This window comes from uncultured Flavobacterium sp., assembly GCF_963975515.1.
Taxonomy (GTDB): Bacteria; Bacteroidota; Bacteroidia; order Flavobacteriales; family Flavobacteriaceae; genus Flavobacterium.
Map to the genome: position 1 here is coordinate 1 of NZ_CAXBGY010000012.1, position 107057 is coordinate 107057.

At 29.4% G+C, this 107057-nt stretch carries 79 protein-coding genes and 1 tRNA gene; 45 read left to right on the top strand and 35 right to left on the bottom strand.

Features of this window, described 5'->3' with window-relative positions; genetic code table 11:
- From AAC008_RS12275 to AAC008_RS12295, 5 genes are all read right to left on the bottom strand, one after another.
- Nucleotides 1-3406: hypothetical protein (locus tag AAC008_RS12275; RefSeq protein ID WP_339889578.1), on the bottom strand; the 3406-nt coding region annotated here is incomplete at its 3' end.
- A gap of 297 nt (nt 3407-3703) precedes the next feature.
- A complete protein-coding gene (sufD, locus tag AAC008_RS12280) occupies nt 3704-5020 on the bottom strand; it encodes a Fe-S cluster assembly protein SufD (RefSeq protein WP_339889579.1) in 1317 nt (438 codons plus the stop codon).
- Nucleotides 5021-5094: 74 nt separating this feature from the next.
- Nucleotides 5095-5844 (bottom strand): Fe-S cluster assembly ATPase SufC, encoded by a 750-nt coding sequence (gene sufC / locus AAC008_RS12285; protein WP_339889580.1) that lies wholly within the window; start codon nt 5842-5844, stop codon nt 5095-5097.
- A gap of 46 nt (nt 5845-5890) precedes the next feature.
- A complete protein-coding gene (gene sufB / locus AAC008_RS12290) occupies nt 5891-7339 on the bottom strand; it encodes a Fe-S cluster assembly protein SufB (RefSeq protein ID WP_339889581.1) in 1449 nt (482 codons plus the stop codon).
- A gap of 16 nt (nt 7340-7355) precedes the next feature.
- The gene (locus tag AAC008_RS12295; protein ID WP_339889582.1) at nt 7356-7685 is read right to left on the bottom strand and encodes an iron-sulfur cluster assembly accessory protein; all 330 of its coding nucleotides are present in this window, start codon (nt 7683-7685) and stop codon (nt 7356-7358) included.
- 164 nt (nt 7686-7849) lie between these two features.
- On the opposite strand from AAC008_RS12295, the gene AAC008_RS12300 reads away from it, so the two are divergent.
- The 7 genes from AAC008_RS12300 (at nt 7850) to AAC008_RS12330 (ending at nt 15765) form a co-directional block, all read left to right on the top strand.
- On the top strand, nt 7850-8713 hold the full coding sequence (locus tag AAC008_RS12300; protein ID WP_339889583.1) for an MBL fold metallo-hydrolase: 864 nt from the start codon (nt 7850-7852) through the stop codon (nt 8711-8713).
- Between the two features lie 54 nt (nt 8714-8767).
- Entirely contained in the window at nt 8768-10354 is a 1587-nt protein-coding gene (locus tag AAC008_RS12305) for a S8 family peptidase (protein ID WP_339889584.1), read from the top strand.
- 79 nt (nt 10355-10433) lie between these two features.
- Nucleotides 10434-12314 (top strand): M1 family metallopeptidase, encoded by a 1881-nt coding sequence (locus AAC008_RS12310; RefSeq protein WP_339889585.1) that lies wholly within the window; start codon nt 10434-10436, stop codon nt 12312-12314.
- Nucleotides 12315-12374: 60 nt separating this feature from the next.
- The gene (gene rnpA / locus AAC008_RS12315; protein ID WP_339889586.1) at nt 12375-12746 is read left to right on the top strand and encodes a ribonuclease P protein component; all 372 of its coding nucleotides are present in this window, start codon (nt 12375-12377) and stop codon (nt 12744-12746) included.
- Between the two features lie 72 nt (nt 12747-12818).
- Nucleotides 12819-14450: a S41 family peptidase gene (locus tag AAC008_RS12320; RefSeq protein WP_339889587.1), complete on the top strand. Its 1632-nt coding sequence runs from the start codon at nt 12819-12821 to the stop codon at nt 14448-14450.
- Nucleotides 14451-14485: 35 nt separating this feature from the next.
- Entirely contained in the window at nt 14486-15274 is a 789-nt protein-coding gene (locus AAC008_RS12325) for an OmpA family protein (RefSeq protein WP_339889588.1), read from the top strand.
- Nucleotides 15275-15300: 26 nt separating this feature from the next.
- Entirely contained in the window at nt 15301-15765 is a 465-nt protein-coding gene (locus AAC008_RS12330) for a hypothetical protein (protein WP_339889589.1), read from the top strand.
- 20 nt (nt 15766-15785) lie between these two features.
- On the opposite strand, the gene AAC008_RS12335 is transcribed toward AAC008_RS12330, so the two are convergent.
- The 5 genes from AAC008_RS12335 to AAC008_RS12355 all read right to left on the bottom strand — a co-directional run bounded on the left by AAC008_RS12335 (nt 15786) and on the right by AAC008_RS12355 (nt 22131).
- The gene (locus AAC008_RS12335; RefSeq protein ID WP_339889590.1) at nt 15786-16229 is read right to left on the bottom strand and encodes a GNAT family N-acetyltransferase; all 444 of its coding nucleotides are present in this window, start codon (nt 16227-16229) and stop codon (nt 15786-15788) included.
- Nucleotides 16230-16312: 83 nt separating this feature from the next.
- Nucleotides 16313-17290 carry a DUF4837 family protein gene (locus AAC008_RS12340; RefSeq protein ID WP_339889591.1) on the bottom strand — a complete coding sequence of 326 codons (978 nt, stop codon included), beginning with the start codon at nt 17288-17290 and terminating at the stop codon, nt 16313-16315.
- 22 nt (nt 17291-17312) lie between these two features.
- Nucleotides 17313-18830 (bottom strand): transglycosylase SLT domain-containing protein, encoded by a 1518-nt coding sequence (locus tag AAC008_RS12345; protein ID WP_339889592.1) that lies wholly within the window; start codon nt 18828-18830, stop codon nt 17313-17315.
- Nucleotides 18831-18898: 68 nt separating this feature from the next.
- On the bottom strand, nt 18899-20086 hold the full coding sequence (locus tag AAC008_RS12350; protein ID WP_339889593.1) for a phosphoglycerate kinase: 1188 nt from the start codon (nt 20084-20086) through the stop codon (nt 18899-18901).
- Between the two features lie 98 nt (nt 20087-20184).
- The gene (locus AAC008_RS12355) at nt 20185-22131 is read right to left on the bottom strand and encodes a hypothetical protein (RefSeq protein WP_339889594.1); all 1947 of its coding nucleotides are present in this window, start codon (nt 22129-22131) and stop codon (nt 20185-20187) included.
- 224 nt (nt 22132-22355) lie between these two features.
- Between AAC008_RS12355 and AAC008_RS12360 the strand changes: the two genes are divergently transcribed.
- Nucleotides 22356-23495, top strand: a complete 1140-nt coding sequence (locus tag AAC008_RS12360; protein ID WP_339889595.1) for a DNA polymerase III subunit delta' — start codon at nt 22356-22358, stop codon at nt 23493-23495.
- A 35-nt stretch (nt 23496-23530) separates the two neighbouring features.
- Here the strand turns inward: AAC008_RS12360 and AAC008_RS12365 are convergent, their stop codons facing one another.
- The 6 genes from AAC008_RS12365 to AAC008_RS12390 all read right to left on the bottom strand — a co-directional run bounded on the left by AAC008_RS12365 (nt 23531) and on the right by AAC008_RS12390 (nt 33324).
- Nucleotides 23531-25804 (bottom strand): helix-turn-helix domain-containing protein, encoded by a 2274-nt coding sequence (locus AAC008_RS12365; protein ID WP_339889596.1) that lies wholly within the window; start codon nt 25802-25804, stop codon nt 23531-23533.
- Between the two features lie 93 nt (nt 25805-25897).
- Nucleotides 25898-26467: an OmpH family outer membrane protein gene (locus AAC008_RS12370; RefSeq protein WP_339889597.1), complete on the bottom strand. Its 570-nt coding sequence runs from the start codon at nt 26465-26467 to the stop codon at nt 25898-25900.
- A 220-nt stretch (nt 26468-26687) separates the two neighbouring features.
- On the bottom strand, nt 26688-27536 hold the full coding sequence (locus AAC008_RS12375; protein ID WP_339889598.1) for a class I SAM-dependent methyltransferase: 849 nt from the start codon (nt 27534-27536) through the stop codon (nt 26688-26690).
- Nucleotides 27537-27668: 132 nt separating this feature from the next.
- Nucleotides 27669-29540, bottom strand: coding sequence for a tRNA uridine-5-carboxymethylaminomethyl(34) synthesis enzyme MnmG (mnmG, locus tag AAC008_RS12380; RefSeq protein ID WP_339889663.1), 1872 nt, complete (start codon nt 29538-29540; stop codon nt 27669-27671).
- 44 nt (nt 29541-29584) lie between these two features.
- On the bottom strand, nt 29585-30007 hold the full coding sequence (gene ybeY / locus AAC008_RS12385) for an rRNA maturation RNase YbeY (protein ID WP_339889599.1): 423 nt from the start codon (nt 30005-30007) through the stop codon (nt 29585-29587).
- A complete protein-coding gene (locus AAC008_RS12390) occupies nt 30007-33324 on the bottom strand; it encodes a hypothetical protein (protein ID WP_339889600.1) in 3318 nt (1105 codons plus the stop codon). Before AAC008_RS12390 ends, ybeY begins: the two co-directional genes overlap by 1 nt.
- A 176-nt stretch (nt 33325-33500) precedes the next feature.
- On the opposite strand from AAC008_RS12390, the gene gltX reads away from it, so the two are divergent.
- Nucleotides 33501-35003, top strand: coding sequence for a glutamate--tRNA ligase (gene gltX / locus AAC008_RS12395; RefSeq protein WP_339889601.1), 1503 nt, complete (start codon nt 33501-33503; stop codon nt 35001-35003).
- Between the two features lie 93 nt (nt 35004-35096).
- Nucleotides 35097-36044, top strand: a complete 948-nt coding sequence (locus AAC008_RS12400; protein ID WP_339889602.1) for an SPFH domain-containing protein — start codon at nt 35097-35099, stop codon at nt 36042-36044.
- Nucleotides 36045-36505: 461 nt separating this feature from the next.
- Here the strand turns inward: AAC008_RS12400 and AAC008_RS12405 are convergent, their stop codons facing one another.
- Nucleotides 36506-38185, bottom strand: coding sequence for a glutamine--tRNA ligase/YqeY domain fusion protein (locus tag AAC008_RS12405; protein ID WP_339889603.1), 1680 nt, complete (start codon nt 38183-38185; stop codon nt 36506-36508).
- Between the two features lie 241 nt (nt 38186-38426).
- On the opposite strand from AAC008_RS12405, the gene AAC008_RS12410 reads away from it, so the two are divergent.
- From AAC008_RS12410 to folB, 5 genes are read left to right on the top strand one after another with little or no spacing between them, the layout of a single operon-like run.
- Nucleotides 38427-40616 (top strand): gliding motility-associated C-terminal domain-containing protein, encoded by a 2190-nt coding sequence (locus tag AAC008_RS12410; RefSeq protein ID WP_339889604.1) that lies wholly within the window; start codon nt 38427-38429, stop codon nt 40614-40616.
- Nucleotides 40617-40618: 2 nt separating this feature from the next.
- Complete coding sequence (locus AAC008_RS12415) at nt 40619-42007, top strand: PorP/SprF family type IX secretion system membrane protein (protein ID WP_339889605.1); 1389 nt, start codon at nt 40619-40621, stop codon at nt 42005-42007.
- 3 nt (nt 42008-42010) lie between these two features.
- Complete coding sequence (locus AAC008_RS12420; protein ID WP_339889606.1) at nt 42011-56035, top strand: T9SS type B sorting domain-containing protein; 14025 nt, start codon at nt 42011-42013, stop codon at nt 56033-56035.
- Nucleotides 56036-56041: 6 nt separating this feature from the next.
- Nucleotides 56042-56995, top strand: a complete 954-nt coding sequence (locus AAC008_RS12425) for a type IX secretion system membrane protein PorP/SprF (RefSeq protein WP_339889607.1) — start codon at nt 56042-56044, stop codon at nt 56993-56995.
- Nucleotide 56996: 1 nt separating this feature from the next.
- Nucleotides 56997-57356: a dihydroneopterin aldolase gene (gene folB / locus AAC008_RS12430; protein WP_339889608.1), complete on the top strand. Its 360-nt coding sequence runs from the start codon at nt 56997-56999 to the stop codon at nt 57354-57356.
- Here folB and AAC008_RS12435 read toward each other — a convergent pair.
- Nucleotides 57353-59275 (bottom strand): LTA synthase family protein, encoded by a 1923-nt coding sequence (locus AAC008_RS12435; RefSeq protein WP_339889609.1) that lies wholly within the window; start codon nt 59273-59275, stop codon nt 57353-57355. The genes folB and AAC008_RS12435 overlap by 4 nt on opposite strands.
- Nucleotides 59276-59405: 130 nt before the next feature.
- Between AAC008_RS12435 and AAC008_RS12440 the strand changes: the two genes are divergently transcribed.
- Nucleotides 59406-59476 (top strand) — tRNA-Cys (locus AAC008_RS12440).
- A 53-nt stretch (nt 59477-59529) separates the two neighbouring features.
- Here the strand turns inward: AAC008_RS12440 and AAC008_RS12445 are convergent.
- The 4 genes from AAC008_RS12445 to rnr all read right to left on the bottom strand — a co-directional run bounded on the left by AAC008_RS12445 (nt 59530) and on the right by rnr (nt 64210).
- On the bottom strand, nt 59530-60216 hold the full coding sequence (locus AAC008_RS12445) for a LysE family transporter (protein ID WP_339889610.1): 687 nt from the start codon (nt 60214-60216) through the stop codon (nt 59530-59532).
- Between the two features lie 100 nt (nt 60217-60316).
- On the bottom strand, nt 60317-60898 hold the full coding sequence (locus tag AAC008_RS12450; protein WP_339889611.1) for a hypothetical protein: 582 nt from the start codon (nt 60896-60898) through the stop codon (nt 60317-60319).
- A 30-nt stretch (nt 60899-60928) separates the two neighbouring features.
- Nucleotides 60929-61594: a head GIN domain-containing protein gene (locus AAC008_RS12455; RefSeq protein WP_339889612.1), complete on the bottom strand. Its 666-nt coding sequence runs from the start codon at nt 61592-61594 to the stop codon at nt 60929-60931.
- Between the two features lie 438 nt (nt 61595-62032).
- Nucleotides 62033-64210: a ribonuclease R gene (rnr, locus tag AAC008_RS12460; protein ID WP_339889613.1), complete on the bottom strand. Its 2178-nt coding sequence runs from the start codon at nt 64208-64210 to the stop codon at nt 62033-62035.
- A gap of 727 nt (nt 64211-64937) precedes the next feature.
- On the opposite strand from rnr, the gene rpiB reads away from it, so the two are divergent.
- The 6 genes from rpiB to AAC008_RS12490 all read left to right on the top strand — a co-directional run bounded on the left by rpiB (nt 64938) and on the right by AAC008_RS12490 (nt 71265).
- Nucleotides 64938-65369: a ribose 5-phosphate isomerase B gene (gene rpiB / locus AAC008_RS12465; RefSeq protein WP_339889614.1), complete on the top strand. Its 432-nt coding sequence runs from the start codon at nt 64938-64940 to the stop codon at nt 65367-65369.
- A 120-nt stretch (nt 65370-65489) separates the two neighbouring features.
- Entirely contained in the window at nt 65490-66392 is a 903-nt protein-coding gene (locus AAC008_RS12470) for a cation diffusion facilitator family transporter (RefSeq protein WP_339889615.1), read from the top strand.
- Between the two features lie 50 nt (nt 66393-66442).
- A complete protein-coding gene (locus AAC008_RS12475) occupies nt 66443-67495 on the top strand; it encodes a hypothetical protein (protein WP_339889616.1) in 1053 nt (350 codons plus the stop codon).
- 133 nt (nt 67496-67628) lie between these two features.
- On the top strand, nt 67629-68213 hold the full coding sequence (locus AAC008_RS12480) for a M15 family metallopeptidase (RefSeq protein ID WP_339889665.1): 585 nt from the start codon (nt 67629-67631) through the stop codon (nt 68211-68213).
- Nucleotides 68214-68231: 18 nt separating this feature from the next.
- Entirely contained in the window at nt 68232-69050 is an 819-nt protein-coding gene (locus AAC008_RS12485) for an NAD(P)H-hydrate dehydratase (protein WP_339889617.1), read from the top strand.
- 91 nt (nt 69051-69141) lie between these two features.
- A complete protein-coding gene (locus AAC008_RS12490; RefSeq protein WP_339889618.1) occupies nt 69142-71265 on the top strand; it encodes a Tex family protein in 2124 nt (707 codons plus the stop codon).
- A 74-nt stretch (nt 71266-71339) separates the two neighbouring features.
- Here the strand turns inward: AAC008_RS12490 and AAC008_RS12495 are convergent, their stop codons facing one another.
- Nucleotides 71340-71543, bottom strand: a complete 204-nt coding sequence (locus AAC008_RS12495) for a twin-arginine translocase TatA/TatE family subunit (protein ID WP_339889619.1) — start codon at nt 71541-71543, stop codon at nt 71340-71342.
- Between the two features lie 129 nt (nt 71544-71672).
- On the opposite strand from AAC008_RS12495, the gene AAC008_RS12500 reads away from it, so the two are divergent.
- From AAC008_RS12500 to rfbD, 9 genes are all read left to right on the top strand, one after another.
- The gene (locus AAC008_RS12500) at nt 71673-72542 is read left to right on the top strand and encodes a M23 family metallopeptidase (protein ID WP_339889620.1); all 870 of its coding nucleotides are present in this window, start codon (nt 71673-71675) and stop codon (nt 72540-72542) included.
- Between the two features lie 163 nt (nt 72543-72705).
- On the top strand, nt 72706-74193 hold the full coding sequence (locus AAC008_RS12505) for a GH3 auxin-responsive promoter family protein (protein WP_339889621.1): 1488 nt from the start codon (nt 72706-72708) through the stop codon (nt 74191-74193).
- 7 nt (nt 74194-74200) lie between these two features.
- Nucleotides 74201-75073 (top strand): carboxypeptidase-like regulatory domain-containing protein, encoded by an 873-nt coding sequence (locus AAC008_RS12510; RefSeq protein ID WP_339889622.1) that lies wholly within the window; start codon nt 74201-74203, stop codon nt 75071-75073.
- Between the two features lie 33 nt (nt 75074-75106).
- A complete protein-coding gene (locus tag AAC008_RS12515) occupies nt 75107-75982 on the top strand; it encodes a carboxypeptidase-like regulatory domain-containing protein (RefSeq protein WP_339889623.1) in 876 nt (291 codons plus the stop codon).
- Nucleotides 75983-76015: 33 nt separating this feature from the next.
- Complete coding sequence (locus tag AAC008_RS12520) at nt 76016-77704, top strand: hypothetical protein (protein WP_339889624.1); 1689 nt, start codon at nt 76016-76018, stop codon at nt 77702-77704.
- A gap of 10 nt (nt 77705-77714) precedes the next feature.
- Nucleotides 77715-78674 carry a hypothetical protein gene (locus AAC008_RS12525; RefSeq protein WP_339889625.1) on the top strand — a complete coding sequence of 320 codons (960 nt, stop codon included), beginning with the start codon at nt 77715-77717 and terminating at the stop codon, nt 78672-78674.
- 18 nt (nt 78675-78692) lie between these two features.
- Nucleotides 78693-79556 (top strand): glucose-1-phosphate thymidylyltransferase RfbA, encoded by an 864-nt coding sequence (gene rfbA, locus AAC008_RS12530; protein ID WP_339889626.1) that lies wholly within the window; start codon nt 78693-78695, stop codon nt 79554-79556.
- Nucleotides 79557-79613: 57 nt separating this feature from the next.
- Nucleotides 79614-80165 (top strand): dTDP-4-dehydrorhamnose 3,5-epimerase, encoded by a 552-nt coding sequence (rfbC, locus tag AAC008_RS12535; RefSeq protein WP_339889628.1) that lies wholly within the window; start codon nt 79614-79616, stop codon nt 80163-80165.
- Nucleotides 80159-81007 (top strand): dTDP-4-dehydrorhamnose reductase, encoded by an 849-nt coding sequence (gene rfbD / locus AAC008_RS12540; RefSeq protein ID WP_339889630.1) that lies wholly within the window; start codon nt 80159-80161, stop codon nt 81005-81007. The genes rfbC and rfbD overlap by 7 nt, the downstream gene beginning before the upstream one ends.
- Here the strand turns inward: rfbD and AAC008_RS12545 are convergent.
- From AAC008_RS12545 to AAC008_RS12555, 3 genes are all read right to left on the bottom strand, one after another.
- Nucleotides 81004-81741, bottom strand: a complete 738-nt coding sequence (locus tag AAC008_RS12545) for a class I SAM-dependent methyltransferase (protein ID WP_339889632.1) — start codon at nt 81739-81741, stop codon at nt 81004-81006. The two genes, rfbD and AAC008_RS12545, sit on opposite strands and share 4 nt — an antisense overlap.
- A 5-nt stretch (nt 81742-81746) precedes the next feature.
- Complete coding sequence (locus AAC008_RS12550) at nt 81747-82694, bottom strand: glycosyltransferase family 2 protein (RefSeq protein ID WP_339889633.1); 948 nt, start codon at nt 82692-82694, stop codon at nt 81747-81749.
- An 87-nt stretch (nt 82695-82781) separates the two neighbouring features.
- Entirely contained in the window at nt 82782-83882 is a 1101-nt protein-coding gene (locus AAC008_RS12555) for an O-antigen ligase family protein (protein ID WP_339889634.1), read from the bottom strand.
- A 300-nt stretch (nt 83883-84182) separates the two neighbouring features.
- On the opposite strand from AAC008_RS12555, the gene AAC008_RS12560 reads away from it, so the two are divergent.
- The 3 genes from AAC008_RS12560 to AAC008_RS12570 are packed head-to-tail and all read left to right on the top strand — an operon-like array spanning nt 84183 to nt 86623.
- Nucleotides 84183-84695, top strand: coding sequence for a hypothetical protein (locus AAC008_RS12560; protein WP_339889636.1), 513 nt, complete (start codon nt 84183-84185; stop codon nt 84693-84695).
- A 58-nt stretch (nt 84696-84753) separates the two neighbouring features.
- Nucleotides 84754-85539: a class I SAM-dependent methyltransferase gene (locus tag AAC008_RS12565; RefSeq protein ID WP_339889637.1), complete on the top strand. Its 786-nt coding sequence runs from the start codon at nt 84754-84756 to the stop codon at nt 85537-85539.
- Nucleotides 85540-85549: 10 nt separating this feature from the next.
- Nucleotides 85550-86623 (top strand): glycosyltransferase family 1 protein, encoded by a 1074-nt coding sequence (locus AAC008_RS12570; RefSeq protein WP_339889638.1) that lies wholly within the window; start codon nt 85550-85552, stop codon nt 86621-86623.
- Here the strand turns inward: AAC008_RS12570 and AAC008_RS12575 are convergent.
- The 6 genes from AAC008_RS12575 to AAC008_RS12600 form a co-directional block, all read right to left on the bottom strand.
- Complete coding sequence (locus AAC008_RS12575) at nt 86617-87795, bottom strand: O-antigen ligase family protein (protein WP_339889640.1); 1179 nt, start codon at nt 87793-87795, stop codon at nt 86617-86619. The two genes, AAC008_RS12570 and AAC008_RS12575, sit on opposite strands and share 7 nt — an antisense overlap.
- Nucleotides 87792-89702 (bottom strand): glycosyltransferase family 39 protein, encoded by a 1911-nt coding sequence (locus AAC008_RS12580; protein ID WP_339889641.1) that lies wholly within the window; start codon nt 89700-89702, stop codon nt 87792-87794. Before AAC008_RS12580 ends, AAC008_RS12575 begins: the two co-directional genes overlap by 4 nt.
- Before the next feature lie 182 nt (nt 89703-89884).
- Complete coding sequence (locus tag AAC008_RS12585) at nt 89885-90598, bottom strand: class I SAM-dependent methyltransferase (protein ID WP_339889643.1); 714 nt, start codon at nt 90596-90598, stop codon at nt 89885-89887.
- The gene (locus AAC008_RS12590) at nt 90599-91330 is read right to left on the bottom strand and encodes a glycosyltransferase family 2 protein (RefSeq protein WP_339889644.1); all 732 of its coding nucleotides are present in this window, start codon (nt 91328-91330) and stop codon (nt 90599-90601) included. It abuts the gene before it with no gap.
- Nucleotides 91331-91339: 9 nt separating this feature from the next.
- A complete protein-coding gene (locus AAC008_RS12595; RefSeq protein WP_339889645.1) occupies nt 91340-92077 on the bottom strand; it encodes an FkbM family methyltransferase in 738 nt (245 codons plus the stop codon).
- On the bottom strand, nt 92070-93383 hold the full coding sequence (locus AAC008_RS12600) for an oligosaccharide flippase family protein (protein ID WP_339889646.1): 1314 nt from the start codon (nt 93381-93383) through the stop codon (nt 92070-92072). The genes AAC008_RS12595 and AAC008_RS12600 overlap by 8 nt, the downstream gene beginning before the upstream one ends.
- A 101-nt stretch (nt 93384-93484) precedes the next feature.
- Here AAC008_RS12600 and AAC008_RS12605 point away from each other — a divergent pair, with 101 nt between their 5' ends.
- The 6 genes from AAC008_RS12605 to AAC008_RS12630 all read left to right on the top strand — a co-directional run bounded on the left by AAC008_RS12605 (nt 93485) and on the right by AAC008_RS12630 (nt 99777).
- Complete coding sequence (locus tag AAC008_RS12605) at nt 93485-94225, top strand: WecB/TagA/CpsF family glycosyltransferase (RefSeq protein ID WP_339889647.1); 741 nt, start codon at nt 93485-93487, stop codon at nt 94223-94225.
- 79 nt (nt 94226-94304) lie between these two features.
- On the top strand, nt 94305-95267 hold the full coding sequence (locus AAC008_RS12610; RefSeq protein WP_339889648.1) for an NAD-dependent epimerase/dehydratase family protein: 963 nt from the start codon (nt 94305-94307) through the stop codon (nt 95265-95267).
- An 89-nt stretch (nt 95268-95356) separates the two neighbouring features.
- Nucleotides 95357-96667 carry an O-antigen ligase family protein gene (locus tag AAC008_RS12615; protein ID WP_339889650.1) on the top strand — a complete coding sequence of 437 codons (1311 nt, stop codon included), beginning with the start codon at nt 95357-95359 and terminating at the stop codon, nt 96665-96667.
- Nucleotides 96668-96678: 11 nt separating this feature from the next.
- Nucleotides 96679-97662: a UDP-glucuronic acid decarboxylase family protein gene (locus AAC008_RS12620; RefSeq protein WP_339889651.1), complete on the top strand. Its 984-nt coding sequence runs from the start codon at nt 96679-96681 to the stop codon at nt 97660-97662.
- A 4-nt stretch (nt 97663-97666) separates the two neighbouring features.
- Nucleotides 97667-99025, top strand: a complete 1359-nt coding sequence (locus tag AAC008_RS12625) for an undecaprenyl-phosphate glucose phosphotransferase (RefSeq protein ID WP_339889652.1) — start codon at nt 97667-97669, stop codon at nt 99023-99025.
- Complete coding sequence (locus AAC008_RS12630; RefSeq protein ID WP_339889653.1) at nt 99025-99777, top strand: glycosyltransferase family 2 protein; 753 nt, start codon at nt 99025-99027, stop codon at nt 99775-99777. The genes AAC008_RS12625 and AAC008_RS12630 overlap by 1 nt, the downstream gene beginning before the upstream one ends.
- Here AAC008_RS12630 and AAC008_RS12635 read toward each other — a convergent pair.
- On the bottom strand, nt 99774-101084 hold the full coding sequence (locus tag AAC008_RS12635) for a phenylacetate--CoA ligase family protein (RefSeq protein WP_339889654.1): 1311 nt from the start codon (nt 101082-101084) through the stop codon (nt 99774-99776). The genes AAC008_RS12630 and AAC008_RS12635 overlap by 4 nt on opposite strands.
- Before the next feature lie 108 nt (nt 101085-101192).
- Here AAC008_RS12635 and purD point away from each other — a divergent pair, with 108 nt between their 5' ends.
- Nucleotides 101193-102467 (top strand): phosphoribosylamine--glycine ligase, encoded by a 1275-nt coding sequence (purD, locus tag AAC008_RS12640; RefSeq protein WP_339889655.1) that lies wholly within the window; start codon nt 101193-101195, stop codon nt 102465-102467.
- On the opposite strand, the gene AAC008_RS12645 is transcribed toward purD, so the two are convergent.
- Nucleotides 102459-102689, bottom strand: coding sequence for a uracil phosphoribosyltransferase (locus tag AAC008_RS12645; RefSeq protein WP_339889656.1), 231 nt, complete (start codon nt 102687-102689; stop codon nt 102459-102461). The two genes, purD and AAC008_RS12645, sit on opposite strands and share 9 nt — an antisense overlap.
- Nucleotides 102690-102736: 47 nt before the next feature.
- Between AAC008_RS12645 and AAC008_RS12650 the strand changes: the two genes are divergently transcribed.
- Nucleotides 102737-103666 (top strand): DUF6427 family protein, encoded by a 930-nt coding sequence (locus tag AAC008_RS12650; protein ID WP_339889657.1) that lies wholly within the window; start codon nt 102737-102739, stop codon nt 103664-103666.
- Here the strand turns inward: AAC008_RS12650 and upp are convergent.
- On the bottom strand, nt 103661-104314 hold the full coding sequence (gene upp, locus AAC008_RS12655; RefSeq protein WP_339889658.1) for a uracil phosphoribosyltransferase: 654 nt from the start codon (nt 104312-104314) through the stop codon (nt 103661-103663). The two genes, AAC008_RS12650 and upp, sit on opposite strands and share 6 nt — an antisense overlap.
- A gap of 74 nt (nt 104315-104388) precedes the next feature.
- On the opposite strand from upp, the gene AAC008_RS12660 reads away from it, so the two are divergent.
- The 3 genes from AAC008_RS12660 to AAC008_RS12670 all read left to right on the top strand — a co-directional run bounded on the left by AAC008_RS12660 (nt 104389) and on the right by AAC008_RS12670 (nt 106989).
- On the top strand, nt 104389-104994 hold the full coding sequence (locus AAC008_RS12660; RefSeq protein WP_339889659.1) for a DUF4254 domain-containing protein: 606 nt from the start codon (nt 104389-104391) through the stop codon (nt 104992-104994).
- 143 nt (nt 104995-105137) lie between these two features.
- On the top strand, nt 105138-106130 hold the full coding sequence (locus AAC008_RS12665) for a glycosyltransferase family 9 protein (RefSeq protein WP_339889666.1): 993 nt from the start codon (nt 105138-105140) through the stop codon (nt 106128-106130).
- A gap of 229 nt (nt 106131-106359) precedes the next feature.
- The gene (locus AAC008_RS12670; RefSeq protein ID WP_339889661.1) at nt 106360-106989 is read left to right on the top strand and encodes a hypothetical protein; all 630 of its coding nucleotides are present in this window, start codon (nt 106360-106362) and stop codon (nt 106987-106989) included.
- Nucleotides 106990-107057: the final 68 nt, after the last annotated feature.

Here is a 107057-nt window from a genome sequence, read left to right on the forward strand (position 1 = left end):
CATCTAATACAATCGTACTAGAAACTCCATTAACCGTATAAGTAATGGTAGCATTTGCCGTTCCTACAAAATCTATAGTAGCCGATGTACCAGCACATATAGAAGGTGTAGTAGTCGAAATTGAAACCGTCGGTAAGGGATTAACTGTTACGGTGGCACAAGCAGTTAATGTTTGTGTACATGCTGGTGTAGTGTTAGAAGTTACGCTAACTAAACAATAAACAGAATTTGCTGTTAATGTAGGTGTAGTTATTGTTCCCGTTCCTGAAGCATTTAAAACAATTGTCTGGTTAACTCCAGAATCAACTGAATAAGTTACCGTAGCATTTGCAGTTCCTGTTATAGTTACAGTTCCTGTTGTACCAGAACAAACCGTATTGGCTACTATAGTCGCTGTTGGCAATGGTAACACTGTAATAGTGGCACAAACATTAGTGAAAGTTGTAGTACAAGCTGGTGTAGTGTTTGAAGTTATATCAACTAAGCAGTACTCAGAATTTGCTGTCAAGACAGGTGAAGTTATTGACCCATTTCCTGAACCATCTAAAACAATCGTCTGATTAATACCTGCATCAACTGAATAAGTTACCGTAGCATTAGCTGTTCCCGTAATAGTTACAGTTCCTGTTGAACCTACACATGTTGTATTAGCTGAAATTGTAGCTGTTGGTAATGGTAATACATTTATAGTTGCACAAACATTAGTCAGCGTTGCTGAACAAGCTGGTGTAGTAGCAGAAATAACTTCATCAACACAATAAACTGAATCTGAAGTTAAAACTGGTGACGTTATCACTGCAGTTCCAGATCCGTTTAAAATTATAGTTTGAATTGCTCCACTATCTACCGTATAATTAACCGTAGCATTTGGAGTTCCTGTAATAGTTACAGTACCTGTTGTACCTTCACAAATAGTATTGGCCGAAATTGTAGCTGTCGGTAATGGCAATACAGTTACAGTAGCCGAACCATTTACAACTCGAGTACAGTTTTCAACTGAAGTTACGTCAACTAAAGAGTAAGTAGCATTAGATGTTAAAATAGGTGTAGTAATTGTTGCTGAACCCGAACTATCTAAAACAACAGTTTGAGTAGCTCCTAAATTATCTAAATAACTAACAGTAGCTCCGGGTGTTCCACTAATTGTAACAGTAGCCGTTTGACCCGAACAAATTGTATTTGCACCAATACCTGCTATTGGTAATTCATTTACTATTAAAAGAAATGAAGCTGTACTATATTGAGTAGGGTTTGCATTACTCTCCATACGAACATAGATCACTTGATTTGGACCTCCAACATAGGCTGTTGGTGGTGTAGCTAAATCATTATTTGCATCAGCTCCAGCTTGACTTAAGTGATATGTTATAGTGAAATTTGATGCTGTTAAACCTCCTAAAACTGCTGCGTTTTGACTTGTTAAATCAAAAGCCTCAACACCATCTGGTGAATTATTTACATCACAAACAATCATGTCTGGTGGTGTACTAGCTTGACATGGAGAAACAATGGCGTCAAATTGAGTAGTTTGAGCACATGTAAAACCAAGACCTTCAACTCTTACATAAAAAGTTGTTACTATTGTGGTTGTTGTTTGTAGTGCTGGTATTTGATTTATATTGTCTATTGCATCTTGCATAGTTGCATAGAAAAAAACTTCATAAGTAAAAGGATCTAAACCATTTAAAATGGTAGCAGAATTTTCGCTTAAATCAAAATTATAGTTACAACTAAATAAATCATTTGGATTATTATTAATTACAAAACCAGGTTGATATTCAACAACCACACAATCCGTTTGAGTACATGCACTTCCAACAAATCCATTAGAAGTAGTAACACAATATGTTCCGGGACTAGTTACGGTATAAGAAGGTCCTGTTTCACCTGTCATAATAACGGGTCCAGAACCAGTATCAACTGTCCATTCAAAAATAAAATCAGCAGGATCTAAACCTGTATCTAAAACTCTTATATCTCCAGGACAAGGTGCTAAGCCATTAGCAATAGTCATATCAGATTCTTCAAGACCAACAGCACCGTCTCCTGGCTGATAAGTAATATTTACAGATCCGAATCCTGAATAAAAACTTGCATACCCAATTGTACCTGATTCTCCAAAAACTCCAACCGCTGTTGATCCTGTGGATTCTACTTTTACATTTCCTGTGTAACCTGCAATTCTATATGTAACCCAGTTTGGATTACCTAACACAGGCTGTGGAAATGCTGTAGTTACAGTTCCATTTATAGAAACAACAGATCCTGCAACAGCTAATAAAATAATATTAGAAGTAAATGAATTAGAGGTACCTATAGAGTTGATACTAGGAATTAAATCAACAACTTTTGGATAAGAACAACTTAATGGAGGAATAAAGTTTAAACCTACTGTATAAGTTTGTACATCACCAGCTAAAACTTGATAAAGATAAACTGGTTTATCCGTTTCAATATACATATTTTGATTAAATACTCCTTGATAATATGAAAAAGGAACAATATAATAGTCTCCTGTATTTATAGTCGCTACTGGAGCAACAATACCATTTACAAATATTTGTGTGTTATTTTGAGTTGCTATTACTATAGGTAATTCAGTTTCAGAAGTTCCATTACCTTTAACTACCACATATTCCATTCCAATTTGTTCAATAGGAACGATTTGATCCAAACATATGTCATTACCCCCTGGAGCAGGATTTGTAGTCATATTACCCGTAGTAACAGCAACTGGTTTTGTTGAAGTTAAACGAGCCCCAATAAATCCATTTAAATTTGCGGGTACATTTGTATATCCAGACAAAACGACAGATTGGCCCGCTTGTAAAGCAAATGTTTGTGATCCATTATTGTTAGTTCCAGTTGAAGTAGTAAAAGTAACACCAGAATCATAATCAGAAACCGTTACCGTTGTATTGTTTTCTGTAGCCATAAAACTAGAAACAAAATTTCTACTAGAATCATCCGAATTTTGAGGCACACTACCTAATCTAAAATCTTTACCTAGACCTGCTCTTCCTTTAGAAACAAATACTTCACCATGAGCAATAGACCTGATTTTAAAAGTTACATAAAACTCTGCTGATCCTGTCAATATAAGTCCATCATCGCCAGAAACTGTATGTAAACCCGCTTGAGTTACAAACATATCAGACGGCTGTCCATTTCCAACTGTAAATTGTGTAGGGTTACCTGCAGAAACTGTATAGGTTCCAACAGCAAGTCCATTTCCATTTGTAACTGTTACTTGAAAAGGTGTTGCTACTGGTGTAGAAAGATACACAACATGCTCACCAACATTAGAAGCGCTTCTTGAATGCAATGGTGGAAGCCAGTGCTTATCACTAAGTTGACCAAACATAAAAGATGTAAACAATAATGTAAATAGTAAATATAAACGCATTTTAATATATTTTTAAGAAAGTAAAAATAAAAAAAAAAATGATGTATGTTGTCAATTATACCTTTTTTTATAAAAAATCTTTAATATAAACCTTATTTTAGTGCATTTTTAACATTAAAATTTTAAAATATAACAAAATAACATTTTTTTGATAAAAATATAACAATAAAAAAGCTCCTACGCCTTATTAAAAATTAAAAAACAAGCTTATTCTTTATATATTAAAAAATAAGTGCTTAATCTAAAAACAAAAAACCATCTAAAGAGATGGTTTTTGTTTTTAACTGAAAAGAATATTTACAAATCAAATCCTAATTTAACTTCTAATTTTGAAGCGATAATTTTGGTGATTCGTTGTTTTAATTCAGGAATTTTAACACTTTCCAAAACTTCGTTGCAAAAAGCAAACATTAATAAAGCTCTTGCTTCTTTTTTTGGAATTCCACGTTGTTGCATATAAAACATTGCACTTTCATCTAATTGTCCAATGGTACAACCGTGAGAACATTTAACATCATCAGCAAAAATTTCTAATTGTGGTTTTGCGTTTATTGTCGCTTTTTCGCTAAGTAAAATGTTGTTATTTTGTTGAAACGCATTTGTTTTTTGCGCTTCTTTTTCAACATAAATTTTACCATTAAAAACACCCGTTGCACTATCACCAATTATAGTTTTATAATTTTGATGACTTTCGCAATTTGGTGTTGCGTGTTGCACTAAAGTGTAATGATCTACGTGTTGTTTATCACCAATAATCGTAATTCCTTTTAAAGTACTGTCGATATGTTCACCAAAGTGATAGAAGTTTAAGTTATTTCTAGTTATGTTTCCACCAAAAGAAAATGTATGAACTGAAGCTCTACTTTCTTGTTTTTGAGAAATATAAGTATTGTCAATTAAATTTGCTGTTAGGTTATCATTCTGGATTTTATAATAATCAACAATGGCTCTTTTTTGAGCATAAATTTCAGTAACCGAATTTGTTAAAACAGGATTACTATTTAAGCTTTGATGTCTTTCTATGATTTGAACATGTGCATTTTCTCCAACGATTACTAAATTTCTTGGTTGAACCATTAAGGCATCTTCAACTCCAGTAGAAAAATAAATAATTTCGATGGGTTTATCTGCAATTTTGCTTTTCGGAATATTGATGTAAGCACCTTCCAGAGAAAAAGCAGTATTTAATGATGTTAACGTTTCATCTTTACTAGCAATTTTATTGAAATATTCATCAATAATCATTTTATATTTTGGCTTTGTTAAGGCAGACGCCATTAAACAAACATCAATACCTTCATGAGTTGTTGCCGATAAAAACGAGCTGAATTTTCCATCGATAAAAATCACTTTATATGTATCAACTTCGTGTAAAAAATATTTTTTTACCTCAGCAAATTCAACTGAATTTTCTTTTTTAGGAAAAACAGAAAAATCGTTTTTTAAGATTGTGTTTAACGATGTATATTTCCAAGCTTCTTCCTTTTTAGTTGGAAACCCTTTATTTTCGAAATTTTTTATAGCATTTGTTCGCACATCATGTAATGCAGAAGAAGTATCTATTTTTTCTTCAAAAGCCATGAAAGACGAAACTAATTTTTCTTTTAAATCCATTTTTATTGTTTCAGGTTTCAGGTTTATTTTGTTTCAGTAGTTAACCTGAAACTAAAAAAACTTGAAACAAATTTTTAAACTAATTCAGCTTTAATCCAATCGTATCCTTTTTCTTCTAATTCTAAAGCTAGTTCTTTTCCACCAGACTTTACAATTTTTCCATCCATCAATACGTGAACAAAATCAGGAACAATATATTCTAATAATCTTTGGTAATGTGTAATTACAACAACAGCATTGTCCTTGCTTTTTAATTTATTTACCCCGTTTGCAACGATTCTTAAAGCATCAATATCTAAACCTGAATCCGTTTCGTCCAAAATTGCTAATTTCGGTTCTAACATTGCCATTTGGAATATTTCGTTACGTTTCTTTTCACCACCAGAAAACCCTTGGTTTAAAGAACGTGATAAAAACTTACGATCAATTTCTAATAATTCAGATTTCTCACGAATTAATTTTAGCATTTCGTTAGCTGGCATATCTGCCAAACCTTTTGCCTTACGTGTTTCGTTTATAGCTGTCCTCATGAAGTTTGTTACTGAAACTCCTGGGATTTCAACTGGATATTGAAAGGATAAGAAAACTCCTTTATGAGCTCTTTCTTCTGGAGCTAATTCTGAAATATCTTCTCCATCTAACTCAATAGAGCCTTTAGAAACTTCATAATTTTCATTTCCAGCAACGATTGATGCCAACGTACTTTTTCCAGCACCATTTGGACCCATTATAGCATGAACTTCTCCGGCTTTTACTACAAGATTAATTCCTTTTAATATTTCTTTATCTTCAATTGAAGCGTGTAAATTTTTTATTGATAACATTTTATTCTTTATTTTAAACCATTAAGGCATTAAGATTCATTAAGATTTATCCAACACTTCCCTCAAGGGAAATTTCTAATAATTTTTGAGCTTCTACAGCAAATTCCATCGGTAACTTATTCAACACTTCTTTACTAAAACCATTTACGATTAATGCAATAGCTTTTTCAGTTGGAATTCCACGTTGGTTACAATAGAAAACTTGATCTTCACCAATTTTTGAGGTTGTAGCTTCGTGTTCTATTATTGATGATGTATTTTTACTTTCAATGTATGGAAAAGTGTGTGCACCACATTCATTTCCCATTAATAAACTGTCACATTGAGAAAAGTTACGGGCATTTTCTGCTCTCGCTGAAATTTGAACCAAACCTCTATAACTGTTTTGTGATTTTCCAGCAGAAATACCTTTTGAAATAATTGTTGACTTAGTATTTTTTCCTAAGTGAATCATTTTTGTACCTGTATCTGCTTGTTGGTAATTATTCGTTACAGCAATTGAATAAAATTCTCCAATAGAATTATCTCCTTTTAAGATACAAGAAGGATATTTCCATGTTACGGCTGAACCAGTTTCTACTTGTGTCCAAGATATTTTTGCGTTTTTCTCACACAAACCTCTTTTGGTAACGAAATTATAAACTCCACCTTTTCCTTCTTTGTTTCCAGGAAACCAGTTTTGAACGGTAGAATATTTAATTTCTGCATCATCTAAGGCAATTAATTCAACAACAGCAGCGTGTAATTGATTTTCATCACGACTAGGAGCAGTACATCCTTCTAAATAAGAAACATAACTTCCTTCGTCTGCAATTAAAAGTGTTCTTTCAAATTGACCTGTTCCTGCTTGATTAATTCTGAAATAAGTGGATAGTTCCATTGGGCAACGAACACCTTTAGGAATATAACAGAAACTTCCATCAGAAAAAACAGCTGAATTTAAAGCAGCATAAAAATTATCTTTTTGAGGAACTACTGTTCCTAAATATTTTCTAACTAATTCTGGATGTTCTTTAATAGCTTCAGAAATACTCATAAAAATGATTCCTTTCTCTCCTAACGTTTTCTTGAAAGTTGTAGCAACTGAAACAGAATCTACAACTATATCCATGGCTACATTATTCATTTTCTTTTGTTCATCGACAGAAATACCTAGCTTTTTGTACATGGCTAATAATTCTGGATCAACATCGTCTAATGTTTTGTTTGGATCCACTTTTTTAGGAGCTGAATAATACGAAATGGCTTGAAAATCTGGTTTTGCATAATGAACATTTGCCCATTCTGGTTCAATCATTTCTTGCCAAGCTCTAAAAGCTTCTAATCTCCATTCTGTCATCCATTCTGGCTCTTCTTTCTTTAAAGAAATTGCTCGAACGATGTCTTCATTAAGACCAATAGGGAAAGTTTCCGAGTCTAATTCGGTGTAAAATCCGTATTCGTATTCTTTATTTTCTAATTCGACTTTTAAATCGTCTTCTGTGTATTTTGACATTTTGTTTTTTTATTGATTAAAGTGAAAAACTTTCCCCACAACCACAAGTTCTTTGTGCGTTTGGATTGTTAAACACAAAACCTTTACCATTTAATCCTCCCGAAAACTCTAATATTGTTCCAGCTAAATAAAGAAAACTCTTTTTTTCCACTGCAATTTTTATACTATTATCTTCAAAGACTTTATCGTTTTCTCTTAATTCTTTGTCAAACTTTAATTCGTATGACAAACCAGAGCACCCACCACTTTTTACGCCTACTCTAACAAAATCTTGAGTAGCGTCAAAACCATCTTCTTGCATCATAGCAAAGATTTTTTTGCTTGCTGTATCAGAAACTTTTATCATTTGTTATTTTGATTTTGTCTAAATTAACGGCAAATATAAGGTATTTAGCTCTTTTTACAATGGATACTAACATTTTTATAACTTATGAGACTATAAAATAGATTTATACCTAAAACCTTTAATTGAATATAGCTTTTTTTGTAACTTGCAATCAAATTTTTAAAATGAAATTATATCCTATTGAAGCCGGAAATTTTAAATTAGACGGTGGAGCTATGTTTGGTGTTGTTCCTAAAACTTTATGGAATAGAACAAATCCAGCTGATGAAAACAATTTAATTGACATTGCCGCAAGGTGTTTGTTAATAGAAGATGGAAATCGTTTAATTTTGATTGATACTGGAATGGGTAACAAGCAATCTGATAAGTTTTTTGGTTATTATTCACTTTGGGGAAATCATTCTATTGATAAATCCTTAGAAAAATATGGTTTTCATCGTGATGATGTTACAGATGTATTTATGACACATTTGCATTTTGACCATTGTGGAGGAAGTGTAATTTGGAATAAAGATAGAACTGGTTATGAAGTAGCTTTCAAAAACGCAAAATACTGGACTAATGAAAACCATTGGGAATGGGCAACCAAACCAAACAATCGTGAAAAAGCTTCTTTTTTACATGAAAACATAATTCCAATACAAGAAAGTGGTCATTTAAATTTTATTAAAAGACCAGATAATGCCTTACTAGAAAAATCTGAATTAGGTTTTGGAATATTCTTTGCAGATGGACATACAGAAAAGCAAATGATTCCAATGATTAATTATAATGGTGAAACTTTTTGTTTTATGGCAGATTTATTACCAACTGCTGGTCATATTCCTTTACCTTATGTAATGGGTTATGATACGAGACCATTATTAACTCTTGGAGAAAAAGAAATTTTCCTTGAAATGGCTGCTGAAAAAAACTTTAAATTAATTTTAGAGCACGATGCTCATAACGAAATTATAACCGTTCAAAAAACAGAAAAAGGTATTCGTTTGAATGAGATATTAACCTGTAATGAGGTTTTTAATCTTTAATATGTAACTTTTTAAAAAAATAATTGTCTAATAAATATAAATAAATTCAAAATAATGAGAACATTTAAACCCTTTTATGTATCTGCTGCATTAGCTCTTTTATTAGCTAGTTGTGGTGGAGTTTCACAAATGGTATCAACTCCTGTTGAAAACATTGATGCTATTCAAACAAAAACAACTAAATTAACTGAAAACGAATTACAACGTTGGAGCCACTTAGATTTAGTTAAAGACTCAGTTCCTGGAATGAGTGTTGATAAAGCATTTTCTGAATTACTTAAAGGTAAGAAAAGCACTAAAGTAATTGTTGGAATTGTTGATTCTGGTGTTGATATTAATCATGAAGATTTAAAATCAGTAATTTGGGTAAACCCAAAAGAAATTGCTGGAAACGGAATTGATGATGACAAAAACGGTTATATTGATGACATTAATGGATGGAATTTCTTAGGAAACTCAGTTGACGAACAATTAGAAATGACAAGAATTGTTAAAGCTGGACCAACCGCTCCTGACTATGCTAAAGCAAAAGCTGAATTAGATGGTGAAAGAGAAGGTGCTCTTAAAAGTAAAGAAATGTATGAAGGTTATTTAAAATCTGTTAAAGACATGCAAGATTTTCTTAAAAAAGAAGATTTTAATCTAGCTGATGTAAAAGCAATAACTTCTGATAATGAAACAGTAAATAATAACAAAACATTCTTTACTAGAGTTTTATCAAGATCTACTGTAGCAGATTTTACTGAGCAAGTAAAAGGTGGAGTTAAACATTTTAACGATCAATTAAATTATAACTTAAACCCTGATTTTGATGGTCGTAAAGTTGTTGGAGATAACCCAAATGACATAAACGATACAAAATATGGAAACAATAATGTAGTTGGACCAAACCCAGAAGATGCTTTACACGGAACTCACGTTGCAGGAATCGTTGCTCAAGTTAGAGGAAACGGAAAAGGTGGAGATGGTGTAGCTGATAATGTTGCAATTATGGCTGTTAGAGCTGTTCCAAACGGAGATGAATACGATAAAGATATTGCTTTAGGAATTCGTTATGCTGTTGATAATGGTGCAAAAGTAATAAATGGTTCTTTTGGAAAATATTATTCTCCTCATAAAGAATGGGTTATGGACGCTTTGAAATATGCTGCTAAAAAAGACGTATTAGTAATTTTTGCTGCTGGTAATGATTCTAAAGACTTAGATGTACACAATAAATACCCAAGTGATTCATATGATGGTGCTCCTGAAATTTCAGATAATGTTTTAATCATTGGTGCTTTAAATGCAACATACAGTTCTAATATGGTAGCTCCATTCTCTAATTATGGTAAAAACAATGTAGATGTATTTGCTCCAGGAATGCAAATTTATGCTACTACTCCAAATAATAATTACAGATACTTACAAGGAACTTCAATGGCTTCACCAAACGTTGCTGGAGTTGCTGCTTTAATTCGTTCTTATTACCCAAAATTATCTGCTTCTCAAGTAAAACAAATTATTATACTTAGTGGAACACCATTGAAAAATGCTATTTTAGTTGATGAAGATCAACACGATGCTAATTTTGCTGAAATTTCAAAATCTGGTAGAATAGTAAATGCTTACAATGCATTACTTATGGCTTCAAAAATGTAATATAACTTTTTAAGTTTCAAATATAAAACCACAAAGTCATACCAATACTATGCTTTGTGGTTTTTTTAAATAAATCACTATGAAAAAAACACTTTTAATTACTCTAATTTCTTTTATTGGATTTGCACAAAACAATCCTAATCCTGGTTATTGGCAACAACATGTTGACTATAAGATGGATGTGAAAATGGATGTGAAAAACTATCAATATACAGGAACACAAGAATTAGTTTACACCAATAATTCTGCTGATACTTTACGAAAAGTTTATTATCATTTATATCCAAATGCTTTTCAACCGGGAAGCGCAATGGACATTCGTTTGCAAACTATTTCTGATCCAGATAAACGAATGGTAAGAAAATTTAAAGTTGCCGAAAAAGAAGTTACTGAAAGTAGAATTAAAGCACTAAAGTCTGATGAAATTGGATATTTAAAAATTTCAAATTTCAAACAAAACGGTAAATCAGCAACTACAAGAGTAGTTGGAACAGTTTTAGAAGTTACTTTGGCTGAAGCTATTTTGCCAAAATCAAAATCAAATTTCTCATTAACTTTTGATGGACAAGTTCCTTTACAAGTTCGACGTTCAGGAAGAAACTCTGAAGAAGATGTGGCTTTATCCATGACGCAATGGTATCCGAAAATGGCTGAATATGACTTTGAAGGTTGGCATGCTGATCCTTATATTGGTCGTGAATTTCACGGAGTTTGGGGAGATTTTGATGTAAAGCTAACAATCGATAAAGACTACACAGTTGGTGGAACTGGTTATTTACAAAACAAAAACGAAATTGGACACGGTTATCAAGATAAAGGAATTGAAGTTAAGTATCCTAGAAAAACCAAAGAGTTAACTTGGCATTTTGTAGCTCCAAATGTGCACGATTTTACTTGGGCAGCAGACAATGATTATATTCATGATATTTTGATTGGTGAAAACAATGTAGAACTTCATTTTCTTTACAAAAACAAAACAGAAAACTTAGAAAACTGGAAGAAAATGCAGCCTAAAACAGCTGAATTATTAGCTTTTTTTAATAAAAATGTTGGACCATATCCATACAAACAATACTCAGTTATTCAAGGTGGTGATGGTGGAATGGAATATGGAATGTGTACTTTAATCACTGGAAACAGAAGTTATGGAAGTTTAGTTGGTGTCACAGCGCACGAGTTTGCTCATTCTTGGTTTCAATTTGTATTGGCTTCAAATGAATCTAAGCATGAATGGATGGATGAAGGTTTTACTTCATTTATTTCAGATTTAGCAATGGATGTAGTAATGCCTCCAAAAGAAAAAGAAGATAATGTTTTTGAAAGCGCTTACAGAAATTATACTTATTTGGCTAATTCAGGAAAAGAACAACCATTATCAACTCACGCTGATCGTTATGATTATAATATGGGTTATAGTATTGGAGCTTATAGTAAAGGGGAAGTTTTCTTAGCTCAATTAGGCTATTTAATAGGAAGTGATAATTTAATGAAAACCTTAAAACGTTATTATTACGATTATAAATTAACGCATCCAACGCCAAATGACATTAAAAGAAGTGCTGAAAGAGTTTCAGGTGCAAATTTAGATTGGTATTTAGTGGACTGGACACAAACTACAAACACAATTGATTATGCCATTCAAGGTTTAGAAGAAAATAACGGAAAAACAACTTTAACGCTAGAAAGAAAAGGCAGAATGCCAATGCCAATTGATTTATTAGTTGTTTATGAAGATGGTTCAAAAGAAACGTTTTACATTCCAAATACGCTAATGCGTTTTGAAAAAGAAAACCCTTATTTAGACATAAAAAGAACTGTTTTAAACGGATGGGATTGGGCTTACCCAACTTATTCTGTTTATATTCCAAAAACGAAATCGTCTATAAAAGCAATTGTTATTGATCCTAGCGGATTGATGGCCGATGTTAAAAGAGATGATAATGTTTACGAGAAAAAATAACCTCAACAAAATTGAAAAAAGCTGTCTATTTTACGACAGCTTTTTTTATACCTTTGCCATATGGCATTTACTTATCCCAAAACAGAAAAGCTTAAAAGCAAAAATACTATAGATTTACTTTTTAGTGAAGGAAAATCTGTATCCAAATACCCATTGCGTTTGGTTTTTGTAGAAAATCCTTTAGAAGAAAAGGAAATAATTAAAATGGGCGTTTCTGTTTCAAAAAAACATTTTAAAAATGCCGTTGATCGAAATTATTTTAAACGTTTATTGCGCGAAACTTATCGATTAAACAAACATATTTTGACAGAAAATCTTGAAAAACCTTATGCTTTCATGTTTTTTTATCAATCGAAAGATCGTTTGACTTATCAAGAGATTAACGAGAAAACTATCCAACTTTTTCAGAAATTTGTTGAAAATGTTAAGTAAAACCTAACTTTGGTTTACTTTTTGCTCAATTATAATTATATTCGTAGTTCATTTTTACTTAATTCTCTTATTATGAAGTCCTTTTTTAGAAAAAGAATCATTATTCCCATTATAGCTGTTTCGTTTTTATTTGTTGGAGTTAGTTTCAAAGGTGATTTCTTTGAATTAGCTAAACAAATTGAAATTTTTACCAACTTATTCAAAATCGTTAATCAAAATTATGTGGATGAAACTAATCCTGGTGATTTGATGGATAAAGGAATCAAAAGTATGTTGAAAGAATTGGATCCTTACACGGTTTTCTTTAATGAACAAGATGTAATTAAATTCAAAATTAACAACACAGGTGAATATACTGGAATTGGAGCTATGATTACTCGTAAAGAAGATAAAGTCATCCTTAAAGAAGTTTACAAAAATTTTCCAGCAGATAAAGCAGGATTAAAAGCTGGTGATGAAATCATTCAAATTGATGATGTATTGCTAAAAGACTTTAAAGAAGATGCTTCGCAATTGCTAAAAGGAACAAAAAACACCAAAGTGAATATTGTTTATTTCCGACAAGGTAAAAAAACGAACGGAACTATTATTTTAGATGAAGTTGAATTAAAAGCGGTTCCTTATTACAAATTATTAGAAGACAATATTGGTTATATAGTTTTATCAAAATTTACTGAAAAAGCGTCTTCTGATACTAAAGCTGCTTTATTAGATTTAAAAAAACAAGGAGCCACAAAAATCATTCTAGATTTAAGAGGAAATCCAGGTGGGTTATTGGGTGAAGCTGTAAATATTTGCAATTTATTTGTGCCTAAAAACGAAACAATTGTTACTACAAAATCAAAAGTAGAGAAACACAACAGTACTTATAAAACAAAAAACGAACCGGTTGATTTAGAAATTCCGTTAGCTATTATTGTGAATGGCCGAAGTGCTTCCGCTTCAGAAATTGTTGCTGGTGCTTTACAAGATTTAGACCGAGCTGTTGTTGTTGGAAATAGAAGTTTTGGAAAAGGATTAGTACAAAGACCTTTAAATTTATCTTACGGAACACAGGTAAAAGTTACAATTTCTAAATATTACACTCCTTCAGGAAGATGCATTCAGGCTTTGGATTATTCACATAAAGATGAAAACGGAAAAGCAATTCGCACAGACGAAAAAAACTATAATGCTTTTAAAACTAAAAAAGGAAGAACCGTTTATGATGGTGGAGGAATTATGCCAGATATGGAGATTTTAGAAACAAAACCTTCAACAATTTCAAAAGCTTTAACAGCTAATGATGCCATTTTTAATTACGTGACTGAGTTTTATTATAAAAATCAAAACAATCCAAACGCACTATTTTCTAATTCAGATTTTGATGGCTTTAAACAGTTTGTTAAGAAAAATGATTACAAAATGAACACAGAAACAGAAAAAGCGCTGGAAAACACATTAGAAGTAGCAAAAAGAGAAAATATTGATGGAAACATTCAAACGGAATACAATTTACTGAAAACCGCTATTGAAAAAAGTAACGAAAAAGAACTAGACAAAAACAAAGCAGAAATTATTATGCTTTTGAATGATGAAATTATTACTCGTTTTCAATATAAAGAAGGTTTGTATGATTATGATACTAAAAATAATATTGAAATCAACAAAGCCAAAGCCGTTTTAAAAAATTCATCAGATTATAACAAAATATTAAAAAAATAATGCACTTTCTTAAATACATTTTTCTGCTTTTTATTATGACTTCATATGCTCAAGACGATGAGGTAATACAATCTATTTATTTTGATTTTGATAAGTTCGACATACGAAAAGACCAACAAAAAGAACTTCAAAAATTCATTAAAACTATTGATACTGCTAAGGTAGAATCTATTCAGATTTTTGGTTATTGTGATGATAGAGGAAAAGATGCTTATAATTATGATTTATCAACAAAAAGAGCCAATACTATCAAAGATACTTTGTTGCTTAAAGGCATAAAAAACAAAATCATTGTTTCTATTGAAGGAAAAGGAAGTATTGTAATTGATGAAGATTTAGAAAGCAATGTACCCGAAATTCGTTCTAAAAACAGAAGAGTCGATGTTTTAATAAATTTTAAACCCTTACTTAAAGAAAAAAGAACAAAACCAGAAAATTATACAGTTTTAAGAAAAGATGTCATTGTTGGTGACAAAATCACATTAGACAAAGTTTTTTTTGATAGAGGAAGTAGTAGACTAACAACTTCTGCAAAAAAAGAATTAGATAAAATTGCTATAAAAATGCACCGTTTTCCAAAAATACAACTTGAAGTTCAAGGACATATTTGTTGTACACCTTCTTATCAAAAAGAAGCTATTGACAAAGACACCAGAAAACGCGAATTATCTGTCAACAGAGCAAAATCGGTATATAAATATCTTATTTCTAGAAGAGTTAATGAAAAAAGATTAATTTATAACGGTTACGGAAACACACAACCACTAGGAAATAGTACGGAACAAGACAGAAGAGTTGAGTTGGTGATTACTAAGATAGAGTAATTCAACATTAACCTTAAAAAGAATAAATGAAAAAAATATACTTATTAACACTACTAGTTTCTACTTCTATATTTTCTCAAGTAAAAGAGATTAAAAGTTTTGATTTTAAAGGAAAAAAAATTGAATATACTATAATTGATTACTCTAAATATAGTGTTGCCCAATTATTTATTACCATCTATAATGACACAGCTGAAAATGCGTCCGTTGAAGAAAACGCAATTAATTGTTTAAGTGATAAAAAGAATTTATATCATACATTTTATTATTTTTTAAAAATTCCTACTGGCATTACAGATGAAACTGAAAAAACAGAACTTTATGCAGGGTTCTTAAATCATTTGTCTATGGAACAAGATATGCAAAAGCACAATTTATTTCTAAATTTTGACGCTGATTATACCATTACCCATCCAATGACTGATAATATTAAAAGAATAATAACAGCTATAAATTCAAATACTATTTGTGATTATTTAAGCATTAGATAAGCATTTATTTGATTTAATAATCAACTTCTCTTCATTTGAATATGCGGAATATCATCTTCTAAATACATTTCGCTGCTTTGCACAAATTGATGAGCTTCGTAGAATTTTTTTAGATGTTCTTGAGCAGAAATTGTGATTTCACTAATGTCGTATTCTTTTTCAATAGCTTCAATGGAAACTTTCATCAAATCGTGACCCCATTTTTTGTCGCGTACTTTTGGACTCGTAACTACTCTACCAATTGAAGCTTCGTCAAAATAATATCCTTTGTCGAATAATCTAGTGTAAGCCACAATTTCGTTTTCATAAAAACCTAAAACATGTAAAGCTTTCTCATCTTTACCATCAATGTCTTGATAGACGCAATTTTGCTCCACCACAAAGACTTCGCTTCGCAATTGTAGCAATTTATATAGTTCGTAAATAGAAAGTTCGTTAAATCGCTTTATTTGGAATATTAGCATCTGAGAAATGAATTAAAAAAAGAGCAAAAAAACTATTTTAAAAATAAGTTGATTTGCTCTTCGATAGTATCTTATTAAAATTTTTATTTTATAAATTTTGTTGAATTGATTATTGCTTCCATTTCGAACATGTGATCTCTTTTGGCTTTTGTAGGCAAGTAAGTAAATCCTTCAACAATTAGATAACGATTGTTTTTAGTGTCTTTGATAGCATAATTTACAAAAGGTCCACCCATAAAATCGTTTTTTAAAACCCAAGTACCTTTAGCTAAATATGTAAACTTGTTGTCTAATTTTGTTTCAAACAAATAAGGTGCATAAGCTTCTTCGGTAATCATCCATGTGTTTGGCAACATTCCATGAATATTTGCTTTTCCAATAGAATCTCTAATGTTTATTATATTTTGAACGATATCCTGATTTTTTTCTACACTTTCAATAGGCACTTCGTAAATTAAAATACTATTGTAACCTGATTGAAATTCTTTTCGTAACCAAATAAATTTATCTTTAACCGTGTCATATTCATAACCATAACCAATGTTCATAGACACACCAAATTTGTCTTCTATCTTTTTATCATTAACCAATGATTTTTTCATTCGTTTTTGATTCTCAATAATTTCACCGTTTTTAACCGTGCTAATTATTTCTTTAGATTTAGATTCAATAATTTTTAATAAATCTTCATTTGTTTTTCCTGATATAAAAAAAACATTTTGAGGTGCTGCGTATAAATCTTTAGAAGCTCCAAAACCCGTTTTGTCTGCTTTTTGAACAACAATTATGTTTCTTCCTTTTTTTACAAAACCATCAAATATTTTTGTTGGATATTGATTGATATTAAACAAAGGCTCTTCTTGAGGCAAACCGTCTACTGGTGCAGCAAATTTTTTACGCAAAGAATCTCCAATTTCTCCATTCCAAAGTGGTTCATCAATAAAAATAGAAACGTTATTAATATTTCCTGAAGATTCAGAAAGTCCTTTGTTGTTAGAAGCTTCTTCTTTACAAGAAAATAATAAGAAGGAAAGAAACAGAAGTAAAAAAGATCTTTTCATTTGAGGTTGATTTAATAAGATTTTACCCGTTTATTTTTAATTTCATTCCGGGTTGAATATTATCACCACTAATATCGTTCCATTTTTTTAAATCGTCTGTAGAAACTCCAGGATATTTTTTTGCAATAGTGTATAATGAATCCCCATTTCTAACTATATAACTAGTTGTACTGGTTGATCTAGAAGTCTTTGAATTATCTTCTTTTGTGCTATAAATTTTTAATTTATTTCCAGTTTGTATTGTGGAAGACCTAAGATTATTCCATTTTTTTATTTCTGAAACAGAAACATCATATTTTTGTGCAATTAAACCAAGACTTTCTCCACGTCTTACTGAATGGTACGCTAATTTACTTTTTGTTTTGGTTTCTTTATATTCAACGATATTTGTTTCTTCAGAATTTTCAACAATAGCATCTTGTGCTTTTTCTCCACCATTTTTTACATAATCAATGTAAGCATAAACTGCTTCTTCATTAGAAACAAATAAACCGATTTTATCTTTTGGTAATCTTAAAAAGTGAGGTTTATCTTCGTTAAAAGGAATTATGTTTAATTTATAAATTGGGTTTAAAAATTCTACTTGATCTTGAGGAATATCAAATAAATCCGAAACCTGTTTGAAACTCATTTCTCTTCTAACCTTAATGGTGTCAGTTTCAAAATAAGTTAAAGGTGCTTTTTTTGGTTTAATTCCCAATTCCTTTTTATATTCATAAATATACATTGTAGCTAAAAAAGCGGGTACATAATTAGCTGTTTCTCTAGGAAGATTTTTTCTAATAATCCAATAATTTTGACTTCCTCCAGAACGTCTTATGGCTTTAGAAACATTTCCTGGGCCAGCATTATATGAAGCTAAAACTAAACTCCAATCTCCAAAAATTTTATATAAACTAGATAAATATTGGCAAGCTGCTTCAGTTGCTTTTAAGGGATCGTATCTTTCATCAACATAAGAATTGACTTCTAAGTTAAATTGTTTTCCAGTTGGATACATAAATTGCCAAAGTCCAGAAGCACCAACTCTACTTTTTGCTCTTGGATTTAAAGCTGATTCTACAATTGCTAAATATTTAATTTCTAAAGGCACATCATATTTAGCTAAATGCTCTTCAAACATTGGAAAATAATATTCAGAAATAGCCATTAATCGTTCAAAACTATGTTTTCTGTTTTTTAAGAATGATTTAATTACATTTTCAAGTGATGTGTTATACTCAATATTAAATGGTGATTTATCATCCATTTTTTTAAGTCTTTTCTTAAGAACTTCTGTTGACATTTCGTAAGCAACAGCTTCCTCTATGTCCAAGTCAGAAACATCTTCGTACATATTATCAAAAAGCTCTTGGTTAGATAATTCTTCCATCCATCTGCTATCTATACAAATGCTTGTACTGTGGTTAACAAATGATGCTTTTAAAGAATCTAAATAAGAAACTTTTGTAACTGTTTCTTCAATTAAATTTGCCTCTACACTTTCTTGTGCAAAGGAAATTAAAGGTAATAGTAAGAATAAAATGTTTTTGATTTTCATCTTGCAGGAATTTGTAATTTAATAGTTTATTAATCTATGATAACTCAAAAAAGTCAAAAATAGTATTATTATTGGATAATAGCTTGAATTCCAGGTAAAGTTTTTCCTTCTAGCATTTCTAACATTGCTCCACCACCTGTGGAAACATAGCTTACTTGATCTTCAAAACCAAATTGTTTTACTGCTGAAACTGAGTCACCACCACCAACTAGAGAAAAAGCTCCGTTTTTAGTTGCTGCAGCAATATATTCTCCAACTTTAATTGTTCCATTAGCAAAACTTGGCATTTCGAAAACACCAACTGGTCCATTCCAAAGAATCGTTTTCGATTTTAAAATTACTTCTTCAAAAAGTTCAAGCGATTTTGGTCCAGCATCTAAACCTTGCCAACCATCAGGAATTTTAGTTACATCAATTATTTGAGTATTAGCATCGTTAGAAAAAGCATCAGCAGCAATTACATCAACTGGTAAATGTATTTGCACTCCTTTTTCTTTTGCTTTTTTTAAAATTTCTAAAGCTAAATCCATCTTATCATCCTCACATATAGAGTTTCCAACACTTCCGCCTAAAGCTTTGATAAAAGTAAAAGTCATTCCTCCACCAATTATCATATGGTCGATTTTATCTAAAATATTTTCGATAATTGTAATTTTCGAAGATACTTTTGAACCCCCTAAAATTGCTGTAACTGGTTTTTGAGAATCCTTAAGTACTTTATTGATGCTTTCAATTTCTTTGGCTAACAATAATCCGAAATATTTATCATTTGGAAAATAATTTGCAATTATAGTTGTTGAAGCATGCGCTCTATGTGCTGTTCCAAAAGCATCATTTACATATACATCTCCTAACGTTGATAATTTTTTTGCGAAGTCAGAATCTCCTGCTTCTTCTTCCTTATAAAACCTAAGGTTTTCTAGTAGAAGTATTTGATTTGGTTGTAGATTGCTTGCTTTTGAGTGTGCATCGCTACCTATACAATCATCTGCAAAAAGAATTTCTCTTCCTAAAATTTCTGAAACTTTACCAATAATATGCTTTAATGAATATTTTTCTTCCTTTCCTTTTGGTCTTCCTAAATGCGACATTAAGATTACACTTCCACCCTCATTTAAGATTTTATCAATAGTTGGTTTTGCAGCTTCAATTCGTGTTGCATCAGTTACATTAAAATTTTCGTCTAAAGGAACATTAAAATCAACTCTGATAATTGCTTTTTTTCCATTAAAGTCTAAATTATTGATTGTTTTCATAAGAAGTTATTGTTTTCAGTTTATTGAAATTGATCTATTTTTTATACAAAAATAAAAAAGACTCACAAATGAGTCTTTTTTTAATACTAATTTAACGTTTACACGAGTTCGTCATCTTTAGATCTCGTGGCAACCATTTTTTGTTGGGGACAAAAAGGGTCATTATAATCTACATTCTGTTCATTACTTACTAATTGGTCAGGACTAGTGTTTACTAACATTATCCAAGTATCACCATAATATTTTCCGTTAACATTTGAATAATATAAATTTAAAGCATTTGTCCAAGAATCATTTTTACTTACAAAAACATATCTGTAATTATTTTTTGGGTTGATAAAGAAATTAGCATCAATACCTAAACTTCTTAGTTTTGCAACAAAACGAGTTGCATTTCTATGAACAGCAAACACATTTGCAATTACATAAAATCCACGTTGTTGATTATAAATTTCAACCATTGGTCCTGGAATTGCGGTGATTTTTTGTTTTTGTCCATATTGATTTTGTGCAACTTGACTCAATTTTTCGCTAATCATAACTGGATCAATCATTGTTGTGTTTGAGGCAACAACATCATTGTTCTCGGTCTTAACTTTTGGGTGACTAACTACAACTTCTTTTTTTGGAGCTAAAACAACACTGTTTGTGTTTTCTTTTGGACTGTTATCGACTTTAACTGCAATTATTGTTTCTTTTTTGGTCGGCTCAATTGCTTTAACTTCTATTTTAGTTGTTTCAGCAACTATATTCTCTTTAGTTGGTATTTTAGTTTCTGACTTTATTTCGTTTTTAACAATAGTTGTTGTTGTAGGTTTTGTATTGTCGGCAATAACTGTTTCTGTAACTATAGGAGTTGTAACAGATTCTTTAGTTTCTTCAGCTTCATTTGAAACAAACATAACTGGTTCTTTTTTAGCATCTTGAACCTCTACATTGAAAGCGTTAAAGAACATAAAGTATCTATCTCCTACTGTTTTAAGCTTTAAGGTTACATTATCCGTATTATTTTGAATAACAGAATTATCAGGATTTGCAATAGTTATTAAACTTGTGTCATAACCTAGGGTATTTTTACTGTTTGGGTTTCTGTCCGTAAAGTATTGGTCATTTATAATAATATTACTATTGAAAAAATTATTTTCTAATTTTAATGGTCCGCTTAATAATGTGAAAATTTCACTTAGTTGAGATTTTATTTGTAATTGGTCTCCAGCTAAATTATTATCCCCTTCTAAACCAGCACAAGCTAATTTAGCAAAAACATTTCCTTCAGGTAAAGTTTTAAATCCTGTAAATAATATTTCTGTGTCTTTATCTGTTACACCTGCAAAACCATCATATGAAGTTATGAATTTTGCTGTTTCGTTATCATCTTCATAAACAAAAAACATTGTCCATCCACCTGAAACTCCACCTTCAACAACTCCTTGTGTTGCTTTTATGTTTGCAACTGTATATTCTCCAACAGGACTTCCAAGCTCTTTTACTAAATCGGTAATGTCAGCATAAACTGCATATGGAGCACTTTCGTCAAATCCTTTTTTATCTAAACCATCAAAAATTATATTTCCTTTTATATCTACATATTTAGATTCTCCAGGAAGTTTCAATTTAATTTGATCAAACTCTTCTCTATTTTTATCAAATGCTTTAAATTTGTTGCGTTTCTTTTTGATTCCACTATTGTATTTATAAGTGGCAGACCAGTATAAACCAGCGTAAACTATTTTTTTATTTTCTTCATTTTCAAGATATAATGTTGCAGCACTAGAACTAAAAGTAGACATGTCACTATCAATATCAATATAAAACATTTCAAACTCGTCATTAAGTTTGGCTGTTTTAGTTGCGTTCATGTATGGCATGTTTGGATTATTTCCATAATCTTTTCTGTTCACAATATTGTTTGCTATAACAGTCATATCGCCTTTAACATAAGACTGATATCTTACTTTAAAAGGAACGGGTAATTGACCATAAGAAAAAGATGTTGCAAAAAGGATTGCAACCATTAACCCTAATTTTGAAATTTTGCTTAACATAATACTTAGTTTTACAATTATTATACTAACGAATCATTAACAATTATTTTTATGTACATTTACTTTTTTTGTTAGTAAGTGCAATCAATTTGATGATAAAAGAACTGTTTTTAAATCTTTTACTAAACTATTAAGAATAGTGATTGGTTTATCAACAATGGTAAACGACTTATTAACAATTTTTATTGTGTTATCAACAAGATATAAAATTTAGAACTTATACAATGTTTAAAAATGTAATTGGAAATAAAAAAACGGTAGATTACTTAACTTCAAGTGTTGATAGTAGTAGACTTGCACACGCTCAGCTATTTGTTGGTCCTGAAGGAATTGGTTTGTTACAAATTGCAATATCCTATGCAAAATACATACTGTGTAATGGCAAGAATGTTGAAAACTCTGATTATGAAAACTGTCAAAACAAGGTCATTCAACAGTCACATCCTGACATTCACTATGCGTTTCCTGTTACTTCAACCGAAAGTGTAAAAAGTCATCCTGTTAGTGATAATTTCCTAAAAGAATGGAAAGAATTCGTTAATCAACAACCTTTTGGAAGTCTTCAAGATTGGTATACACATTTGGGTGTGGAAAAAAAACAAGGGCAAATCGGGGTAGATGAGGCTTTAGAGATTGTGAAAAAGCTATCTTTAAAGTCATATGAAGGTGGTTATAAGATTATGATAATTTGGATGGCTGATAAAATGAATACAGCAACTTCTAACAAAATTCTTAAAATTTTAGAAGAGCCTCCACAAAAAACAATCTTTTTATTAATTACCGAAAATATTGAAGAAATCATCTCAACTATAACTTCTCGTTGCCAAATTATTGAGTTTAAAAAGCCTGAACAACAAGAAATTGAAGATTTATTAAAAACAAAAGGGGTTTCTGATGCTATTGCAAAGAAATATGCACATTTAGCACAAGGAGACATTAATAAAGCCCTAAAATTAGCCAATAATGAAAAAGATGATAGGTTATTTGAAGAGTGGTTTGTTAAATGGGTAAGATTTGCCTTTAAAGCAAAAGGAAATGCTTCTTCTATTTTGGATTTAATTAGTTGGAGTGAAGAAGTGGCAAGCTACGGAAGAGAGGTTCAGAAGCAATTTTTACATTATTGCATTGAATTCTTTAGACAAGCTATGTTGGAGAATTACACAGCTGAAGATTTGGTCTATTTAGATGAAGGTTTAGACGGTTTTGAGTTGAAAAAATTTGCTCCATTTGTAGATGGTGGTAACATAAATGAAATTTTTAAAGAAATTTCAGAGGCAATTTACCATATTGAACGAAATGGAAATGGTAAAATCATATTAACTGATTTATCTATTAAATTAACTCGCTTAATTCATAAAAAATAGATTATATTGATTTACAAGTATTTAAAATAAACTAATTAAAGTATTTCTTTCAAACTTGCTTTATATAACTTAAGTTCTTCCCAGGAGAACTTGTCGCCAATGGTTTCTTTTAGTTCTGATAAACTTTCTCCTTTAAAATATTTAAACAAAACTTGTAATTGTTTGATTTTTTCGGCTGAAAGCACATCTTCAATGGCAATATATTCTTGCTGAATTAACTTTGCAAAATGGCTGCTAATAGTGGTTTCTGTTAACTTTCGAATAGTTGCAATCTCTTTGATAGTATGGTTTTCTTTCCAAAATTCTAAAGTGATTTCAATAGTTGGTTTTTTACTTTCTTTTGATTTTTTTACCTTTGGTTCGTAGTAAGAAACGTCTGGATCAACATCAAAAACACCTGGTTTTACAGTGTTCAAATCTTTGATCTTCTTAAGTTTATTCGCTTTATAAGAAAGAATTTCTTCAGAAATAAGATTTTCTTTCGAAATTTCTTTTCCAGATGCAACCATTTCAATTAACAATTTGGCTTTCATTAAGCGTTGAATTGTTTTAGTTTGAGTATCTTCTAAATCATTCAACTCGTCGTAAAATGTTTTAACTTTCTTTATGCGTTTTATTTCATCTACCTTAAGTAACAATTCATAAACAAAATTATCTAAGTCTTTATAAAAATAGTTGTACGCAGCTTGAAATCGTTCATTAATGTATTGAACTTCAAAGGGTTCTTTAGAGAAAATATTGTTTAATTGTTTAATAAAATTTTGAGCAGGAACAACCAAATTATCAATTTTATTCGATTGATTTTCAGCCCATTTAGCATATTTAGATTTTGGTGATTTTGGTGCTTCTTCTTTATAGCTGAATCTGTGATTTCTCCATTCTTGTGCTAAGTCTTGCCAATCAAAAGTTGCTTTTAGATAGTTAAATAAATAGTTTTTTGTTTCTTGTTCTAATGATTTTTGAATGTATTCATCAGAGGCTTTTTGTTCAGCGTAAAGCATAACATCACTATCATTAGAAAGTCCATTCATTTGAATTGGAGCTAATAAAACCAAGCCTTTTAACGATCGTAAACGAGATAGTGCCACATAAGCTTGTCCTGGTTGAAAAACACGTGAAACATCTAATGCTGCTTTGTCAAACGTTAATCCTTGGCTTTTATGAACCGTTATTGCCCAAGCTAATTTTATAGGATAATGCGTAAAGGTTCCAAGTACTTCTTCCTGAATTTCTTTAGTTGTTTCATTGACTTTATATCTTATGTTTTGCCATTCATATCGTTCAACTTCAATGGTTTTTTTCTCTTCTGTAAACTCTACAGTTATCTCATCTTTAGACAGATACTTAATTATTCCCATTTTTCCATTAAAATAGTTTTTCTCAAACGAAAGGTCATTTTTGATGAACATGATTTGAGCACCAACCTTTAATTCTAAATTATCTTCTACTGGATAGATTTTATCTGGAAAATCATCTACAATTTGAGCTTTATAAGAAAAAGACTTTCCTTCTAATTCATTTAAAGCTTCAGAATTAATCGAATCTGCCTTTCTATTATGAGTCGTAAGTGTAATAAATCCTTCATTCTTTTTTAAATCAAAATCAGGATTAACAAACTGATTTAGAATACTTAAGTCAGATTTAGTTATAGTATTATTTCTTAAATTGTTTAGTACTTCAATAAATTCGCTATCTGTTTGACGATAAATTTTATCTAACTCAATGTATAAAGGTGGATTTTGCTGAACAACATGAGAATGAAAGAAAAACTTACCTTGATAGTATTTACGTAAAATATCCCATTCTTCAGGTTTTACGATTGGAGGTAATTGTAGTAAATCTCCTATAAATAAAACTTGCGCACCTCCAAAAGGAAGTTTGTTTCTTCTAACAGATTGCATCATAAAATCAATTGCATCTAGAAGATCTGCACGCAACATACTGACTTCATCAATAACTAGTAACTCAATGTTTCTGATAACATTTCGTTTAACAGCGCTCATTTTAAAATGTCTAGAAAGAGTACTTTTGGACTCAAATTTAACAGTATCTTTAAAATGTGGAGCAATTGTATCTGGAATGAATCCACCAAACGGAAGTTGAAAAAGGGAATGAATAGTAACACCACCAGCATTTAGTGCGGCAATTCCAGTAGGAGCAACAACAGCAGTGTTTTTGTGTGTTGTTTTAATAATTTCTTTTAGTAGAGTAGTTTTACCTGTTCCTGCTTTTCCAGTAAGAAAAACAGATTTATTAGTCTGATTAATAAACTTCAAGGTATAACTTGCAACGGCTGATAATGAATTCATTGGCTTATATTTAACACCATAAAAGTATAAAAAAAACACAAATAAAAAACCCCATTAAAAAAATAATGAGGTTTTAAATAAATTTAAAAGAAATTATTTCTTAACTTCTTCTTTTTCAATAGCTTTAGTAGATTCACTTGGCTTGTATTTATCATTAAGCGTCTTAAGTATCTCATCTGTAACATCATAAGAATCTTTAGCATATAAAATACTAGGAGAAGTTAAACCTGTACCATATACATAGTCGTAGTTATTCTTTTTTCCATAATCTTTAATGTAAAGTTTAATTTCTTTTACAAGAGAATCTAATTCAGCATTACTTGCTGTTTGAATTTCTTGATACATTGATTGTTGTTTTACATTCAATTTTTGCTCTCTTTGTTGTAATTCAGCTGCTTTTTGTTGAGCCCATTGTGGTCCTTTCGCTTGAGCTTGTCTTAATGCATTTTCATAGTCTGATTGAAATTGTTTTGCTTCTGTTTCAAGCTCACGACCCATTTCTTCGGACTTAACTTTATATTTATTTTCAATATCAATAGCTTGTTGATGTTCTTTCATTAACTTTTCAGTATCAACATATGCGGTTTTTAGACCTGAAGTTCCTTCTTGTTTATTACAAGACAATATTGCAAATCCTAGTGCAATAAATAATAATTTTTTCATATTCGTTATTTCTAAATTTTGGTAAAAGTAAACAATTGAAAATAGTAATGCAAGGGTTAATTTTAAAGGTATAATAAATATCTATTCTGATTTGTTTTGGAATAAGTAATATTTATAAAAAAACATCTGTTTATTTTTACTTTAAAACAACTTCTTTTTTGAGTCAACAAAACACATCGAACGACTTAAAAAAACCCTTAAATCATCTTAAAATGGTGTTTTAGATGTTTTTTATGACGTAAATGTGAGATGAAAACTCTTTTTTTAATAATCCGGAGCAATTTGATAAAAAACCAAAGAAAAAGCCTTTAACAAAATTCATTTTTCCAGATTTGTATTTTTCAGACAAAAGACAAACATAAAAACTATCAAACCACATTGGTTTAACTTTTTTCAATTGTAAATCTTCTTTGTTGAATAGTTTTTGAATACTTATTTTTGAAAAATGCCATAAATGTCTTGGAACATCATAAGCAGCCCAAAATGATTTATAATGTTTTGCATCAAATGATTTATAATTTGGAACAGCTATGATAATTGTACCATTTGGTTTTAATAATCTTTTTAAAGTTTTTATTTGATTTTCTAAATCTGGAACATGTTCTAAAACATGCCACATTGTAATTACATCAAATGAATTGTTTTCTAGTTCATCTAAAGTATTTGTAAAACTGACACCTTTTGAAATAGAAATATTTTTTGCTTTTTCGTTTGGCTCAATTCCAACACAGATCCAACCATCATTTTTAGCCTGAGTTAAAAAATCTCCAGTACCTGCACCAATATCTAATAATTTTCCTTTTTGAGAATTTTCTTTTGAAATTAATGCAACTTTGTTTTTTAAAGCATTTGTTTTTACTAAATGATATAATTTTTCAAATAAAGTTCGTTTAGAATCTGTATGAGAAATATAATCTTCACTCTCATAATAGGAGGGAAGTATATCTAAAGAAGGTTGAGGGGAAGTTTTTAACAACTGTAACTCTTCGTCTAAAAGTAAATCAAATGATTCTTTTGAAACAGTATGATCTTTAACTTTTATAAAAACATTGTTGGGAGAGAAATTCATATTTTAAAATAAAACTTAAACAAAGGTAGTAAATGTGGGGGTTAACAAAGTATGTTTCACGTGAAACAATTAAAGATAATAGAAAAAAGAACAAAGAGAAAAGATTTCTTCTTTCATCTTGCTTCTTGCTTCTTATCTACCCATATAAATTAATAATACAGAAATATCACTTGGAGAAACTCCGCTAATTCTTGAAGCTTGTGCAATTGTCTTTGGACGAATTTTATTAAACTTCATTTTGGCTTCTGTTGAAATTGATTTAATTTTATTAAAATCAAAATTATCTGGAATTATTGCATCTTCTAAACGATTTAGTTTATCTGCATGTAATCTTTCTTTTTCTATATAACCTGAATATTTTACATCAATTTCTGCTTGCTCGATAATTTCTGAATCTAGTTCATTCGTATTTATATATTCAGCAACTTTTTCAAACTTAACGATGTCTTCTAAATCAATTTGAGGTCTAGAAAAAACTTTAAACATTTTATCTGGTTGCGTCATTGGACTTGAACCTTTAGATTCTAAAATCGGATTTGCTTCTTCAGGTTTAGTACTAGTTTCTCTAAAAAACTGAACCATTGCATCTGACTTAGAAAATTTTTGCTCCATACGAATTAAACGTTCTTCAGAAGCTAATCCTAAATCAAAACCTTTAGGAGTTAATCTTGAATCTGCATTATCTTGACGAAGCAACGTTCTATACTCTGCACGAGAAGTAAACATACGATAAGGCTCTTCTGTTCCTTTGGTAATTAAATCATCAATTAAAACTCCAATATAAGCTTCGTTGCGTTTAAGTATAAACTCATCTCTTTCTTGAACTTTTAATGCTGCATTTATACCAGCCATTAATCCTTGAGAAGCTGCTTCTTCATATCCAGTAGTTCCATTAATTTGTCCAGCAAAATATAAACCTTCAACTAATTTAGTTTCTAACGTGTGTTTTAGTTGCGTAGGAGGGAAGTAATCATATTCAATTGCATAACCAGGTCTAAAGAATTTAACTTTTTCAAAACCTGCTACAGAACGCAATGCTTTAAATTGAATGTCTTCTGGCAAAGAAGTAGAAAATCCATTTACATAAACTTCTACCGTATTCCATCCTTCTGGTTCAACAAATAATTGATGCCTGTCTTTGTCTGCAAAACGATTTATTTTATCTTCAATAGACGGACAATATCTTGGGCCTATACTTTTTATTCTTCCGTTAAACATTGGACTTCTATCAAAACCTTCACGAAGATGATCGTGAACTTCAAGTGAAGTATAAGTCATGTAACATGACCTTTGATGGGTAAGTGGTTTTATACTTTGTAAATAAGAAAATTTATGTGGTTTTTCATCACCTGGTTGTTCGACCATTTTTGAATAATCTAAAGAACGACCATCAACTCTTGGAGGAGTTCCGGTTTTCATTCTTCCCGATTCAAAACCAACTTTTACTAAATCTTCTGTAATTCCAAAAGAGGCACTTTCACCTGCACGACCACCTCCAAATTGTTTGTCACCAATATGGATTAAACCATTTAAAAAAGTACCATTTGTCAATACAACAGTTTTGGCTTTAATCTCCAAACCAAGTGAAGTTTTGATTCCGACAATTTTGTTGTTTTCGATTAACAAACCAGAAACCATCTCTTGGTAAAAATCTAAATTTGGAGTTTGCTCCAACATTAATCTCCATTCTTCAGCAAAACGCATTCTATCACTTTGCACTCTTGGAGACCACATTGCAGGCCCTTTTGACTTATTCAACATCTTAAATTGAATGGCTGTTTTATCAGACACAATTCCAGAATAACCACCAAGCGCATCAATCTCTCTTACAATTTGCCCTTTTGCAATTCCACCCATTGCAGGGTTACAAGACATCTGTGCGATGTTTTGAAGATTCATTGTGACAAGCAAAGTGGAGCAACCCATATTGGCAGCAGAAGCCGCGGCTTCAGAACCAGCGTGACCAGCACCAACTACAATCACATCGTATTTTTCTTGAAATATACTCATTGTTCCACGTGAAACATTTAATTAATATTAATAGATGATTATTGTTGTTCCACGTGGAACAAAGCAATTTTCTCATCTTCTTTTTGTCGCATTATTAGTGCTTCGTTATCTGTTTTATCTTTATAGCCACAGTAGTGTAACACACCGTGAGATAATACTCTTTTGATTTCGTTTTCAAAAGGAACATTGAACTCAATTGCATTTTCAGCAACTCTTTCAGTAGATATAAAAATATCACCTTGAATTAAGTCGCCAACAGAATAATCAAAACTTATAATATCTGTATAAGTATCATGATTAAGATACTCATTGTTGATGTTTATTAAATATTCATCATCACAAAAAATGTAATTTATTTCACCTTCTGATTTGTTTTCTGATTGGACAATTCTTGATATCCAATCTTGATATATTGATTCATCCTCTAAAAGGAAATCATTTTCATAGTTAAATGTAATCATTACTTCTTAAAATATTCTTTGACTTTTTGGTCGTAATTTTTTTGCAAAGGTAAACTTTGTCTGTTTAAAATCTCTATGCTTTTTATATATTCTTGTAATTCCTTTGGTAGGGTAGAAGCGTTGTTAGAAAACTTATCATCTGTTGTATTGGATTTACGCTTTTCATCTTGCCCTTGCTGCTGAATTGCATTCTCTAATTTTAATAATTCATGCTTGAGATTTAGCATCTTCTGTAAGGTTTCATTTTTAAAACCTTTATTGATTAATTGCTTTTCAATGTCTTTCATTTGGTTTAAAACATTGTTACCGTTAATACCTTGTTGTTCTAAAGATTTCTGTAAAGCATCACGAAGTTGTTGTTGTTCTTTTAGGATTTCTAATACCTTTCCAGCATTTCCTTCTGAACCTTCTCCCTCACCATTTTCTCCCTGACCTTTTCCATCTTTCTTTCCTTCACCAAGTTTTTCGCCCGGTTTGTCTCCGGGTTTATCACCTGGCTTTTCTCCAGGTTTCAATCCTTCTTTCATCTTCTCAGAAAGACCTTCTTGTTTTTTTATTATATCTGATAATTGTTTTCCAGGATTACCTTGTCCAGGACTTGGCATTCCTTTGCCTTTTCCTTTACCTTTTCCAGACATTTGCATATTCATATCACTTTGAACATTGCTTAAAAAATCAGCCAATTTATTAGCACTTGACAAAACATACTGTTGAAGAGAAGCTCCTCTTGAAACATTATTATCTGCTAAAGTTTCTAGTGATTGATCTAGGTTGTAATGTATTTCACCTATTTCGTTTAATACAAATTCAGAAATCATTGGGTTACGAAGAGATACCGCAAAGATACTATCATCTACATGTTTAAACTGTAATTTAAGTTCTTGTTGTTTTTTAAGGATTTTATTCAAAGCCAAAGAACGTGATTGAGATGATTTTGTTGGTTGAATTAATGCTTCTTCATCGTAAGAAAATGCTAAAAGATTGTCTAGAATTTGACGTAACGTTTTTGCATCTTCTTCCATTTGTTGAGATTCTCCACCTTCCATTGATGAGCTCATTTTCTGACTCATTTCTTTCATTTTCTTAGAGGCAGCTTTTTGAGATTTAGAAGCACTTGGTTTGTCGTTCTTTTTTAAATCTTCTTCAGATTTTTCTAAATCATCTTGAACATCTTCTTGTTCATTTATATCATTTGGAATGTCCATAGGTTTTTTTAAATCCTTGTTTTCTTTATCCAATTGTTGTAACTCTTCTTTTATTTTTTCAAATTCATCAGCTACTTTTTTCTGTTCTTCTAAATTGTTTTTATTTTCGTTAGCTAACTTATCTTCTTTTTCTGCTAACTTATTTAATTTGTCAGCAATTTGTTCAGCCTTTTTTTCAACGTAAAAACGTTTCGTTAATTCTACTAGTTGCTCTAAATTCTTAGCTTGATTTTTTGAATCTTTTTTTAATTTATCTGCTTTTTCAAATAGTTCATCATCTTGTAATTTCTTTTGTAATTCTTCTAATTCTTTTAAAAGTTTTTCGTTTTTTTCTGATTGTTTTTGACTTTCATCTAAACGACGTAATAATTCTTTTTTAAGTTTATCTTCTTCTTTTGGATTAAAATTCTCAAGGTTTTCAGAAAGTTTTTTAGAAAATTCTTTCATCATTTCATCCTGATTTTTTTGTTTTTTAATGAAATCTTCAATCTTTTTTTGATCTTTAAAGTCAAGATTAGCTTTCTCCTTTTTCATTTTTTGGAGTTTATCTAATTCCTTTAATTGTTTATCTTGATTATTTAATGACTTTTCTAAGCTGTTTATATTATCATTTTGATCTTTTAATAATTCATCTTGCTTTTGATCATCCGTTAATTCGTTGTGAGAAAAAACAGAAGACTTACTTGACTTGTAATTATTCACAGCATCATTATCAAAAACTTCAAAATAGTATTCATAAACAATTCCTTGTTCTACATTTAAACCTGTAGGAAAAGAATAAACAAATTGGTCAACCGTTTGGTGCTTTACAGCAAGTGTTCCACGTTTAACAATTTGTGGTTTTCCTTTTGGATAATAAACTACTTGTAATTTGCTCAACCCATAATCATCTGACAATTGGCCAATAATAAAGTTCTTTTTTAGGCTTAAAGAATCAGGTGCTTTGTTTGCAGAGATAAAAGGGTATTGATCTTTAACAATATTAACTTGATAATCGAGTTTTTCAAAGTTTTTTACGTTACTATTTGATGTTACTATTTGATATTCAGTATTTTGACTAATATTTTTAGTGAAATTAAACTCTCCATTTGTTGATGAGTAAACAGATTTACTATTATTTGAAATAAAAGCAATATTAGTTGTTGCAAAAGTTGATAATTTCCATCGAATTGAAGTTCCTTCTGGTACAATTGCATTTCCTGTTCCTTTAATAATTTCCGATTTACGTTTTAAATAAGTTGGATAGGATAAAATCATTTCAAAATTATTGATAGTTGGAACATTAACTACTTTGAGATTGTAGCCTTTTGAATTAATAGAATTAGCTTTCAGGCTAAAATTCACATCCGAAATAACATTATCAAACTTATATTGAAACTCTCCAGGATTCGTATTTTCCAATAAATATTCTTCATCACCAATTATAAGCGAAACATTTTCAGGTATAACATTACCAACAGTCTTTACTTGTAAAGTAAAATCTTTGTTTTGTTGAGTGACTAAATCTTTATTCAAAACTACAAATTGAAAAGGAGCTGGTGGAACATATTTTGTATTGTAATTAACAACTCTGTCCATTCCTTGTGAAATCACTTTTGAATTTCCAGACACAAAAAACAAAGCCAATAAAAAAATTGGAACTATCGCATAAGGCAAAAATTTCTTGTTCTTATTAAAATTTATCGCATTAGAGAAAGGAATTGGGCTTAAAGTTTCGGCTTTGTGATTGATAGAAGCTAAAAGTAATTCCGAATTCTCGTTCTGATTTGATAATTGTAGAAAATTGGTCAATTTATCGCTCACCTCACTAAAGTGATTACCTATAATTACAGAAGCTTGTTCATAATTAATTCCTTTTTGAAGTTTAAATAATTTAAACAATGGAAAAAATATAAATCGAACTAATAAGAAAATTTGAACAGCAACGAACAACCAAAATAAAATCGTTCTTCCTGAAGATGGTAACCAAAGGAAATATTCAACTAAAATGGTAAAAAGAAAATATAGTAAACCTAAACCAACAAAAAGAATAACTCCTTTTATTAGTTCATTGGTATAAAACCTTTTGATAAAGGCCTCTAATTTCTCAAAAATGATAGTTTTTGTTTCCAAATTGTTCGTAATCTGTTAATAACCGATAAAATTACAATATAAAAAGTAATTAGTCAAAAGTAAATAGTGATTAGCAAAACTTTAACTTGATATTATGTTGATAAGTAGCAGATTTTCTAAAATCTAAATTCTTACTTCTAAATTCAAATTGTATCTTTGCAACAAATTAGAAAAAAATGTCAAAACCAGTTAGAGTACGATTTGCTCCAAGTCCAACAGGAGGATTACATATTGGTGGTGTGAGAACCGCTTTATTTAATTATTTATTTGCTAAAAAAAATAACGGAACATTCTATTTAAGAGTAGAAGACACCGATCAAACTAGATTTGTTGAAGGAGCTGAAGCCTATATTTTAGAAGCTCTAGAGTGGTTAGGAATTTCTCCAGATGAAACAGTTGGAAAAAATGAAAAATTTGGACCATATCGTCAAAGTGAACGTAAAGGAATTTATAAAGAATATGCGGATCAATTGATTGAAAATGGATGGGCATATTATGCTTTTGACACGTCTGAATCATTAGATGCACACAGAAAACAACACGAAGCTGAAGGAAAAACATTCATTTACAATTGGCATAATCGTGAAAAATTAGATACTTCTTTAGTTCTTTCAAAAGAAGAAACTCTTCAAAGAATTGAAAATGGTGATGCTTTTGTAATTCGTTTTAAAACTCCAGTGAATGAGATTTTAGAATTGAAAGACATCATACGTGGTGATATAAAGTTTGATACCAATTTATTAGATGATAAAGTTTTATTCAAAAGTGATGGAATGCCAACGTATCATTTAGCGAATATTGTCGATGATCATTTGATGGAAACTTCTCATGTAATTCGTGGTGAAGAATGGTTACCAAGTATGCCATTGCACAGTTTATTATACAGAGCCTTTGGTTGGGAAGCCCCTGAATTTGCACATTTACCTTTAATTCTAAAACCAGTTGGAAACGGAAAATTAAGTAAGCGTGATGGTGATAAATTAGGATTTCCAGTATTTCCATTGGCTTGGAAAACGGCAGAAGGAACATCAATGGGTTATAGAGAGCAAGGATTTTTTCCTGAAGCAGTTCTTAACTTTTTAGCATTATTAGGTTGGAATGATGGAACAGATAAAGAATTATATTCCTTAGAAGAATTAGTTGAAGTTTTTGATTTAAGCCGAATTCACAAAGCAGGAGCGAAGTTTGATCCAGAGAAGAATAAATGGTTTAATCATCAATATTTAATAGGCAAAAGTGATAAGGCATTAGCTATAAGTTTTTCAAAAGATTTAGAAGAACGAGGAGTTATTACTTCTTTAGATTTGGAAAGAGTTGTTGGATTGGTAAAAGAAAGAGCTAATTTCGTGAATGAACTTTGGGATTTATCAGATTATTTCTTTGAAGCACCAACATCTTATGATGAAAAAGCATCCAAAAATTGGAAAGAAGAAACTCCGGCTTTAATGGAAAAAGTAATTGTTGAATTGAATAACATTTCAGATTTCACTTCTCAAAACATTGAAACTTTATTAAAAGAGTGGATGACCACTAATGAAATAGGAATGGGAAAAGTAATGCAACCTTTACGATTAAGTTTGGTTGGAGCTTTAAAAGGACCACATTTATTTGACATCATTGAAATGATTGGAAAAGAAGAAAGTATAAAACGTATTGAGAAAGCGATACAAACCTTATAAAAAAGTTAATCCCGAAAGTTTCGGGATTTTTTTTTGTAACTTTTCACAACTTTGAGCGTATAATTAACATAACCAATTTAAAAAATTCAAACTATGATCGGAATTTACATTATCATTTTTTTAGCAGTAGTGATTTTATTTTCATCCTTTTTTACTGTAAAACAGCAAACATCTGCTGTTATTGAGCGTTTTGGTAAATATGCAAGTACTCGTACTTCAGGTTTACAATTAAAATTACCCATTATAGATAGAGTTGCAGGAAGAGTAAATCTTCGTATTCAACAATTAGATGTAATGATTGAAACGAAAACTAAAGATAACGTATTCGTTAAACTAAAAGTTTCAGTACAATTTAAAGTATTACAAGAAAGTGTTTACGAAGCTTTTTATAAATTAGAATATCCACATGATCAAATTACTTCTTATGTATTTGACGTAGTTCGTGCCGAAGTACCAAAATTAAAATTAGATGATGTTTTTGAACGTAAAGATGATGTAGCGGTTGCCGTAAAAAGAGAATTAAACGGTGCAATGTCAGGTTATGGATATGATATTATCAACACTTTGATTACAGATATTGATCCAGATATTCAAGTTAAGAATGCTATGAACAGAATTAATGCTGCTGATAGAGAAAAAACAGCTGCAGAATATGAAGCTGAAGCAGGAAGAATTAGAATTGTAGCTAAAGCAAAAGCTGAAGCTGAAAGTAAAAGACTTCAAGGTCAAGGAATTGCTGACCAACGTAGAGAGATTGCACGTGGATTAGTTGAATCTGTAGATGTATTGAACAGAGTTGGAATTAATTCTCAAGAAGCTTCTGCTTTAATTGTAGTTACACAACATTATGACACTTTACAAGCAATTGGTGCTGATTCAAATAGTAATTTAATCTTATTACCAAATTCACCACAAGCTGGAAGTGAAATGTTAAATAACATGGTTGCAAGTTTTACAGCAAGTAATCAAGTTGGTGAATCTATGAAAAGAGCAAATTCTACAAAAAGAAAAAAAGCTGAAGATTCAGAAAATAAAGAATAGATTTTAGTTTTCCACTTTGGTGGAAACCAAATTACAAAAAAGACTGCTTTTTAAAAAAAGTGGTCTTTTTTTCATTTTACAAAGATTATTATCCTAAAACAGTTAAAATTAAAATATGGTTTGAAAAACTGAGGCCTTTTAAGCCAAAACGCATTTAAAAAACGCTGTTAAACGATTTTTACCACACGCATGAACTAACATTAAACAATTCTTAAAGTGCGTTAAAATTAACTTATGAAAGTCGTTTTTTAATGATTTACTTATGATTCTTTTATTTTTAATAGATTTTGTTTATAGTTAAAATAATTGCGGAAAATTATAATTTTCTTACAAAACAAAAATTCCAAACTCAAGATTCTGAATCTTGAGTTTGGAATTAATTAAATGAGATTCTGAATCAAGTTCAGAATAACAGAAAAATGTAGAATGAAATTGAAAAGATTTCCGTTTTAACGGAAATTTTATTGATTGCTAATTTTTGCCCAAGTATCTCTTAATCCAACCGTTTTGTTAAAAACTAATTTATCAGCTTTTGAGTCTCTGTCTACACAGAAATATCCTAAACGTTGGAATTGATAATGTTCTAATTCTTTGGCATTTACTAATGAAGGTTCTACATAACCAGTAATAATTTCTAATGAATTTGGGTTTATGTATTCTTTAAAATCAACTTCTTTGTCTCCATCAGGATTTTCGTGAGTAAATAACCTATCATATACTCTAACTTCTGCTTCAACAGCGTGTTTTGTAGAAACCCAATGAATCGTTCCTTTTACTTTTCTTTGACTAGCTTCCGAACCACTTCCTGATCTAGAATCTTCGTCATAAGTACAATGAATTTCTGTTATATTTCCGTCAGCATCTTTTACAACTGACTCACCTTTAATGATATATGCATTTTTAAGACGAACTTCTGTTCCTAATGTTAAACGGAAAAATTTCTTGTGAGCTTCTTCTTGAAAATCTTCTCTTTCGATATATAATTCTTTAGAAAAAGGTAAACTTCTATATGTCATTACCTCTTCTTCTTGGTTGTTTTCTGCTTCAACCCATTCTTCTTTTCCGTCAGGATAATTGGTAATTATCAACTTCACAGGATTCAAAACAGCCATTACTCTTGGAGCAATTTTATTTAAATCTTCACGAACGTAAAACTCTAGTAATGAAACATCTATAAGGTTATCACGTTTAGCAATTCCGATTGCATTTGCGAAATTTGTTATAGCAGCTGGTGTATATCCACGTCTTCTCATTCCAGAAATGGTTGACATTCTAGGATCATCCCAACCTGTTACATGATTTTCAGTAACTAATTGCGCTAATTTTCTTTTACTAACAACTGTATGAGAAAGATTTCTTCTTGCAAATTCTCGTTGTTTTGGTCTTACTTTAGTTTCATCATAAATTTGGTTTAAGAACCAATCATATAATTCTCTATGTGGTAAAAATTCTAATGTACAGAAAGAATGCGAAATTTGTTCGATATAATCACTTTCACCGTGAGCCCAATCATACATTGGATAAATGCACCATTTACTTCCAGTTCTGTGATGTTCTTTGTGTAAAATTCTATAAATTAAAGGATCACGCATTAACATGTTAGTTGCGTTCATGCTTATTTTTGCACGTAAAACATGAGTTCCTTCTGGAAATTCACCATTTTTCATACGTTCAAATAAGTCTAAATTTTCTTCAACTGAACGATTTCTGAAAGGAGAATCTGTACCAAATTGAGTTGGAGTTCCTTTTTGAATAGCCATATCTTCAGAAGATTGACTATCAACATAAGCTTTACCATTTTTGATTAACTCGATGGTCCAATCATATAATTGCTGAAAATAATCTGATGCATAACACTCTTTATCCCATTGGAAGCCAAGCCATTCTACATCTTTTTTGATTGCGTCTACAAATTCTTGTTCTTCTTTTGCAGGGTTTGTATCATCAAAACGAAGGTTAACAGGGGCTTTATAATCTAATCCTAATCCAAAATTTAGACAAATAGAACTTGCATGACCAATATGTAAATAGCCGTTTGGTTCTGGGGGAAAACGAAAACGTAATTTATCATTTGATAAACCGTTTTTTAAGTCTTCATTAATAATTTGTTCTATGAAGTTTAATGATTTTTGTTCTGACATTTCAGTATATTTTTAGCAAAAATAGCTAAAATTATTAAGGCTAAAAATTGAATTTATATATTAAATAGTTTTAGTACGGTTTAACAATTTAAAAAAGGTGGTTTTACCGTATAAAAGGGTGTTTTAATCGATTTTAACGGTTATCAACAATAAATGTTTATAAAAAAAACTTGGTTGTTAATAAAATTTTATATATTTGTAATAGTAATATTCGGACACTTATATTAAATTAAAAATCAATATGTTACAAAAGTTAATAGCCCCGTTAGCTTTGTTGAACAAAAAAGTTTTTTTAACAATAGCCTTGTTAATAAGTTGTATTATTGCCACTGCGCAAATTACAATAAACACACCTACATTGGGATTTACTCAAGTATGTGCTTCAACAACTTTTAACAATTACAATCTTAGTTTTTCTTTTTCTCCTGCTTCTAATTTAGGAACAGGAAATGTATTTTCTATAGAATTATCTAATGCAGCTGGTAGTTTTGCTTCACCCACGGTATTAACAACTTCTTCGGCAATAACTTCTCCCGTAAACGTGTCTTTTCCTTTTCCAACTAATGTTAATGGAACAAATTATAGAATTCGTATAAAAAGTTCTTCACCTGTAAGTACCAGTCCCTCAAGTCCGGCTTTTTCAGCAAATTATGCTGTTTATAATCAACCTTTCACTATTAACAATAACGTTTTTAATCAATCTATATGTAGTACCTCTACTTATAGTTTAACTATTGATAGTGGCCCAAATAGTCCTTTAAATTTTTCTCAATTAATATATGTTTGGGAAAAAGATGGAGTTGTTTTGTCGGGCCAAACAGGTCCAAGTTTACCTGTAACAACAGCAGGTAGTTATTTTGTTAGCGTAAATTATGGAACATGTAATTACAACTCTTATTCTAATGCTGTTGCAATTACTGTAATTCCATCGGAAACATTGACCATAAACTCTCAAGGCAATGCAACAAATATTTGTCCTACAACTGGTTTATTATTATCAAGTATGATTGCTAGTTCTGGGTATACATATCAATGGTATTTAAACAATGTGTCAATAAGCAGTGCAACTAGTGCGACTTATACCGCAACACAAGCGGGTAATTATTCATTAATAGCTTCAAATTCAGCATGTGTTATTAATTCAAATATTTTAGTACTAACAGAAAATAGTTTTGCTCTTTCATTAGATTCAGGGGCTGAAGTTAACTTGTTACCTGGTCAAAATAAAACATTAACTTGTACAACCAATGCTTCAAACCCAACATATATTTGGTATAGAAACAATGTTGAGTTAACAGGACAAGTAGGTAATTCTTTATCGGTAACTCAAACTGGAACTTATAAAGTGAAAGTGAAACAAAATACAGGCTGTATTCTTGAAAAAGAAGTTTCAACATTAGTTTCTCCATATACCTCTTATAACTTAACAATAATTCACGACGCAGACTATACGAGTTGTGAAAACCTTACAGAAACTTTAACTGTTCAAGATTTTGAAGCGAGTTCTAATTTAATAACAGTTGCTGTACCATCAAACATTGGTGTAACTTATATATGGTATAAAAATAATGTTGCGATAATCGGAGCTAATTCGCCTAGTTATACAATAGCTAATTATACAGATAATGGTAATTATCGTGTAGAAGCAAAATTTACTGATGGACAAATCGTTTCTTCTAATGCTTTAGATGTTAAGTTAAAAATTGACGAGACTATAAATTTAACAACTGATGGTATTTTGTGTACTACTAATTCTAGTGTTACAATTACTTCTTCTATTACAGATGCTGTTTTTACTTATCAATGGTTTATGGATGGAGATGCTACAGTTTTAGGAACAAATACAAGCTATAACGCAACAGTGGTTGGTGATTATTATTTAAAAATATCTCTTTTTGGATGTGAATTAAATTCAGATTTAATAGCTGTATCAACCATCGATGAAGGTCAATTAATAACAAATTATGATGAAGACATTTACATTAATGAAGGTGAAGAAATAACAATTATTGCTTCTGGAGTAGATTCTTATGAATGGTTTATTGATGGTGTTTTAGAAAATTCAACAAACGAAATTATTGTAAATCAAGAAATTACGATTCAGCTAATAGCACAACTTAATGGCTGTGAAATTATTAGAAATTTTACTGTCTTAATTCAGCCTAAAGTTTTTAGTGCTATAATTCCAAACACGATAACTCCAAATAATGATGGTAAAAACGATACTTGGATAATTACTGAAGAATTGGCTTATCAAAATAACGTTGAGATTGTAATATTTTCATCTAATCAACAGATTGTTTATAGTACAAAAGATTATCAAAATAATTGGCCATTAGATTCAATTTCAAAAAACAATAAAATTTTTTATTACAAAATAATACGAGATAATTCTACCATATATCAAGGTACGATATCAGTAATACAATAAGAATGAATAGACACAAATTTCTTTTTATTATAGGGCTTGTCTTAAGCTGTGTTATAACTAATGCTCAAACTGATAGCAGTGATGAGTTTATAATGCCGTCTCAGACATTTATGCGTTTTAATAGAAATTTAGTTAACCCAACGTTATCAATATTTAATAGTTATAAATCAGAATATGTAGCTTATCATAGAAACCAATGGTTTGATTATGATGAATCACCAAAAACATACATGGTAAATTACTCTGGAAACGATTATGAAAATACTGGTTATGGATTAGGAATATATCAACAAGAGGTTGGTGTTTGGAAAAGCATTGGGGCTATTGCAAATTATGCAAAAGGTGTGCGTTTAAACGATGAAACTATATTGTCTTTAGGGTTTAATGTAGTCTTTTTTAATTCGGGTTTAAACAGAGGTAAAATAATAACTGGTGAAGCAGATCCGTATTTGGAACAATATGATAATACAAGTATGTTGATGCTAAATCCTGGATTATCTATCCAAGTTGGAAAGTTTAATTTTGGTGTTTATGGAGATAATTTAGTGGATTATAATTTCAAATTAGGCGAAATGCAAACCAAATTTGGTGAAAAAACTATCTCAAGTCATTTGTCGTATATGTACTCTTTGGAGAATGCTTCAAATTTATTTGAAAACAGTAGTTTAACCTTTTTAGGAAGAGGAAAATATATTGCCATGGAAGACTTTGATTATTCTGGTGGAATATTATATAATGTTCCAAGAGCTGGTTGGGTTCAAGGTTCTTATAGTGATTATTATGGGGTTTCGGGTGGTTTAGGAATAAACATCTCACAAAAAATTGCTGTAGGTTATAATTACGAAAAAGGATTAGGTAAAGAAATTACAAATTTAGGAGCTACTCATGAAATATTTTTAGCCCTTACATTAGATAGCAATGAAGAATTCTCAGCATATGCTAAAAAACCAAAAATTAATAAACAAGAAGAAGCCGATAGACTTAAAAATCAAACCTTAGAACAAGAAGAAATTGACAGGTTTAAACAAAATATTTATAATCAAACTATTGTAGAAACGAACAATACAATTGTTAAAAAACTAGAAGAGTTTGTTTTGAATGCAGAGAACGACAACATTAATTATTTACTACTCCCAGAGAAAAACACTGGAGTTAAGAAAGGATATTATGTGATTGCTACTATTTATAAAGATAAAAATAAAGCGTCGAAATTTATAAGTGAGTTAAAGAAAAAAGGATTAAACAAAAGTGGATCATTTAAAACATCTGGCAATCAATGGAACTATGTTTACATAGAACGTTTTGAAAGTTATGAAGCAGCCAAAAAAGCATATCAAACAAAATTCAACAATAAGTACCCCGAAACTATGTGGATTTTACCAATACTATAACCTATGAGAAAAATTACCCTATCTCAAAAATTTGTTGCTATTCTAATTTTAACATTAGGAACAATTACGTCATCAGCACAAATTAAAAACCCTTTTGATGTTCGATTTCAAACAACTGTAAGAGGAGATTTAACCATGATCTCTAACAATATTGTTAATAGAAGTCCAAACCCAAATACGGCCTATAATACAACTGGAGGTTCATCTATCTATAATGATGAAACTAATATGCAGTTTATTGATATTGATGGTTCAACTCAAACATTTAATTCGAGTAGTGCTAATTTGACAGTTCCAGATGCAACATGTTCAAAGATCGTTCATGCTGGATTGTATTGGTCAGCAACTTATAGATATAATATAGGTAACGACCCTTCTAGTGGACGTGCAACAGATTGGAATCAAGTAAAATTTAGAGTACCTGGTGGTGCTTATGTAAATGTGATTGCTGATGAAGTTTTATATGATGGTTTTGCTGATCCTATTCAAACAAATGTTACGCATGGTCCTTATGGTTGTTTTGCAGATGTTACTGCCTTAGTGTCTGGATTAGCCAATCCAAATGGAACCTATTTCGTCGGAAATATTAGAGTTAGTACAAATGGTAATAGTAGCGGTTCATTTTCAATACAAGGTGGAGTAGCTGGTGGATGGACTTTAGTAATCGTATACGAAAACATTAATTTACCCGGTAAAAAAATTACAACTTTTGATGGATATGCTGTTGTGGCTTCAAATGCTGGAAATTTAGATATTCCTGTTTCTGGATTTTCGACATTGCCTGCTCCATTTCCAGTAAGAGCAAAACTTGGAATTTCTACTTTAGAAGGAGATAATAGAGTTATAGGTGATCAATTAAGAATTAAAGCAAATTCAATAGCTGGTTTTACAAACCTAACAAATACACCTTTACCTGCCGCAGCAGTAACAAATAATTATTTTAATTCTTCAATTACCTTAAATGGCGCCTTTTTTAATGCCAGAAATCCAAATAGTTTAAACACCCTAGGTTGGGATGCTCACTTAAATAGAGTTAATAATCCTGGAAATAGCGTAATCCCTAATAATGAGACTGGTGTAACCTTAAGGGCGGTTTCAAGTGGTGATAAATATGATGTGTTTTTTACTTCTTTTGATGTTGAAATTATTGAACCTCAAATTCCTTTATTAAAACAAGTTGAAGATATATCTGGTAATAATGTAAACGGTCAAACCTTAACCTTAGGACAAGAAATTTTTTATACCTTAACTTTTCAGAATACTGGAAATGATAATGCGCTGAATTTTACCCTTACTGATATATTGCCAACAAACGCAATATTTCCAGCAAATGGAACTATTCAGCCTGGAGATTTAATTTTACCACCGGGAGTTACTTATGTTTTTAACCCAACAACAAATCAATTTACATTTTCTATACCAAATAATTTAGTTGAAATAGGAGATCCAGCTTATACAATAAAAATTAAGGTTAAGTTACCTTTAAATTGTGAAGATTTTAGAGATGCTTGTACTAATCAAATAATTAACCAAGCCTATGTTTCTTATAATGGAGAATTAAATACTCAAGTTATTACAGATAACCCTAGTTTCAATGGATATGACAATTGTAATTATCCAACTCCAGGAACAACAAATTTTATAGCAAATATTGATGATTGTATTTTTACAAGAACAGAAATTTTATGTGGTAACACTTTAGAATTAACAGGAGCTGATGGTTACGACACTTATTTGTGGCAAGATTCATCGGGAAATACAATTGGAAATACACAAACAATAACTGTAAATGCTACAGGAACCTATACTGTGTTTTTATCTATTCCACCACCTTGTGTTTCAATATATGAGACAGTAAATGTTGTAGATTTTAACAATGCCATAAGTTCAAACCCAGCAATTCCTTATGCAAATGTTGTAGAAACATGTCCTAATGATGGTTCACAGTTACCAAAAATATTTTTATGTGGGTTAAATGATAGTGTCTTAATTCAATCCGGAGTAAATAATGCTATTAGTATACAATGGCAACAACTAGTTCCTGGAAGTTGTGCTCCAGTTGGAATTAGTAACTGTGCCAATACTAATAATAGTTGTACATGGAATACGGTTGGAACAGGTCCAAATTTTAATGTAACAACAGCTGGTGAATATCAGGTTATTTTTAACTATCAAAATGGTTGTTTTAGAAAATTCTATTTTAATGTTTTTCAAAACACATTAAATCCTGATATAGTAACGTCAAATATTATTTGTACAACACCTGGTTCAATTACAATAAACAATATTCCTTCTACTTACGAATTTAGTTTATCTCCTACTGGTCCGTTTTCATCAAACAATGTAATTCCGATAACTACTGCAGGAAATTATACTGTATACATTCAACAAACAGGAGTAACAGGAGGATGTCTTTTTGAGTTTCCAAATATTAATATCTTAAATCAAATTTTAGATGTTGATGTGATTGTTACAGATAAACTTTGTAATGATGGTTTTGGAAGTATTAGGGTACAAACGAATGGAGTAGAACCACAATATTATTTTCAGATATCTCAAGGAGCAACAATAATATCAACATTTGGTCCTTCAACAGATAATGATCATTTATTTTCTAATTTAAATCCTGGAACTTATACCGTAACAGCAACAACAGACGATGGTTGTACATATACTGAACAAGTTACTATACAAGATTTATCAGATTTAGCCGTAAGTGCAGCAGTAACACAAAATATTAGTTGTGTAAATGGTCAAGTAACTTTAACACCATCTGGTGGTTTAGCTCCATACAATTATGCTGTTTATAGTTACAATGGAGTTCCAGTAGTATCAGGAAACTATGCTTATCAAACCTACGAAATATTTGAGTATAATATAACTCAAATTGGAACTTATCAATATATAATTGTTGATAGTAATAATTGTACTTCGTTATCAAATATAGTAACAGTAGCAGCTGAACCAACAGTAACAATTACCGAAACTCATACAAACGTAACATGTAATGGGTTGAATAATGGTACAGCTACTATTTCCGCTTTACCTACAAATGGATATGCCATAACTTATAGTATTGATGGAGGAATTAATTATCAAAATTCAAATGTTTTTACTGGATTAGCTCCTGGAACTTATACAATTGATATAAAATACACTAAACCAACACACGAATGTGATTATACAATTAACGTTACAATTACACAACCTACTCCTATAACGGGTCAATCACAAGTAACCCAACAATTAACATGTGTAGCAACAGGAACTATTCAAGCCTTTAATGTAACTGGTGGAACAGCTCCTTATCAATACAGTATTAATGGTATCACTTTTCAAAATGGTGCTTCTTTTCCTAATCTTTCTGCAGGAACTTACGTAATTACTATTAGAGATTTTAATAACTGTACTACAACTACAACTCCAATAACTTTAGTTCAACCTCTTGCTGCAACAGATTTAACGTTTACAGCTTCAAGTGTAACTTGTCCTACTTTAACAAGTAATGTTACAGCAACTATTGTGGGTGGAACTGCTCCTTTTGTAGTTCAAATAACAGCTCCTTCAACTATTGCTGCAACTTCTATTGCTGGAAACGTTGCTACTTTTAATAACTTAGCGGTAGGTTCATATACATTCAATGTAACAGATGCTAATGGATGTATGTATCAAGAAAACTTTACAATTAACCCAATTACTTTTATTAATGTTACTGGAAATTTAGTTTCTAATGTTATTTGTTTCGGTGCTTCTAATGGTGCTGTTTCTTATAATGTAACTGGTTTTAACACTACTTATTCTTATACCGTAAATAGTGGAACAGCTGTTACTAATCAAACTAGTAATACAATAAATTTAAATAGTTTAGCTGCTGGTAATTATGCTATAACAGTTACTGATAACAGTACAAACTGTCAAAGTACTGTAAGTGTAACTGTAGCTCAACCTAGTTCTCCTTTAGCACTTAATGCAACTACAAACCCAATAACTTGTATTGCTAATGGAACTATAAATGCAGCTGCTTCAGGTGGTTGGGGTTCTTATTCTTATACTTTAACACAACCTAATGCTGCAACTGTTGGTCCACAAAGTAGTGGTGTATTCACAAATCAAACACAAACAGGTACTTATACTATTTCGGTTACTGACGGAAATGGATGTATAGTAACTAGTACGGCAACTTTAAGCCCTACTGTTAATCCAACACTAACTATAAGTCCTACTTCAACATTATGTTATAATGCAACAACGGGTTCAACTGTTATATTAACAGCAGCTAGTGGTGTTGCTCCTTATCAATATAGTTCTGGTGGTGCATTTCAATCAAGTAATACTTTTGCTGGATTAACTCCTGGAAATTATACGTTCACAGTTAGAGATAGTTATGGTTGTACGGCAACTGTTACGCAAACTATTACTCCTGCTTTATTAGCACAAACTACCATAACTAAAACATTAGATTGTAGTGCTTCACCAAATGCTGTAATTACAGTAAATGTAAATGGTGGAACAACGCCATACCAATACCAAGTTAATTTTAATGGTGGTGGATTCGGTGCTTTAAATCCAATTGTAGGATCTTCTTTTACTTATTCAACAGCAATTGCAGGTACTTATCAATTCTTAATAACGGGTGCTACTGGTTGTACTTACACTACTAGTATTATCACTATCAATCCAATTACAAATCCAGATATTACTTCTATTACACCAACACAACAAAATTTATGTAATGGAGATACCAATGGTGCAATACAAGTAAATATTGACAACACTCAAGGAACTTCTCCTTTTCAATACAGTATCAATGGCGGAACAACTTATCAAAGTTCAAACATATTTACTGGACTTGCTGCCGGAACCTATACCGTAATTGTAAGAGACTCTAAACTTTGTACAGATACCGAAAGTATTACTCTTGTACAGCCAGCCATACTTGCAGGTCAATCACAAGTAACCCAACAATTAACATGTGTAGCAACAGGAACTATTCAAGCCTTTAATGTAACTGGTGGAACAGCTCCTTATCAATACAGTATTAATGGTATCACTTTTCAAAATGGTGCTTCTTTTCCTAATCTTTCTGCAGGAACTTACGTAATTACTATTAGAGATTTTAATAACTGTACTACAACTACAACTCCAATAACTTTAGTTCAACCTCTTGCTGCAACAGATTTAACGTTTACAGCTTCAAGTGTAACTTGTCCTACTTTAACAAGTAATGTTACAGCAACTATTGTGGGTGGAACTGCTCCTTTTGTAGTTCAAATAACAGCTCCTTCAACTATTGCTGCAACTTCTATTGCTGGAAACGTTGCTACTTTTAATAACTTAGCGGTAGGTTCATATACATTCAATGTAACAGATGCTAATGGATGTATGTATCAAGAAAACTTTACAATTAACCCAATTACTTTTATTAATGTTACTGGAAATTTAGTTTCTAATGTTATTTGTTTCGGTGCTTCTAATGGTGCTGTTTCTTATAATGTAACTGGTTTTAACACTACTTATTCTTATACCGTAAATAGTGGAACAGCTGTTACTAATCAAACTAGTAATACAATAAATTTAAATAGTTTAGCTGCTGGTAATTATGCTATAACAGTTACTGATAACAGTACAAACTGTCAAAGTACTGTAAGTGTAACTGTAGCTCAACCTAGTTCTCCTTTAGCACTTAATGCAACTACAAACCCAATAACTTGTATTGCTAATGGAACTATAAATGCAGCTGCTTCAGGTGGTTGGGGTTCTTATTCTTATACTTTAACACAACCTAATGCTGCAACTGTTGGTCCACAAAGTAGTGGTGTATTCACAAATCAAACACAAACAGGTACTTATACTATTTCGGTTACTGACGGAAATGGATGTATAGTAACTAGTACGGCAACTTTAAGCCCTACTGTTAATCCAACACTAACTATAAGTCCTACTTCAACATTATGTTATAATGCAACAACGGGTTCAACTGTTATATTAACAGCAGCTAGTGGTGTTGCTCCTTATCAATATAGTTCTGGTGGTGCATTTCAATCAAGTAATACTTTTGCTGGATTAACTCCTGGAAATTATACGTTCACAGTTAGAGATAGTTATGGTTGTACGGCAACTGTTACGCAAACTATTACTCCTGCTTTATTAGCACAAACTACCATAACTAAAACATTAGATTGTAGTGCTTCACCAAATGCTGTAATTACAGTAAATGTAAATGGTGGAACAACGCCATACCAATACCAAGTTAATTTTAATGGTGGTGGATTCGGTGCTTTAAATCCAATTGTAGGATCTTCTTTTACTTATTCAACAGCAATTGCAGGTACTTATCAATTCTTAATAACGGGTGCTACTGGTTGTACTTACACTACTAGTATTATCACTATCAATCCAATTACAAATCCAGATATTACTTCTATTACACCAACACAACAAAATTTATGTAATGGAGATACCAATGGTGCAATACAAGTAAATATTGACAACACTCAAGGAACTTCTCCTTTTCAATACAGTATCAATGGCGGAACAACTTATCAAAGTTCAAACATATTTACTGGACTTGCTGCCGGAACCTATACCGTAATTGTAAGAGACTCTAAACTTTGTACAGATACCGAAAGTATTACTCTTGTACAGCCAGACGCCATAACCTTTGATATTTCAATAACAGAAATAACTTGTAATAATCCAGGTGGAACAAGTTATGGTGAAGTAATTTTTGAAAATATAACTGGAGGAACACAACCGTATACTTATTATTTGAGTAGTAATTTTGGCTATGCAGATAGTTATTCAACAACAACAAACGAAGATCATACATTTGTAATATTAAACTTTGGAATATATACTGCTGAGGTAATAGATTCAAATGGTTGTTCTATTGTAAAAAGTAATATTATTATTGCTTCACCACCAGATGACTTAGATATCGATATTTCTACAGCAACAGCTGATTGTATAAGTGGTGGAACTGCAATAATAACTGTTTCCTCTTTAGTAAGTAGTGGTTCTTATGAATTTGGAATACTAGAAACTAATACCTTACCTTATACAACATCTTGGCAATTAGCAGATGCTGGTACTCCAGAAACTTCAACTTTTACAGGTTTAACACCTGGAGTAACTTATACATTTGTAGTTCATGATTTAATTACACTTTGTTATTATTTTGAAACAGCTAATGGTCCAATTCCAACTCCTTCTAATTTAACAACTGTAATAGATGTTGTTCAAAATGTAACTTGTACAGGAAGTGGAAATGGAAATATATCATTTACGTTTGACAATTATAATGCTCTAACTACATCTGTAGATTATGAAATATTCAATGCTCAATCAAATTTAACTACTGGATTGATAGGAAATAGCCTAACACCTGGTGGACCAATAAATGTTCTAAATTTTGGTATATTACCTCCAGGAACCTATTATATATTATTAACAGAAAACGGAACAGGAAGTGCAAATGGTTGTACTTCTGCAACTCCAAACTTTACAATTACTCAATCTACTAACCAATTAATTGGAACAGCTACTTTAGTTAAAAACGATAACTGTAATTTAAATGCTGGAATTGTTACCGCGACTGGTCAGTTTGGAACAGCTCCATATCAATATCAAATTGTGTTAAGTACAGATCCTGCTCCAACGGTTGGAACTTGGACTGGAACCCCTACAAATACTTTCAATGTTGAAAATGGTTCTTATATTGTTTATGTAAAAGATGCTAATAACTGTATAGCAGCTAGTAATATAGTTGTTGTTGGACTTGATCCTTCGCCAGAAATTACTTTAGCAATAGATGATGCCTGTGCAAACGAAGGAAGTTTTGTAATTAATGGTATCAGAACTGTGGATGGAATTGCTCCTTATACTATAACAGTGGATGGAAATACTCCTTACACTGAAAATGCAGCCAACTTTACTATTTCAAACTTATTATCAGGTAGTCATACTGTAACTATTACCGATGCTAATGGTTGTACATATTCACAAACTATCCTTATAGATCAAATTATTAATGGAAATGCAATTGTTACTGTTCAACCTAGTTGTGCTAATAATGATGGTGAAATTCAAGCTACTGCAACTAACGGAAGTACAAATTATTCTTTTGAGTTACAAACAACAGCTGGTGTTAACGTAGCCGGTCCAAACACAACTGGTTTATTTACTGGATTAGGTTTTGGAAACTATAATGTAATTATTTCTGATGCTACTTTAGGATGTGATATTACTATTCCTTTATCTTTAGAACAACCTGCTCCTGTTTCATTCACTACAACACATGAAAATGTAAGCTGTAATGGAGCGACTGATGGAAGTATTTCTATTGCTTTAGACGCAACAAATATTGATACTCCTTATACGTATTCATTATTTGATGGTACAACAACTGTAACTCAAAATAGTCCGATTTTTACAGGTTTAGCTGCTGGAAACTATACCGTAACCGTAACTTCTTCTAAAAACTGTACTGATTCTCAAATTATAAATGTTACCCAGCCAAATCCTTTAGCTTTAGCTCTAACAGGTGGCGATTTTGCTTGTAATAGTAATAACACAGTAAGTGTTGTTACAGTAACAGCAAACGTAGCTTTAGGAACAGGAACTGCTCCTTATTTGTATAGTATAGATGGTACAAATTATCAAACAACTAATACTTTTGATATAGTAGATAATGGAACTATTCAAAATATAACCATAACAGTTCAAGATTTTAATGGTTGTACAATTAATGAATCTATAACTATTAACCCTTTACCAACTATTACTAATGTTGCTGTTACTCAGAATACAGCTTTAACGTGTGCAAATAATGAAGAAGTTTTAATAACTGTAACTGGTGGTTCAGGAAACTATACTTATCAATTGTTACCAAATGGAGCAATTGTTGGACCTACTTCAAGTAATACAGCTACCTTCTCTCTTACTACTGCAGGAACATATACTTTTGAAATAATTGATACCGTAACAGGTTGTAGTACTATTACTGTTCCTTACACAATTAATCCTCTACCTGTTTTAACCGTTGTAGCTGATAATACTAATGCTGTAAATTGTTATGGTGAAACTAATGGTTCTTTCGATATAACAGTTAGTGGTTATTCAGGAAACTATAACTACAATATTTATGATGAAACAAATACAATTGTAGCTTCTGGAAGTAATAATACCACAACAAATCCTTTAACTTTAACTTTAACTAGTTTAGGAGCTGGAAATTATTCGGTTCAAATAATTGCTACACAAACTCCTTTCTGTGAAACTATTTCCAATGTAATCACAATTGGATCACCTGTTGGTCCACTTGGTGTAAATGTAACAGCTACAAACGATAACTGTAATTTAAATGCTGGAATTGTTACCGCGACTGGTCAGTTTGGAACAGCTCCATATCAATATCAAATTGTGTTAAGTACAGATCCTGCTCCAACGGTTGGAACTTGGACTGGAACCCCTACAAATACTTTCAATGTTGAAAATGGTTCTTATATTGTTTATGTAAAAGATGCTAATAACTGTATAGCAGCTAGTAATATAGTTGTTGTTGGACTTGATCCTTCGCCAGAAATTACTTTAGCAATAGATGATGCCTGTGCAAACGAAGGAAGTTTTGTAATTAATGGTATCAGAACTGTGGATGGAATTGCTCCTTATACTATAACAGTGGATGGAAATACTCCTTACACTGAAAATGCAGCCAACTTTACTATTTCAAACTTATTATCAGGTAGTCATACTGTAACTATTACCGATGCTAATGGTTGTACATATTCACAAACTATCCTTATAGATCAAATTATTAATGGAAATGCAATTGTTACTGTTCAACCTAGTTGTGCTAATAATGATGGTGAAATTCAAGCTACTGCAACTAACGGAAGTACAAATTATTCTTTTGAGTTACAAACAACAGCTGGTGTTAACGTAGCCGGTCCAAACACAACTGGTTTATTTACTGGATTAGGTTTTGGAAACTATAATGTAATTATTTCTGATGCTACTTTAGGATGTGATATTACTATTCCTTTATCTTTAGAACAACCTGCTCCTGTTTCATTCACTACAACACATGAAAATGTAAGCTGTAATGGAGCGACTGATGGAAGTATTTCTATTGCTTTAGACGCAACAAATATTGATACTCCTTATACGTATTCATTATTTGATGGTACAACAACTGTAACTCAAAATAGTCCGATTTTTACAGGTTTAGCTGCTGGAAACTATACCGTAACCGTAACTTCTTCTAAAAACTGTACTGATTCTCAAATTATAAATGTTACCCAGCCAAATCCTTTAGCTTTAGCTCTAACAGGTGGCGATTTTGCTTGTAATAGTAATAACACAGTAAGTGTTGTTACAGTAACAGCAAACGTAGCTTTAGGAACAGGAACTGCTCCTTATTTGTATAGTATAGATGGTACAAATTATCAAACAACTAATACTTTTGATATAGTAGATAATGGAACTATTCAAAATATAACCATAACAGTTCAAGATTTTAATGGTTGTACAATTAATGAATCTATAACTATTAACCCTTTACCAACTATTACTAATGTTGCTGTTACTCAGAATACAGCTTTAACGTGTGCAAATAATGAAGAAGTTTTAATAACTGTAACTGGTGGTTCAGGAAACTATACTTATCAATTGTTACCAAATGGAGCAATTGTTGGACCTACTTCAAGTAATACAGCTACCTTCTCTCTTACTACTGCAGGAACATATACTTTTGAAATAATTGATACCGTAACAGGTTGTAGTACTATTACTGTTCCTTACACAATTAATCCTCTACCTGTTTTAACCGTTGTAGCTGATAATACTAATGCTGTAAATTGTTATGGTGAAACTAATGGTTCTTTCGATATAACAGTTAGTGGTTATTCAGGAAACTATAACTACAATATTTATGATGAAACAAATACAATTGTAGCTTCTGGAAGTAATAATACCACAACAAATCCTTTAACTTTAACGGGTCTTGGTGCTGGAAACTATTCTGTACAAATAATTGCTACACAAACTCCTTTCTGTGAAACTATTTCCAATGTAATTAATATATATTCTCCGCCAAACCCATTAACATTGGTTGTTCAACAAACTTCTGATGTGACTTGTAATATTCCTGGTTTAGGAACAATAACTGCACAAGCAAATGGTGGAAACGGAACATATGAATATCAATTAGTAAATACAACTACTAGTACAACTATACAAGCATTTGGAGCCAATAATACATTTACTGGTTTAGATGCAGGTACTTATGAAGTTACAGTTAGAGATATTAATTTATGTGAAGTTTCTCAGACTATAATCCTTATTGCACCAACAGCAATTAATGCTACTTATGTTGTTACAAATGCTAATTTATTATGTTATAATAATACAAATGCAAGTGTTACAATAACAGCAACAGGAGGTCAAGGAAGTTACCAATACACATTGACTGAATCTGATGGTGATATTTATGGACCTCAGATTGAAAATGTGTTTAGTGGTTTAGGCGCAGGCACTTATACTATAAGTATTAATGATGGATGGAATTGTGATTTTACTGCATTGCCATTTACAATTACACAACCAACAAAAATTGAGGCGACTTTAAGTGTTCAAAGTACATTAACTTGTGATAACGATGCTGAATTAATCATTAATGCATCAGGTGGAACACCACCTTATATGTATAGTGCAGATGGAATAACCTTTAATTCAACAAATACATTCTTTGTTGGTCCTGGAACATATCAATATTATGTTACTGATGCAAACGGTTGTACTGCAACACAGACAAATGAAGTGACAATTTCTCCAATCCCATCATTAACTGTAACTATTAATGCTTCAAATACTGCTATTCAATGTAACGGAGATATGAATGCTTCTATTACTGTAAATGCAACGGGCGGATTAGGAAATTATAATTATACTTTATTAAATAGTACTACAATGGCAATTATCACTGGTCCACAAACTAGTAATGTTTTTAGTCCATTAGGTGCTGGATCATATATTGTAAGTGTTAATAGTGTTGATTGTGATCAAAACTCAAATACGGTTATTATTACACAACCTTTAAACCCACTTAACATTACTAATTTTACAGTAATACCTGCAACTTGTAATGGAACAGCAAATGGAAGTATAACATTTAACCCAACTGGAGGAACACCTCCTTATCAATATGCAATTACAAATCATTTAGATCAATTTTTTGATACAAATACTTTTATTGGTTTAGGTGTGGGTACATATTCAGTAGTTGTTCAAGATACTAACGGTTGTTTTGAAACAATCAATGTTCAAATGACAGAACCTGCTCCTTTAGTCGCGTCTTCTGTTAATACGTTTGAAGTATGTGAAGGAAGTAATAATGGAACTGCAACTTTAACCATAACTGGTGGAACTGCTCCTTATTATACAAGTTTAGATGATGATACACCAACTAGTTTTGTACAAGGGCAATTAATTTTTAATAACTTAGATAGCACGGTTGATCATACTATATTTGTGCATGATGCTAATGACTGTCAGACAACAGTTTATATTCCTGTTGGAAATCCTATTACATTGACACCAACTGCTACTGTAACTTATGCTTGTACAACTACGACTACCTTACAAAACAATACAGTAACAGTTAATGTTGAAGCTTCTAATGTTGGTCAAGTTCAGTATTCATTAGATAATCAAACAAATTATCAAACAAACAATGTCTATACTAATTTAAATAATGGTACACATACTATTTATGTAATGCATACAAATGGTTGTGTTAAAACAGTAACAGTAAACATTACAAACTGGAGTCCAGTTACTGAAACTCATACTCAAGTTAATGTATTATGTAATAGTGCAACAACTGGTAGTATAACAGTGAATGGAAATGGTGGAAACGGAACATATCAATATGCAATTTCTCCAGCATTTACTTACGGAACGGCAAATACATTCAACAATTTAACTGTTGGAACATATACTGTAAAAGTAAAAGATGGTAATAACTGTGAAATTGAAACACAACTAATAACAATAACTCAACCAACAGTATTAAATGCAATTGTATCTGATTTTGAACAAGATGTTTGTCAAGGAGATAATGCAGGATATATACAAGTAACTGCTAGTGGTGGAGTTGGTCCTTATATGGCAAGTTTTAATAACACAACTAATTATCAAGCAGTAAATGCTTCTAATATTGTAGACTATTTTGGTTTAGCTGGTGGAGCAACATATACTATTTATATAAAAGATGTTAATGGTTGTGTCACTTCTGTTCAACAAACTTTAGATCCAGCAGTTGATTTAGATCCAAACGCTGTTGTAGTTTATGATTGTTTAGATAACCAATCAACAAATACTGTAACAATTTCAGTCGATGCAATCTATCAAAACGATGTTGTTTATTCGATTGATGGAGTTAATTTCCAATTAAGTAACACGTTTACAAATGTTGCTGCTGGTAACTACACTGCATATGTTGAACATTCTAACGGTTGTTTTAACAGTAATGAAACTTTTACAGTTGATCAAATTGATGCGGTTAGTTTAATTGTAACTGAAACAGGATTAAATGAAATAACAGCAGTTGCTTCTGGTGGTGTTCCTCCTTATTCGTATGTGTTTAATGGAACAAACACAGGATCAAACAATGTATTTATCTTTAATCAAACAGGAAATCAATATGTATCTGCTTATGATGCAAATGGTTGTGAAGCTAATTTTACAATTCCAACAACATTCTACCCTATAGAAATTCCAAACTTCTTTACACCTGATGGAAATGGATTTAACGATTATTGGTCACCTAAAAATGTAGATAACTATACTAATATTGAAAGTTTAATTTTCGATAGATACGGTAGAGAAATCATACGATTAAAATTAGGAGAATCTTGGAACGGAACTTATGACTCTATTGATTTACCATCTGGTGATTACTGGTATTTGGTAAATGTAAATGACGGAACAGGAAGAACATTCACGGGTAACTTCACTCTTTATAGATAATATAAAATGAAAAATATTTTTAAAATTTTAGTTAGTTTAATCATGGTTAACTCTTTTGCACAAGAGTTAACCATACCAACTTACACACAATATTTAGGAGATAATCCTTATGTTATTTCTCCTGCTTATGCCGGAATTGGAGATAATATCAAAATTAGGGTAAACGGTTTAACACAATGGGTTGGATTAAAAGATGCTCCAGATAATCAATCATTGGCTGTTGATGGTCGTTTAGGTCAACGTTCTGGAATTGGTGCTTTTATTTACAATGACAAAAACGGAAACACTTTTCAAAAAGGTGGAAAAATATCCTTTGCACATCACTTAATTCTTGATTATTATGAAAACAGATACATATCATTTGGTATGTCTTTTATAATGAATCAGTTTTATATTGATAGAACGCAATTTGATCCTTCTTACGATCCTATTGTAACAAACAATAGAGATTTAAACAATTATAATATTGATGTAGGATTTTTATACAGACAACAAGGTTTTTATTTAGCGGCAAATGTTTCTAATTTATTAAACAAAAACACCGATAAGTTCTTAATAAAGGAACCAAATATATTACGTAATTTTTCTGCTTACACGGGTTATAAAATAAAGTCAAGCAATAATAGTGATGTAGAATATGAACCATCAATCTTTTATCAATATTATCAAAGTGATAAACGTTCGAGTACAGATGTGAATGTAAAGGTTCGTTTTATGGATTATGAAGATTATTATTGGGTAGGAATTTCGTATCGTTTCTTAAATGATCAATTATTTCAACCTTTAAATATTGGTCCAATGGCTGGATTAAAAAAGAATAATTTTTACTTTGCTTATTCGTACCAATATACAACAAATGCACTTTCTGCTTTTAATTCTGGAACACATATGGTAACTTTGGGCTATGATATTTTCCAAGGATTAAGTAATTGTCCTTGTACAAGTAATGAAATAGACTAAAATGGGAACCATTAAATTAAAAAACATCCGAACATTTTCTTTTCACGGATGCCTAGAAGAAGAAGGAAAAATAGGGAGTGACTACGTAGTAGATTTAGAAGTTAAATCAGACCTCAGAAAATCAGCTTTAAGCGACGATTTAGAAGATACTGTGGATTATGTTCATTTAAACAAAATAGTTGTTGAGGAAATGGCTATACGTTCTAAATTGCTCGAACATGTAGCTCATAGAGTTATTGTTAGAACATTTAAAGAAGTTCCTTCTATATCACGTATCAAAATTGCTGTTTCAAAAATAAATCCTCCAATTGGTGGTGATGTGGCTAAAGTAACTATTGAAATGGAAGAATTTAGAAATTAATCTTTCATTTTATATTTTCTTTTTTCATACAAATTACTTGAAGCTACAATGTGTGCTAATGCATCTTTTGCAAACTCTTTATCCAATTCAACTGGTGTGAAAATGGAATCTTTTTCCACTTTAAATTGCAATGGTGCTGCATTTGGATTAATAATAATTACGTCATTATCAACCTTAAAAGCATACGTTTCATTAAACATCATTATTGTTCTACCCTTTGTATTTGCAGGAAGTGTCATAAGATTTCTTCCAGGCATTGGTGATTTAGATGTGATTCCAGATAAAGCTAAAACCGTTGAAGGAATGTCAATTTGACTTGCCATTTTATCATAAGTTGTTCCATTTTTAACATTTGGAGCAATGATTAGTCCAGGTATTTTAAACTTATGAATTGGTACTAAAGCTTTTCCAAAAGTTCTAGTATTATGATCAGCAATTACAACGAAAATTGTATTTTTAAAATAAGCTTCTTTTTTAGCTAATTCAAAGAATTTTCCAATTGAATAATCAGCATACTTCATAGCGTTGTTTACAGTATTTTTCTCTTTATCATATAATTTAATTCTTCCATCAGGAAATTCATAAGGTTTATGATTTGATGTTGAAAACATTAACGAAAAGAAAGGTTTGTCACCTAAAGAAGTAAAATATTCATTTGCTTTTACGGCTAAATCTTCGTCTGAATAACCCCAAACTCCTTTAAATGCGTATTTATTTCCATCGTTATCTAAATCTGTTTCATCAATAATATTATTAAAACCATTTCCATTAAAGAAAGAAGCCATATTATCAAAGTTTGATAAACCACCATAAATGAAGCTTGTATCATACTTATGTTTTCCAAAAGCTTCAGCTAAACTATAAAAACCTTGTTGTGAATTACTTAATTTAACAACACTTTCAGCAGGATTAGGTAAAAAACCAGTTACAACTGATTCAATTCCTCTAATGCTTCTGGTTCCTGAACTATATAATTTTGTAAACAAAAGTCCTTCTTTAGTTAACTTATCAAATTCTGGTGTTAAAGGCAAACCACCTAAAGAGCCAACGAATTCTGCTCCTAAACTTTCTTGTAAAAAGATAACAACATTATATTTTGGTGCAATAGAATCAGGTTTTTGAATGTGTAAAAAAGGTATTTCATCATCAATAAATTCGGTTACATCCATGTATTTTTTTACTCTGTTGTAAGCTTCAAATTCATCCATTTTACCATATTTGTCTGTATTTCCTTCATTTTTTAAAGAATAAGCAGCAAAAGCAACGGTATAAAGTGAATTTAAACCCAATGAGTTTGTCATTTGATCCGTTGAAAATATAGCATTACTAGCGTTTATTGGACGAAGAGTCGTTAAACTAGAACGTGCTCCAAAAAACAAAAAGAAAGCTAAAACAGGAAATAAGATAAGTTTTATTTTATAAGAAGTTGCAACAGTATAAAACAATTTCTTTCCAAATTTAAAAGCAAAAAATAAAGCAACAATTACTAAAATAACAGTTACTATCATTGATGGTAAGTAACTTTTAACTAACGTTCCTAAGACTTCTTTTGGGTATATTAAGTAATCTAAAAATAAACGATTTGGTCTAGTATCATATTCATGAATGAAATTTAAGGTTGATAATTCCATAAAAAAGAACAGAAATAAAAACAGAATAAAATATATATTCAAGAATTTATTAAAATATTTTAGAATTGAATCTGGTAAAAGACTTATTAAAGCAGCTGGTAAAACCGATAAATAACACAACATAATTAAATCAAAACGAAGTCCTATGGTAAAGATTCTCCAGTAATCTTCAATTAAAGTCACTCTATCTTTAAACACAAAAAATAAAATTAACCTGCTTAAAGTTGTTATAATCAATCCAATAAGAAAGAAATTAAAAAGAGGTTTTAGGTAGCTAAGTTTTTTCATTTTTGTTCTAATTCAATAAATTAAGCCACAAAAGTAATAGAAATTATATCATTACTATTTTTTAAAAATTAAAATTTACTAAATTTTCTTGTGTTAGTCCAAAATATATGTAAATTTGCATTTCTAATTTGGCGTTGTGGCCGAGCGGCTAGGCACCGGTCTGCAAAACCGTTTACCCCGGTTCGAATCCGGGCGATGCCTCTAAAACCTTCAAGGAAACTTGGAGGTTTTTTTATTTATAAATTAAATAGAATTTACCCTTTTAATTTTTCAATTTTATCTTGTAGTTTTTCTTTCTCTTTTGGAAAGAAGCCTTGTAGCATAAAAAAGACTCCGAAAATTATAATTACTATACTGATAACACGTTTTATCTTGTAAATATTTTGTGGTGTAAGTTTGTTTTTCAATTGTTTTGCTAAGATAATTTTTGCTACATCAAACAATAAATAGAAAAATAAAATAGCAGCAAAAAACCATGAAATTCGTTCGGTTTGCATTTCCATTTGTGGTCCGTAAGTAATGATGATCATTAACCAAAAACCTAGAACTCCAATATTAATAAAATTCAATAAAAAGCCTTTAAAGAATAAGGCAAAATAATTATTTTTAGGAATGTTATCATTGTCAACTTCCTGATCTTTTTGTTTGATGAATTTCTTTTTTAATAATATATAAGAAATCAAACCATAAGTAACCATAATTAATCCACCAACAATAAACAATGTTGGGTTATCTTTTAATTGTTCTAAAAGTTGATTAGTACTTAAGTAAGCAATAAGTATAAAAATAATATCGCCAAAAACGATTCCTAAATCTAAAGTAAAAGCGGCTCTAAAACCTTTTGTAATAGAAGTTTCTAACAAAACAAAAAAACCTGGACCAATTGAAAACGCCAATAAAAGTCCCCAAGGAATTGCAGTAAGTATATCTTGTAAATGCAAGTTTTAGTGATTAGTGATTAGTAAATAGTGATTAGATACTAACGATAATAATTACGAAGTTACTAAAAATGAAATAAAATCATTTAGTTATTCTAAAAAACTATTTTCTTATACATTCCATAAAAAAGTTTCCACAAACCATTAAACTTCTTCCTTCTTCTGTTTTTTTACCTAATTCTGTAAAATATAGTTTATCATTTTTTAAATAAATGCGCCAAATAGTTTTATTATCAAATGTAAATTCTTCATAATTATAATTTAAAAAATCATCTAATGATAATTCTAACTTTGAATTTTTTAAATATTCATTTAAAGAAGAATCTTTATCATAGAATTTAAAAAAAATTAAAGAATCTTTAATATTAATTAAACCTAATTTATCATTAGAAGTACCCCAATTAGAACCTGAAGAATTTATTTCCCAATTACCTGAAATATCGTTTAATAGTTGTAATTTTATTACTCTGTTTAAAGAATCTAATTTTTTATAAGCTAAACTACCTAAATCATTAGTTTTATTTTCCAAATAAGCATTCTTAAAAGAACTAAAAGCATTTATATTGTCTTTAAAATTTAAACAAAGATTAGCATGATTAATCCAATTAATTTGAATTGAATCATTTTTAATATCTTGACTAAAAGTAGAAATTGTAAAGAATAATATTAAAACTAAATACTTCATTTATAAAAAAACTAATTACTAATCACTTCTCTATTTAGCTTCACGAATGGTTCCACCAGCAACAACCTTTTGATTAATTTGTCTTGGTTTTCCATAAATTGTGATGTTTCCACCAGCTCTTACTTTTGCATCCACTAAATTGGTTGCATAAATATCAGCTTCACCACCAGCATTTACAGTGATTGTAGTTTGTTCTGTTTCTAAAGATTTAGCGTTATAAATTGCACCCGAATTTACTAACAAATCTTGATTTTTAGCTTTACCAGTTACATTTATAATTGCTCCAGAAGTTCCTTTTACGTTAAGTTTATCAACATCAAGTGTTAGTTTAATTTCAGCACCTTCTTTGGCAATGATATCAAAAATTGTGGTTTTAAAAGTTTCAGAAGAAGATATTCTTGAACCTTCATTCGCTTCAACAGCTTCAATATTTTTGTAATATAAAGTCACCGAAATATCTTCTCCACCCATTGTTTGTGAAAAAGGCATTCTTATTTTTAATTCACCATTTTTATTAACGGTTTCCACACTTTCAGCTTCATTACCGTTAATTGTAATTCTATTTTCGGTTGATTTTATTAATAAAACATCTAATTTATCAAAAGAAGTTACTTTAGTAAAATCTCCTAAGGTTCTTTCAACTTGTGAAAAAGCTGCTGTTGATAGTAATAGAAATGTAAATGCTAATTTTTTCATGATATTAAATTTAAAAATATTGTTAGACTAAATATAAATAATCCTGCTTCAAGTATATTTAAGTTCATTCTATCATAAATAAATTTTCTAAAAATAAAATCTAGAAACAAAAGAAGTAAACTAAATAAAAAGAATAAATAAGCAAAACCTCTAGCGTAACCATGATAATCTAGTCTATTTACACTTGAAAAAAATAATATAATTGAAATAATAATTAATAATATTCCAATTATATTAAAAACAGATATTTTACTTTTTATGAAATTATTCATTTTTAAAACAAATCAAAAACTGTTCCTTTTTAGAAATAAACGTGAACTTTGTCAAGCTGGACTCGATTCAGCTTCTAAAATAAATGTGATTCTGAATCAAGTTCAGAATGACAAGGTTTAAATAAATATAGTTAACCACAAACAAAGACTAATCACTAGTAACTAATTACTCTTTCTTTCTTAAATAAGTAAAATCAAGTTGTTTCTTAACTAAATCTGCGTTTTTAACTTTAACGTAAACTTCGTCTCCTAATTGTATGATGTTTTTAGAAACTTCACCAACTAGTGCATATTGTTTATCATCAAATGTGTAATAATCATCTTTAATTTCTCTAATTCTACACATTCCTTCACATTTATTTTCAATGATTTCAACGTAAATTCCCCATTCAGTAGCACCAGAAACAACACCTAAGAATTCTTCATCTTTATGATCTTGCATGTATTTCACTTGCATGTATTTGATAGAATCCCTTTCGGCTTGTGTTGCTAAATATTCCATATTACTAGAATGTTCACATTTTACTTCATAATCTTCTGCTGAAGCACTTTTTCCACCATCTAAATAATATTGAAGTAATCTATGTACCATTACATCAGGATAACGTCTAATTGGTGATGTAAAATGACTGTAGTAATCAAATGCTAAACCATAATGACCAATATTCTCCGTTGAATATTTAGCCTTACTCATCGTTCTAATTGCCAAAGTGTCAATTAAATTTTGTTCTTTTTTACCATTAACATCTTGCATTAATTGATTTAAAGATTTAGAAACATCTTTTTTATTTCGTAAATCTAATTTGTAACCAAATTTAGAAATCAAGGCTTGAAGATTTAATAATTTATCTTCATTTGGTTCATCGTGAATTCTATAAACGAATGTTTTCTTTTGTTTTCCAATGAATTCTGCTACTTTTCTATTCGCTAAAAGCATGAATTCTTCAATTAAATGATTAGCATCTTTTGAAACTTTAAAGAAAACTCCAACAGGTTCAGCTTCTTCATTCAAATTGAATTTTACTTCTACTTTATCAAACGAAATGGCACCAGCTTGCATTCTTTTTTTACGAAGAATTTTGGCTAATTCATCTAATTTTAAAGTTGCTTCAACTATTGGTTCTGGAACTTGATATGATTCTCCAGTTATAGAAATATCAGCTGGAATTATATCTGACTTAGTTTCAATAATACTTTGTGCTTCTTCATAAGCAAATCGTTGATCTGAATAAGTTACAGTTCTTCCAAACCAAGAATCAACTATTTCAGCTTTATTATTCAATTGAAAGACTGCTGAAAATGTATATTTCTCTTCATGAGGACGAAGTGAACAAGCAAAATTAGATAAAACTTCAGGTAACATTGGTACAACTCTATCTACTAAATATACTGAAGTTGCTCTGCTATAAGCTTCATCATCTAAAATAGTTCCTTCTTTTAAATAATGCGAAACATCAGCAATGTGAATTCCAATTTCGTAATTTCCGTTATCTAAAACTTCAAATGATAATGCATCATCAAAATCTTTAGCATCTTTTGGATCAATAGTAAAAGTTAGCGTTTTTCGCATATCTCTTCTTTTATCAATCTCATCTTGCGTTATAGAAGTATCTATTTTTTTTGCGTATGCTTCTACTTCAATTGGAAAATCATAAGGCAAACCATATTCCGCTAAAATTGCGTGAATTTCAGTGTCATGTTCTCCAGGTTTTCCTAAAACTTTAGTTACTCTTCCAAAAGGGGAATCAGCTTTCTTTGGCCAATCTTCCATGGTTACTAAAACGACATCACCTTGTTCTGCTTCACCAATTTTATCTTTTGGAATAAAAATATCAGTGTACATTTTATTGTTAGCTGTTGTAACGAAAGCAAAGTTTTTTTGAATATCAATAACTCCAACAAAATCAACTTTATCTCTTTCTAAAATTTCTAAAACTTCAGCTTCTGGTTTACGAGAACTTCTTCTGTTATAAACATAAACTTTTACTTTATCTTTATCTAAAGCGTGATTTAAGTTTTGGAAAGGAATGTATACATCTTCTTCCAATTCATCACATACAAAATAACCTGATTTTCTGGTTGTCATATCGACTGTACCTTCGTAATATTCAGATTTTGCAATGATTTTGAATTTTCCTTTTTCTGGTTCTTCGATTTTTCCTTTTTGTTTTAAACGATTTAAATCTTTTATAATTTCGTTTCTACTTTTGGTATCATCTAAATTTAATGCAGCAGCAATTTGCTTGTAATTAAATGTTTTGTTAGCATCTTTTGCTATAATTTTTAATATTTGTGCAGTAAAATCTTTTTCGTTACTGCCATACTTTTTAACCTTCTTTGTCATATTCTTTTTCTTAATAAAGTTTAAAAGTACGAATTAGTATTAAGATTATAGAATTAAGTATTAAGATTTATTATAATGATAACATTTTTAATTTTTAGTTATCTTTAAAATTCAAAGTTTAATTTTAAAATTTAGAAGTTTTCAACATATATTAAAAACAACAAAAATATTTTTAATTAATTTTAAATTAATGGTGGTTATGATAGCTTGTTAATAGTTACTATAAAATTTTAAAAAACACATTGGATTTTTAGTTTGTATAATTTATACACATTAATTAACAATGTTATGAAATTGTAAAGTCCTAAATTTGAACTTATTTTTAGTTTTTATTAACAGTTGTTAACAACCAAAAAAAGGTAATTTTCCTTGATAAGTTTTTTTAAAATTTATGTTGATAAGTGTGTTTTTAATGCTTATAAATTTTCAAAAAATAATCGAAACTTTAATAGGATTTTAAAATGCAGTTTTGGATTAGATAAAATATCTATACAATGCTAAAAAACTTCTAAAAAACTATCTTAATTTATTAACAATTGATGTTAAATTAACATTAACTGATTATCAAGTAGTTGTAAAATTCTATTAACAATGCTTTTTTTGATAATTTTAATTAACTGTAAATCAGTAATCTATAAAAAAAAGTAAGAAAAGATGTTTTCTATTTACTTTATAATTCTGCTTTAACTAACTTTGTATCAAACATACACACTAAAAATAATACTAAATGAAAATTTCAATCGGAAACGACCATGCTGGTCCAGATTATAAAAAGGCAATTGTAGCTTATTTAGAAGAAAAAAGACATACAATTATTAACCATGGAACAGATACTTTTGATAGTGTTGATTATCCAGACTTTGGACATGAAGTTGCTTATGATGTACAAATGAAAAAAGCCGATTTTGGAATTGTAATTTGTGGTTCAGGAAATGGAATTGCAATGACTGCAAATAAACATCAAGATGTTCGTGCTGCTTTATGTTGGATTAAAGAAATTGCTGAATTAGCTCGTCAACATAATGATGCTAATGTAATAAGTATTCCGGCAAGATATACTTCAATTCCACAAGCTGTTGCAATGGTTGAAACTTTTTTAACTACAGAATTTGAAGGCGGAAGACATGCTAATAGAGTAAATAAAATTGCTTGTAAATAATAATTTAGATATTCGGATTTTCAGATTAAAGATTTTCAGATGTAATTTTTAAAAATAACGTTTAGTACTATCTTACTTTTTCTGAACATCTAATGTCTGAAAATCTGAAAATCCAAAATAATGAGTCACAACCACATTCATAAACATCAAGTACAAGGAAAAAACTTATTGTATTCCATTTTATTGAATGTGGTTATTACGGTTGCACAAGTTATAGGTGGAATAATTTCAGGAAGTTTAGCGTTACTTTCAGATGCATTACATAATTTTTCGGATGTTATATCCTTAGTTATCAGTTATGTTGCTCATAAATTATCAAGAAGAAAGGCATCTTATGAACAAACTTTTGGGTTAAAACGTGCTGAACTAATTGCAGCTTTCGTAAATGCTTTGTCTTTAATTGTTGTGGCAATTTATTTGGTTTATGAAGCTATTTCTCGCTTTTTTCATCCACATGATATTCAACCAACAATAGTTATTTGGTTAGCAGCACTTGGAATTTTAGTCAATGGTTTTTCTGTTTTATTGCTAAAAAAAGACGCTGATCACAACCTAAATATGAAATCGGCTTATTTACATTTATTAACAGATATGTTAGCATCTGTTGCAGTTTTGATTGGAGGAGTTTTAATGTATTATTTTCAAATTTATTGGATAGATAGTGTTTTAACTTTGATAATAGCAATTTACTTAATCATTGTTGGAGCTGATTTATTATTAAAAGCCACCAAAATGTTAATGCTTTTTACACCAGAAGAAATTGATATAAAAGAAATTGTAAAAACAGTCAATCAAATAAAAGGTGTAAAATTATTGCATCACGTTCATGTTTGGCATTTAAATGAAGAAGAATTACATTTAGAAGCACATTTAGATTGTTCAGAAGATATAAAGTTGAGCGAATTCAACGATATGTTACATCAAATAGAGAAAGTGTTGTTTGAAAAATTTCATATTAATCACGTAAATATCCAACCAGAATTTCAAAAAGAAGATCCAAAAGAAATAATTGTGCAGGATTAATTTTTATATTCAAATAAAAAAGCTACATTTCTTTACAATTAAAATAGAAAATGAGCGGAGAAAAACCACAGTTAAAAAAACAATATTATCCCATAAATTCTAACCTAAGAAGTTATTTAGAAAAGTATAAAAGACTAACCAAAACCAGAGTTTTTTATGATGATTTGTTACGTTTTCAAGGAGGTATATCTGTTTTTGATAAAGAAGACAAAGATACTTTATGGGTTAGAGTTTACTACAACGAATTTGAAAAGTACGAACTAGATAAGAGTCTAAAAAAAGTATATACACTATTACATTCAGATGGAGATGAAAGTAGTATAGAGTATTTAAATGTTGATTATATTGATTTTTGCACCTTTGGAAACTCAAAACCATTTCGAGTAAAAATCAGAAATATTCTAAACGACAATTACACACATTTTTACATAAAACAAGCAGATGCTTCAAGAATTTTTGGTTTAGAAATTGAACATATTATTTCACCAAATAGCATTAACTTTTTAGTTTTTGAAAACACACTTATAGAAGAACACATTGTTGGAATTCCAGGAGATGTTTTTTTAGAAGAAAACTTAAAAGAATGTAATGAACATGAGAAAACTCAAATAGCAAAAGAGTTTGTAAAATTCAATGAGCGTTGTATGATTGGCCTTTTAGGAGATATGCGTTCTTATAATTTTGTGGTTATTCCGATTTATGATTTTGACCAACGAATTTTTAGAATTAGAGCCATCGATTTTGACCAACAAAGTTATGAAGGAAGTTTTAAACTTTACAAACCTCACTTATTTAAAGAAAATTTTAAGTTTTCAGAATTAGTTCAAAATAAATTGAATCCTAAATCAATTACACAATATCAAATAGAAGAACGTTCAATTATTGTAAAAAGGTTAATTGATACAAAAGCAAGATTAAGACGATTAATTGAAGCTATGAAATCGACAAAGCTAGCACCAATTGAACATATTCAGCAACTACAAGAAGAAATTTATGAAGTGACTCTAGATATGGATTTCAAAAAAGCCAATTCAATGGGAGAAATTGTTCAAGCAGCTTTAAATTTTATGATCAGAAATTATAAGGTAGAAGACAATAATTAATTTGAGAAAAACACTATTCATACTTTGTACGTTAGGAATTATTTCTTGTAAAAAAGAAGTAAAAGAACCTATTGAAAAAATTCAAGAACAAAAAAAAACTCAAATAGATTCAATTCTTAAACAAACTGAAACTATTGAAACTAACAAAAACAGTTCTGAAACAACTATAAAAGACACTTCATTTGTTAACATACAAACTTTAAGTTCTTACTTCGTTTTAGATTTAAAATACGCTACAACAGATAATTTTTTAAAACAAAAAGTATATGATTGTCCCGAATGTTTTTTAAGAATTAGTACTGCAAAAGCTTTGGTAAAAGCCAATAAAGAATTTATTAAAAAAGGTTTCCGTATAAAATTATATGATTGTTATCGACCATTAGATGTCCAAAAAAAAATGTGGAAAATTTTACCAGGAACAAATTATGTAGCAAATCCCAAGAAAGGATCAAAGCATAATCGTGGAGCTGCAGTTGATTTAACTTTAGTAGATTCTTTAGGAAATGAATTAGACATGGGAACAAAATTTGATTTTTTTGGTCCAGAAGCACATCATACGTATACAAAACATTCAAAGCAAGTTTTAGCGAATCGAAAATTACTTAAAGAAACCTTAGCAAAATATAATTTTAAAAGCATTTATAACGAATGGTGGCATTATGAATTTCGTCCAGAAAGATACTCTACAGTCTCTAATTTTAAATGGAAATGCGAATAATATTTAACTTTACTGACTATGCAAACAATTGATAAAGCCTTAATTAAAAGTATTTATAAAAAGAGAAACGAAAACTCCCATAAAGGAAATTATGGTCATTCTTTATTAATTGCAGGAAGTAAAAATAAAATGGGAGCAGCTTTGATAGCTTCAAAAGCCTGTTTGCGTTCTGGAACAGGTTTACTAACCGTTTCAATTCCTGAAGAAGAAAGAAATACGCTAAATACTTTTTTACCAGAAGCAATGCTTTCTTTTAGAGATAACCTCATAGATTTTTCATTGTTTGATGTTGTTGGAATCGGACCAGGTTTAGAACAAAATGAAGCGGCTCAAAAATTAGTTTATTCTGTTTTTTTAAAAGCAAAATCTTTAGTTATTGATGCAGATGCTTTAAATATTTTAGCCCAAAATCAAGATTGGTTTAGTCAGTTACCCAAAAACTCAGTTTTAACACCACATCCAAAAGAGTTTGATAGATTATTTGGAAATCATGATTCTGAAGAAGAGCGAAGAACAACAGCTATAGTTAAAGCAAAAGAATTCAATTGTATACTAGTTTTAAAAGGACACAAAACGTTTATAACAAACGGAATAGATTCTTTTGAAAACACAACAGGAAATTCAGGCCTAGCAAAAGGTGGTTCTGGTGATGCTTTAACTGGAATGATAACTGCATTTTTAGCACAAAATTATACATGTTTAGAAGCAAGCGTTTTAGGAGTTTACCTTCATGGATTAGCAGCAGACATTACCTTAGAATCACAAAGTGAAGAAAGTATGTTAATAACAGATGTTATTGAAAACATAGGACTTGCTTTTCAAAAAATTCAAGAATAAAATTCAAGAATAAACTTCATATAAATTCATCACTATTTTTAGTAAACTGAAGTAATTTGCATAAATTGCACCTTAGAAATATAACACCTAAATGAACCAAATTCAATTTATAAAAACAGTTGTAAACACTGTTGATAAAAACATAGAAGCCACTTTAAAATTACTTTCAGAAGATTGTACAATTCCCTTTATTTCGCGTTACCGAAAAGATACAACCGGAAATTTAGATGAGGTTCAAATTGAAAATATTGCCAAACTTTCAAAGCAATATGACGAAATCGTAAAACGAAAAGATTCCATTCTAAAAACAATTGAAGAACAAGGTCAATTAACTTCAGAACTAAAATCAAAAATCCAAAACAGTTTCGATTTACAAGAAATTGAAGATTTGTATTTGCCTTATAAAAAGAAGAAAAAAACCAAAGCTGATGTAGCTCGTGAAAACGGATTAGAACCTTTGGCAAAAATCATAATGGCTCAAAACAATGACGAAATTGACTTTGAAGCTTCAAAATACATTTCAAAAAATGTTGTAAACGAAGATGAAGCCTTACAAGGTGCAAGAGACATTATTGCCGAATGGATAAACGAAAATGTTTTTGTCAGAAAGAATCTTCGTCGATTGTTTCAAAGAAAAGCTACTGTAACTACAAAAGTGGTTAAGAAGAAAGCTGAAGAAGAAGATGCTCAAAAATTCAAACAATATTTTGATTGGTCAGAACCAATTTCAAAAGCACCTTCACATAGATTATTAGCCATGCTTCGTGCTGTAAATGAAGGTTTCATAAAACTAAAAGTTGAGGTTGATAATGATGAAGCTATAGATTTCATTGAAGAAAACACCTTAAAAGGTAGAAATGAATCTACAGAACAAGTCAAAATTGCTATAAAAGACAGTTACAAACGTCTATTAGAACCAGCAATTTCAAACGAAACTCTGCAAGAAGCAAAAACTAAAGCCGATGAAAAAGCCATTGAAGTTTTTGCTGGTAATTTAGGGCAATTATTATTAGCACCACCTTTAGGTGAAAAACGAATTTTAGCGATTGATCCAGGTTTTAGAAGTGGTTGTAAAATTGTTTGTTTGGATGAAAAAGGAGATTTGTTATATAACGAAACCATTTATCCACACGCACCACAAAACGAAAGCGGAATGGCAATGAAGAAAATCCGTTCCATGGTAAACGCTTACAATGTTGAAGCCATTTCTATTGGAAACGGAACAGCAAGTCGTGAAACCGAATTTTTTATCAAAAAAATTGCTTTTGACAAACCCGTTCAAGTATTTGTAGTTTCAGAAGCTGGAGCATCAGTTTATTCAGCATCAAAAATTGCTCGTGAAGAATTTCCAAATTTTGATGTAACCGTTCGTGGTTCAGTTTCTATTGGAAGAAGATTGTCAGATCCTTTAGCTGAATTAGTAAAAATCGACGCAAAATCCATTGGAGTTGGTCAATACCAACACGATGTCGACCAAACCAAATTAAAAGAAGAATTAGACAATACTGTTGTTCGATGTGTGAATTCTGTTGGAATAAACATCAACACAGCTAGTAAATCTCTATTAAGTTACGTCTCTGGAATTGGAGAAAAAATGGCAGAAAACATTGTAGCTTATCGTTCAGAAAACGGTCCTTTTGAAGACCGAAAACAAATCAAAAAAGTACCAAGATTAGGAGAAAAAGCTTATCAACAAGCCGCAGCATTTATCAGAATAAAAGACGGAAAAAACCCTTTAGACAATTCAGCGGTTCATCCAGAAGCTTATAAAATTGTGGAAAAAATGGCAAAAGATTTGAAAATTTCGGTTGAAGATTTAATCGGAAATAAAGAAAAAATAAGCCAAATAAAATTAGAGAACTACATCACTGCTGAAATAGGAATTTTAGGATTAAAAGACATCGTAAAAGAACTAGAAAAACCAGGATTAGATCCAAGAAAATCAGCCAAAGTATTCGAATTTGATCCAAACGTAAAAACCATAAAAGACTTAAGAACTGGAATGATTTTACCAGGAATTGTTAATAACATAACAGCTTTCGGTTGTTTCGTAGATGTTGGAATCAAAGAAAGTGGTTTGGTTCACATTTCGCAACTAAAAGAAGGCTTTGTTTCTGATGTAAATGAAGTAGTAAAACTACACCAACACGTTCAAATAAAAGTCGTTGAGGTTGATGAAGCTAGGAAAAGGATTCAATTGACGATGATTTTGTAAAACACAAAAAATCCCAAACTCCAACTTATAAAAATTGGAATTTGGGATTTTATTTTTTTAAATTTTAAAAAAGCTTACTCTTTTGTAGTAGTTTCGTCTTTTTTAGAATCTTTATTTTCTTCTTCTTTCATAGCGTTCTTAAATTCTTTAACGCCACCACCAAGACCTTTCATTAATTCAGGAATTTTTTTACCACCAAAAAGTAATAATATGATAACCACAACTAAGATTATTTGTGGAGCACCAATTACACCTAAAAATATAGATAATGTATTCATTTTTTTAAGATTTAATACTGCAAAGATAAAAAGAAAATAACAAATGCTACTTTTTTAACGAATAATTATCCATAAGCTAATCTCTTAACAAAGCATAATTCTTATATTTGTAAAACAAACGGTTAAAAAATGTCCAAAAAAAGAATCAAAAGACAACTATTAAAAAATAAATTATTCAACAAACGAAGACTTGTAATTCTTAACGAAGACACGTTTGAAGAAACATTTTCATTAAAATTAAACTTAATGAATGTCTTTGTTGGAGCAACACTTTCAGCTATATTTTTAATTTCAATAACTACATACATAATTGCGTTTACACCACTTCGCGAATATATTCCAGGATATGCATCTACCAAATTAAAACAAGACGCAATTGTTCTAGCCATCAAATCAGATTCTCTTCAAAACAATGTAGAATTAAATAACAAATACATTGCTTCTATAAAAAAAGTACTAATTGGAGAATTAGAATATGCCAAATTAAATAAAGATTCTCTTCAAAATAACAACATCGTTAAACCAGAAGATTTTGATGTAAAAACCACCAAAGAGGAACAAGAATTAAGAGATCAAGTAGCAATTGAAGACAAATACAATGTGTTTGATAACGCAAAAGCAAAAGTCAATTTTGTATTATTTCCACCAACAAACGGAAAAATCATTAAAAAATACAATCCAGTTGCTAAAAACTATGGAATCGAAATTGCCGTAGCAAAAGACACACCCATTAAAGCGGTTGCATCAGGAACAATTTTGTTTGCTGATTGGACACCAAATTATGGCTATGTTGTGATTATTAAACACAAAGACGAACTGATATCAGTATATAAAAATATAGCATTTTTAACAAAATCCGTACGAGATAATGTTCGTTCTGGAGAAGTTATTGGTCAAGCCGGAAGCACCGAATTTCAAAACAACAGCAACAATTTCTATTTTGAACTTTGGAAAGAAGGTTTTCCTATAAATCCAACGCAATTTATTAATTTTCAGTAATGTTTTTAGGAGCTATTTCCAGCCATCCATTACAAGTTTTTTGCAAAAAACATGTTTTTGTAAGTTATAAAAAGAGCTTCCTTTGGTCGCTTTTTTACAACCACAAAAACTACATTTTTTCACAAAAAAGCTATTCATTCATGTCTGGGCTAATTCACAAACTATGAGTATAAAAAGTTTCGCAGCAAAAATATTTGCCAAAAGCATACATTCAAAAACTCAAAAATGGGCTTCAAATCCAGTTGAAACCCAGCAAAAAGTTTTTTTAGACTTAATTCAACAAGCTTCCGAAACCGAATTCGGAAAAGACCATAATTTTTCACAAATAAAATCACATCAAGACTTTGTAAAGAAAGTTCCAGTAAGAGATTATGAAGGTTTAAAAACCTATGTTGATAAAGTTGTAAAAGGTGAAACAGACATTCTTTGGAAAGGAAAACCTTTATATTTTGCCAAAACATCAGGAACAACTTCTGGGGCCAAATATATTCCATTGACAAAAGAATCAATGCCCTTTCATATTCAAGCGGCTCGAAATGCTATTTTAAGCTACATTCACGAAACAGGTAAAGCCGATTTTGTTGACGGAAAAATGATTTTCTTACAAGGAAGTCCAACTTTAGAAGACAAAAACGGAGTCATGTTAGGTCGTTTATCCGGAATTGTAGCTCATTTTGTACCCGCTTATCTACAAAAAAACAGAATGCCAAGTTGGGAAACCAATTGCATAGAAGATTGGGAAACTAAAGTCAACGCAATTGTAGAAGAAACCATAAACGAAGACATGGCAGTCATTTCCGGAATTCCATCTTGGGTACAAATGTATTTTGAAAAACTAAAAGAAAAAGCGAATAAACCGGTTGGAGAAATATTTAAAAACTTCAATTTATTCATTTATGGAGGCGTAAATTACGAACCATATAGAGCCAAATTCGAAAATTTAATCGGTCGAAAAGTCGATTCAATTGAATTATTTCCCGCTTCAGAAGGCTTTTTTGCTTATCAAGATTCCCAAACAGAAAAAGGAATGCTTTTGTTATTAAATTCAGGTATTTTCTATGAATTTATAAAAGCCAACGAATTTCATAACGAAAACGCAAAAAGACATACAATAGGAGAAGTCGAATTAGGTATAAACTACGTTCTAATCATTTCCACAAATGCTGGACTTTGGGCTTACAATATTGGTGACACAGTTCAATTTACAAATTTAAAACCTTATAGAATAATAGTTTCTGGAAGAATAAAACATTTTATTTCAGCTTTTGGAGAACACGTAATTGCAAAAGAAGTTGAAAGTGCTTTGCAAGAAGCCACAGAAAACACAGAAGTTCGTGTAAACGAATTCACGGTTGCGCCACAAATAAATCCAAATTCAGGTTTACCTTATCACGAATGGTTTATAGAATTTCAAAACGAACCCAATAATTTAGAAGAATTTGCGTTAAAAATCGATAACGCTATGCGAAAACAAAACGTTTATTATGACGATTTAATTGTAGGCAAAGTTTTGAGAACATTAGTCGTTTCTAAAGTACCAAAAAATGGTTTTCAAGACTATATGAAATCGATTGGAAAATTGGGAGGACAAAACAAACTACCAAGATTAAGTGATAATAGAACAATTGCAGATAAGTTAGGAAGAGAATAGAAAAAAGATGAAAGAAAAAAGATTATTATTTTTACTATTACTAACAACACTTCCCCTCTCAGCACAAATAAAAGGAGTTGTTTTGGATAGTATTTCGGGCAAACCTATTGCTTATGCAGCCGTTATATACGAAAATTCAAGAATTGGAGTAAATACAGATGAAAAAGGAAATTTTATTTTACCTCAAAAAGATTCATTAAACATAATTCATGTTTCTAATTTGGGTTATTTTGATAAAAAAATATCCAAAAATTCAAATTTAATTATAAAACTTGCTCCAAAAACTTATGAATTAAATGAGGTTGTTGTTATTGGAAAGCTTAACACTCAAGAATTAGTTTTAGGTGAATTAAAAAAAGATGGAACATCATATGGAAATGGAGGAACATCTCATATGTGGGGACGTTTTTTTAAATTTGAAAAGGAAAACAAAACATTTCAGTTTATTAAAGAAATTAAATTTATAACAAGATCAAGAGTTAAAAATTCAAAAATAAAACTTCGAATATTCACAATTGACTCATTAAAAGAAATTGAAACAAATATTTTAGAAGATGAAATAATAATAACTTGTAAAAAAGGAAAGCAACTACAAACAATTGACTTAACAAGTTATAAATTAGTTTTTCCAAAAGAAGGCTTAATGATTGCTTTTGAAAGTTTAGTTATAGAAGAAAATAAGTTTGAATATAAATATACAATGGAAGGAAAAAAAGGCAGGTTTGAAGGAGTTACTTATGAACCTCACATTGTTGGATATTTCGATTCAGAACCTAATGTATATTTAATTAAAAATAACAAAGCATCATTATTTAATTTTCAACCAAAAGGTTATAAAACGTATCATAATATAAGTTTACAATTAACCTTAACTAATTAAAAAATTCGACAATATTTTCAATTTAAATCACAAATGAAAAAAATCATTCTTTTATTACTAACCACATTTTCCCTTTCAGCACAAGTAAAAGGTGTTGTTTTAGATAGTATTTCTGGAAAACCAGTTGCTTATGTTGGAGTATTTACTTCAAAACCAGAATTTAATTTTTCTACAGATAAAAAAGGAAAATTTAAAGCAGAAAACTTAACCAAACAAGATACGTTATGGTTTTTTACAACAGGTTATGAAGAAAAGAAAATTACGGTTGAAAATTTAGATAAAAAAATTCTTTTAAAACCAAACGCTAATACTCAGGAAACGGAAAATATTGATTTATATAATCAAAAAAAACAATGGATAGATTTTCAAACCAATAATAATTCACATTCAGCTTCATCATATGCAGCAACATCTTTAAAAGCGTATTTTATAGAGGGAATTAGCAATCAAAAAAATAAATTATTTTTAGATAATTTAAGTCTATCAACATTAAATTTTTCTGAAAAATCTAACATTTTTAAAATAAGGTTTTTCAAAACGGATTCACTTAAAAACATAGGAGAGGAATATAATATTGATCCTTTAATAATAAATGTAAAATCTTCAGATAGTGATGGAGTGAATAATATCATTAAAAACTTTATACAAACACATGATATAAATATTTTAGATAGAAAAATTGAAATTCCAGAGAATGGCTTTTTTATTGCAATTGAAGTTATAAACATCAAAAAAAACAGATATACAATGGATCATAATGGTACAAAAGTCATAAGTATTTCTCCTTCTATTAAAACAACAAAGTTAGAAACCAAAGTTTATCAGTACAATAAAGGTAAATGGAAAGCAACAGATAAAATGAATAATTATCCTGACTTTAAAATATCAATAGCAACTACACAAAACTAAAAATAGTATATTTGCAGGTTAGAAAAACAGATTATGAAAGAAATTAAAAACATATCACGTTCAAGAGCACAGGAATCATCTGCTGCCATTGAGCGTTTATACATAAGTATGCGTCACCTTTTTAACAGAGGTTTTTATAAGCCAATGGGAGTTTCTGGAGAAACTTTGCGTGAAGCATTATTATCATTACGTCCAGAAATTTATGGAAGTATTGCAGAAGAAAAAGTAGAATTAAGCGGATTATTATACGTTATTGAAAGACTTCCAGTAGGAATAGAGCAATGTCGTTTTATTAACTTAACTTCAGATGAAGGGTATTCAAATTCGCATTTTAAAGCCATTGTTCCTCCAAAAAGAAGAAGAAATTGTTACAGAATTGATGACGAACAAATGAACGTGGAAATTACACGTGGTCGTTCTGATATTTATGATATTTTAACGCATTTGACATTTATTTTCATCGAATCACACAAAATTAAAGACCGAGTTTTAATTGATGAAATTGGAGAAGTTACTCGCGACTGGCAAAAATTAGAGCAATTAGTACATCAAAATAAAAAGCTAACTGTAGTTGAAAGAGAAACAGCTATTTCACATATTTCAAGTGTTTTAGGAAGAACTTTTGCAGAAGTACAAGCTATTTATCCAGATTTTTCAACTCCAGAAGCACCAGAACGTTTTTTACACATTGTATATTGGTTGGGAAAACTTGCAATTGAAGAGGTTACTGTAAACAACAAAAGAACGATTACTTTTAGTCCAATTTTAAGAGAACGATTAGGACATCATATTTATGGAGAAATTTGGGCAAACAGTATTAAAGAAGTTTTGAAAAAAAACAATTTAATAGAACGACCAATCCATGTTATTAGTGCTAATATGCACAGTGTGATGAATTCTATCTTTGCAGAACCGGTTCTTGGAAAAAAATATAAAGATGCTACTGAATTTCAAATTTTTGAAGATTTAAGTGGCTCTAATAACAAAGATTTACGCAAAAAAGTTGAAGATTACGCTCTTAAAAACGGAATGATTTCTCTACCAGATACATCAGGAACAAATATTGATGTTCAAATTTTTGATACAGCACAAATTGATTTTAAAAAATCAGCTTTTCCAACAGCAACTTTTGAAAAAGAGAAGCCCGTTTTAATCGTAATGGATTATGCTTTTGGAGAACAAGCTTTTGAAACTATTGATGAGTTATTAAAGCCATATAAAATTGATAAAACGAAAATATTTTTAAATGTTGAATCGGTTTCGATAATGGGAAAAGCAGGAATTCTTGAAGGAGGAAAAGGAGATATTATGATTCCTTGTGCTCACATCAATGAAGGAACAGCTGATAATTATCCTTTTGAAAATGAATTAACCAAAGAAATGTTCGAAGGAAAAGGAATTCCGGTTTTTGCTGGACCAATGGTTTCGGTTTTAGGAACTTCGTTGCAAAACAGAGATTTATTAAAATTCTTTCACGAATCAACTTGGCAAGCTATTGGTTTAGAAATGGAAGGAGCTTATTATCAAAAAGCTATTCAATCTGCTTCAAAAATCAGAAAAAGCATCAATCCTAATGTAAAAGTAAGATATGCTTATTACGCTTCTGATAATCCTTTAGAAACAGGAAGTACATTAGCATCTGGTGGTTTAGGAACAACAGGAGTTAAACCAACGTATTTAATTACTATAAAGATTTTAGAACAAATATTTAACACAAAATAATTAACATAACATGAGTACAAATCCTCAAGAACAAGAAATAGATTTAGGTCAATTGACAAAAAAAATTGGCAGTTTTTTTCAAAGTTTAGTTGATTCTATTTTTGATTTTATATTATTTTTAAAAAGAAACATTATCATACTAGGAATTCTATTTATACTTGGAATAGTATTAGGATATATATCAGATAAAAAAACAAATGAGTACGACCATGAAGTAGTAGTTATACCTAATTTTGGTAGCGTTGACTATTTGTATTCAAAGATAAAACTGATCAATTCAAAAAGAAAAGAAGGAGATACACTTTTTTTAAAATCTATTGGTATTAAAGAGCCTGGAAAACTAGGTCCAATAGAAGTAGAACCTATAATGGATGTATATAAATTCATTCAAGACAAAGAGTCAAATTTTGATTTAATTAGATTAATGGCAGAAGACGGTGATATAGATAAAATTATTGAAAATGAAACCACTGCAAAAAATTATCCATATCATTTAATTAAAATTAAAACTAAAAATGCTTCAAAAAGAGAAGATTTTTTAGACCCAATTTTAAATTATTTTGAAAACTCTGATTACTTTTCAAAAATCCGATCAGAAGTGGCTAGTAACCTTAAAATTGAAATACTCTCAAATGAGCAAACATTAGTTCAAATTAATGATATTTTAAATGATATTCCAAAACAATCAGGAAAATCAACTTCTGTATATATAAGTGAAAACAATCAACTTAATGAAGTTATAAAATCAAAAGAGCAACTTGTTAATAAGCAATCCTCAAACCGAATAGCCTTATTAAACTTTGAAAAAACAATAAAAGAAATATCAGTAACACTAAACATCAAAGACATTAAAGGTACTAATGGTAAATTAAAATTTGTTTACCCTTTACTATTTGTTTTTTTATTTTTAGTTATAGCTGCTTTTAGAAATTTTTATAAAAAGCAATTAGCAAAAAGAAATTTAGCATAAAACTCTAATACTAAAACAATGAAAGGAATAATATTAGCAGGTGGCTCAGGAACAAGATTACACCCATTAACATTAGCTGTGAGTAAGCAATTGATGCCTATTTATGATAAGCCAATGATTTATTATCCATTGTCAACTTTAATGTGGGCTGGAATTAATGAAATTTTAATTATTTCTACACCACACGATTTACCTTTATTTCAACAATTGTTAGGTGATGGAAAAAGATTAGGTTGTCGTTTTGAATATGCTGTACAAGAAAACCCAAACGGATTAGCAGAAGCTTTTATTATTGGAAAAGAATTTATTGGTGATGATAAAGTAGCATTAATTTTAGGAGATAATATTTTCTACGGAACAGGTTTAGCGGAATTACTTCAAGCAAATAACGATCCAGATGGAGGAATTATTTATGCTTATCACGTTCACGATCCAGAACGATATGGAGTAGTTGATTTTGATAAAGACGGAAATGTGCTTTCTATTGAAGAAAAACCAGAACAACCAAAATCTAATTATGCAGTTCCAGGAATTTACTTTTATGACAACTCTGTTGTTGAGGTTGCAGCTAATATAAAACCAAGTCATAGAGGAGAATTAGAAATTACAGATGTAAATAAAGAATATCTAAAAAGAGGAAACTTAAAAGTAAGTATATTAGATAGAGGAACAGCTTGGTTAGATACAGGAACATTTCAATCTTTAATGCAAGCCGGACAATTTGTACAAGTTATTGAAGAAAGACAAGGTTTAAAAATTGGAGCCATTGAAGAAGCTGCTTTTAAAATGGGATTCATTGATGCTAATCAATTAAAAGAATTAGCACAACCTTTATTAAAAAGTGGTTATGGTACACATTTAATGAGCTTATTAGAAAAATAAAAAAATAAGAACAATGCAATTTAATTTTTGATGTTGTTCTTGAAATTTAAATTGAACATGAATTTTATTGAGACAAAATTAGAAGGTTGCTTTATTATTGAGCCAAAAATAATCAAAGACGAAAGAGGTTATTTTATGGAAAGTTTTAATGAAAACACTTTTCAAAAAGGAATTGGAAAAGACATCCATTTTGTTCAAGACAATCAATCTTATTCAACTCAAGGAGTTTTAAGAGGACTTCATTATCAAACAGGAGAACATGCTCAAGCTAAATTAGTTCGTGTTTTACAAGGAGAAGTTTTAGACGTTGCTGTTGATATTCGACCAGATTCAAAAACATTCGGTCAATTTGAATCTATTTTACTTTCTGGAGAAAATCAAAAGCAATTTTTTGTTCCAAGAGGTTTTGCTCATGGTTTTTTGGTTCTAAGTGAAACGGCAACTTTTTTCTATAAATGTGATAATTTTTACAACAAAGAAAGTGAAGGAGGAATAATTTTTAATGATTCTTCTTTAAATATAGATTGGCAATTTCCAATTGAGAAATGCATTATTTCTGAAAAAGATCAAATTTTACCAGAATTAATAAAGGCTAAAAAAGTATGGTAGTTTTAGTAACAGGAGCAAATGGACAATTAGGACAATCTCTTCAATTTATTGAAAAGAACTATCCTAATATTGAATTTGTTTTTTGTAATTCAGAAAAATTAGACATTACAAATTATGACAATGTAAATGCTGTTTTTAATGAATTTATTCCGGATTATTGTATAAATGCAGCAGCTTACACAGCAGTTGATAAAGCTGAATCAGAACCAGAAAAAGCCTATTCAATTAACGTTCTTGGTCCACAAAATTTAGCAAAAATTTGTAAAATAAACAACACTGTTTTATTACATGTTTCCACAGATTTTATCTTTGATGGAAGTAAAACAACTCCTTATACTGAATTAGATATTCCTAATCCAACTGGAGTTTATGGACAAACCAAATTAGATGGAGAATTAGCCATTCAAGATATTTGGGAAAAACATTTTATAGTTAGAACTTCTTGGGTTTATTCGCAATTTGCCAATAATTTTATGAAAACTATGTTGCGTTTAGCATCAGAAAGAGATAGTTTATCTGTTGTTGATGATCAGATTGGAACACCAACAAACGCTGTTGATTTAGCCGAAGTTTTAGTAACAATAATAACGGAACACTCAAAACGCAACACTGAAAAATTTGGAGTTTACAACTTCAGCAATGAAGGGCAATGTTCTTGGTTTGATTTTGCAAAAAAAATATTTGAAGTAAATAACATCAACATAGATTTACATTCAATTCCTACTTCAAGTTATCCAACACCTGCAAAAAGACCTGCTTATAGTGTTTTAGATAAAAGTAAGATTAAGAATGTTTTTGGTGTTAAAATTGACAGTTGGGAAACGAGTTTAAGTAAAATCTAATCAACCTTTTTTGCAATACAAAAAGTACTAACGCCAAAAGGAAAATTGATTCGTTTTAATAATTTATTTTCAAAAACAATTAATTGAAGTAAAAGATTGTTTATAAATGAATTTCCAACAGAAATATCACTTACTCCAGATTTTTTTTGATTCGTTAAAACAGAAATTTTTCTAAAAACATAAACTGGAACAAACAAGAAAAAATTCCAATAACTAGCTTTGATTATCTCTAAATTTTCATTTACTATTTTCGTTTTTAATTCGTTTTTTGTGTAACGTCTAAAATGCATATTTACTTCATCATGATAACTCCATAAACTCATAAAAGCCGGAACAAAAACATACATTTTTCCGTTAGTTTTCAATAAGTTTTTCCAATTTTTTAATGCTTTTTCATCATTTTCCAAATGTTCTAAACAATCTGAAGCTATAATAACATCAAACTTTTCGGTTAAAATAATATTTTGGGCATCCATAACAAAAGTGTTTTTCAATCCATTTTTCTTACTATTTAATATAGCTTTTTCACTAATGTCTATACCAAATAAGTTATTAGAATTAAAACCAATTTTTTCTAAATCCATTAGGAAAACTCCAGATGAACAACCAATATCTAAGATTTTGGAATCTTTAGGAGCAGTTTTAAGCAAATCAATTAGATATTTTCTTCGCGATTTGAACCACCAATGTTTTGTTTCTACATCATGATATTTTTTTTCAAAATTTTCTTCCATGATGCTTAATCTATTTTTTTATCTATAAAATATCTAGGTCTTTGTTTTACTTCAGCATATATTTTACCGATATATTCACCAATAATTCCAAAACAAAATAACTGCACACCTCCTAAAAAATACATTGGCAAAACAGTAGATAGCCAACCGGGTACATAATTACCTGTATATAGTCCAAAAAGTGCATAAGCAGACATTATTAAGCATAAACAAAAGATCGCAAAACCAATAATTGTTACCAATCGTAAAGGATAATTACTAAAAGAAGTAATTCCGTTCCAAGCAAAAGAAATCATTTTTAAAATAGAATATTTTGATTTTCCGGCCAAACGTTCCAAACGATTATAATAGACCGTTTTTTGATTAAAACCTATTGTTGGGATAATGCCTCGTATAAACAAATTAATCTCTCCATATTCAGCTAAAGCATTTAGAACACGCTTGCTACAAAGTCTAAAATCTGCGTGGTTATAAACAATGTTTACTCTCATTTTTTTCATTAACTTATAAAAAAGTAAAGCCGTATTTCTTTTAAAAAAAGAATCGTTTTTTCTTTCTTTTCTAACACCATAAACAACATCTGTTCCTTGAGAAAACTTAATTATCATTTCTTCAATAACATTAATATCATCTTGTAAATCTGCATCAATTGAAATTAACGCATCAGCGTCCTCTTTATAAGTAAGAAGTCCTGCAAGTAAAGCATTTTGATGCCCCACATTTTTAGCCAACTTTAAACCTTTAATCTGACTGTGTTTTTTAGCATTTTCTTCAATAATTTTCCAAGTAGAATCGTTGCTTCCATCATCTATAAATACAATGAAACTTTTTTCGGAAATGCAATTTTTTAAAATTAATTCTTCAATAACTGAGTTTAATCGTAAAGAAGTTTCATTTAAAACTAACGCTTCATTGTAACAAGGAGAAATAATTCCTATTTGTGGTTTATTCATAATTTGTTATAAAGATTTTTTAGCACTGAACTAAAGTACAAATTTAATTTTAAAAGTAGATTAAATAATTTTCAGCGTTAAAATAAACTATTGTAAATTTTTTCGTTTGGAAAAGATTTCTTCTTTATTAAATAGCAAATCTTGTTTACTGTTTAAAAAAGAATAAAAAAGCAAACTAAAATAAAACAAACCAAATTGTCTATAAAAAAAGTCTTCTATTAAACAGACTAGTAAAACATTTAAAACAACCACATACAATAGAAAAGAATTAATTTTTAAAGTAAATCGGATGATAGTAATGATGTAATATAGAAAAAATAAGAGTCCAAAAATCCCACTAGAAATTAACATATACATAAAGTAATTGTGTGTTAAGTACTTTTTGTCTTTATAAAACTCTGAATCATAATTTGATTTAAAACAGTCTAAAATTACATTTTTGGCATTAGTAAAACCAACACCAGTTATAAAGTTATCTTCAGCAATTTGTTTGCTACAATTAAAAATAGCCATTCTAATATTTGTCGAATCATACGACATTCCTTCTGGGGGATTATTATAACTATTTACAATTTCTACAAATCTATTTTTTACACCTGGAACATACTTAATCATTCCAACCGAGCCAATAAACAATAGTATTATTGCGAGAGCTTTATATCTTTTAGCGATTTTAAACTTAAAGATTATTATAAACACCAACATTAAAACTAAAAAAACCATGTTCAGCTTTGCTAGTAGTACAATAGAAGTTATCATGAAAGTTAAAACAAATATGATTTCACTCCATTTCTTTTCAGTTATGATTTTTAAGGCTGAAAAACCAGTTGTAAAGATTAATATTGAAGTAAAATAGGTAGGATGAATTCTAAAAAAAGGAATTTCATGATAAATAAAATCTCTAAATTTTGGAATTTCATATTTATATTGAAAAAGGTGCTCATAATCATAAAAATAAAAAAACGCCAAAAAGTAACTAATTGAAATTATAAATACTACATATTTTAAAATTTCGAAATAAAAATTTAGTTTTTCTTTTGAAAAATAAGCTTTTGGAATATTAAAAAAAACTAATGGAAATAACAGAAAATATAAGCTGTTTTTTACAGGTTTTAAGTCTTGATAATTAGAATACCAAAATAAACAAGTAACACAAACAATCCAAAAAGGAATTGTAAACAACATCATTTTTTTAGTTAGAACAAATTTTTTGATCTTAAACGAATAAAATAGGGTATTTATAAATAGTAAAATAAAGAATACAGTGGCAATATTTTCTTTAAAAAAAGGAAAAATAAACAATAGTGGAATTAGATATTTGAAATTTTTTTCGGCACTAAAAATCATGTTTATAGCTTTTTTTAATTGGTTTAAAAAGAATAATTTAGGTAGATAACGGAAACAAAGATAGAATAAAAAATAATTTTGTAAATTATATTTACGTATCAAAAAATAATTTACATTTGCAAAAAATAATATCGTAAATAAATGAAAAAAAGCATTTTATTGTTAATTGGTGTTTTAACACTAGTTTCATGTGGAAAAGATAAAAAAGAAAACCAAGAATTGACAGAACCAAAAGAGTCTTTAAAAACTACTTTAATTCTTGATGCAATTTATATAAAAGATGATAGTTTAGCTGTTTTCTGTAAAGTAGATAACTATTTCCTTTACGACAAACCAATTACTGTAAAAGTAAAAGGTTCTGATGTAATTCAAAGAATTAGTATTGAAATTCCAGAAAACACACCAGTAGAAAGTTTTTCTATAGTTGCAAGCACAAACAAAGATCAAAGCACTTTGGTTATGAAAGGTATTTCAGTAGAGCAAAATAACAAAATGGTTTTTGACGGTAGTGATTATAAATATCTAGGTTATTTTTTAGCTGATGAGTCTTTTGTATGGGATGAAGCTAAACAAAGATGTGATATATCACACTCAAACAAATATCCTCCAGGAATTGTAGGAAGTGAAAAAATAGAACAGATATTGATTAAATAGTATTACAAAAAAGAAGTTTTTATAAAAACTTCTTTTTTGTTTATATAAATATTTTAAAATGAATAATTGTAAAATTTGTAATAGCAAAATTGAAAAAATATTTACGACAAAAATTTTATACAAATATGATGTCGATTATTTTAGATGTATAAATTGTAAATTTGTTCAAACAGAACAACCTTATTGGTTAGAAGAATCATATGCTAACCCTATGAATCTTACTGACACAGGAATAATGTTAAGAAACATTAGATCTTCAAAAATTGTAACAAGTATTATATTGCTTTTTTTTAAGAAAGAATACAATTTTATAGATTATGCTGGTGGTTATGGTGTTTTTACTCGATTAATGAGAGATATAGGGTTTAATTTTCATTGGAATGATCCTTATACAAAAAACCTTCTTTCGAGAGGCTTTGAACAAGAAGAGAACATCAAATACGATGTAGTTACAAGTTTTGAAAGTTTTGAACATTTTGAAGAACCTTTAAAAGAAATTGAAAAAATATTTTCAATTTCTAAAAATGTAATTTTTTCAACAGAATTAATTCCAGATAATTTACCTAATCCCGAAACATGGTGGTACTATGGAAGAGAACACGGTCAACATATTGCATTATATTCAAGAAAAAGCATGGAGTATATTGCTGATAAATATGATGTTAATTATTATAATTTAAATAATCTTCACTTTTTTACAACAACAAAGCTAAATATCTTTAGTACATTGTTTCTTCGCTTTAAATATGCAAAACATATTTTGTATATTATGTCATTTCCATTACAGCTCGTTTTAAAATCGAAAACGATGTCTGATATGGAAAGCTTGAAAAAACAATATTAAGGTTTTATAGATGAAATTAATTTTAGATAATATAATATATTCACACGTAAAGCAAGGAGGAGTTTCTAATTATTGGTTCGAGCTTACTAAATATTTGCTTAAAAGTAATCATGATGTTACTTTTTATGAAGGCACTAATTCAATTTCAAACTTCCATAGAAAGCTTTTAAAAATTCCTAATGAGAAAATAATTAAGGAAACTAAAAATTATAGATCATCTATTTTAGAAAGAATGGCTAAAGTAAATATTAATGAAAAAGAACCATTTTTATTTCATTCTAGTTACTATAGAAGTTTATCAGATACTACTTTTGGAAAAGAAGTTACAACTGTACACGATTTTACTCATAATTTTCATTCTTCTTTTTTAAAAAAACAAACTCATAATTTTTTAAAATATAAGAGTATTAAAAAAGCATCAGGAATAATTTGTATTTCAGATAATACTTATAAAGATTTATTAAAATTTTGTCCACCGAAGAAAAATCAAAAAGTTACAATAATCCATAATGGAGTAAGCGATGATTTTTTTATTTTAAATAAAGAGAATATAAATCAATTACCACTTTCAATAGAAAAGAATGGTTATATCTTATTTGTTGGAGGAAGACAGAACTATAAAAATTTTGATTTTATAATTAATATTTTAAAAGAAACACCTTATAAATTAGTTGTTGTTGGAGAAGCTTTAAATAAAGAAGAAAAATTAAAAATTGGTAATGCTATAGATAACGTTGATGTATTAACAAACATCGACAATATTACTTTGAATATTTTATACAATAATGCTTTGGCATTAATATATCCTTCAAACTATGAGGGTTTTGGAATTCCTGTAATCGAAGCCATGAAGGCAGGTTGTCCAGTTATTGCATTAAATAGTTCATCTATACCCGAAGTTTCTGGCTCAGCGGGTTTATTATTAAATGAATTAAACATTGTAAAGGCTAAAGAATATTTAGCAATTTTAAGCAAAAACACCGAAAGAGATATAGTTATAGAAAAAGGACTTATCCAATCTAAAAAATTTAGTTGGAAAAAATGTTGTAAAGAAACCGAAGAATTCTACAAAGAAATTTATTGAGTTAATTTTTTAGCAAAAAAATCTTTATATGAAAAGTAGAAAATCCATATAAAGAAGAAAAGCTCTGGAGGAAAATAAGTTCCATCTCGAAAGAGTTTTAATAAAAAATAAATTGCTATTCCTTGCGCAAAATATAATTCTTTATGATTATAAGATTTTGTAAGATAAATTAAACCAAGAATAATACCTATAAACCCAATCAACCCAAATTCAGAACAAATTCTTGTAAATAGAGAGTTTGCATCGAATGAGTTGTCTGTTTGTTTTTTTTGAGAAACCAAATAAGGTGGTGGTCGCATTTCTTTTAGATAATGTTGAGTATGCATATAATGATGACTACCTATTCCACTTCCTAAAGGATGATCAATTATGTTTTTTTTAGCAATATAAACATTGCTGATAAGCACATAAGTACTTAAGTTAGTATATTCATCAAACTTACCAGTATTTGCAACATTTAATGATGAGTAGGTTTCTTCAACTCTCATTTTAAAAAACTCAAAGTTATTATAAACATAGATAAAAGTGATTACTAAAAGTGGTGTAATTGCTAAAAAATACTTTACTCTTTTTAAGGTTAAATTAGGCAACAAAAAAAGTAAACCGCAACCAACGTAGCCTAATGAGGAAGAAGAAAGGATAAGGGTTCCAAAAACAACTAAAAAAGAAAGATATTTTTTTTCTTTAAAAAAATAATAGCAAGCCGGTAATACTACGATAACATAATGTGCAGGTTCTTTAAATATACTATACAATCTTGTGTCTCCAACTTGACCGAAATTAATTCCTAAAAAAAACATTGGATAACCTATTAAAGCAATCCAAAACGCCATTTTGCAATACACATTAATAATTTCTATTGGTTTGTATAATTTAACAAAATTGTAATAATAAGTACCAACAACAGCAATCCCAAGTATTTGAGAAAGCATAAAGTTATAAGGAATTTTTATTACTGTGTAAGTTATAACACCATGAATAAAGAAAAACGCAAGTAAAGCAACAAAGTAGATATTGAACGTTATTTTTTTATATTTAAGCAGTAGTATAAAATTCGCAAAAATTATTAAATACAATAACTTCCAATCAATAATAAAATTAAAGAAAAAAGCTTCTGTAAATATGGCAAATACAGAAGAATACAATAAGTATTTATTTAAGTTTATTTTCATTTACTTAGTTTGTAAAACCAAATGTAAGTATTATTAGGTGATAGATTTATATATTTTTTTCCTTTAAACAAAAGATATTCTTCATTTTCATTGGTTATAATTGAATCTATATTTTGGTCATTTTGCTTAATTTTCGAAGTAACATTATTAACATTTATAGCTATTAATTCTATTTTTTCATAATAATACGAATTAAAAATAGGGTATTCCCAATCACCCAAATGTAAGCCAATTTTTTTAGAATTTGTATCATATAACAAATTGTTTATAAGCAGATATTCTTCATATAAATAAGGTTGATTAGAAAAATATTTTTTAAAACGATCATCAGAAATCGATATGGATTTTGTGTATTTTCTGTTTTGAACAATAGGTCTTAAATTATTATATATATAATAAAAACTAAATGAATAAATCATAACAGGGACTAATAAATAAATAATTTTTTTAAAATAATTTGACATCTGTAATGCAATTCCTAGATGCAATGAGCCAATAATAAAAAGTGGAATATGTAACCTGGTATGCCAAGGTTGCCATTTAAAAATACTAATAAATAAAACAATTTGCAAAACCAGAATACATGGCAAAACGATGTAGATTTTATTAATTTTTTTATTTTTTAAAAAATAATGATAAATAATAACTCCAAATGAGAGTATAACAATTAAAAAAGCTAAAGTATTTGGAACATAATCTTCATGAGTAGTTAACTCTAAAGGAGCAGAATATTTTCCACCTAAATAGTTTAATTTTTTATCATCTATATCAACATTTATTTCTTTGTGTAAATCTCTAATTATAGAATCAGACTTTTTATTTATTGGATATCCTAAATGTAATCCTATGTTTTTAAGTGAATTTGAAGTAAAGTTTTTTAAATTCATTTCTTCATTCATAAAAGAAGAAGCTTCAAAATCATCAATATTTAAAACAGAGTGATTTATTTTATAATTTCTATAATAATGAGAAATGTTTATTAAAAGAACTACTGAAATAAGTAAAAAACCAAACTTTATTATTTTAAAATTTTTTGTTTCAATTAACTGTTTTAGCATAAAAAAGCTAAAAACTATTAATACAGGTAATAAATAAACATATGAAGTTCCTTTCGAAAGAATAGCTATTCCAATTGATAAGCCTAGAATTAAAAAGTTTTTTAAAGTTATATTCCTATAACAATTATAGCAGTATAATAAACTTGTTAGTATAAAAAAAGCAACAACAATATCATTTTTTGTAGTACTTGCTTGCAATAAAACTGATGGTATTGTTAGAGCAAATAAGATTGAAATTAACTTATTAGTTAAGTTAATTTTTAGTTTAGTTAAAATTTCATAGATGACTACTAATATGTTTACTAAAAAAAATAATTCAACACTATTAGATAGATAATCATTTCCGTTTAAAACATTTATGTTAAGAATAAAATATTCAGCGAAAGGAGGTTGATATAAATGTCTTAATATATGTGTTTGAAAATGACCTACAGATTCATTTGACAACCAATACATTATTCTAGACATGTGATAAGTTAATGAATCCCAGTTGTTTGTTGGATATATAATTCCTTGAAAAAGAATTGCTAAAACACCTGTAATTATTATAGCTATTAATACTTTATCTATAATAGAAATCTTTTTATTTAGGTTTAAAATTTTTCCTTTAATAGTTAGAAAGACTTTCTTTTTTATTAAAAGATAGCTTAAAATTATAAAAAAGAGCAACCAAAAGGAAAATATACTTATAAAGTTTAACGAATTAAAAAGACTCAAAACCTCAACAAGCAAAACAATAACTGTTGAAAACAGTAATGTAGATTTAATTATAAAATCAGCAAAAGAACTATTTAAATCTAATTTATAGATATATAAAAAAACAAAAAAATAACAGAGATATAGTAACATTATTAATTTTTTTTAAAAGTTTTTAAACTCTAAATTAAAAATATCTTTTTATTAATAGTAAATGTAAACTACAAAAAGAATTAAAAAAACATAAAAGACATTAGTTGGAAAATATTGATCAAAAACTTAATATTTTTTTTAAAACAAAACTCTATAAAAAAGCATCAAAAAAAGAATATATATTATTCTTTAACAGCAAAACAAATTACAGACAAACCAATTTTTCTAAAAGTAAGCACATCAGCTAATTTGAATATAGGAACCAATTTATTAAACAAACCCATTTGTCCTTCTGGAATTGATTTTTTCTTTAAAACTGAACCAGTAACAAACCAACCTAATATACCTATCAAATTAAAAGAAAATGTTTTTTTTATGGTTAATTGATTTTCTATAATTATTTTTTTTAAGCTTTTTTGAGTGTATCTTCTATAATGTTCAAGTTCAACATCAAATTGATTAAATAAACTTTGATAAGCAGGTACTAGAATAATAAGGTGACCTCCTTTTTTTAATAATTTTTTACAGTTTGCAATTGCTTGTACATCATCTTTAATATGCTCTACTACATTTAGTGCAAACACGGTGTCGAACGTACCAAGTAAAGAACTATATTTTTTATCAAAATTCTCATCTACCAAGTCTATTTTTATAACATCATTTGGAAATTTTTTTTTTGCAATTTCAATGTAATTATCTCTCAAATCACTTAGAACAATGTCTTGTTTATCCTTAACAAAGTACTCAGAAATATTTCCAATTCCACTTCCAATTTCTAATATTTTTCCTTTGCAATGTGGTTTAATGGTTTCATACATCCAATTATTGAATTTGTTTGCTTTTTCAATAACGTTTAATATTTCTAAACCCTCTAAATCAATTTCTTTTGTTTCCATTTATTTTATTTTAAAAAGGCCATATTTTAAGATGCAATAAATAGCTCTAAACCCATCTTTCCAACCAATTTTTTTTCCTTCTTCATAAGTTCTACCATAGTATGAAATACCAACTTCATAGATTCTTATTTTAGGCACTCTAGATATCTTGGCTGTAATTTCGGGTTCAAAACCAAAGCGATTTTCTTTAAGTGGTAAAGATTGAATAACTTTAGTATTAAATAACTTGTAGCAAGTTTCCATATCTGATAGGTTTAAATTCGTAAACATATTAGATAAAAAAGTTAAAAACTTATTCCCAATTGTATGCCAAAAAAAAGAAATTCTATGAGGGTTTCCACCTATAAAACGACTTCCATAGACAACATCAGCAAAACCTTCTAAAATAGGCTTTAAAAGTAAATTGTATTCTTGAGGATCATATTCTAAATCAGCATCTTGTATGATTAAATAATCACCAGTCGCTTTTTGAATACCTGTATGTAATGCAGCACCTTTTCCCTTATTAACCTCATGTTTAAAATATTGAATGTTAATTGTAGGGTTACTATTTATGTAATTTTTTATAGCCTCTTCTGTATTATCTGTAGAGAAATCATTAACTATTATTAGTTCTTTCTCAATGTTGTTTAACAAGCTTACCTGTTGTAATTTGTCTAAAATAAAATGAATAGTAGGTCCTTCATTATATGCAGGAATTATTATAGATAGTTTTTGAAAAGTATTTATCATTATTTTAATTTATTTAAAAAAGACACCGTCTACTTCTAATAATTTGCCTGTGTTTTTGTCGTAATGACCACTTTCAATTGTGGTTAATTTAAAATCCATGTATTTAAGAAAATTACTCATTTCTTCAAACGTTAAACTTCCTTCATAAGAAGGAATAAGAGCCATTTCTATTTGAATTCCAGCTATTTTGATAAGAGAATCTTTTGCACCATCAAGAACCATTTTTTCATAACCTTGTGTGTCAATTTTAAGATAAATATTTTTATCTTTTAAATTAAGTTGTGAAAATAACGTATCTAATTTGTTAATAGTAATTGTTTCAGTAGTAACAAAAGTAGCTTCTGGAGCACTATTAGTTAACTGTGGTAAATCTTTTAATATTGAACTGCTTACAGAATTTTTAGATATATTTATAGTCGATTCTCCATCACGTTCCCCTAAAGAGATATTGTGAACTTCCCATGAGTTATCTTTTGAAGAAGCTTTTTTTAACTTAGCAAATGCTTCTGAAGTAGGCTCAAAAGAAATAATGCGACCATTGTAACCAATATTTCTCAATTCCGAACCATATTGACCAATGTTGGCACCTACATCAATAACCACATCAATATTGTAATCTTTTAGAAGTTTAATTCTTCTGTCTAGTTCGGGTGTTGGATACTTACTAATTTCAATTCCTGTAAAAGAATTAAAAAAGCGCTTAAATTTTAAAAGTACAGCTTTGTTTTTATATATAAATTTATTCATTTATGGCAATAGAATTTACAATTTTGTAGCACTTATATGGAATAAAAATGACCCAAAGTACCATTATAACTAATGAGGACAAAACAACACTGTTTATATCGAAGCCCAAATCTACAAAAAAATATGACAATGGAATTTTTATTATTACACTTATTAATATAAATAAAATGTAAAGATTCAATTTACCAATACCATTTAAAAAGAAAGTATAAAAAGTAACATAAATTCTAATTAAAGTTACTAAAGAAATTAATAATATAAAATGACTTGGATATTCAATTTTTTCTTTAAGCCAAATAGATAGAATAAAAGGAATTAATAATGCTAAAACAGTTACAGCTATAACAATTGCACCATAAAAAAGATTAAATTTTTTAAATGCTACTAATAAAGCGTTTTTATTTTTTTCAATATAGTGCTTTGCAAACATGGACCATAATGGTGAAAGACCCGCAAATAATATTAAAAAAGGAAACTGGAATAACTTGTTAACTACTTCATATACTGTAACTTTTGATGTGCCAAATACATTAGAAATAATATAATTATCTGAGGTGAATATAAAAATTATACCCAATTCTATTAACATGTATTTCGAACCTAATTTCAATAAATTAGTTACAAATAAAGCAGGAGTTTTTGTTTTTGTCTTTAAATTTAACTGTTCTCTTTTAAAAAAAGTATAAGTATAAACGATATTTATTATCAATGCGAATATTCCATTTGTCATTGTAATTAATATTAATTTTTCTTCTACACTTGCATTACTAAACGTATTTACTAAAATTAATAATAATATAAAAAAACCAAATTGATTTAATGCGATGGATTGTTCAGCATATTTACCTTTTAAAAATGCTACATTTAATGATTTTTGAATATTAATAATGAAATTTAAACAGAAGAAAGAAACATTTAATATAAACAATTTGTTTATAAATGACCTAGTATGATTTTCAATATTTAATAAGGCTTTTAAATCTACTAAATAACTAAATATTAAGAAACAAACAAATATTAAGAAACCAATATATGTAGAAAATTTATATGTCGTTTTTATATAGCTTTTTAATAAGTCAAGTTTGTTTTCATGTAATAATACAGGGATTTTAGTTTTTAATGAGCTTTGAATCCCAAAATCCATTAATAAAACCCATTGAAAAATCGTAAAAATAAGTACCCATAAGCCGTATTCTTCAACACCTAAAAAATCAATTAAAATCCGAATGGATAAAAACAAAGACAAGCCAGAAGCTGCTTTATATAATCCACTCATGATTAAGTGATTTTCTAAAATTTTTTTCATTCAATTTTTTTAGAAGCCAAAAATACAATTAAATTCAACATTTAAGCGAAATAACATTTAAAGTACTTTAAAAATTAAGTATTATTGCAAAAAAAACATCAATGAACTATAACTCTGTTCAAATAGTAGGAATCAAATTCTATAATGGATTAGTAAAAGGAGTTTTTGATTTTCTACATGAAAAAGGAGGATTACTAACAGTTCCTGCTGCTCCGGCTTTAGTAACAATTAAAGAAGATAAAGCGTATTATGAATCTTTATTAAAATCAGATATTATAATTCCAGATAGTGGTTATATGGTATTGATTTGGAATATTTTATATAAAAACAAATTAAAAAAAATATCAGGATTAGAATTTATTAATTATTTTTTATCACAAAGTGATAGAGTAAATCAAGGTAAATTGTTTTTAATTAACCCTTCAGAACTTGATGGACAAATTAATACGCAATATTTAAACAATGCCAAATTTGATTTAGAAGAAACATATAATTATACTGCACCATTTTACAAAAATGATGTTACCGATATTGTTTTACTATCCAAAATAGAAGAGAAAAAACCAAAATGGATTTTAATAAATATTGGAGGAGGAACACAAGAAAAATTAGGACTGTATTTAAAAGAAAACTTATCCTACAAACCTGCAATCTTATGTACAGGAGCGGCATTAGCCTTTAAAACAGGTAGACAAGGAAAAATGCCAAATTGGATGGATCAAATTTACTTAGGGTGGTTACATAGATGTATTTCAAACCCCAAAATATTTATACCCAGATATTTAAAAGGATTCAAGTTATTAAGCATGATTTTAGAGTATAAAACGAATGCTATTAAATGAAAATGTTACAATAGTTACAAAAAAATAAATTAAAAAAATTATATTTGTAGACTAAATAAAATATTACATTAAAAATATAATGAAAAAGATATTAGTTTGTGGTGCAGGTGGATTTATTGGAGGACATCTTGTTAACCGTTTAAAATCAGATGGATTTTGGGTACGAGGAGTAGATTTAAAAGAAAACGAATACGGAAATAATAATTCAGACGAATTTATATTAGGGGATTTGAGAGATCCTGAAGTTGCCAAAAAAGTTGTTAAAGGTATAGACGAAGTATATCAATTAGCTGCAGATATGGGTGGTGCAGGATATATTTTTACTGGTGAACATGATGCAGATGTTATGAATAATTCAGCATTATGTAATTTAAATGTACTTGGTGCATCACAAAAAGAAGGCGTAAAAAAGATTTTTTATTCTTCATCAGCTTGTATGTATCCAGAATATAATCAAATGGATCCTGATAACCCAAAATGTTCAGAAGATTCAGCTTATCCAGCAGCTCCTGACAGTGAATATGGTTGGGAAAAACTATTTAGCGAAAGATTATACTTATCTTATCAAAGAAATTATGGAATCGAAGTCAGAATAGCAAGATTTCATAATATTTTTGGACCACAAGGAACTTGGAATGGTGGAAAAGAGAAAGCACCAGCTGCAATGTGCAGAAAAGCTGCTGAAGCGGAAGAAGGAAACCAAATAGAAGTTTGGGGTGATGGAAAACAAACAAGATCTTTTCTATATATTGATGAATGTGTTGATGCTGTAATGCGATTAATGAATTCAGATTTTTCCGGACCTGTAAATATTGGTTCAGAAGAAATGATTTCGATTAATAATTTTGCCCAAATGGCTATTGATATTTCGAAAAAAGATTTAAAAATTAAAAATATTGAAGGACCAACGGGTGTTAGAGGTCGAAATTCAGATAATAAGCTTTTATTTGAAAAACTAAACTGGCAACCAACCCATAGTCTTAAGGAAGGTATGCAAAAAACATATGATTGGATTGAACAACAAATTAATCTGAATAAATAATAAAAAAGCGAGTTTATATAAACTCGCTTTTTTATTATTTATATTTAATATATTGCATCCTTTAATATAGTAATTAAAGTGAATTTATAATGATAAATTTTCAATCAAGTTTTCAGAAAATAAAAGATGAAATCAAAAAAGATAAACAAGAAAATTTTTTCAACATCTTTTTTATTTTATTTCTAGTTAGTATTCCATTACCTCATACTCTCAATAATTTTTTTGGAGCATTATTTCTGATTTCAAATTTAATTAGTATTAAAAAAAATGGATATGTAAACAAGTATTTATTTCTTCCAATATTTTTATTTTTATTAATGCTTTTATCACTTATATATACAGTTGATAAAAGTGAAACGGTTAAAGCAATAATAAAAGAGTTTCCTTTATTAATTGTTCCTTTAGTTTTTATTCTAAACGGCAAAAAGTATAGAATTAATAAACAAATGATAGTTAAAACATACAGCTACTCAATTGTTTTGTTTTCTATTTATTTTCTATTTAAAGCATTTATAAGTTTTTTATATTCAAATAATTTTAATGTTTTTTTAAGTCATGATTTAGTTTCAAAAGAATTGAACGCTATACACGTATCAGTTTTTGTAAGTACGGCTTTTTTCTACTTTTTAGTTAAAGACACAAAAAAAACAGCAGATTATTTTTTAGCAGTTTATCTTTTTATCTTTCTACTATTGCTATCTTCTAAAATTATAATTTTCACCACATTAGTACTTGTTGCCATTTATTTTTTCTTTTATTCTAAATCGGCTAACAAAATGAGATTGCGAAACTTAACAATTATTATTACTGTTTTTATCGGATTTTTATATTTCGGAAAAATTAAAGAAAAATTATTATTTGAATTTAAAATTAAAGCAGAAAGCAATATCGGCCATACAGTAATTAATAAAAAAAATATAGGCTCAAACATTATTAGCATGAAAGAAGCTTGGTATAATGAAAAATTCAACCAAACAGATTATTTTTCAGGCTCTTCTTTTAGAGTTTACCAAGCACGTATGTTTTTTGAGTTTTTACAGGAAGAAAATATTTTTTGGAAAGGGTTTGGACTAAACGCATCCTATAAAAAACTAGAAGAAAAAGGAATTCATTACAATGTTTTTCAAGGAAATAATGAGGTTGAAGGCTATCAAAAAAAGAATTTTCACAACCAATATATACAGATTTTTGCGGAGTTAGGCGTTTTTGGTTTTCTTATTTTAGTGCTAATTTTGTTCTTTAACCTTAAAAACGCCATTAAACACAAAGATTTTATACATATTGCTTTTGCAGTTCTAATGATTAGTTTATTTTTGACAGAATCTTTTTTGTGGAGACAAAGAGGTGTTGTTTTTTTTACACTATTTTACTGTCTCTTTAATAATACAAAAAAAGAATAAATTTCAATTAGATGAAAAGAATATTAATTACTGGTGCTGCTGGTTTTTTAGGATCACATTTATGTGACAGATTTATAAAGGAAGGCTATTTTGTAATTGGAATGGACAATCTTATTACAGGAGATTTAAAAAATATTGAGCATTTATTTAAAGATAAAAACTTTGAATTTTATCATCATGACATTACAAAGTTTGTTCATGTGCCAGGAAAATTAGATTATATTCTTCATTTTGCTTCACCAGCAAGTCCAATCGATTATTTAAAAATTCCTATTCAAACATTAAAAGTTGGTTCTTTAGGTACTCATAATCTTTTAGGTTTAGCTAGAGTTAAAAAAGCTAGAATATTAATTGCATCAACATCAGAGATTTATGGCGACCCATTGGTTCATCCACAAACGGAAGAATATTATGGAAATGTAAACACTATAGGACCAAGAGGTGTTTATGATGAAGCAAAACGTTTCCAAGAATCAATAACAATGGCTTATCATACCTTTCATGGTTTAGAAACAAGAATTGTTAGAATTTTTAATACTTATGGGCCAAGAATGCGATTAAATGATGGTCGTGTAATTCCGGCTTTTATCGGTCAAGCATTACGCGGAGAAGACTTAACTATTTTTGGTGATGGAAGTCAAACAAGATCATTTTGTTATGTGGATGATCAAGTAGAAGGAATTTATAGATTATTACTTTCTGATTACCACTTACCTGTAAATATAGGAAACCCTGACGAAATCACGATTAAGGATTTTGCAGATGAGATTATTAAATTAACAGGAACAAATCAAAAAGTTGTATATTATCCCTTACCAATGAATGATCCTTTGCAAAGACAACCTGACACGACTAAAGCGAAAGAAATTTTAGGTTGGGAAGCAAAAGTTACCAGAGAAGAAGGAATGAAAATAACATATGATTATTTTAGATCTTTATCAAAAGAAGAATTAATGAAAGAAGAGCATAAAGATTTTACAAAATATATTCACTAATGTAATGAACAAAGGCAGATATTCAAAATATATAAGACCGTTTAGTCTTTTTATTGATATAATTACAATCCTATTGCTTTTTCCTTTTTTTTTTAAAGGATTAAACATAGATTTTATATTATTTGGAACTTTTCTTTTTATATCCTGGATAGTTGTTTCGTTTTTTACAAAATTTTATGAAGTTTTTCGTTTTACAACTCCAGTTGAGATACTTTCCAAAATTGCAAAACAAGCCGTTTTTTTTACGCTTGTTATTATTGCTTTTTTTCCTTTTTACAAAAAGGCGCTTTTTAGTGGCAAAGCAATATCATTATATATTTTAGCACTGTTTTTTATAATAATAATATTAAAAACATTACTTTTTTATTATTTAAAAAAATATCGTTTATCTACAGGTAATAATTATAGAAATGTTGTAATTGTTGGATTTACAGAAGAAGCAATAAACTTAAAAAACATTTTTAATGAAAGAGATGATTATGGATATAGGTTCAAAGGCTTTTTTTCAGATAAAAAAAAGAATGAAAAAATAATAGGCAAAACCAATTTGCTACCTGCTTTTTGTATTGAAAATAAAATAGATGAAATTTATTGTTCATTAAATGAAATTTCAAATGAACAAATGAAAAACTTAGTAGAATTTTCAGATGAAAATAAAATTGAAATTAAGTTTATTCCAGATTCAACAGATATTTTTTCTAAAAATTTTAGAACAAATTATTACGAATTGTTTCCTGTTTTAACACTACAAAAAACACCACTTCACGATCCTACAATTCAACTAATAAAAAGAGCTTTTGATGTTGTTTTTTCGCTACTAATAGTTGTAGGTGTCCTTTCATGGCTAACACCTCTTATGGCACTTTTAATTAAATTAGAATCAAAAGGGCCTGTTTTCTTTAAACAAAGTCGTCCAGGAATTAATGAAGAGGAATTTAGTTGTTACAAGTTTAGATCTATGAAAATAAATGGATTAACCGAAACAGAAGCATCAAAAAACGACCCAAGAGTTACTAAAATAGGCAGGTTTATAAGAAAAACAAGTGTTGATGAAATTCCTCAATTCCTTAATGTTTTAAAAGGAGAAATGTCTGTAGTTGGGCCAAGACCTCATTTATGGTCGCAAAATGTAGCTTATGGAAATAAGGTTAAAAAATATATGGTTCGTCATTATGTAAAACCCGGTGTAACAGGTTTAGCTCAAGTTAAAGGTTTTAGAGGTGAAATCGAAACGGATGACGATATGATTAACAGAATTAAATTTGATGTTTTTTACATCGAAAATTGGTCATTTATCATGGATATTAAAATAATCATTCAAACGGTCATAAATATATTTAAAGGAGAAGACAAAGCATATTAATGAATAATTTAGTTTCCATTGTTACTCCAACATTCAATTCAGCAAAATATATTACTGAAACCATTCTATCTGTTCAAAAACAAACCCATAAAAATTGGGAAATGATTTTGGTTGACGATTGCTCTTCTGATAATACAGTAGCTATTATCAAAGATTTTATAGCAAAAGACAAAAGGATACAACTTCATCAATTAGAATCAAATTCTGGACCAGCAGTAGCTCGAAACAAAGGAATTGAAAATGTTTCTGGAAAATACATGACGTTTTTAGACGCAGATGATATTTGGTTTGAGGATTTTATCGAAAATAGCATAAAAACCATTCAAGAAACCGGAATTCATTTTGTGTTTTCTTCTTATAAACGTTCTGATGAAGAACTAAACTTCATTTATTCAGACTTTATTGTTCCTCAAAAAGTTACTTACACAGATATTTTGAAATCAAATTCTATTAGCTGTTTAACCGCTTTCTTGGATATTGAAACTTTAGGCAAAAAATCAATGCCTTTAATTAGAAAACGCCAAGATATGGGTTTGTGGTTGCAGTATTTAAAAGAAATTCCATTCGCTTACGGAATTCAAGAACCTAAAGCCATTTATCGAATTAGAGAAAATTCACTATCTAGAAAAAAATCAAACCTACTTAAATATCAATGGCAGTTTTACAGAGAAGTTGAAAAATTAAATATTTTTCAATCTACATATTACATGCTACATTGGATGTATAGAGGTTTTATGAAATATAGGAATTAAAGCATAGACTGAAACTGCTTCAATTTTCCTCTTTTTGTTCTTTCAAGAAAATCTTTTCTAGTAAAAACAAATTTTAAATTAGGTTCTAAATACAACTCAATAGCACTTTCAATATGCTTAATTTGTGATGAAGTTAAATCAAATTTACTTACATAATCAATTTCAAAAGAGTCGATTTTAGTCTGTTTAACGATAAACTCTTTTACATTTCCATCATCTTCAATAATACTTTTAGTGACATAGTAAAACGTTAAACCTGGAGATTTTTTTCCGCTAGGTAAAATCGCAACATCATTAGTTCGACCAATTAATTTTTTAAGAATAGGCTTTTTAAAAGTACTTTTTTCATCTAAAGCTCCAACATCACCAATTTCATATCTAATAAAAGGATGTGCTTTGTTATATAAAGAGGTAATCACAATTTTTCCTTCTTTTCCATTTGGAACTGGTTGATTGTTGTCGTCTAAAATTTCAACAAAAAGAGTTTCAGAATTAACTTGCCATTCGTTTTTTGGATTTTCAAAAGCTATTAAATCCAATTCAGAAGCACCATATTCATTCACAATTGGAACACCAAATTGATTTTCCATTAATGTTTTATCTTCTTCAAAAAGCATTTCAGAAGTTACCAAACAGACTTTTAAGGTTGGACAAATATCTTTTAAAACAATGTTTTTGGTCTGTAAAAATTTAGCAAATAAAACAATCGAACTTGTATAACCATTGATGTAATCAAACTTTGATTTCTGAAACTTTGACAATACTTTTTCTAAAAAGGCATCCGACAAATCAAAAATAGAAAAACGATAACGATTACTCAAAAAATCCTTTAAACGCTCTTTTTTATTACCAATAAAATCTAAAGGAATTCCATAAAAACGAGCTTGATAACTTGAATTAAAATCAATGCCATACCAACCAAAACGATAAATTATAGAAGCCCAAGTCAAAGCATGACATTCTTTATCTTTTGCAAAAACAAAAGGATCGCCACTAGAACCAGAAGTTTTATTTACAAAAACTGTTTTTGGAGAATAACCATATGAAAGTCTTTCTGATAAAGGTTGTTGTAAATCTTTCTTAGTTAAAACAGGTAAATTATTCCAATTTCCAATTTCCGATATATTAACAAGTTTCTTATAAAATGAATTGTTTTGAAGGTGAAAATTTACAATTTTAGTGCGTTTTGCCATTACATAATCTTCAAATTTCTCATCTGGAATAGCTATAATTTTTTCAAATTCAGCTTTAGCTTTCTTTATAGGAAAACCATTTAATCGTAAAGAAAAATCAAATAATTTGAACACGTTTTGTAAATTTTATCAAAAATAAGAAAACTAAAACTTTTTAAACGAAAATTATATTTTAAAAACAAAACAAAGTATTTTTGCCATAACAAACAACACACAGACAAAATGAATATTTTACTATTAGGTTCAGGAGGAAGAGAGCATGCTTTAGCTTGGAAAATGTTACAAAGCGATAAATGTCAAAATTTATATGTAGCTCCAGGAAATGCTGGAACAAGTCAAATCGCGACAAACATTGATTTAAATCCGAATGATTTTGAAGCGGTCAAAAAGATTGTTCTTCAAAACAAAATCAATATGGTTGTCGTTGGACCAGAAGATCCTTTAGTAAATGGTATTTATGATTTTTTCCTAAATGATTCTGACTTAAGTCAAATTCCTGTTATTGGTCCATCAAAAAAAGGAGCACAATTAGAAGGAAGTAAAGAATTTGCCAAACAATTTTTAGTAAAAAACAATATTCCAACAGCAAGATATGAAAGTTTTACGGCTGAAACTGTTGAAAATGGTTGTAAATTTTTAGAAACACTTGATGCTCCTTATGTTTTAAAAGCAGACGGTTTAGCAGCAGGAAAAGGTGTTTTAATCCTAAATGATCTAGAAGAAGCTAAAACTGAATTGAGAAGTATGTTGGTTGATGCTAAATTTGGAAGTGCAAGTTCAAAAGTAGTTATAGAAGAGTTTTTAGACGGAATTGAATTAAGTTGTTTCGTTTTAACTGACGGGAAAAATTATAAAATTCTTCCAACAGCAAAAGATTATAAAAGAATTGGCGAAGGAGATACAGGTTTAAATACAGGTGGAATGGGAGCAGTTTCTCCAGTTCCTTTTGCGGATGCAGTTTTATTAGAAAAAATTGAAACTCGAATTGTAAAACCTACGATTCAAGGATTTCAAAACGATAATATTGATTACAAAGGATTTGTTTTTATAGGACTGATAAATGTTAAAGGGGAACCAATAGTTATTGAATATAACGTAAGAATGGGTGATCCGGAAACAGAAGTGGTTATGCCAAGATTAAAATCGGATTTAGTCGAAATTTTTGATGCAATTGCTAAGCAAGAATTAGATAAAATTACTTTAGAGATTGACGAGAGAAGTGCAACAACTATCATGGTTGTATCTGGTGGTTATCCTGAAGAATATGAAAAAGGGAAGGAAATTTCAGGATTAGAAACAATTGAAGATTCATTAGTTTTTCATGCTGGAACTAAACTTGAAAATGGGAAAGTAGTTTCAAACGGAGGTAGAGTTTTGGCCATCACATCTTATGGAAATTCGTTTGATGAATCCATAAAAAAATCTTATCAAAACATAAATAAATTACATTTTGATAAGATGAATTATAGAAAAGATATAGGTTTCGATTTAACCTAAAAACGAATGAGCTGTAGTATCATCATTATCTTCACCATTACTTTTAAAGATATTTAATTGTTTTGTCCAATAAACCATTGCAACAATACAAATGATGATAAATAACCAGTTGATTAGGTTTGCTGTCCACCAATTAGTTAATTCTAATTCTCTTAACCAATCGTATGGTTTTAATAAAAAGTCAACAAAAAGTGATGCGAATCCTTCAAAAAATGCTTTCATTTTTTTAATAGTGTTATATTTACATCACAAAAGTAATAAATATCTTTATGATAGCAAGTGTTTTTAGCAAAACTAGACCAATTAATTATTTAATATTAGGAATAATATCTTTATTCTTATATGGTTTGTATCAATTTAAAGAAACAAGTTGGACAAATGATAGCTGGCAGATAACACAAAAGATAGGTTTGTTCCTGTTTTTGTTTGCCTCTTATTTTCTACTTAATTTTTTAACGTTAAAAAATAACTTAACCAAATCGAATAATTATACTATTCTTTTGTTCTCCATTTTTTTGTTTCTTTTTCCTTTAATTTTTAAAACGCCAAACGTAATAATTGCTAATTTTTTATTGTTATTAGCACTGAGAAGATTAATTTCTTTACAAAATTTAAAAAATACTAAAGAAAAAATATTTGATGCTTCTTTTTGGATATTTGTAGCAACTTTGTTTCATTTTTGGTGTATTTCATTTATAATTTTAGTGTTTATTTCTATTATTTTTCACGTTTCAGGAAATTATAAAAATTGGATTATTCCTATATTAGCTTTGTTTTCAGTTGCAATTTTAAGTGTTTTATTAGATTTAATCTTAGACAATAATTTAATTACTGATATTTATAATGAAATCAATACAAGTTTTAATTTTAGTTATTTTGAAAACATCTATCAAAATATAGCTTTAGCCGTATTTAGTTCAGTAGCCTTGTTGTTCTTTTTTACTCAAATTACTGAAGTACAGAATAAGCCTCTAAATCAACAAGCCACTTATAAAAAAATACTGTTTGCTTTTTTATTGGGTGTCTTAATTTATGTTTTATCCAACCATAAAAATAACAGTTACCTAATATTTAGTTTAGCACCTTTATCTATTTTAGGAGCCAATTTTATAGAAAACATCAAGACCAATTGGATGAAAGAAACAACGCTTTATTTATTAGTTTTCGTTTCAATTACCATGTTTTTATTGCAATTATAATTTACTTCCATAAGCCAAATCACCAGCATCACCTAAACCAGGAACGATGTAGTTTTTCTCATTTAGTTTCTCATCACAAACAGCAACCCACAAATGACAATTTTTAGGCAGATTCTCTTCTAAATAAGCAATTCCTTCTGGAGCAGCAATGACAACAGCAATGTGAATCTCTTTAGGTGTTTCTTCTATAATTAATTTATTAAAAACAGCAACAATTGATTGACCTGTTGCCAACATTGGATCAATCAAAATCAAATTTTTACCTTGAAAAGAAGGAGCGGCTTGGTACTCTACTAAAATTTCAAAATCATCATCATTATTGTAGTGATGTCTGTAGGCTGAAACAAAACCGTTTTCTGCATCATCGAAAAAGTTCATAAAGCCTTGATGTAAAGCCAAACCAGCTCTTAAAATAGAACATAAAACTACATTGTCGGCAACTGTTGTTGTTTCTTTAACTCCTAAAGGAGTTTGTACTTTTATGTCTTTATATTCTAACGTTTTACTTAATTCATAAGCCATAATTTCGCCTATGCGTTCTATGTTTTTTCTAAAACGCATACTGTCTTTTTGAATGTCAACATCTCTTAATTGCGTTAAAAAATGATTTAGAATACTGTTTTCTTCGGAGATATAATGAATGTGCATTGGAATATTATTTAGATTTTGAGGATAAAAGTATAAAAATTCTCTATTTTTGTACAAATTAACACCATATAATTATGTTTGCGAAATTTGCATTTACCATTTTTGAAAAAAGTATCAATGATTATCATGTACATGATAGTGTAGATCAACCTATTAATAACCCTTATCCTAAAGATCAAATTGAGCATTTATTGTATGCTAAAAATTGGGTTGATACAGTACAATGGCATTACGAAGATATTATTCGTGATCCACAAATTGATCCTGTTGCAGCACTAACTTTAAAAAGAAAGATTGATGCATCAAATCAAGTTCGTACGGATATGGTTGAATATATTGACAGTTATTTTCTTCAAAAATATAGTGAAGTTAAAGTCAAAGCTGATGCAAAGATCAATACAGAAAGTCCTGCTTGGGCAATGGATCGTTTGTCAATTTTAGCTTTAAAAATACATCACATGAACGAAGAAGCTACAAGAACAGAAGCTTCGTCTGAACATAGAGCAAAGTGTCAAGAGAAATTAAATGTGCTTTTGGATCAAAAAAGTGATATGTTTAGTTCAATAGACCAATTAATGACTGACTATGAAAATGGTGATAAATTTATGAAAGTGTACAAACAAATGAAAATGTACAACGACGATGAATTAAACCCAGTGTTGTATCAGAATAAAAAATAATTTCAAAAAATAACATTTTAAACCATTAAGAAATTTAGAGTATTAAGTAACGCTTAATTTAACTGAATGTCTTGATGGTTTTTTTTAAATAAATTAAATTGTTTAAAAACGGAAAACACATATTAGTAATAAGACTCTCAGCGATGGGTGATGTTGCGATGACAGTACCTGTTTTGAGAGCTTTTTCTATTAAAAATCCTGATGTAAAAATCACGGTTGTTTCTCGACCATTTTTCAAACCTTTTTTTGATACCATTCCAAATGTTTCTTTTTTTGGAGTTGATTTAAAGAAAAGACATAAAGGTTTTTTAGGATTACTACGTTTATTTTCAGACTTGAAGAAATTTGGAATAACTCATGTTGCTGATTTACATAATGTTTTGCGATCAAAAGTAGTTCGAAATTTATTCGTTTTAACTGGTAAAAAAGCTGCAGCAACAGACAAAGGTCGTGCCGATAAAAAAGCATTAACCCGATCTGAAAACAAAATTTTTGAACCTACAAAGTCAATGTTTGAAAGACATATTGAAACATTTAATAAATTAGGCTTTCAAATTGACTTGTCAAATCCAACCTTTCCTGAAAAAGCTGTTTTATCAAACAATATTTTGAGTAAAATTGGAGAGATTTCCGATTTCTCGGAAATGAAGTTAATTGGAATTGCTCCTTTTGCTCAATACGAAAGTAAAGTCTATCCTTTAGATTTAATGCAACAAGTGATTGATGAATTAGCCAAAAAACCAAATCAAAAAGTCTTATTATTTGGTGGTGGAAAAGAAGAAATTCAAAAATTAGATCAATTACAGAACCATCATAAAAATGTAATTGTTGTGGCTGGAAAACTAACTTTTTCGGAAGAACTGCAATTAATATCAAATTTAGAGGTAATGCTTTCAATGGATTCTGGGAACTCACATATTGCAGCGATGCTTGGGATTAAAGTTGTTACAGTTTGGGGAGCAACACATCCTTTTGCAGGATTCAAACCATTCAATCAACCTATGGAAAACTGTTTGGTTTCTGACAGAACAAAATATCCTTTATTACCAACATCTGTTTATGGAAATAAAAATGTTCCGGGTTATGAAGATGTAATGCGAACGATTTCGGTTGAGGAAATAGTTTCAAAATTATAGTCTATTTATAACTCAAATTAGTTGAGAAGCTGAATCAAGTTCAGCTTGACAAAGAGTGACGTTATATTTTTTCAATTGAAAAGATTATTACCTAGTAGCTCTGTCTTTTGTCATTCTGAACTTGATTCAGAATCCAATACAACTCATCAACCTATTTCAACAGTTCAGAATATTAAATTATTTCTAGTAATTTAATTCCTTTAGGTTTGTTCTATAAAATTAAAACATCATGGAACAAGTCATTAAAATCTTCATTTATATTCACGCTTTTTTTGGAGGAATTGCTCTTTTATCAGGTTTGGCAAGTATTTTATTTGTCAAAGGAAGTCCAAATCACAAAAAATCAGGAAAAGTATTTTCTTATGGAATGGTTATTAGTTCTATAATTTCGCTACCTATTTGTTGGTTACCCAATCATGAAAACAATTTTCTATTCTTAATCGGAATTTTTACAATTTACTTAGTAATTTCTGGAAATAGAGTGTTGTTATTCAAAAAGAAAAAAGAAGCAAATTTTACTGATAAATTGATTTCAGGTGTAATGTTTGTAGCTTCTTTATTTATGTTGTTTTTTGGAACTTACTTTCTTTTAAAAAGCAATTCTGGTGGAATATTATTTTTGTTTTTTGGGCTAACAGCTTTCTTAATTTCTATAAGAGATTTCAAGTTTTACAAAAATATAGATAAAAGTAAAATTCTACCTTTTCACATTGGAAAAATGACAGGTGCATACATTGCTTCAGTCACTGCTTTTTTAGTTGCAGGCTTGCGTTTTGAAGGCTTAATCTATTGGATTTTACCTTCAATAATTGGAGTATTTTTTATTATTTTTTGGACAAAAAAAGTTAAAAAGGCTTAGTATTTAGTATATTTCACTAATCACTAATCACTAATCACTAATCACTAATCACTAATCACTAATCACTA

Coding starts and splice junctions, on each gene's coding strand:
- rnpA (WP_339889586.1), top strand. CDS start 12,375: ATGGCATTTACTTATCCCAAAACAGAAAAGCTTAAAAGCAAAAATACT.
- AAC008_RS12575 (WP_339889640.1), bottom strand. CDS start 87,795: ATGAAAATAAACTTAAATAAATACTTATTGTATTCTTCTGTATTTGCC.
- AAC008_RS12550 (WP_339889633.1), bottom strand. CDS start 82,694: ATGAATAAACCACAAATAGGAATTATTTCTCCTTGTTACAATGAAGCG.
- AAC008_RS12645 (WP_339889656.1), bottom strand. CDS start 102,689: ATGAAAGCATTTTTTGAAGGATTCGCATCACTTTTTGTTGACTTTTTA.
- AAC008_RS12415 (WP_339889605.1), top strand. CDS start 40,619: ATGAATAGACACAAATTTCTTTTTATTATAGGGCTTGTCTTAAGCTGT.
- AAC008_RS12400 (WP_339889602.1), top strand. CDS start 35,097: ATGATCGGAATTTACATTATCATTTTTTTAGCAGTAGTGATTTTATTT.
- upp (WP_339889658.1), bottom strand. CDS start 104,314: ATGCACATTCATTATATCTCCGAAGAAAACAGTATTCTAAATCATTTT.
- AAC008_RS12350 (WP_339889593.1), bottom strand. CDS start 20,086: ATGAAAACAATCAATAATTTAGACTTTAATGGAAAAAAAGCAATTATC.
- AAC008_RS12365 (WP_339889596.1), bottom strand. CDS start 25,804: ATGAATTCATTATCAGCCGTTGCAAGTTATACCTTGAAGTTTATTAAT.
- AAC008_RS12420 (WP_339889606.1), top strand. CDS start 42,011: ATGAGAAAAATTACCCTATCTCAAAAATTTGTTGCTATTCTAATTTTA.
- AAC008_RS12585 (WP_339889643.1), bottom strand. CDS start 90,598: ATGGAAACAAAAGAAATTGATTTAGAGGGTTTAGAAATATTAAACGTT.
- AAC008_RS12505 (WP_339889621.1), top strand. CDS start 72,706: ATGAGTATAAAAAGTTTCGCAGCAAAAATATTTGCCAAAAGCATACAT.
- AAC008_RS12305 (WP_339889584.1), top strand. CDS start 8,768: ATGAGAACATTTAAACCCTTTTATGTATCTGCTGCATTAGCTCTTTTA.
- AAC008_RS12630 (WP_339889653.1), top strand. CDS start 99,025: ATGAATAATTTAGTTTCCATTGTTACTCCAACATTCAATTCAGCAAAA.
- AAC008_RS12405 (WP_339889603.1), bottom strand. CDS start 38,185: ATGTCAGAACAAAAATCATTAAACTTCATAGAACAAATTATTAATGAA.
- AAC008_RS12650 (WP_339889657.1), top strand. CDS start 102,737: ATGATAGCAAGTGTTTTTAGCAAAACTAGACCAATTAATTATTTAATA.
- rfbD (WP_339889630.1), top strand. CDS start 80,159: ATGGTAGTTTTAGTAACAGGAGCAAATGGACAATTAGGACAATCTCTT.
- AAC008_RS12605 (WP_339889647.1), top strand. CDS start 93,485: ATGAACTATAACTCTGTTCAAATAGTAGGAATCAAATTCTATAATGGA.
- rpiB (WP_339889614.1), top strand. CDS start 64,938: ATGAAAATTTCAATCGGAAACGACCATGCTGGTCCAGATTATAAAAAG.
- sufD (WP_339889579.1), bottom strand. CDS start 5,020: ATGGATTTAAAAGAAAAATTAGTTTCGTCTTTCATGGCTTTTGAAGAA.
- AAC008_RS12615 (WP_339889650.1), top strand. CDS start 95,357: ATGATAAATTTTCAATCAAGTTTTCAGAAAATAAAAGATGAAATCAAA.
- AAC008_RS12610 (WP_339889648.1), top strand. CDS start 94,305: ATGAAAAAGATATTAGTTTGTGGTGCAGGTGGATTTATTGGAGGACAT.
- AAC008_RS12625 (WP_339889652.1), top strand. CDS start 97,667: ATGAACAAAGGCAGATATTCAAAATATATAAGACCGTTTAGTCTTTTT.
- AAC008_RS12510 (WP_339889622.1), top strand. CDS start 74,201: ATGAAAGAAAAAAGATTATTATTTTTACTATTACTAACAACACTTCCC.
- AAC008_RS12450 (WP_339889611.1), bottom strand. CDS start 60,898: ATGAAGTATTTAGTTTTAATATTATTCTTTACAATTTCTACTTTTAGT.
- AAC008_RS12525 (WP_339889625.1), top strand. CDS start 77,715: ATGAGTACAAATCCTCAAGAACAAGAAATAGATTTAGGTCAATTGACA.
- AAC008_RS12375 (WP_339889598.1), bottom strand. CDS start 27,536: ATGAATTTCTCTCCCAACAATGTTTTTATAAAAGTTAAAGATCATACT.
- AAC008_RS12495 (WP_339889619.1), bottom strand. CDS start 71,543: ATGAATACATTATCTATATTTTTAGGTGTAATTGGTGCTCCACAAATA.
- AAC008_RS12355 (WP_339889594.1), bottom strand. CDS start 22,131: ATGTTAAGCAAAATTTCAAAATTAGGGTTAATGGTTGCAATCCTTTTT.
- AAC008_RS12555 (WP_339889634.1), bottom strand. CDS start 83,882: ATGATGTTGTTTACAATTCCTTTTTGGATTGTTTGTGTTACTTGTTTA.
- AAC008_RS12455 (WP_339889612.1), bottom strand. CDS start 61,594: ATGAAAAAATTAGCATTTACATTTCTATTACTATCAACAGCAGCTTTT.
- AAC008_RS12590 (WP_339889644.1), bottom strand. CDS start 91,330: ATGATAAATACTTTTCAAAAACTATCTATAATAATTCCTGCATATAAT.
- AAC008_RS12470 (WP_339889615.1), top strand. CDS start 65,490: ATGAGTCACAACCACATTCATAAACATCAAGTACAAGGAAAAAACTTA.
- AAC008_RS12560 (WP_339889636.1), top strand. CDS start 84,183: ATGAAAAAAAGCATTTTATTGTTAATTGGTGTTTTAACACTAGTTTCA.
- AAC008_RS12340 (WP_339889591.1), bottom strand. CDS start 17,290: ATGAAAAGATCTTTTTTACTTCTGTTTCTTTCCTTCTTATTATTTTCT.
- AAC008_RS12320 (WP_339889587.1), top strand. CDS start 12,819: ATGAAGTCCTTTTTTAGAAAAAGAATCATTATTCCCATTATAGCTGTT.
- AAC008_RS12435 (WP_339889609.1), bottom strand. CDS start 59,275: ATGAAAAAACTTAGCTACCTAAAACCTCTTTTTAATTTCTTTCTTATT.
- sufC (WP_339889580.1), bottom strand. CDS start 5,844: ATGTTATCAATAAAAAATTTACACGCTTCAATTGAAGATAAAGAAATA.
- AAC008_RS12410 (WP_339889604.1), top strand. CDS start 38,427: ATGTTACAAAAGTTAATAGCCCCGTTAGCTTTGTTGAACAAAAAAGTT.
- AAC008_RS12325 (WP_339889588.1), top strand. CDS start 14,486: ATGACTTCATATGCTCAAGACGATGAGGTAATACAATCTATTTATTTT.
- folB (WP_339889608.1), top strand. CDS start 56,997: ATGGGAACCATTAAATTAAAAAACATCCGAACATTTTCTTTTCACGGA.
- AAC008_RS12660 (WP_339889659.1), top strand. CDS start 104,389: ATGTTTGCGAAATTTGCATTTACCATTTTTGAAAAAAGTATCAATGAT.
- AAC008_RS12600 (WP_339889646.1), bottom strand. CDS start 93,383: ATGAAAAAAATTTTAGAAAATCACTTAATCATGAGTGGATTATATAAA.
- AAC008_RS12545 (WP_339889632.1), bottom strand. CDS start 81,741: ATGGAAGAAAATTTTGAAAAAAAATATCATGATGTAGAAACAAAACAT.
- AAC008_RS12485 (WP_339889617.1), top strand. CDS start 68,232: ATGCAAACAATTGATAAAGCCTTAATTAAAAGTATTTATAAAAAGAGA.
- rfbA (WP_339889626.1), top strand. CDS start 78,693: ATGAAAGGAATAATATTAGCAGGTGGCTCAGGAACAAGATTACACCCA.
- AAC008_RS12490 (WP_339889618.1), top strand. CDS start 69,142: ATGAACCAAATTCAATTTATAAAAACAGTTGTAAACACTGTTGATAAA.
- AAC008_RS12370 (WP_339889597.1), bottom strand. CDS start 26,467: ATGAAAAAATTATTATTTATTGCACTAGGATTTGCAATATTGTCTTGT.
- AAC008_RS12345 (WP_339889592.1), bottom strand. CDS start 18,830: ATGAAAATCAAAAACATTTTATTCTTACTATTACCTTTAATTTCCTTT.
- AAC008_RS12330 (WP_339889589.1), top strand. CDS start 15,301: ATGAAAAAAATATACTTATTAACACTACTAGTTTCTACTTCTATATTT.
- AAC008_RS12515 (WP_339889623.1), top strand. CDS start 75,107: ATGAAAAAAATCATTCTTTTATTACTAACCACATTTTCCCTTTCAGCA.
- AAC008_RS12570 (WP_339889638.1), top strand. CDS start 85,550: ATGAAATTAATTTTAGATAATATAATATATTCACACGTAAAGCAAGGA.
- AAC008_RS12310 (WP_339889585.1), top strand. CDS start 10,434: ATGAAAAAAACACTTTTAATTACTCTAATTTCTTTTATTGGATTTGCA.
- AAC008_RS12475 (WP_339889616.1), top strand. CDS start 66,443: ATGAGCGGAGAAAAACCACAGTTAAAAAAACAATATTATCCCATAAAT.
- AAC008_RS12580 (WP_339889641.1), bottom strand. CDS start 89,702: ATGTTACTATATCTCTGTTATTTTTTTGTTTTTTTATATATCTATAAA.
- gltX (WP_339889601.1), top strand. CDS start 33,501: ATGTCAAAACCAGTTAGAGTACGATTTGCTCCAAGTCCAACAGGAGGA.
- AAC008_RS12360 (WP_339889595.1), top strand. CDS start 22,356: ATGTTTAAAAATGTAATTGGAAATAAAAAAACGGTAGATTACTTAACT.
- AAC008_RS12300 (WP_339889583.1), top strand. CDS start 7,850: ATGAAATTATATCCTATTGAAGCCGGAAATTTTAAATTAGACGGTGGA.
- AAC008_RS12295 (WP_339889582.1), bottom strand. CDS start 7,685: ATGATAAAAGTTTCTGATACAGCAAGCAAAAAAATCTTTGCTATGATG.
- sufB (WP_339889581.1), bottom strand. CDS start 7,339: ATGTCAAAATACACAGAAGACGATTTAAAAGTCGAATTAGAAAATAAA.
- purD (WP_339889655.1), top strand. CDS start 101,193: ATGAATATTTTACTATTAGGTTCAGGAGGAAGAGAGCATGCTTTAGCT.
- AAC008_RS12335 (WP_339889590.1), bottom strand. CDS start 16,229: ATGCTAATATTCCAAATAAAGCGATTTAACGAACTTTCTATTTACGAA.
- AAC008_RS12500 (WP_339889620.1), top strand. CDS start 71,673: ATGTCCAAAAAAAGAATCAAAAGACAACTATTAAAAAATAAATTATTC.
- ybeY (WP_339889599.1), bottom strand. CDS start 30,007: ATGATTACATTTAACTATGAAAATGATTTCCTTTTAGAGGATGAATCA.
- AAC008_RS12620 (WP_339889651.1), top strand. CDS start 96,679: ATGAAAAGAATATTAATTACTGGTGCTGCTGGTTTTTTAGGATCACAT.
- AAC008_RS12670 (WP_339889661.1), top strand. CDS start 106,360: ATGGAACAAGTCATTAAAATCTTCATTTATATTCACGCTTTTTTTGGA.
- AAC008_RS12520 (WP_339889624.1), top strand. CDS start 76,016: ATGAAAGAAATTAAAAACATATCACGTTCAAGAGCACAGGAATCATCT.
- rnr (WP_339889613.1), bottom strand. CDS start 64,210: ATGACAAAGAAGGTTAAAAAGTATGGCAGTAACGAAAAAGATTTTACT.
- AAC008_RS12595 (WP_339889645.1), bottom strand. CDS start 92,077: ATGAATAAATTTATATATAAAAACAAAGCTGTACTTTTAAAATTTAAG.
- AAC008_RS12425 (WP_339889607.1), top strand. CDS start 56,042: ATGAAAAATATTTTTAAAATTTTAGTTAGTTTAATCATGGTTAACTCT.
- AAC008_RS12665 (WP_339889666.1), top strand. CDS start 105,138: ATGGGTGATGTTGCGATGACAGTACCTGTTTTGAGAGCTTTTTCTATT.
- AAC008_RS12565 (WP_339889637.1), top strand. CDS start 84,754: ATGAATAATTGTAAAATTTGTAATAGCAAAATTGAAAAAATATTTACG.
- rfbC (WP_339889628.1), top strand. CDS start 79,614: ATGAATTTTATTGAGACAAAATTAGAAGGTTGCTTTATTATTGAGCCA.